At 64.2% G+C, this 111,075-nt stretch carries 109 protein-coding genes and 6 pseudogenes (2 of these 115 cut by a window edge); 70 read left to right on the forward strand and 45 right to left on the reverse strand.

The annotated features are described in order from the left end of the window. The 3 genes from J2Y63_RS23315 to arsH all read left to right on the forward strand — a co-directional run. Positions 1-510, forward strand: a 510-nt coding sequence (locus tag J2Y63_RS23315; protein ID WP_435268032.1) for an arsenic resistance protein, incomplete at its 5' end; no start/stop codon positions are given. Between the two features lie 2 nt (positions 511-512). After that, positions 513-935 carry an arsenate reductase (glutaredoxin) gene (gene arsC, locus J2Y63_RS23320; RefSeq protein ID WP_421578304.1) on the forward strand — a complete coding sequence of 141 codons (423 nt, stop codon included), beginning with the start codon at positions 513-515 and terminating at the stop codon, positions 933-935. Next, on the forward strand, positions 910-1,638 hold the full coding sequence (gene arsH, locus J2Y63_RS23325; protein WP_435268217.1) for an arsenical resistance protein ArsH: 729 nt from the start codon (positions 910-912) through the stop codon (positions 1,636-1,638). Before arsC ends, arsH begins: the two co-directional genes overlap by 26 nt. On the opposite strand, the gene arsK is transcribed toward arsH, so the two are convergent. Together arsK and J2Y63_RS23335 are read right to left on the reverse strand one after the other, a co-directional pair. Continuing rightward, a complete protein-coding gene (arsK, locus tag J2Y63_RS23330) occupies positions 1,630-2,853 on the reverse strand; it encodes an arsenite efflux MFS transporter ArsK (RefSeq protein ID WP_435268218.1) in 1,224 nt (407 codons plus the stop codon). The genes arsH and arsK overlap by 9 nt on opposite strands. Continuing rightward, positions 2,840-3,192: pseudogene (locus tag J2Y63_RS23335) on the reverse strand (ArsR/SmtB family transcription factor). Before J2Y63_RS23335 ends, arsK begins: the two are co-directional and overlap by 14 nt. A 42-nt stretch (positions 3,193-3,234) precedes the next feature. Between J2Y63_RS23335 and J2Y63_RS23340 the strand changes: the two are divergent. Continuing rightward, a complete protein-coding gene (locus tag J2Y63_RS23340) occupies positions 3,235-3,396 on the forward strand; it encodes a hypothetical protein (RefSeq protein WP_435268033.1) in 162 nt (53 codons plus the stop codon). Between the two features lie 19 nt (positions 3,397-3,415). Here the strand turns inward: J2Y63_RS23340 and J2Y63_RS23345 are convergent, their stop codons facing one another. Further along, on the reverse strand, positions 3,416-3,784 hold the full coding sequence (locus J2Y63_RS23345; protein ID WP_435268034.1) for a response regulator: 369 nt from the start codon (positions 3,782-3,784) through the stop codon (positions 3,416-3,418). Positions 3,785-3,814: 30 nt separating this feature from the next. Next, positions 3,815-5,254 carry an ATPase domain-containing protein gene (locus tag J2Y63_RS23350; RefSeq protein ID WP_435268035.1) on the reverse strand — a complete coding sequence of 480 codons (1,440 nt, stop codon included), beginning with the start codon at positions 5,252-5,254 and terminating at the stop codon, positions 3,815-3,817. A 280-nt stretch (positions 5,255-5,534) separates the two neighbouring features. On the opposite strand from J2Y63_RS23350, the gene J2Y63_RS23355 reads away from it, so the two are divergent. Beyond that, complete coding sequence (locus tag J2Y63_RS23355) at positions 5,535-7,556, forward strand: PAS domain-containing protein (RefSeq protein ID WP_435268036.1); 2,022 nt, start codon at positions 5,535-5,537, stop codon at positions 7,554-7,556. Positions 7,557-7,565: 9 nt separating this feature from the next. Next, positions 7,566-8,243 (forward strand): SDR family NAD(P)-dependent oxidoreductase, encoded by a 678-nt coding sequence (locus J2Y63_RS23360; RefSeq protein ID WP_435268037.1) that lies wholly within the window; start codon positions 7,566-7,568, stop codon positions 8,241-8,243. Between the two features lie 19 nt (positions 8,244-8,262). On the opposite strand, the gene J2Y63_RS23365 is transcribed toward J2Y63_RS23360, so the two are convergent. Together J2Y63_RS23365 and J2Y63_RS23370 are read right to left on the reverse strand one after the other, a co-directional pair. Then, positions 8,263-8,733: a response regulator gene (locus J2Y63_RS23365; RefSeq protein ID WP_435268038.1), complete on the reverse strand. Its 471-nt coding sequence runs from the start codon at positions 8,731-8,733 to the stop codon at positions 8,263-8,265. Then, a pseudogene (locus J2Y63_RS23370) lies at positions 8,730-9,858 on the reverse strand (PAS domain-containing protein). The gene J2Y63_RS23365 and the pseudogene J2Y63_RS23370 overlap by 4 nt, the downstream one beginning before the upstream one ends. 296 nt (positions 9,859-10,154) lie before the next feature. On the opposite strand from J2Y63_RS23370, the gene otsA reads away from it, so the two are divergent. The 4 genes and pseudogenes from otsA to J2Y63_RS23390 all read left to right on the forward strand — a co-directional run bounded on the left by otsA (position 10,155) and on the right by J2Y63_RS23390 (position 12,718). After that, positions 10,155-11,543, forward strand: a complete 1,389-nt coding sequence (gene otsA / locus J2Y63_RS23375) for an alpha,alpha-trehalose-phosphate synthase (UDP-forming) (protein ID WP_435268219.1) — start codon at positions 10,155-10,157, stop codon at positions 11,541-11,543. 36 nt (positions 11,544-11,579) lie between these two features. Continuing rightward, positions 11,580-11,741, forward strand: a pseudogene (locus J2Y63_RS23380) (hypothetical protein); the annotation flags it as partial. A gap of 102 nt (positions 11,742-11,843) precedes the next feature. Then, positions 11,844-12,134 carry a cation transporting ATPase C-terminal domain-containing protein gene (locus tag J2Y63_RS23385; protein ID WP_256120310.1) on the forward strand — a complete coding sequence of 97 codons (291 nt, stop codon included), beginning with the start codon at positions 11,844-11,846 and terminating at the stop codon, positions 12,132-12,134. A 116-nt stretch (positions 12,135-12,250) separates the two neighbouring features. Continuing rightward, entirely contained in the window at positions 12,251-12,718 is a 468-nt protein-coding gene (locus tag J2Y63_RS23390; protein ID WP_435268039.1) for a pyridoxamine 5'-phosphate oxidase family protein, read from the forward strand. 28 nt (positions 12,719-12,746) lie between these two features. Here J2Y63_RS23390 and J2Y63_RS23395 read toward each other — a convergent pair whose 3' ends face one another. Then, positions 12,747-14,588: a heavy metal translocating P-type ATPase gene (locus tag J2Y63_RS23395; RefSeq protein ID WP_435268040.1), complete on the reverse strand. Its 1,842-nt coding sequence runs from the start codon at positions 14,586-14,588 to the stop codon at positions 12,747-12,749. Between the two features lie 156 nt (positions 14,589-14,744). On the opposite strand from J2Y63_RS23395, the pseudogene J2Y63_RS23400 reads away from it, so the two are divergent. Then, positions 14,745-15,988 (forward strand): annotated as a pseudogene (locus J2Y63_RS23400) (MgtC/SapB family protein). A 44-nt stretch (positions 15,989-16,032) separates the two neighbouring features. Here J2Y63_RS23400 and J2Y63_RS23405 read toward each other — a convergent pair. From J2Y63_RS23405 to J2Y63_RS23415, 3 genes and pseudogenes are all read right to left on the reverse strand, one after another. After that, positions 16,033-16,533 (reverse strand): annotated as a pseudogene (locus J2Y63_RS23405) (cytochrome b). Positions 16,534-16,580: 47 nt separating this feature from the next. After that, the gene (locus J2Y63_RS23410) at positions 16,581-17,006 is read right to left on the reverse strand and encodes a plastocyanin/azurin family copper-binding protein (RefSeq protein ID WP_256120314.1); all 426 of its coding nucleotides are present in this window, start codon (positions 17,004-17,006) and stop codon (positions 16,581-16,583) included. Positions 17,007-17,139: 133 nt separating this feature from the next. Continuing rightward, positions 17,140-17,970 carry a universal stress protein gene (locus J2Y63_RS23415; RefSeq protein WP_435268041.1) on the reverse strand — a complete coding sequence of 277 codons (831 nt, stop codon included), beginning with the start codon at positions 17,968-17,970 and terminating at the stop codon, positions 17,140-17,142. Between the two features lie 178 nt (positions 17,971-18,148). On the opposite strand from J2Y63_RS23415, the gene J2Y63_RS23420 reads away from it, so the two are divergent. Together J2Y63_RS23420 and J2Y63_RS23425 are read left to right on the forward strand one after the other, a co-directional pair. After that, positions 18,149-18,973: a universal stress protein gene (locus J2Y63_RS23420; RefSeq protein WP_435268042.1), complete on the forward strand. Its 825-nt coding sequence runs from the start codon at positions 18,149-18,151 to the stop codon at positions 18,971-18,973. Positions 18,974-19,382: 409 nt separating this feature from the next. Then, positions 19,383-20,012, forward strand: a complete 630-nt coding sequence (locus tag J2Y63_RS23425) for a hypothetical protein (RefSeq protein ID WP_435268043.1) — start codon at positions 19,383-19,385, stop codon at positions 20,010-20,012. Positions 20,013-20,035: 23 nt separating this feature from the next. On the opposite strand, the gene J2Y63_RS23430 is transcribed toward J2Y63_RS23425, so the two are convergent. Continuing rightward, entirely contained in the window at positions 20,036-20,242 is a 207-nt protein-coding gene (locus tag J2Y63_RS23430) for a hypothetical protein (protein ID WP_435268044.1), read from the reverse strand. A gap of 31 nt (positions 20,243-20,273) precedes the next feature. Then, a complete protein-coding gene (locus tag J2Y63_RS23435; protein ID WP_256120320.1) occupies positions 20,274-20,525 on the reverse strand; it encodes a hypothetical protein in 252 nt (83 codons plus the stop codon). 148 nt (positions 20,526-20,673) lie between these two features. Here J2Y63_RS23435 and J2Y63_RS23440 point away from each other — a divergent pair, with 148 nt between their 5' ends. Continuing rightward, positions 20,674-20,802 (forward strand): hypothetical protein, encoded by a 129-nt coding sequence (locus J2Y63_RS23440; protein WP_256120322.1) that lies wholly within the window; start codon positions 20,674-20,676, stop codon positions 20,800-20,802. Between the two features lie 450 nt (positions 20,803-21,252). Here J2Y63_RS23440 and J2Y63_RS23445 read toward each other — a convergent pair whose 3' ends face one another. The 4 genes from J2Y63_RS23445 to J2Y63_RS23460 form a co-directional block, all read right to left on the reverse strand. Continuing rightward, on the reverse strand, positions 21,253-21,387 hold the full coding sequence (locus J2Y63_RS23445; RefSeq protein ID WP_435268045.1) for a hypothetical protein: 135 nt from the start codon (positions 21,385-21,387) through the stop codon (positions 21,253-21,255). Then, a complete protein-coding gene (locus J2Y63_RS23450; RefSeq protein ID WP_435268046.1) occupies positions 21,384-21,557 on the reverse strand; it encodes a hypothetical protein in 174 nt (57 codons plus the stop codon). Before J2Y63_RS23450 ends, J2Y63_RS23445 begins: the two co-directional genes overlap by 4 nt. Before the next feature lie 45 nt (positions 21,558-21,602). Then, positions 21,603-22,679, reverse strand: coding sequence for a DNA topoisomerase IB (locus J2Y63_RS23455; RefSeq protein ID WP_256120324.1), 1,077 nt, complete (start codon positions 22,677-22,679; stop codon positions 21,603-21,605). A gap of 85 nt (positions 22,680-22,764) precedes the next feature. After that, a complete protein-coding gene (locus J2Y63_RS23460) occupies positions 22,765-23,466 on the reverse strand; it encodes a DUF72 domain-containing protein (protein ID WP_256120325.1) in 702 nt (233 codons plus the stop codon). Positions 23,467-23,598: 132 nt separating this feature from the next. On the opposite strand from J2Y63_RS23460, the gene J2Y63_RS23465 reads away from it, so the two are divergent. Next, on the forward strand, positions 23,599-23,814 hold the full coding sequence (locus J2Y63_RS23465) for a DUF3072 domain-containing protein (protein WP_256121451.1): 216 nt from the start codon (positions 23,599-23,601) through the stop codon (positions 23,812-23,814). 101 nt (positions 23,815-23,915) lie between these two features. Then, positions 23,916-24,194, forward strand: coding sequence for a hypothetical protein (locus J2Y63_RS23470; RefSeq protein ID WP_256120327.1), 279 nt, complete (start codon positions 23,916-23,918; stop codon positions 24,192-24,194). On the opposite strand, the gene J2Y63_RS23475 is transcribed toward J2Y63_RS23470, so the two are convergent. Further along, the gene (locus J2Y63_RS23475; protein WP_435268047.1) at positions 24,184-24,510 is read right to left on the reverse strand and encodes an SMC-Scp complex subunit ScpB; all 327 of its coding nucleotides are present in this window, start codon (positions 24,508-24,510) and stop codon (positions 24,184-24,186) included. The genes J2Y63_RS23470 and J2Y63_RS23475 overlap by 11 nt on opposite strands. Positions 24,511-24,835: 325 nt before the next feature. On the opposite strand from J2Y63_RS23475, the pseudogene J2Y63_RS23480 reads away from it, so the two are divergent. Next, a pseudogene (locus tag J2Y63_RS23480) lies at positions 24,836-24,994 on the forward strand (IS6 family transposase); the annotation flags it as partial. A gap of 90 nt (positions 24,995-25,084) precedes the next feature. Then, positions 25,085-25,246 (forward strand): WGR domain-containing protein, encoded by a 162-nt coding sequence (locus J2Y63_RS23485; protein WP_435268220.1) that lies wholly within the window; start codon positions 25,085-25,087, stop codon positions 25,244-25,246. Between the two features lie 17 nt (positions 25,247-25,263). Here J2Y63_RS23485 and J2Y63_RS23490 read toward each other — a convergent pair whose 3' ends face one another. Beyond that, positions 25,264-26,055, reverse strand: coding sequence for a helix-turn-helix transcriptional regulator (locus tag J2Y63_RS23490; RefSeq protein ID WP_256120329.1), 792 nt, complete (start codon positions 26,053-26,055; stop codon positions 25,264-25,266). Positions 26,056-26,151: 96 nt separating this feature from the next. On the opposite strand from J2Y63_RS23490, the gene J2Y63_RS23495 reads away from it, so the two are divergent. The 7 genes from J2Y63_RS23495 (at position 26,152) to J2Y63_RS23525 (ending at position 33,838) form a co-directional block, all read left to right on the forward strand. Then, positions 26,152-28,281, forward strand: a complete 2,130-nt coding sequence (locus J2Y63_RS23495; protein WP_435268048.1) for a hydantoinase/oxoprolinase family protein — start codon at positions 26,152-26,154, stop codon at positions 28,279-28,281. 16 nt (positions 28,282-28,297) lie between these two features. After that, on the forward strand, positions 28,298-30,490 hold the full coding sequence (locus J2Y63_RS23500) for a hydantoinase B/oxoprolinase family protein (protein WP_435268049.1): 2,193 nt from the start codon (positions 28,298-28,300) through the stop codon (positions 30,488-30,490). A 3-nt stretch (positions 30,491-30,493) separates the two neighbouring features. After that, positions 30,494-30,991 carry an acetone carboxylase subunit gamma gene (locus J2Y63_RS23505; RefSeq protein ID WP_435268050.1) on the forward strand — a complete coding sequence of 166 codons (498 nt, stop codon included), beginning with the start codon at positions 30,494-30,496 and terminating at the stop codon, positions 30,989-30,991. Further along, positions 30,988-31,818, forward strand: coding sequence for an SDR family NAD(P)-dependent oxidoreductase (locus J2Y63_RS23510; RefSeq protein ID WP_435268051.1), 831 nt, complete (start codon positions 30,988-30,990; stop codon positions 31,816-31,818). The genes J2Y63_RS23505 and J2Y63_RS23510 overlap by 4 nt, the downstream gene beginning before the upstream one ends. A 49-nt stretch (positions 31,819-31,867) precedes the next feature. Beyond that, on the forward strand, positions 31,868-32,815 hold the full coding sequence (locus tag J2Y63_RS23515; RefSeq protein WP_435268052.1) for a choline ABC transporter substrate-binding protein: 948 nt from the start codon (positions 31,868-31,870) through the stop codon (positions 32,813-32,815). A gap of 343 nt (positions 32,816-33,158) precedes the next feature. After that, on the forward strand, positions 33,159-33,401 hold the full coding sequence (locus J2Y63_RS23520; RefSeq protein WP_435268053.1) for a type II toxin-antitoxin system Phd/YefM family antitoxin: 243 nt from the start codon (positions 33,159-33,161) through the stop codon (positions 33,399-33,401). After that, a complete protein-coding gene (locus J2Y63_RS23525; RefSeq protein WP_435268054.1) occupies positions 33,401-33,838 on the forward strand; it encodes a type II toxin-antitoxin system VapC family toxin in 438 nt (145 codons plus the stop codon). The genes J2Y63_RS23520 and J2Y63_RS23525 overlap by 1 nt, the downstream gene beginning before the upstream one ends. Before the next feature lie 197 nt (positions 33,839-34,035). On the opposite strand, the gene J2Y63_RS23530 is transcribed toward J2Y63_RS23525, so the two are convergent. Beyond that, positions 34,036-35,130: a tyrosine-type recombinase/integrase gene (locus J2Y63_RS23530; protein WP_435268055.1), complete on the reverse strand. Its 1,095-nt coding sequence runs from the start codon at positions 35,128-35,130 to the stop codon at positions 34,036-34,038. Positions 35,131-35,255: 125 nt separating this feature from the next. Here J2Y63_RS23530 and J2Y63_RS23535 point away from each other — a divergent pair, with 125 nt between their 5' ends. Both J2Y63_RS23535 and scpB read left to right on the forward strand, forming a co-directional pair. Next, on the forward strand, positions 35,256-36,209 hold the full coding sequence (locus J2Y63_RS23535) for a DUF1403 family protein (RefSeq protein ID WP_435268056.1): 954 nt from the start codon (positions 35,256-35,258) through the stop codon (positions 36,207-36,209). A 2-nt stretch (positions 36,210-36,211) separates the two neighbouring features. Further along, positions 36,212-36,880: an SMC-Scp complex subunit ScpB gene (gene scpB, locus J2Y63_RS23540; RefSeq protein ID WP_435268057.1), complete on the forward strand. Its 669-nt coding sequence runs from the start codon at positions 36,212-36,214 to the stop codon at positions 36,878-36,880. 31 nt (positions 36,881-36,911) lie between these two features. Here the strand turns inward: scpB and J2Y63_RS23545 are convergent, their stop codons facing one another. After that, on the reverse strand, positions 36,912-37,304 hold the full coding sequence (locus J2Y63_RS23545) for a VOC family protein (RefSeq protein ID WP_435268058.1): 393 nt from the start codon (positions 37,302-37,304) through the stop codon (positions 36,912-36,914). A 3-nt stretch (positions 37,305-37,307) separates the two neighbouring features. Next, positions 37,308-37,592 carry an ArsR/SmtB family transcription factor gene (locus J2Y63_RS23550; RefSeq protein ID WP_435268059.1) on the reverse strand — a complete coding sequence of 95 codons (285 nt, stop codon included), beginning with the start codon at positions 37,590-37,592 and terminating at the stop codon, positions 37,308-37,310. 329 nt (positions 37,593-37,921) lie between these two features. Here J2Y63_RS23550 and J2Y63_RS23555 point away from each other — a divergent pair, with 329 nt between their 5' ends. The 12 genes from J2Y63_RS23555 to J2Y63_RS23610 all read left to right on the forward strand — a co-directional run bounded on the left by J2Y63_RS23555 (position 37,922) and on the right by J2Y63_RS23610 (position 50,313). Beyond that, positions 37,922-39,127, forward strand: a complete 1,206-nt coding sequence (locus J2Y63_RS23555; RefSeq protein WP_435268060.1) for an ester cyclase — start codon at positions 37,922-37,924, stop codon at positions 39,125-39,127. Between the two features lie 162 nt (positions 39,128-39,289). Further along, positions 39,290-40,534, forward strand: a complete 1,245-nt coding sequence (locus tag J2Y63_RS23560) for an ABC transporter substrate-binding protein (protein ID WP_435268061.1) — start codon at positions 39,290-39,292, stop codon at positions 40,532-40,534. 110 nt (positions 40,535-40,644) lie between these two features. Further along, positions 40,645-41,673, forward strand: coding sequence for a carbohydrate ABC transporter permease (locus J2Y63_RS23565; RefSeq protein ID WP_256120344.1), 1,029 nt, complete (start codon positions 40,645-40,647; stop codon positions 41,671-41,673). A gap of 10 nt (positions 41,674-41,683) precedes the next feature. Continuing rightward, a complete protein-coding gene (locus tag J2Y63_RS23570; protein WP_435268062.1) occupies positions 41,684-42,565 on the forward strand; it encodes a carbohydrate ABC transporter permease in 882 nt (293 codons plus the stop codon). A gap of 6 nt (positions 42,566-42,571) precedes the next feature. Further along, on the forward strand, positions 42,572-43,636 hold the full coding sequence (locus J2Y63_RS23575; protein ID WP_435268063.1) for an ABC transporter ATP-binding protein: 1,065 nt from the start codon (positions 42,572-42,574) through the stop codon (positions 43,634-43,636). A 12-nt stretch (positions 43,637-43,648) separates the two neighbouring features. Next, a complete protein-coding gene (gene hisD / locus J2Y63_RS23580; protein WP_435268064.1) occupies positions 43,649-44,959 on the forward strand; it encodes a histidinol dehydrogenase in 1,311 nt (436 codons plus the stop codon). After that, positions 44,959-45,723, forward strand: coding sequence for an SDR family NAD(P)-dependent oxidoreductase (locus J2Y63_RS23585; protein WP_435268065.1), 765 nt, complete (start codon positions 44,959-44,961; stop codon positions 45,721-45,723). The genes hisD (J2Y63_RS23580) and J2Y63_RS23585 overlap by 1 nt, the downstream gene beginning before the upstream one ends. Next, positions 45,723-46,751, forward strand: coding sequence for a LacI family DNA-binding transcriptional regulator (locus J2Y63_RS23590; protein ID WP_435268066.1), 1,029 nt, complete (start codon positions 45,723-45,725; stop codon positions 46,749-46,751). Before J2Y63_RS23585 ends, J2Y63_RS23590 begins: the two co-directional genes overlap by 1 nt. Before the next feature lie 74 nt (positions 46,752-46,825). After that, complete coding sequence (locus J2Y63_RS23595; protein WP_435268067.1) at positions 46,826-47,797, forward strand: cupin domain-containing protein; 972 nt, start codon at positions 46,826-46,828, stop codon at positions 47,795-47,797. A 283-nt stretch (positions 47,798-48,080) separates the two neighbouring features. Beyond that, on the forward strand, positions 48,081-48,776 hold the full coding sequence (locus J2Y63_RS23600; RefSeq protein ID WP_435268068.1) for an RraA family protein: 696 nt from the start codon (positions 48,081-48,083) through the stop codon (positions 48,774-48,776). 11 nt (positions 48,777-48,787) lie between these two features. Then, positions 48,788-48,961: a hypothetical protein gene (locus J2Y63_RS23605; RefSeq protein ID WP_435268069.1), complete on the forward strand. Its 174-nt coding sequence runs from the start codon at positions 48,788-48,790 to the stop codon at positions 48,959-48,961. Then, complete coding sequence (locus J2Y63_RS23610) at positions 48,958-50,313, forward strand: amidase (protein WP_435268070.1); 1,356 nt, start codon at positions 48,958-48,960, stop codon at positions 50,311-50,313. Before J2Y63_RS23605 ends, J2Y63_RS23610 begins: the two co-directional genes overlap by 4 nt. Before the next feature lie 283 nt (positions 50,314-50,596). On the opposite strand, the gene hisD (J2Y63_RS23615) is transcribed toward J2Y63_RS23610, so the two are convergent. Continuing rightward, positions 50,597-51,886, reverse strand: coding sequence for a histidinol dehydrogenase (gene hisD, locus J2Y63_RS23615; RefSeq protein WP_435268071.1), 1,290 nt, complete (start codon positions 51,884-51,886; stop codon positions 50,597-50,599). 235 nt (positions 51,887-52,121) lie between these two features. Between hisD (J2Y63_RS23615) and J2Y63_RS23620 the strand changes: the two genes are divergently transcribed. Continuing rightward, positions 52,122-52,847, forward strand: a complete 726-nt coding sequence (locus J2Y63_RS23620; RefSeq protein ID WP_435268072.1) for an alpha/beta fold hydrolase — start codon at positions 52,122-52,124, stop codon at positions 52,845-52,847. A 30-nt stretch (positions 52,848-52,877) separates the two neighbouring features. Next, positions 52,878-54,035, forward strand: coding sequence for an ester cyclase (locus tag J2Y63_RS23625; protein ID WP_435268073.1), 1,158 nt, complete (start codon positions 52,878-52,880; stop codon positions 54,033-54,035). A 47-nt stretch (positions 54,036-54,082) separates the two neighbouring features. Here the strand turns inward: J2Y63_RS23625 and J2Y63_RS23630 are convergent, their stop codons facing one another. Next, complete coding sequence (locus J2Y63_RS23630) at positions 54,083-54,736, reverse strand: TetR/AcrR family transcriptional regulator (RefSeq protein ID WP_256120357.1); 654 nt, start codon at positions 54,734-54,736, stop codon at positions 54,083-54,085. Between the two features lie 274 nt (positions 54,737-55,010). Between J2Y63_RS23630 and J2Y63_RS23635 the strand changes: the two genes are divergently transcribed. From J2Y63_RS23635 to J2Y63_RS23665, 7 genes are all read left to right on the forward strand, one after another. Then, positions 55,011-56,126 carry a sugar ABC transporter substrate-binding protein gene (locus J2Y63_RS23635; protein ID WP_435268074.1) on the forward strand — a complete coding sequence of 372 codons (1,116 nt, stop codon included), beginning with the start codon at positions 55,011-55,013 and terminating at the stop codon, positions 56,124-56,126. 76 nt (positions 56,127-56,202) lie between these two features. Beyond that, positions 56,203-57,168, forward strand: coding sequence for an ABC transporter permease (locus tag J2Y63_RS23640; RefSeq protein WP_435268075.1), 966 nt, complete (start codon positions 56,203-56,205; stop codon positions 57,166-57,168). A 10-nt stretch (positions 57,169-57,178) separates the two neighbouring features. Continuing rightward, a complete protein-coding gene (locus J2Y63_RS23645; protein ID WP_435268076.1) occupies positions 57,179-58,684 on the forward strand; it encodes a sugar ABC transporter ATP-binding protein in 1,506 nt (501 codons plus the stop codon). 7 nt (positions 58,685-58,691) lie between these two features. After that, a complete protein-coding gene (locus J2Y63_RS23650; RefSeq protein WP_435268077.1) occupies positions 58,692-59,633 on the forward strand; it encodes an ABC transporter permease in 942 nt (313 codons plus the stop codon). 10 nt (positions 59,634-59,643) lie between these two features. Beyond that, complete coding sequence (locus J2Y63_RS23655; RefSeq protein WP_435268078.1) at positions 59,644-60,678, forward strand: zinc-dependent alcohol dehydrogenase; 1,035 nt, start codon at positions 59,644-59,646, stop codon at positions 60,676-60,678. A gap of 21 nt (positions 60,679-60,699) precedes the next feature. Beyond that, positions 60,700-62,196 carry an aldehyde dehydrogenase family protein gene (locus J2Y63_RS23660; RefSeq protein ID WP_435268079.1) on the forward strand — a complete coding sequence of 499 codons (1,497 nt, stop codon included), beginning with the start codon at positions 60,700-60,702 and terminating at the stop codon, positions 62,194-62,196. Next, a complete protein-coding gene (locus J2Y63_RS23665; RefSeq protein WP_435268080.1) occupies positions 62,196-63,791 on the forward strand; it encodes a GMC family oxidoreductase in 1,596 nt (531 codons plus the stop codon). The genes J2Y63_RS23660 and J2Y63_RS23665 overlap by 1 nt, the downstream gene beginning before the upstream one ends. A 424-nt stretch (positions 63,792-64,215) precedes the next feature. On the opposite strand, the gene J2Y63_RS23670 is transcribed toward J2Y63_RS23665, so the two are convergent. Beyond that, positions 64,216-65,034: an aldo/keto reductase gene (locus J2Y63_RS23670; protein ID WP_435268081.1), complete on the reverse strand. Its 819-nt coding sequence runs from the start codon at positions 65,032-65,034 to the stop codon at positions 64,216-64,218. 128 nt (positions 65,035-65,162) lie between these two features. On the opposite strand from J2Y63_RS23670, the gene J2Y63_RS23675 reads away from it, so the two are divergent. Together J2Y63_RS23675 and J2Y63_RS23680 are read left to right on the forward strand one after the other, a co-directional pair. Further along, on the forward strand, positions 65,163-66,734 hold the full coding sequence (locus J2Y63_RS23675; protein ID WP_435268082.1) for an acyl CoA:acetate/3-ketoacid CoA transferase: 1,572 nt from the start codon (positions 65,163-65,165) through the stop codon (positions 66,732-66,734). Further along, on the forward strand, positions 66,731-67,498 hold the full coding sequence (locus J2Y63_RS23680; protein WP_435268083.1) for an enoyl-CoA hydratase/isomerase family protein: 768 nt from the start codon (positions 66,731-66,733) through the stop codon (positions 67,496-67,498). The genes J2Y63_RS23675 and J2Y63_RS23680 overlap by 4 nt, the downstream gene beginning before the upstream one ends. 42 nt (positions 67,499-67,540) lie before the next feature. On the opposite strand, the gene J2Y63_RS23685 is transcribed toward J2Y63_RS23680, so the two are convergent. Next, entirely contained in the window at positions 67,541-68,557 is a 1,017-nt protein-coding gene (locus J2Y63_RS23685; protein WP_435268084.1) for an aldo/keto reductase, read from the reverse strand. Positions 68,558-68,712: 155 nt separating this feature from the next. Between J2Y63_RS23685 and J2Y63_RS23690 the strand changes: the two genes are divergently transcribed. From J2Y63_RS23690 to J2Y63_RS23715, 6 genes are read left to right on the forward strand one after another with little or no spacing between them, the layout of a single operon-like run. Beyond that, the gene (locus J2Y63_RS23690; protein ID WP_435268085.1) at positions 68,713-69,855 is read left to right on the forward strand and encodes an acyl-CoA dehydrogenase family protein; all 1,143 of its coding nucleotides are present in this window, start codon (positions 68,713-68,715) and stop codon (positions 69,853-69,855) included. Further along, the gene (locus tag J2Y63_RS23695; RefSeq protein ID WP_435268086.1) at positions 69,852-70,622 is read left to right on the forward strand and encodes a 3-ketoacyl-ACP reductase; all 771 of its coding nucleotides are present in this window, start codon (positions 69,852-69,854) and stop codon (positions 70,620-70,622) included. Before J2Y63_RS23690 ends, J2Y63_RS23695 begins: the two co-directional genes overlap by 4 nt. 10 nt (positions 70,623-70,632) lie before the next feature. Then, entirely contained in the window at positions 70,633-71,781 is a 1,149-nt protein-coding gene (locus J2Y63_RS23700; protein ID WP_435268087.1) for a dihydrodipicolinate synthase family protein, read from the forward strand. 3 nt (positions 71,782-71,784) lie between these two features. Next, positions 71,785-72,642 carry a sugar phosphate isomerase/epimerase family protein gene (locus J2Y63_RS23705; protein ID WP_435268088.1) on the forward strand — a complete coding sequence of 286 codons (858 nt, stop codon included), beginning with the start codon at positions 71,785-71,787 and terminating at the stop codon, positions 72,640-72,642. A gap of 18 nt (positions 72,643-72,660) precedes the next feature. Next, on the forward strand, positions 72,661-73,410 hold the full coding sequence (locus tag J2Y63_RS23710; protein ID WP_435268089.1) for an electron transfer flavoprotein subunit beta/FixA family protein: 750 nt from the start codon (positions 72,661-72,663) through the stop codon (positions 73,408-73,410). Between the two features lie 23 nt (positions 73,411-73,433). Then, complete coding sequence (locus tag J2Y63_RS23715) at positions 73,434-74,372, forward strand: electron transfer flavoprotein subunit alpha/FixB family protein (protein WP_435268090.1); 939 nt, start codon at positions 73,434-73,436, stop codon at positions 74,370-74,372. A gap of 12 nt (positions 74,373-74,384) precedes the next feature. On the opposite strand, the gene J2Y63_RS23720 is transcribed toward J2Y63_RS23715, so the two are convergent. Both J2Y63_RS23720 and J2Y63_RS23725 read right to left on the reverse strand, forming a co-directional pair. Then, entirely contained in the window at positions 74,385-75,209 is an 825-nt protein-coding gene (locus J2Y63_RS23720; protein ID WP_435268091.1) for a DUF1365 domain-containing protein, read from the reverse strand. After that, positions 75,206-75,586, reverse strand: coding sequence for a DUF2147 domain-containing protein (locus tag J2Y63_RS23725; protein WP_256120376.1), 381 nt, complete (start codon positions 75,584-75,586; stop codon positions 75,206-75,208). Before J2Y63_RS23725 ends, J2Y63_RS23720 begins: the two co-directional genes overlap by 4 nt. Positions 75,587-75,708: 122 nt before the next feature. Between J2Y63_RS23725 and J2Y63_RS23730 the strand changes: the two genes are divergently transcribed. After that, positions 75,709-76,110, forward strand: a complete 402-nt coding sequence (locus J2Y63_RS23730; RefSeq protein WP_435268092.1) for a DUF2177 family protein — start codon at positions 75,709-75,711, stop codon at positions 76,108-76,110. Here J2Y63_RS23730 and J2Y63_RS23735 read toward each other — a convergent pair. The 5 genes from J2Y63_RS23735 to J2Y63_RS23755 are packed head-to-tail and all read right to left on the reverse strand — an operon-like array spanning position 76,075 to position 79,782. Further along, entirely contained in the window at positions 76,075-76,656 is a 582-nt protein-coding gene (locus J2Y63_RS23735) for a hypothetical protein (RefSeq protein ID WP_435268093.1), read from the reverse strand. The genes J2Y63_RS23730 and J2Y63_RS23735 overlap by 36 nt on opposite strands. After that, complete coding sequence (locus tag J2Y63_RS23740; RefSeq protein ID WP_435268094.1) at positions 76,653-77,681, reverse strand: SAM-dependent methyltransferase; 1,029 nt, start codon at positions 77,679-77,681, stop codon at positions 76,653-76,655. The genes J2Y63_RS23735 and J2Y63_RS23740 overlap by 4 nt, the downstream gene beginning before the upstream one ends. After that, positions 77,678-78,493, reverse strand: a complete 816-nt coding sequence (locus J2Y63_RS23745; RefSeq protein ID WP_435268095.1) for a DUF1295 domain-containing protein — start codon at positions 78,491-78,493, stop codon at positions 77,678-77,680. The genes J2Y63_RS23740 and J2Y63_RS23745 overlap by 4 nt, the downstream gene beginning before the upstream one ends. A 3-nt stretch (positions 78,494-78,496) precedes the next feature. Then, positions 78,497-79,150, reverse strand: coding sequence for a ChrR family anti-sigma-E factor (locus J2Y63_RS23750; RefSeq protein ID WP_435268096.1), 654 nt, complete (start codon positions 79,148-79,150; stop codon positions 78,497-78,499). Further along, on the reverse strand, positions 79,147-79,782 hold the full coding sequence (locus J2Y63_RS23755) for a sigma-70 family RNA polymerase sigma factor (RefSeq protein ID WP_435268097.1): 636 nt from the start codon (positions 79,780-79,782) through the stop codon (positions 79,147-79,149). The genes J2Y63_RS23750 and J2Y63_RS23755 overlap by 4 nt, the downstream gene beginning before the upstream one ends. Before the next feature lie 136 nt (positions 79,783-79,918). Here J2Y63_RS23755 and J2Y63_RS23760 point away from each other — a divergent pair, with 136 nt between their 5' ends. The 4 genes from J2Y63_RS23760 (at position 79,919) to J2Y63_RS23775 (ending at position 82,806) form a co-directional block, all read left to right on the forward strand. Continuing rightward, positions 79,919-81,250 (forward strand): NAD(P)/FAD-dependent oxidoreductase, encoded by a 1,332-nt coding sequence (locus tag J2Y63_RS23760; RefSeq protein WP_435268098.1) that lies wholly within the window; start codon positions 79,919-79,921, stop codon positions 81,248-81,250. A gap of 64 nt (positions 81,251-81,314) precedes the next feature. Beyond that, the gene (locus tag J2Y63_RS23765; protein WP_435268099.1) at positions 81,315-82,040 is read left to right on the forward strand and encodes a 3-keto-5-aminohexanoate cleavage protein; all 726 of its coding nucleotides are present in this window, start codon (positions 81,315-81,317) and stop codon (positions 82,038-82,040) included. A gap of 72 nt (positions 82,041-82,112) precedes the next feature. Continuing rightward, a complete protein-coding gene (locus J2Y63_RS23770) occupies positions 82,113-82,370 on the forward strand; it encodes a DUF982 domain-containing protein (protein ID WP_256120385.1) in 258 nt (85 codons plus the stop codon). A 10-nt stretch (positions 82,371-82,380) separates the two neighbouring features. Further along, positions 82,381-82,806, forward strand: a complete 426-nt coding sequence (locus J2Y63_RS23775) for a DUF1810 domain-containing protein (protein ID WP_435268100.1) — start codon at positions 82,381-82,383, stop codon at positions 82,804-82,806. A 3-nt stretch (positions 82,807-82,809) separates the two neighbouring features. Here J2Y63_RS23775 and J2Y63_RS23780 read toward each other — a convergent pair whose 3' ends face one another. The 4 genes from J2Y63_RS23780 to J2Y63_RS23795 form a co-directional block, all read right to left on the reverse strand. Further along, a complete protein-coding gene (locus J2Y63_RS23780; protein ID WP_435268101.1) occupies positions 82,810-83,784 on the reverse strand; it encodes an ABC transporter permease in 975 nt (324 codons plus the stop codon). An 11-nt stretch (positions 83,785-83,795) separates the two neighbouring features. Beyond that, positions 83,796-84,806 (reverse strand): ABC transporter permease, encoded by a 1,011-nt coding sequence (locus J2Y63_RS23785; RefSeq protein WP_435268102.1) that lies wholly within the window; start codon positions 84,804-84,806, stop codon positions 83,796-83,798. A 1-nt stretch (position 84,807) separates the two neighbouring features. Further along, positions 84,808-86,298, reverse strand: coding sequence for a sugar ABC transporter ATP-binding protein (locus tag J2Y63_RS23790; RefSeq protein WP_435268103.1), 1,491 nt, complete (start codon positions 86,296-86,298; stop codon positions 84,808-84,810). A 132-nt stretch (positions 86,299-86,430) separates the two neighbouring features. Then, the gene (locus J2Y63_RS23795) at positions 86,431-87,411 is read right to left on the reverse strand and encodes an ABC transporter substrate-binding protein (RefSeq protein ID WP_435268104.1); all 981 of its coding nucleotides are present in this window, start codon (positions 87,409-87,411) and stop codon (positions 86,431-86,433) included. A 175-nt stretch (positions 87,412-87,586) separates the two neighbouring features. On the opposite strand from J2Y63_RS23795, the gene J2Y63_RS23800 reads away from it, so the two are divergent. Beyond that, positions 87,587-88,684: a LacI family DNA-binding transcriptional regulator gene (locus J2Y63_RS23800; protein ID WP_256120391.1), complete on the forward strand. Its 1,098-nt coding sequence runs from the start codon at positions 87,587-87,589 to the stop codon at positions 88,682-88,684. Positions 88,685-88,690: 6 nt separating this feature from the next. On the opposite strand, the gene J2Y63_RS23805 is transcribed toward J2Y63_RS23800, so the two are convergent. Together J2Y63_RS23805 and J2Y63_RS23810 are read right to left on the reverse strand one after the other, a co-directional pair. Beyond that, positions 88,691-89,602: a response regulator gene (locus tag J2Y63_RS23805; RefSeq protein WP_435268105.1), complete on the reverse strand. Its 912-nt coding sequence runs from the start codon at positions 89,600-89,602 to the stop codon at positions 88,691-88,693. After that, on the reverse strand, positions 89,595-92,963 hold the full coding sequence (locus J2Y63_RS23810; protein WP_435268106.1) for a hybrid sensor histidine kinase/response regulator: 3,369 nt from the start codon (positions 92,961-92,963) through the stop codon (positions 89,595-89,597). Before J2Y63_RS23810 ends, J2Y63_RS23805 begins: the two co-directional genes overlap by 8 nt. A gap of 369 nt (positions 92,964-93,332) precedes the next feature. On the opposite strand from J2Y63_RS23810, the gene urtA reads away from it, so the two are divergent. The 5 genes from urtA to urtE all read left to right on the forward strand — a co-directional run bounded on the left by urtA (position 93,333) and on the right by urtE (position 99,197). Then, positions 93,333-94,625, forward strand: a complete 1,293-nt coding sequence (urtA, locus tag J2Y63_RS23815; protein ID WP_023512565.1) for an urea ABC transporter substrate-binding protein — start codon at positions 93,333-93,335, stop codon at positions 94,623-94,625. A gap of 85 nt (positions 94,626-94,710) precedes the next feature. Next, a complete protein-coding gene (gene urtB, locus J2Y63_RS23820; protein WP_435268107.1) occupies positions 94,711-96,342 on the forward strand; it encodes an urea ABC transporter permease subunit UrtB in 1,632 nt (543 codons plus the stop codon). Beyond that, positions 96,339-97,502 carry an urea ABC transporter permease subunit UrtC gene (gene urtC, locus J2Y63_RS23825; RefSeq protein ID WP_435268108.1) on the forward strand — a complete coding sequence of 388 codons (1,164 nt, stop codon included), beginning with the start codon at positions 96,339-96,341 and terminating at the stop codon, positions 97,500-97,502. Before urtB ends, urtC begins: the two co-directional genes overlap by 4 nt. Positions 97,503-97,507: 5 nt before the next feature. Continuing rightward, entirely contained in the window at positions 97,508-98,272 is a 765-nt protein-coding gene (gene urtD / locus J2Y63_RS23830) for an urea ABC transporter ATP-binding protein UrtD (protein WP_435268109.1), read from the forward strand. 229 nt (positions 98,273-98,501) lie between these two features. After that, entirely contained in the window at positions 98,502-99,197 is a 696-nt protein-coding gene (gene urtE, locus J2Y63_RS23835) for an urea ABC transporter ATP-binding subunit UrtE (RefSeq protein WP_435268110.1), read from the forward strand. Positions 99,198-99,200: 3 nt separating this feature from the next. On the opposite strand, the gene J2Y63_RS23840 is transcribed toward urtE, so the two are convergent. From J2Y63_RS23840 to J2Y63_RS23850, 3 genes are all read right to left on the reverse strand, one after another. Then, positions 99,201-100,505, reverse strand: coding sequence for a tetratricopeptide repeat protein (locus J2Y63_RS23840; protein WP_435268111.1), 1,305 nt, complete (start codon positions 100,503-100,505; stop codon positions 99,201-99,203). A 127-nt stretch (positions 100,506-100,632) separates the two neighbouring features. Beyond that, on the reverse strand, positions 100,633-101,982 hold the full coding sequence (locus J2Y63_RS23845; RefSeq protein WP_435268112.1) for a sigma-54-dependent transcriptional regulator: 1,350 nt from the start codon (positions 101,980-101,982) through the stop codon (positions 100,633-100,635). After that, positions 101,979-103,817 carry a sensor histidine kinase gene (locus J2Y63_RS23850; protein ID WP_435268113.1) on the reverse strand — a complete coding sequence of 613 codons (1,839 nt, stop codon included), beginning with the start codon at positions 103,815-103,817 and terminating at the stop codon, positions 101,979-101,981. The genes J2Y63_RS23845 and J2Y63_RS23850 overlap by 4 nt, the downstream gene beginning before the upstream one ends. Before the next feature lie 223 nt (positions 103,818-104,040). On the opposite strand from J2Y63_RS23850, the gene J2Y63_RS23855 reads away from it, so the two are divergent. Then, a complete protein-coding gene (locus J2Y63_RS23855; protein ID WP_435268114.1) occupies positions 104,041-105,369 on the forward strand; it encodes a dicarboxylate/amino acid:cation symporter in 1,329 nt (442 codons plus the stop codon). Positions 105,370-105,432: 63 nt separating this feature from the next. On the opposite strand, the gene J2Y63_RS23860 is transcribed toward J2Y63_RS23855, so the two are convergent. The 4 genes from J2Y63_RS23860 to J2Y63_RS23875 all read right to left on the reverse strand — a co-directional run bounded on the left by J2Y63_RS23860 (position 105,433) and on the right by J2Y63_RS23875 (position 109,781). Next, a complete protein-coding gene (locus tag J2Y63_RS23860) occupies positions 105,433-106,443 on the reverse strand; it encodes a LacI family DNA-binding transcriptional regulator (protein ID WP_435268221.1) in 1,011 nt (336 codons plus the stop codon). Positions 106,444-106,568: 125 nt separating this feature from the next. Then, on the reverse strand, positions 106,569-107,579 hold the full coding sequence (locus tag J2Y63_RS23865; protein WP_435268115.1) for a zinc-dependent alcohol dehydrogenase family protein: 1,011 nt from the start codon (positions 107,577-107,579) through the stop codon (positions 106,569-106,571). Beyond that, positions 107,579-108,349 (reverse strand): L-iditol 2-dehydrogenase, encoded by a 771-nt coding sequence (locus tag J2Y63_RS23870; protein ID WP_435268116.1) that lies wholly within the window; start codon positions 108,347-108,349, stop codon positions 107,579-107,581. The genes J2Y63_RS23865 and J2Y63_RS23870 overlap by 1 nt, the downstream gene beginning before the upstream one ends. A 121-nt stretch (positions 108,350-108,470) precedes the next feature. Then, positions 108,471-109,781, reverse strand: a complete 1,311-nt coding sequence (locus J2Y63_RS23875) for an ABC transporter substrate-binding protein (protein WP_435268117.1) — start codon at positions 109,779-109,781, stop codon at positions 108,471-108,473. A 306-nt stretch (positions 109,782-110,087) separates the two neighbouring features. On the opposite strand from J2Y63_RS23875, the gene J2Y63_RS23880 reads away from it, so the two are divergent. Continuing rightward, a protein-coding gene (locus J2Y63_RS23880; protein ID WP_435268118.1) for a tagatose kinase crosses the window boundary here: on the forward strand, positions 110,088-111,075 show its 5' portion. It continues 2 nt past the right edge of the window; only the first 988 of its 990 coding nucleotides appear in the window; its start codon is at positions 110,088-110,090; the stop codon is cut by the window's right edge — 1 of its three bases falls inside, at position 111,075. After that, on the forward strand, positions 111,074-111,075 hold a 2-nt sliver of the coding sequence (locus J2Y63_RS23885; RefSeq protein WP_435268119.1) for a D-tagatose-bisphosphate aldolase, class II, non-catalytic subunit. The gene runs 1,252 nt beyond the window's last position; only 2 of the gene's 1,254 nt are visible here; the start codon is cut by the window's right edge — 2 of its three bases fall inside, at positions 111,074-111,075; its stop codon lies beyond the right edge, outside the window. The genes J2Y63_RS23880 and J2Y63_RS23885 overlap by 4 nt, the downstream gene beginning before the upstream one ends.

Consider the following 111,075-nt stretch of genomic DNA (forward strand, 5'->3'; position numbering starts at 1 on the left):
GCCCTCTATATCGTCGTGCCCGTCATCATCGCACAGGTCATCCGCCGCCGCCTCACGGTTAGCGGAACGACGCGGGCACTGGATGGCGTGCTGGCGAGGTTGCAGCCGGTCTCGCTGGTGGCGCTGCTTGCGACGCTGGTTCTGCTCTTCGCCTTTCAGGGCGAGCAGATCATCGCCCAGCCCGCCGTCATCGGCTTGCTCGCCGTGCCGATCCTGATCCAAGTCTATTTGAACTCCGGGCTTGCTTATCTGCTCAACCGGATGACCGGCGAGCGGCATTGCGTGGCCGGACCATCGGCTCTGATCGGGGCCAGCAATTTCTTCGAGCTCGCGGTCGCGGCCGCCATCAGCCTGTTCGGCTTCCAGTCCGGCGCGGCGCTCGCCACCGTCGTCGGCGTTCTCATTGAGGTTCCGGTCATGCTGTCGGTCGTCTGGATCGTGAACCGCTCGAAGGACTGGTACGAGGCCGCCCCCGCCGTCTCCAGAACCACCGCCACCGAAAGGCACTGACCATGGACGCGACCATCTATCACAACCCCGCCTGCGGGACGTCCCGCAACACGCTGGCGCTGATCCGCGCTGCCGGGATCGAACCTGTTGTCATCGAGTATTTGCAGCACCCGCCGACGCGCGAGCAGCTTGCGACGATGATCGCGGACGCTGGCTTGAACGTTCGGGAAGCCATTCGCGAGAAAGGCACGCCTTATGCCGAACTCGGTCTGGACAACCCAGACCTGACTGACGAGCAGTTGCTCGACGCGATGATCGCAACGCCGATCCTTATCAACCGTCCCTTCGTCGTGACACCGCTCGGCACCCGGCTCGCCCGCCCGTCCGAAGCGGTGCTCGACATCCTGCCCGACACCTTCATGGGGCCGTTCTTCAAGGAGGACGGTGAACAGGTTCTCGATCAGGAAGGAAAGCGCATTGCCTGACACATTTCCCGCATTGCAGGGCGATCACCTGCACTCGACCGATCTCGACGCCCTGCGTCCGGCATTCTCGACGCATAAGCCGCGCATCTTGATCCTCTACGGTTCGTTGCGCGAGGTGTCTTATAGCCGCCTGCTCGCATTCGAGGCCCGCCGGCTGCTCGAACGGCTCGGATGTGAGGTTCGCATGTTTGATCCAATGGGTCTGCCGCTGCCTGACGAAGCGCCGGTGAGCCACCCGAAGGTGCAAGAATTGCGCGATCTTTCGCAATGGTCGGAAGGGCAGGTCTGGGTGAGCCCGGAACGCCACGGCGCGATGACCGGCATAATGAAGTCCCAGATCGACTGGATTCCACTCTCGGTCGGATCGGTCCGGCCGACGCAGGGCAAAACGCTCGCCGTCATGGAGGTCTCAGGCGGTAGCCAGTCCTTCAATGCCGTGAACCAGATGCGCATTCTCGGCCGCTGGATGCGGATGATCACCATCCCGAACCAATCCTCGGTCGCCAAAGCCTATCAGGAGTTCGACGCCGATGGCCGGATGAAGCCCTCGTCCTATTACGACCGGGTGGTGGATGTCTGTGAGGAGCTGGTGAAGTTCACCATTCTTACGCGCGATGCTTCCGCCTATCTCACCGACCGCTACAGCGAGCGGAAAGAACAGGCGGCCGAGCTTGAGAAGCGTGTCTCGTTGCGGTCAATTTGACGAGCTCGGCGCGGCGACGAGGCTCCGCTTCGTCGCCATCGCCACCGCGACAAACGCCACAATACCGATCGAGCCGAGCGCGGCGCTCAAGACGAGCGATGCGCCTATGCCGAACTGTTCCATCGTCGCCGCGAAGGCGAAAGGGGCAGCAGCGCCTGCAGCCAGTCGTGAGGCGGCCATCTTACCGGTCAGCGCGCCGTATCCGTCGGAGCCGAACAGGTAGAGGGGCAAGCTGCCCTGGGCGATGCTGTTGATGCCCGATCCGAGGCCAAGGCAGATCGAGAAGGCAACGGCACTGGGAAGCCAGTTGCCGGACAGCGCCAAGATTACGACGCTCACCACCATGAAGGCCGCGGAGAGAACTGCAAGGCTCGGCGGTGCGAGCCGCGTGCCGAAGATCATGTTGATCAGGCGGCTGAGAACCTGTGCCGGGCCGAACAGCGAGCCGATGACGACGGCGGCGCTTCCGAAGCCGAGCGACCCGAGCATCGGCACCATATGCGCCAGCATCGCTCCAAGGGTGAAGCTCAGCAACGCGAATGCAGCCGACACCATGACCACCGCGCCGCGCCGCTGCTCACGAGGAATGGCTCCGACGACGGGCTCGCGCACCGGCCTTTGGCCGCTTGCGGCAACAATCTTTCCCTTCCGCATGATCCAGGCGTGGAAGGGCGTGCAGACAACAAGATTGAGCCCGGCATAGACGAGGTAGATCTCGCGCCAGGTTAGATAGCCGAGCAGCGCAGTGGCGATCGGCCAGAAGATCGTGGAGGCGAAGCCGGCGATCAGCGTGAGGTAGGTGATGCTCCGCGATGCGGACCGAGGATCGGCTTCTACCAATGCCGCGAACGCGGCCTGATACTGGACCATGCCGGACGATATCTCCAACAGGACAATGGCCAACGCGAAGACTGCCACCGACGGCGACCAGGCGCACAAGATCAAGGTCAGCGCGGACAACGCCGAGCCGATCGCCATTACCGTTGCGGCGCCCATGCGATCCATCTGCCGGCCGATGCAGGGCGCTGATAGACCGCCAACGAAGAGCGAGGCGGAGAAGACGGCAAAGACCTGCGCGACGGTAATGCCAAGATCCGCCGCCATGCCGGGCGCCAGGATGCTGAAGCTGTAATAGAGGGTGCCGTAACCAATGATCTGGGTGAGGCCGAGCGCGGCGACGATACCGACCGGAACATTCGCGTTACGCAACAGCATCGCCCTCGCTCCGGGCACCCGGCTCATAGCAATCACCTGTCCGCTGGATGCCCTCGCGGACGATGGGATGCCCGGCGCAACAGTCCTCCATGAGGAATTTTACGAGATCGGCCAAGGCATCGTAACGGGCGCTATAGACGATGGAACGGGATTCGCGCCGCTGTGCGATGAGGCCTGACCGCTCCAACTCCTTCAAGTGGAAGGAGACATTCGAGGGCGAAACGCCCATGCACTCGGCAGCCAGCCCGCCCGGCCCGGCGACCACCAGGGTGCGCACGATGGCGAGGCGGGTCTCCTGCGATAGGGCCGAAGTGATTTGAGGGCTTGGCGCTCGTCCATATTTCAGTACTCATTGAAGTATTGAAAATAGGAGTATCGCTCATGAACGGAAGCGACAAGACCGTTTCTTCCAACATCACGCTCGGTGAGCTTCTTGATAGCGTCACCGCCGCGCCGGAGGCGCCGCTGGTGTTTCTTTACGAAGGCACGAACTGCAAATATGCAGGCATTGTTGTCTTTCACGCCAACACCGCATGCGCCTAACGGAGCCGAGGGCTGGCGGTTACGATCGCCCGTCAGAGAGAAGCTCTTCAATGATGTTAAGCATGGCACCGAGTTGGTAAGGCTTGTCTAAAACGGCGTCGAAAAGACCGGGATGTGCGCGGCCGATCGATGCCTGCGCTCCGCTGACCAATACGATCGGCAGTGCCTTCATTTCACAGCTGTCGCGGATGGCCTGAGCCAGCTCAAGCCCGGTCATTGCAGGCATCATGTAATCCGTTACGATGAGATCTACGCTTTTCGAACGAATAACCTCAAGCGCCGCCAAGCCGTTTGGCGCCGCCAAAGCTTCGTGCCCAGCGTCTTCCAAAAACGACACCAGCATGTCGGCCAGGAGGAATTCATCCTCGGCGACTACGATCACCGCCATGTTTCGTCTCGGCTTGAGTGTCTCACAGGGTCATTGCTCCAAAGGTTGGGCGATACCTGTCGCCGCGCCTGCCACCGGTTGGAGCGGTAACGCAACCTTGACCCCCTGGTTCCCAATCGCAATTTCGTGGATTATCGGCTCAAATTCGCCGTCTCTGACCTTGAGAACGGACATTACGCGCTTCAGTCGAGACTCCAGCTCCACGTGGCGCAGCATGATAAGATTATCGACAACGCTGGAAATCTCGGGTCCCGGAGCTGCGACTGTCGGACCGAAAATGTCCCGCAACTCCCAGGTTGCAACGGTTGTCGTGCCCAATGCGCGAAGTTGATTTGTCAAAGCGGCAAAGAATTCCACCAGCCGCGCCCGATAAATCGCGGCTCTTTCGAAACCGCCCAGCCCATCTATAAACAGACGTTTTACCTTGTTCCGGGTCACGCGCTGCAAGAGATCATGGGCCAGTTTGTCGAGGATATTTTCCGTCAGCGGGTGCCAGGCGAAATCGAGATGGCCCGATGTGTGCTTTTCCTCGAGGTCGATGTCAAACGCCCGGGCTTTCGCAAACAGTCTGGCCGGTGTCTCGTAGAAACCAAAGTGCAGAGCAGGCTCATCTTCGCTCGCCTGCTTCAAGAAGTTTATGCCGAACGACGTTTTCCCACTTCCCGATGGGCCAAACAACAGCGTCACAGATCCACTTGGAATACCGCCGCCAAGCAGGCGGTCGAGCCCTTGGATACCTGATGGTATCCTCGTGTTATGAAAGACCCGATCCTCTACTCCGCTCCCCATCGATTCCAGCCTCGGCCAGACCGAGATGCCGGTTGCAGCAATCTCAAACTGGTGAAAGCCTCCAAGCGCTGCGCTGCCACGCGACTTCTTGACCTGCAACCGCCGGACCGAGCGCACGCCGGCCAGTTCGTCATGCAGTTCGATGACGCCATCAACCATCGTATGTTCCGGGCTTTCTTCCTTAACCCGGGCACTCGTCAGAAAAAGCACGGTACATCCGACAAATGCGGCTTGGCTTTGCACCTCCGCTACGAAGGTTTTGACGTCGAGATCTGAATGGGAGGTATCCCGGGCGTTCAACAATCCATCGAATATGAGAAGCGACGCATTATGACGCTGCGTTTCCTTCCGCAGAAGCTTCACGACGGCGCTCAGTCCATCGTCTCTCAGCGTCTGAAACACGCTCATATAAGTGATGTCACGCCCGAGCCTTGCGCGATCAAAGAAATCGAATGTGCTTAGTGATTGGAACAGCCGGTCATGAGTCTCGGCCAGCAGCGTTACATAAAGGACCTTGCGATCTTTCAAAATGTTGGAGAACGCAACCTGGTTTGCAAAAATCGTTTTTCCCGCACCAGGCTGACCCTGGATGATATAGGAAGCGCCTTCGATGAAGCCCCCTCCCAAAATATCGTCTAGCCCGGCGATGCCCGATCGAAGTCTTGGAAGAAGCGTGCTCACGTGTGACCCTCATCTAATCGGGTGCACCTTATAAAAGCGGTGTGGATTTGCAAAGCAAAAGACGGCTCTGTGTCCCCTGCATGCAAAGGCAACGGGCGAAACAAGCTTTGGGCTTTCACCGGGTGGATCGGGCCTTGCCCTCTTGCGACGCAGGTTAAATTGACAAAGATTGATCATTGCCTATCAACCGCTTCCAAAATCGCGCGAAGGGAGCATATACCGTCCTTTGACGAGCCAGAGATCCTGCACCATGCATTTTATTAGAACGACAAGTGGGGAAATGAATGAGCGGATCGCCGGCAACAACTGGGAGGCGACGGATTTCGGCCCGCTTCAAAGCTGGCCGGACGAACTCAAGATGACAATCAACCTCTGCCTTGGCACGACGATGCCCACCGCGATCTATTGGGGAAAGGACTTGCGCCTGCTCTACAATGATGCGTGGGCTCCCATTGCGGGCGAAAAGCATCCGTGGGCGCTGGGGCGTCGGGCACAGGAGGTATGGTCTGACATCTGGGATGTCATTCAACCTCAACTTCATGCCGTGCTCGAAACAGGCATAGGCTTTTCTGTAAAAGATCAGATGCTGCCTATGAGCAGGGGCGGCCGTATCCAACAGACGCATTGGGACTATAGTTTCACGCCTATCCACGACGCAGATGGAGCCGTAGTCGGCATATTCAATCAGGGGAACGAGACGACCGCTCGCTTGTCAGCCGAACGGGCGCTGCGCGCGAGCGAACAAAGGCTGGAATACGCGCTAGGAGCGACCGATACCGTCGGAACATGGGACTGGGACGTTCCGAATGACAGGGTATTTGCAGACGCGCGTTTTGCAAAACTTTACGGTGTGGATCAGGCGCGCGCGGCTGAGGGCGTCTCGATCTTGGAGTTCTTTCTAGGCGTTCATCCAGAAGACTTGCCCCAGCTGCGACGCGCCATAGAGATTGCGATAAGCACCGGCACGCTCTTTTCGCAAGAGTACCGGCTTCGTCACGCGGATGGTTCCGTGCGCTGGGTGATCGCGGAAGGCCGACCTGTCCTGACCCCGAATGGCACGCCGCTTCGCTTTCCGGGCATCAGCTTCGATATAACGCAACGAAAGAATGCCGAGACCGCGCTACGCGAAAGCGAGGAACGCTTTCGCGCCATAACGAACTCCATCGATCAAATGATTTGGTCGACCAAACCCAACGGCTTTCATGATTTCTACAACTCAAGATGGTACGAATTCACGGGCGTGCCTTACGGCTCCACTGACGGCGAAGCCTGGAATGATATGTTTCATCCAGATGATCAGGAACGCGCTTGGGCAACCTGGCGTCACTGTCTTGCGACAGGAAAGCCTTACCACATCGAATACCGGCTGAGACATCATAGCGGTCAATACCGCTGGGTTCTCGGGCGCGCCCAAGCGGTTCATGACGACAACGGAACCATCACCCGATGGTTCGGCTCGTGCACCGACATTCAGGAGATCGTCGATGCTCGTGAAGTTCTGGCGAAGTCGCGTGGGGATCTTGAGCGAGAGATTGCGGATCGCACAGCCAAGCTGATGGAAACCGAAGCGCAATTGCGCCATGCCCAGAAAATGGAGGCGATCGGACATCTGACGGGTGGTATTGCGCACGACTTCAACAATATGCTGGCGGTGATCCTCGGTGCGATCACCATGCTGGAAAGGCGAGCAGCACGCGGCGAGACGGACCTGACGCGCTACATCGAGGCCGCCAAGGACGGCGCCAATCGCGCCGCATCGCTTACCCACCGCCTCCTCGCCTTTTCCCGCAGGCAGTCCCTTGAACCCGTTGTACTCGATGCCAATCGACTGGTGCAGGGCATGAAAGATTTGCTGGAGCACGCTCTGGGGCAGGCGATCGACGTCGAGATCCGCATGCAGACGGGGCTTTGGACGATACGAGCCGATGCCAGCCAGCTCGAAAATGCGCTCTTGAACCTCGCCGTCAATGGAAGAGACGCGATGCCTGACGGCGGGAAGCTCACTATCGAGACGGCAAATGCGAACATCTCGAAAGAATACGCAACGGAAAACGCTATCACAGCCGGTCAATATGTAGTGCTGACCGTCACCGACACCGGCATCGGAATGGACGAAGACACGGTCGCGAGAGCGTTCGATCCGTTCTTCACCACGAAAGATGTAGGCGAAGGGTCAGGTCTCGGCCTCAGCCAGATATTCGGCTTTGTCAGACAGTCGAACGGGCACGTGAAGATTTTCTCGAGACTGGGCTCTGGAACGACCGTCAAAATCTATCTTCCCCGTCATCACGATCAGAACTAGGCCGCACGCATGAAGGCACTCGTCATCGGTTCGTCCGGGGGAATTGGCAAAGCGCTGACGGAGTGCCTGAGGGCTGACACTCGATTTGACACGGTGGCGACGCTGTCGCGAAGCGCCGATGGCCTCGACATCAGCAACGAGAACTCAGTGTCAGTCTGCGCCCGCCAAATGAAACAGGTGCACGACGCTTTCGACCTGATCATAAATGCGGCGGGCGCGCTCGTCATCGACGGCAGCGTGCCCGAGAAGTCCGTCAAGGCGATCAGGGTCGACGCCTTGATGAACCAGTTTCTGGTGAATGCCATAGGTCCTGCACTGCTGCTCAAACATTTCCATGGGCTTTTGCCGCGAAATGCGCGCAGCGTATTCGCATCCCTGTCGGCCCGCGTCGGCTCGATCGGTCATAATCGCCTGGGCGGCTGGATCTCGTATCGGGCAGCAAAGGCGGCCCAGAACCAGATCGTCAAGACAGCCTCGCTGGAGATCGCCCGCACGCATCCCGCAGCCATCGTGGTCGCACTTCATCCGGGAACAGTCGCGACGCAATTGTCGCATCCGTTCATAAGCGGCCATCAGGCTACATCGCCGGAAGATGCAGCGGCCAGGCTATTAGCGACCATTGAAAGACTTCAACAGCATCAATCCGGCGGCTTCTTTTCCTATGGTGGCCAATCTATTGCTTGGTAGCACGTTGCCACCGCGCCCGTTAGCTTCGACCACCAAGCCCCCATTTGTAGTGAGGATCAGCCTTACACGAGCCCGGCTCCGCCCCAGCGCTTGCATTCGCCAGTACGAGGCTTACAGGCAGTAAACCAGGATCGTCACCCGCTACGATCGCGGACACATAGGCGAGCGCGTTCTTCATCCCATTCATCGTGTAAGGCTTCTCGATTGCGCCGACAGCACCGGCGAAATCCTCGGGGATCTTCTTGATGTTCCCGCTGACAAAGACGTAGGGAATGCCCGCCGCGGCCAATTCTCGTCCGACTTCGATCCCGGTCGGACCGTCCTTCAGATGGATGTCCACGAATGCGAAGTCCGGTCTGGACGCACCGATCTTCTCGCGTGCCTGGCTGCTGCTCATGGCGATGCCCGTCACCTCGTGTCCTGCAATCTCCACTTCGCTCTCGAGCTCCATGGCGAGCAGCACTTCGTCTTCAACAATCATGACTTTCAATGCGCATTCTCCTGATCATCGCCAACAAGTAGAACAACGTCGACGATCGTTTTGTTGCCTTCACGCTTTCGCTCAATCTGCGCGCCGAGCTGATGCGCCGACGCCTCCAGCAGCAATCGGCCGAGCTCAGCGCTCTCGATGTCCGGCTCCACAGGCTCCGACGTGTCTTCTATCCTGATCAGGAAATGTCCGTTTTAGCCGCCGGACGACGACATGGATGTCGCCGCCGCCGTCGTTCAAGCCGCGGCGCACGGCATCGCCAACCAATTCGTTCACGATCATGGAAAGCGGCGTGGCCTTCACGGCCGGCACCAGCAGCGGCGAAAGCTTTAGCGAGAGCCGGATATCTTTCCGTCCGGTCGCGTCCACGAGGTCCGTCACGAGCTCGCGCACGAATTCGGACATGTCGAATTTTGAGACGTCGTCGAGCGTGAACAATTTTCGCTGGACCGTGCTGAGAGCCTCTATGCGGTTGAGTACGGACCTCAGCGTCTGCCTTCGACCAGCGTCCGTCGTGATTCTGGCCTGCATTTTCACGATCGAAGCCATCGTAAGCAGGTTGTTCTTCACCCGGTGGTCAACTTCATGGACGAGCAGCGTACGTGCCTCGAGCGCTGCACGAAGGTTGGCCGTGTGTTGGGCAACCTGGGCTTCCGCCTCATGCCGTGCGGCTGCCAGATCGGCTTCACGGCTTTTGACATTGGTGAAATCGAGCTGCGACGCAAAGAAATAGGCAATCGCACCCGCCTCGTCCCGCACGGGGCTGATGAAGACGGCGTTCCAAAATGTGCTGCCGTCCTTTCGATAGTTGAGAATGTCGACGGCGACGTCCTGACCGACGGCAATCGCAGTACGGATCTTCCCAATCGTAGCCCTGTCCGTCTCCGGCCCCTGCAAAAAGCGGCAATTGCGGCCAATGATCTCATCGTCGCCGTACCCCGTCAGCCTTCTGAACGCCTCGTTGCAGAAGATGATCGGATTGTCGTGTTGATTGGGGTCCGTCACAATCATTGGCATGCGGGTTGCCTTGAAGGCGGCCGCGAAAGGATCCTCGCTGACATGTCCGGCGACAAGACGATTGCCCGCATCCCGGGCGTCGGTTCGTTGCTGATCCTTTTCCTGCATAAAGGCCCCGTCAGTGTTATCGCGCGATAAAAGCCACCACACATGAAATGGTTCCTGTCGCGGGCATTGGATCGGCGAGTGGCATCTACTCCAGGCTGCTGTTCGCTGGATCGGGTACGACGAGCGATGGCAGCCGGCATGCAGGCCTGTGGCTATTTCGGAACCTTTTTGCCGCCAAGAGGTTTCCAACGCACTGCAATAAAAGTGCGATGGCATCTCGCTTTTGCGAGACATTCCTTCCTCGGCCCTCTGCCCCGCGAAGGTTAGCCCATCCGAAAATCTGGTGCCGTAACATCATGAGTCGTCTTATCGTCGTTTCCAACCGCGTTCCCATTCCGGACAAGACGGGGACAGCGCCTGCCGGCGGCCTTGCGGTTGCGCTTCAATCCGCACTCGAAGCGCGTGGCGGATTGTGGCTCGGCTGGTCGGGACAGTCCTGCGCGGAGGACCGTATCGGGCCGTTGCAGATGCTGCGGGACGGCAATATCGACTACGCGCTAACGGACCTCACCGAGCGCGATGTCGAGGAATACTACCAGGGTTTTGCGAACCGTGTTCTCTGGCCGATCTGCCACTACCGTCTTGACCTTGCCGAATATGGCCGGCGTGAAATGGCCGGCTACTTCCGCGTAAACCGTTTCTTCGCCAGCCGTCTCCTACCGCTGATCGGAGAGAACGACCTTATCTGGATACACGATTACCACCTGATCCCGCTTGCGGCAGAGCTTCGCCGACAGGGCGTGAAAAACCGGATCGGCTTCTTTCTGCACATTCCCTGGCCGGCGCCGGACGTCTTTCTTGCCATGCCCGTGCACGAGGAAATCCTCTCCAGCCTGACCGCCTACGACGTGCTCGGTTTCCAGACCGAACACGACCGCGAGAACTTCGCGGCTTGTCTTGCACGGCAAGGGCTCGGCAACCGGCTTGACAAGGCGCATTTCGCGCTGGGCAGCCGGACATTCACTGCACGGCCCTACCCGATCGGTATCGAGACGAATGAGTTCGTGACGCTGGCGCAGCGCGCGGCGGGGACCACCCTTCACAAACGCATGCTAGACAGCCTCGACGGCAAGGGTTTGATCATCGGTGTCGATCGGCTCGATTATTCCAAGGGCATCACACAGCGCATCGATGCCTTCGAAACCTTTCTCAAGCGAAATCCCGATAGCCAGCGCAAGGTGGCGCTGCTGCAGATCACACCAAAATCCCGCTCTGAAGTCCCCGAATATGAGGCGATGCAGCGGGCGGTGGCCGAGCAGGCCGGCCGCGTCAACGGCGCGCTCGGAACTGTGGATTGGGTACCGATCCGCTATATCAACCGCTCCCTCCGGCGTCCGGCCCTGGCCGGCCTCTACCGCATGGCCAAGCTCGCCCTCGTCACGCCGCTTCGCGACGGTATGAATCTTGTCGCGAAGGAGTTCGTCGCAGCGCAGAACGAAGCGGACCCGGGCGTGCTTCTGCTATCGCGGTTCGCGGGGGCGGCACACGAATTGAAAGACGCGGTGCTCGTCAATCCCTACGATGTGGAAGGAACTGCGGATGCTATCGCGCGCAGCCTGACCATGCCCTTGGAGGAACGCCGTGACCGATGGAAAAGCATGATGAACGCACTACGTGCGAACGATGTCTTCACCTGGTGCGACACCTTCCTTGGCGATCTTTCGAGATATGAACAAGTAGAATAAAAGAACACCGCCTGAGAACACGCCTATAACTATGTCACCCGCCGCCGAATTGAAAAAGCTCAGGAAATGCTTGCCGGGTCGCAGCTTCCAATTCCTGCCATAGCATCTGCGTGCGGGTTTAACGGGGCGACGCAGGTCGGGCACGCATTGAGGGAACTCGTGGACAAAATGCCAGTTGGGTTCCGCCGATCAGTTTAGGATATACCTGCCCCTTCCAATGCTCATGGTAATCTCGAGATCTCCGTTTCTAACTCCAGAGGGCTCTACTCGGATCCCCTTCGGAGATCGCAGCTCAGTGTCGTGTGCTTCCGCATCTCACGCGGGGGAGATGCGAGCCTTGCCGGCGCCAAGGGCACCCCTGCCGTGCCCGCCGCCATCGCAGTCGTCGTGGCCGCACAGCTCCTCTTCACCTTCGCGCCGTTCATGCACGCGCTTTTCGGCACGGCTCCCATCGCCTTGCCCGACGGACTGCTCATCCTCGCCATCGGCGTGATCACGATGGCGGTGCTGGAATGCGAGAGGGCAGTAGTCCGAAAGGTATGGTCTGGAAGCGGGTATGGTGACGGGAGGAGCGGGTTGGCGGAAGCCTAGAGCATTTCCGCCCGATTGGGCGATGCGTGAACTCCTTTGCCTTGCGTCAATGTGCCGGGAATCAAAGTGGAAGAACGTGGCATCAATCCGCGCACGGATCGAAGGAGGAACTCCCGATGATGATCCGCGAAATGACCCATAACGAATGCGCAGCGACGATTGCGGCTCAGCGGCTGGCACGATTGGCTTGCGCCGAAAACGACTGTCCTTACGTCGTCCCGATTTCCTATGCCTATTCGGCAAGCCGGCTTTTTGCATTCTCGATGCCCGGCAAGAAGCTTGACATCCTGCACGCCAATCCTCGCGCATGTCTGCTCGTCGACGCTTTGGAAACGCGGCATAAATGGAAGAGCGTCATCGTTGACGCCCTGTTCCATGAGCTTCCCGATACTGAAGAACTGCACGATGAGCGCCTGAAAGCCTGGGCTCTCCTCGCAAAGGATTTCGACTGGTGGGAGCCAGGCGCACTCAAGCCTCAGCCGCAACCCGTCGTGACCACCTCGCCCCACGTCTTCTTCGAACTTCAAATCCTCGCGATGAGCGGGCGGGAGGCGATGAGCGAAACAACCGAACTGTCGCACTGAGAACTCCAGCGCGGTTTTTGGCCTCACATCATCGAAGAGCCCTGAGCGCATTGAGGATCACGGCCACGTCGATTGCCTCCTGGAGGATCGCACCTTCGACAGGCTGAAGATATCCAAATGCCGCCGCGACCATCGCTCCGACCGACAGCGTCAGTCCCACCGATACGCTCTGCAACGCGATCCGGCGGCTTCGGCGCGCAATGGCAATTGCTTTGGCGAGCGGCGCAAGCTCGTCGACAAGGAGCACGACACCGGCAGCCTCCGACGATGAGGCCGTACCGCGCGCGCCCATGGCGACACCGATATCGGCCGCCGCGAGCGCAGGCGCATCGTTGACGCCATCGCCGACCATCATAACCAGGCCATTGCCGGTCTCCTTCCTGACAGCATCGACCTTGGCTTCCGGCGTTAGATCGCCGAAGACGCTATCCATGCCAAGCGCCTTGCCCACGGACTCGGCGATCTCCGTACGATCGCCGGAAGCCAGCACCAGCTTTCGGACGCCCGCAGCGCGGAGATCGTTCAGAACCGACAGCGCATCCATGCGGACCTGATCCTTCAGAACGATCATACCCGCAAGCGCTCCATCGATGGCGACTGCTACCGTCATTGAGGCGCGCATTTCGGGTGCGATCAATTCATGCGGATCGTCGCAGCCGGACGTGCGCTGCACGAAACCGCTGCCGCCGACAACAATCCGCCTTCCGTCGACATAGCCTTCGATGCCAGTGCCTGGCACTTCCCGCACACCCTCTGGCCTCGAAAGAGGCAAGCCTCTTTCGGCTGCCACGCGGACCAGCGCAGAGGCGACGACATGGCCGGAAGCCTGATCGAGGCCTGCGGCAGCCTGCAGCACGGCCTCCGCCGTAAAAGGCGGTGTCGTCCTAATATCGACCACCGCTGCCTGGCCATGGGTGAGCGTGCCGGTTTTGTCGAGAACCGCCGTCTGCACGCGCGCCAGCATTTCGAGCATGCCACCATTCTTCACGAGAACGCCGATGCCCGCCGCCTTGGACATGCCGGAAATGATGGCGACGGGGACGGCAAGGATCAGGGGACAGGGCGTCGCGACGACAAGGACAGCGAGCGCGCGGATCGGATCCTGTGAAAAGGACCACGCGGCGCTCGCAATGATGAGGGTCAGGACAAGGAAGCCCATCGCGAAACGGTCTGCCATGCGGACCATGGGCGCCTTTCTCGCCTGCGCGGCCTCGACCAACCGGACGATCCCGGCATAAGTGCTTTCGGCAGCCGTCCGGTTGGCGACAAGATCGAAGGCCGCGCCCACGCAGGTCGAGCCGCTGAGCGCCTCGGTTCCAGGTGGAGCGGGCTGCGGCAGTGGCTCTCCCGTCAAGGCCGCCATGTCCAGTGCGGCACCATCACCGGAAACGATCCCGTCCACCGGCAGCACCTCGCCCTGTCGGATCAGCAGCCGGTCGCCTGACTGTATCTGGGAAATCGCGACTTCTTCGAGCCCGGAAGCGCCGTGGCGCATTGCAACATGCGAGACGCGTCCCATCAGGGCCGTCATCTCCCGACGCGCGCGCCCTTCTGCGAAAGATTCCAGCAACTGGCCGCTCGCGTACATCAAGCCGACGACGTTTCCGGCAAGCGACTCGCCGAACGCGATCGCCGCAGACATGGAAAGCGCCGCAACGATATCGAGCCCGACATCGCCTCGGCGCAATGCACTGAAAACCTGGAGGAGCAGACTTGTAAGGACGGCGAGCGTCGCCGCGCTCCAGACAAAATGAGCGTAGCGAGCGGCCTGCCACGACAAGACCAAGCCGATCACCAACCCACCGGCGGCGATGGCGACCAGGATCACGCTCGAATGCCGTTGCCAGAGGCCTTTGTCCGCTTGTGGCACGTTCCCTGCTTCTATCGGCAGAATGCGAAGAGAGTAAGCCCAACGACAGGCGCACTCGCCTTGCGCAAGATCAATTCAAAGAGCGGCGATTTCTCTACAATACAACAGGCGACCACCGCGACTTGGCCGGCTGGTTCATTCGTGTTGGGTCTGCAAATGGATACACTCATAGCCAGATTGGGTCTCGCGCTATCGATCGGTCTTCTGGTCGGGCTCGAACGTGGCTGGCAGGAGCGGGAGGCGCCCGAGGGCAGCAGAACCGCCGGCATGCGCACGTTCGGGATAACGGGACTTCTTGGCGGCGTACTGGCGGCCCTTGCTCAAACCCTCAACTCTCCCATGGTGTTTGCAATCGGTTTCCTGAGCTTCGCCGTGACTCTGGGCGTGTTCAAGCTGCGCGAGGCGCGTTCGGATTCCGATTATAGTGTCACCACCGTCATGGCGGGTCTCAGCGTTCTGGAGCTTGGCGGCCTGGCGGTCACCGGCGATGCGCAAGCAGCGGCAGCGGGCGGCGCAGCCCTTGCAGCCACGCTTGCAAGTCGGAACGTGCTGCATGGCTTCCTGAAGCGCCTGACCTGGATGGAACTGCGCTCTGCGTTGATGCTTGCTGTCATGACGGCGGTGGTCCTGCCGATCCTGCCGAACGAGACCATCGACCCGTGGGGAGGGCTTAATCCTTGGAAGGTGTGGTTCTTCACCGTTCTGACCGCAAGCCTTTCGTTCCTCGGCTATATTGCCGTCAGGGTCCTCGGGGCGAGCAAGGGCTTCGTGCTGAGCGCGATTGCCGGCTCCCTTGTCTCGTCCACCGCCGTCACCATGGTTCTCGCGCGAGCCGCAAAACGATCTTCCGATCCGCTTCCGCTTGCCGGCGCTGCGGCGCTCGGCGCAGCAGTGTCCATCCTTCGCGTGATGGGCCTGATCCTGCTGATTGATCCGGCAGCGATCATTGCCGTCGGCCCGACTGCTGCCACGGCAGCGATCGTCTTCGCCGGGTCTGGGCTCGCTATCTTCTACTGGCGGCAGGACAAGCTGTTCGCGGACGTACCGGCCAGCAATCCCTTCGAGATCGGTCCGCTTCTGATCTTCGCGACGATTTTCGCGGCAGCCACCATTTTCTCGTCTCGCGCTTCGGTAGCTCCGGTCTTTTGGCCACAAGCGCATTGACAGGCACGGTCGATGTCGATGTCGCCGTGCTGGCCGCGTTGCAAGTGGGCCGGAACGCCATGCCGGTCGACGTGATTGGAGAGGCAATCCTTATCGCCATGGCAACGAATGCCCTATGCCGTGCAGGCATCGCAACCGTCCTCGGACCATCGACCTTCAGCGGACCGTTCGCTGCCCTCACGATCACCGCCGGCGCGGTAGCGTTTGCCGTTCACACCATTATCGCCGGTATGTGACAAGCGCGCTCGACGGCGTGGCCGCCGGGCGTAGAAAAGGACGATCAGCCAATCGTCATGCGCCGAAGCACATTCGTTTTCCAATAGAACTGATGCGCCAGCGCGCCGAGAACATGAAGGCCGACAACAACTCACAGGACGGCCTTGAGGATGTCGGCATGAAGGTCGCCCGCGTCCTCGTACCCGAAATAGTGCGCAGCGGCGCCGGTAACCGGCATGGCAATAAGAAGGATGTAAAGGATCCATTCGGAAACCTTTGCAACCAACTTGAACATCTGTGGTTCCTCAGATGGCGCAGCCGGCACGCCCTGGACCTGCCGGAGCAAAAGGCGAGCCGCCACAAGAACGAGGATCGCAATGCCAGCATAGGCATGGATGTTGGCGCGTGCCACCTGCTCGGCGCTCGCCGCGCCGGTTTGTTTCATGCTCCGGTTCCACGCATTCATGCCGTCCGGGAATAGAAAGTTGAAGAAAACGAGCCCCGCTGTGAGCCAGTGCAAGACGCGCTGCGGAAGGGAAAACGAGAGCAATGCGGTGTTAGCCATGGACGTGGTTCGCCTTCTTTCGTGTGATGGCATCCAGGAGGATGCGGTTACTTCGTCACCGTCAGCATGGCGTGCATTCCCGCCTCGTAGTGGCCCTTGATGTTGCAGAGCAGGAGATAGGAACCCGGGGCGAGTTTCGCCTTCAGCTGCCCGTCCGCGCCGGGCTTCAGGTCCGATACTTCGCCGAGACTTTTCAACTGCTTCTCATCCACCCGGTGTTTGGAGTCAATCACATCGATCTTTTGATCGGCCGACTTCAGCTTGACCAAGACCATTTCGTGCTCCTCGGTCACCGCTTCGTTGTGCACCACGAACGTCGTTTCCCCGGCCTTTATCGTTAAGCGGTCGAGCGTGAGCGTCATCGGACCGCCGCCTTCGCCACCTTCTATGACCTTGACGGTGTTCGCGGCCCATGCAGGCGAGGTGATTGCGACGACGGCGAGCGCGGTGAGGATATTGCGACGGATATTCATGTCAGCTTCCTTTTGGCTGGAACTCCATCGGGGATTACGTCGTCATGCTGACAGGCGCCTGAACGATAACGGGAGACGCTAGTGAACCGGGATGAGCGTCCCATTGCAAAATGTGCATTGGGCGCTCCCTCTCTTACCGCACCATGAAGACCGGCACGTCGCATTTATCGAGGATCGAAGCGGTAACACCCCCAAAGACACGTTCGCGCAGACGTGAATGGCCATAGGCTCCCATAACGATCATGTCGCAGCCGAGTTCGAGCGCATGCTGACGGATGACATCTTCCGTCGGCCGCTGGCCGCTCGCGATCTGCTCGACCACGACCTTTGCGCCATGGCGCGACAGGAACGCCGCCATGTCGGCGCCCGGCTCTCCACCATTCTCGAAGTAAGACGAATCCGGATCGACGACGACGAGACGGACCGTATCGGCGCCTTTCAGCATCTCGATAGCCGCCTTTGCGGCGCTGGCCGCTTGCGGGCGGGAATTCCAGGCCAGAAGCACGTTTTTCGGCTTCAAGGTGGCACGACCTGTTTTCGGCACCAAGATCAGAGGCGTACCGGCATTGAACGCTGTCGCCGCAATTGCAGCCTTGCGAAGCTCGGTGTCTGAGCGGACACCTTCACCGGCGACGACCACGTCTGCATACATTGCCCGCGTGCCAATGTTGCTCTCGATAATGAAGCGATCGTCGTAGATATGGTCGACATCGAACGATACGCCACCTTTCCTGCAGCGCTCGTCGGCGATGCGTCGAACATCCACCACCTCGTCGATTCCCCGTTGGCGCTCATTCAGCCAGGCGGCTGCGGCCGGGTAGTCGGCCCCGAAAGGCGTTATCGCCGTTCTCAGCGCCAAGACGGAAAGGTGCGCGTCGCTTTCTGCTGCCAGCGCGACGGCCTTGTCGATATCTGCATCGGCACTTGTCGTGCCGATGAGCGAAAGTATGGTCCTGAACGACATTTCTGAGCTCCTTCACCAGAATGGATGCGATGAAGGGGAGATTGCTCTGGGCAAATGCACGCCGCGATGATCTGCGTCAAAACAGAATCCTAAACTGGCCCGCTTGACCGGTGTCAAGGCGCATGGCGCGCCCCACGCTAGTCTCACGATATTCCAACCGTCCGCGGAGGTGAGAGCCGTGAACTATCGTACCATTCTCGTGAACCTGGACACCGATCGGCCAATCAAGCCGATAACAAATGCTGCAGTCGACCTGGCATCGCAGGTGGGTGCACGGCTGATTGGTCTGTGTGCTGCCCAGGCATTCCTTTCTCCGTTCTCCATGCAAGCGACCAGCTATGCAGCGACCAGCGCTATGCAGCAAATGTACAAGGACCTCGAAGACCGTATGGAGCAGGTCTACCAGGAGTTTCGTGCCGTGGTGGCCGGTAGAGTCGAACTCGAATGGCGTGCGGAGATGATCGCGCCCACCGAGGCAATCGTTGAAGCTGCCCGTGCCGCCGACCTGATTATAATGGCCGCAGCGGAAGGTGCGCATTCCGGGGATTCCTACAGAACCGCTGATCCGGCCACTGTCATGCTGCGCGCAGGCCGCCCCGTGCTTATTGCCGGAAGCGGCAAAAATGCGATACCGGTAGAAAAAATCGTGGTTTGCTGGAAGGACACACGCGAGGCGAGGCGCGCCGTGGTCGACGCCGTTCCTCTCATTTCATTCGCCAAGGACGTGATCGTCGTCTCGGTCAGCTCCAAACCCGACGCTTCGCTGCGTAGGAGCAACGCAGACGTCGTGTCCTACCTTACCCGCCACAATGTCAAAGCCAGATCCCATATTTCCAAGAGCGCGGATGAGACAATCGGCCTGCTACAATCTGTCGACCAGAGTGGTGCGGATCTCATTGTGTCGGGCGCATACGGACATAGTCGCCTGCGAGAGTTGGTATTTGGCGGGGTCACCCGATTTCTCCTCGATGAAGGCGGCCGGAATCGCTTCATGTCGAGCTAGAGGGGATGGGCTGAGCCAGCCTCCACCTCCAACGCTTTCGGCCGCATTAAGAAGATGGCCTGGCTACATCCGAGGCCGGCGCGCCGGCTTGTCTATCACAACAGAACCAGCGAAGCGGGAATTCTTCTGATCGTGTTCAAAAGAGATCCGACGACTATGGCCGTTTATCGAAAACGTCCTATCACACCTGCCCGGCAAGGATGTTGTCGCATAGACCTGCTGTCAGTTCGTGGGGCGTAGAAATGGTGCTATAAAAAGCTTCAGCCATAAGCTACAAGCGCCACCGTTTTCCCTGATAGATTATTGCCCATGCAGTCCGGTTGTACTTTTGGTTCCCTCCGAACCTCCGCCGGGTCGAGGAGTTGCCGCTGGAGCGCTGCATTGTCGTCTCCTATATAACAATCAGCAGATGGGATCAGAAATTCGGGCCGGCAAAACCGGTGCGAGACGAAAGCAGCGGACCGGATGTTCATCGACATGCTGCTCGAAACCTTTTGCTGTCGAGCGACATTACCTGTTCGAAGCCGGAGAACAGTGCGTGGCCAGAGCATATGGAAACCCATCCGATCTCGAGACCGAATGGTCGGACACCGAAATCCTCGCCAAGGCGCACGACCTCGTCGAAACCTTTCTGACCTTCCTGCGGCTGGAGCGGCCGAAAAACGACATTCTCGACGCGCGTTGCCTGCCAGCAAGTAAATCTTCGCTCATCAGCGCTTTCAGGCTGGTGATCGCCACGGAGCCCCGCGGCGACGTGCGAAGGGCGCTATCGTCTGCCGGTCATACGCTCGCCCAGTTTCAGGATCGCGTCGGAATGCGCATCTCCGTGTCGCCGGCCTGTGCGGCGAATGTTGATCCAACCCACACAACGGCAGCGAACCTGCTCGAGGAGGTTCTTAGCCAGGTCGACGAAGACACCCGTCGGCTGCGCGATCTCCTGGACAAGGCGTCGTCGATCGCGGAGACCCGGTTCCAGCGCAGACATGCTCGCACGCCCTTCCAGGACGATGGAACATATACCTGGTACGGGCATGGCTGATACCGTAAGCGATGGAACGTCGGCTATTCCACGCCGCCGAGCTCGCGGAATGCGCGCCACTGGTCGTCGGTCGAAACCCCATCTGCAAAGACGCGAAACGCCTTCCCCTGAGCCTTCAATGCTTGCGCGGTTTTCAGCGCATCCGGATAGAGCAGTGTCGGCTCGTCACGCCGGTCCTCTCCGAAGGGGTCTACCGAGCTCAGCGCGATAACCTGAAACCTTGTTGCCATGGATCATTCCTTTCGAATGCGCCGAGATGGGTCAGCCTTCATTTCCATCGGAAACAAAGTCTTTCGGAAGCTCTTCTCGGGCGGCCCGATGCGCCAGGGCTCGGTCGATCCACCTTTCCCTCAAGACGACGTCAATCGCGAAGGCGACGTCCTCGGCGCCCCAGCCAGCCTCCTGCATCTCGTGCATGAAAGCGGTCAGCTTCTCATCGATGGTGCTGCGCAGCTCACCGTCTGTCGTTGTCGTGCCTTGGTTCACCATCGTCACCTTGGAATGAGTTGCCATAGACCGGACAACGCCGCTTCTGCCGGTAGGTTTCGTCGCCGGCAACGCCGGACCTGTTTATGGCGATTTTCCCCTCCTTTGGAGCCGTAAGAACGGGCTAGACTCCTGATAGCGCGAATGCTTCATTGCTCGCCCGGAGGACACGAGTATGGCGTATGAATGGGATGCGGGCCGTGCACGGCGGGCGCAATTGATTAAGGCGGTATCGATGATAGCACTGACCGCATCGGTGATCAGCGTGCCGATCGCGGTGCTGCTGACGGCCTCGCCGTTCTAGAGTTCCAGAAACTGCACTTACGCGCTCGACAGCTCTGGATGTTGGCGCTGTCGCCGGCTGTTATCGAATAGGCGCCTGCAGACGCCATGCGCGCTTCGTCCGAGGCGAGGAAGAGTACCATCGGCGCGACGTCGCGCGGATCGATCATCGGCATGCCGAGCGGCAACTTCTTGAGCAGCCCCTCCATCGCAGTCGTCTCATCTTTCGCCTCATGCCGGTTGGCTCGCCGCCGGCGACTTCAATTGCCTGCGTATAGCGTTTTTCATGTCGGCTGCAGCACCTCGAGGGTGTTCCAGGCGTCAGTGCGACAACAGCCTACAGCATCGGCGGCAAATGATCGGACTGGTTCAGCTGGGCACGCCATTCCTTCAGCCGCGCATCCTCGTCCAGTCGAGATCAAATACAAACGCGTCCCGATCCCGCGACAGGCTTGCGGGCGCGGCCGCTTCTTCAACGCGGCTTCCCCGCGTGCGGCACCGCATCAATTTCGGCTAGCTCGGCGTCGAACGCGCTGGCGCCCTCATCGCCGACCTCTCCCTTCCTTTCCAAGGCCGCATCAACCTGCCACGGCTTCTTGGTTCTCATCGGCGCCCCGGATCTTTTGCAGGCCACGCCTGCCCGGCGACGACGTTGTAGCGGCTCAGGCTGCGGATACCGCCCTGGGTTAGCGCCCAGCCGGGCGGCTGCGCCGCGATGCAGCGACGGGTTTTCGAAACGTAGCGGGCGATGGTCAGCTCATGCTTCGGCGCGCGCATGTCATGGCTGGCCTCACAGAAAATAATCTCGCCGTACGTTGCCTGTTACGTCGAGCTCGAAGCAACAGAACGCTTTTTAAGCCAACGTAAAACGCGGATTTCCTCCTCGTCTAGCCACTGTTGAAGCCGCTCGCTCCTGGTCTTCAGCTTGAGCACATCGTGCAGCATTCCAGATTGAAAATCCTCGAACACCGCCGGATGGATGTACGAGGAGCGACAGACCGAGCGGGTGTTCACGAGTTTCGAAGCGACTCCATCAATCGCCTCGTTAAGTTGGCGAGCAAGGTCGCGCTTGGTCGCTGCGACCTCAAGCGAAGCAAGGGCTTCAACCGCCATGCAGGTGGCACCCCATGTCCGGAATTGCTTTGAACTGAATTCCTCGCCGGTGATTTCGCGGATATATGAATTCACGTCGTGCGAAGAGATAGGTCTGCATTCGCCCTCATCGCAAACATATTGAAATAGGTGTTGGCCGGGCAGTTCCTGGAGCTTTCGGACGACGTTGGCAATGCGACGATCGCTGTGAGAAAGGTTCCATTCCTTGCCCGACTTCCCCTTAAAGCGGAACTTAAGGCTCCCACCTTCGACCTTGACATGGCGGTTGCGCAGGGTCGTCGCTCCATATGACTTGTTCGCCTCTGCATACGCGGCGTTACCGACGCGGATGTACAGGTTGTCGAGCATCCACACTACGGTAGCCAAGGCCTTATTCATTGTCAGGCCGCGAGAGCGTAAATCTATCTCAACCCGCTCACGGAGGTCTGGCAGGCGATCGGCGAAGTCGGTGAGCCGTTCGAACTTGGCTTTTCCACGATGCGCGTGCCAGTCAGAATGGTAACGATACTGGCGACGGCCCCGTGCATCCTTGCCGATCGCCTGGAGATGAGAAAACGGGTTAGTTGAAATGATGACATCGGTGTAGGCCGGCGGTATCGCTAAGGCGTTCAATCGAGAGATCTCGGCAGCTTCCGTGATCCGTCGCCCGTCCGGTCGGTAGTACATGAAACCTCTGGCGCCCCACTTACGGGTGATGCCGGTCTCTAATCCAGGAACGTACACCAAGCCTGATGCCAGTTTGGCTTCCGCGGCAATCGTGTCGATTTCAGTGAGGGTCTGGTTCATTTCGCCATAACTCCCGGAGAATTATGCTGTTCCTTCACGTCAGCTTAATCTCTTCGATCACTGCCATTCTCGCTGCGGCGATCTGCTATCGCTTCAGATGGAAATCTACCATCGTCAGCGCGTTTTCGATCGCTGCCCCGGAGGCGGTATTGTCGAACACGCACCAGCCATCCGCCGCCAACAGGTCTGAGAAACGCCTGATCTCCTCATCGGTATAGCTCGAGTAATAGATCTTCGGCTTGCCGTGGAGACGAACGTATTTTGGCGGTGTGTCGAAATCCTCCGTCGGCCAGACCCGCGCCGGATCGGCAAGAACTCGATCGATCGCGTAGCTCTTCAGCAGATCCCGTGCCTCGGCCGACGCCCAGCTCGTGTGGCGTACCTCAATCACGATCGGTCCGTCATCGGCATTCCGTACTGTATTGAACGCGCTGTCGAGCGCGTCCGCGTCGAAGGCCAGTGACGGCGGCAGCTGGCAGAGCAGCGGTCCTCGTTTCTCGCCTAGCGGCGTAATATCTTCAAGGAAGGTGCCGAACGGCTCGGCGATGTCTTTCATCGCGTGGGTGTGGGTGATGTCCTTGGGGATCTTGACCGCAAACCGAAAGCTGTCCGGCACGGATTGCGCCCACAGCGCGAAGGTCGATGCCTTGTGCCGACGGTAGAAGGTCGAATTGATTTCGACGCCATCGAACACCGATGCATATCGGGTGAGGCCACTTCCTTCCTGCGCAAACCGGTCGGCCACCTTTTTCGGGATGGACCAGGCGGCGGTGGCGATGATCGGCAATCGTCTTCTCCTCGACTTGCGAATGCGCAAGCGAAACGAGGGGCCGACAGCGGAGTTCCATGCAGCGACTGAGCAGCCACCGGAACCATCGGCCACAAAAGAACGTTTGCAGAACAAAACCAGGAGAACCTTATGAGTGAAAACCCGAAAACCGATACCTCGTCCAACACACAGAAAGATCCAGACGACTGGGTCAGCGGCGACGAGCCGATGACCGGCGCTCAGCGCTCTTATCTGAAGACACTGTCGGAACAGGCGCATCAGCCCGATGCCTACGCCGAGGACCTGACTAAGGCCGAAGCGTCAAAACGGATCGACGAACTCAAGAAGTCACTCGACCTGGAGTGACGCGCAGCCGCCGGTAGCAGATGGTGTATGGCGTGGGGTGCTACACGGAACTTTTGTGCGCTGCAGCACTTATCGATCGTCAACCGCGAAAGGACGCAACCATGTCAGATCTGAAGCTTGGTGAACCGATTCCTACAGGCATTGCCGGTATTGAACCTGTCAACATCGCAGAGGTGCAAGACGCCGCCGAGACGGTCGTACAGCCTTTCCAGGAGACCGTAAGCAGCACCGCGGTCTCCCACTCCAATGGCCCTTTATTAGATCAGTTGCTGTTGTTTCCGATGAAGCTCGGCCTGTCGATGGCGCTAGCCTCCACAGCGATGCTAGTCAGTCCAGCGCTGATGGCCAAGCGGATTGAAACGGCCGGCATCACTCAGTAAACGACGACTCGTCGTTCGTCCCGTTCTCCCCGCCTTCCGAGGCGGCGATTTCGTTTTTTAACTGCGTGTCGGCTGAGCGGGCCGGTATCCTCGAGCGCCTCGATGTTAGGCAGGTTAAGCAGCCAAAAGCAGAGAGGAAATGGGGGGTTGTCACGTAGGTGTACGGCGCCCCGGGCGTCGGACGAGGCGGTCCGGAACCGATGAAACCCGCGCCGCGTAGATCGGCGATGGTGTCGCCGCTGACTTCCTTGCCAAAAATCCTCGACAGCTGTCGGCGGTCGACCGGCTGAAAAGGTCTCACCGCCATCAGCACCATCACCTTGAACTCCGACGCCCCCGTTGCCGCGCCCCGCCTTGGAGCAGTTGAGACCCGTATCGCGGCCGGTCACGCGAACGCGTTCGATGGTGCCAGCCGCCTGCGGGCAAGACCGGCGGCGAAGGCGGCATGGGATTCGGTCAGATCGTGTGCTCGCGGCCGTGCCCAGCTTGGCAGGCGGGGCGACTAGTTCGGCGTCGTCGTAACGTATCGACCGGGCGGATCCATACCGAGAAGCTTAAACGGTACGCGCGGTTTAGGCCAGCATACAAACGCAAAACTGCACGCATTGACACCTTCCTTACATAACCGATAATCTTGCACTATGAAACGCTTCAAGACGAGGCGGCATCTACAACGCTTCGTCTCCATCCATGACCCGATTGCCAACTTGTTTTACATCCTCCGCCACGACATCTCCGGCCATCATCGCGAATTGCGTTCCTCGGCGATGAAACTGTGGGCGAAAATCGCCCGCGCGTGACCGACAAACTCGGCCGGCGTCATGGCCTGTCCTCGTTGCCGTTAAGTTGACGATGCCACATGCAGCGCTTCTACCGGCTGGACGCGCGACCTGTTCGGCACGGCGCTGCTGGTGCGCGAATGGGGCCGCATCGGCGTCTTTTCCCGCGAGCGGGTGGAGGCGAAGCGGAGTTTGGCGGAAGCGTGGCGGGATGCGGAGCGGCTGGCGATGCGGAAGCGCCGGCGGGGGTATGTGCCGGTCGGGGATTGTTGACACCTGTCAACATCCCGTCAATGCGGCTGGCTGCGGTGGAAGAAGTGCAGGAACAACTCCCGCTCGGTGGTGATGTCGAGTTTTTCGTAGATGCGGGCGCGGTGGTTTTTCACCGTGCCGGAGGCGATGCCGAGGCGGGCGGCGATGGTGGCGGTGGGGTGGCCGTTCAGCACCAGCTCGACGAGTTCGAGTTCGCGGGCGGACAGTTCCGGCCAGAGGGCGGCGGCGATGACCGGGCCGTTGGCCGGCACGGCGCCGGGCGCCGTGGGGGTGGCGCTGCGGCTGTAGGAGGGCTGGCGGGTTTTGGTGTCGAGCGCATGCAGGGCGGCGAAGACGGAGAAGCGTTCGTTCAGCAGGTCCACATCGGCATCGCGAAAAGGCTGGCGCGAGCGGTCGAGGAAGATGCCGAGGCACCAGTCGTCGCCGTCTTCGAGCAGCACGCCGATCTCGTCGCAGATTTCCGACTGGGCGAGGAACTCGGCGATGTAGCGGCCGCGTTTCATGCGGTCGCTGGCGAGGCTCTTCAGGGGCACGATGCCGGTGCGCCGCTCGCCGCGCCAATGGGCGTAGAAGGGATCGAAGACATAGTAGGTTTCAAGATACCGCGCGACCATCTCTTCCGAATAGCCGCGGTGCTTGACGAATTCCGGCCGGCGGGTCGCCGAATAGCGCGTGACGGTGATGAGGTCGGGCGAGACGACGGCGCCGATCATGTCGATCAGCCGGTCGACGTGCTCGTCCGTTCCCGTCGCGGCGATCGCGACGGCAAGGTTCTGCCAAAACTCTGCGCGCATGCTCTGATCTAGCATCCCCCTGCCCCGCCGTCATTGTGCCTTTCGGCATATGGCGCCCCGCCCTTGCCCGAGCCTAGTCTTCCCCCATCGAAAGTCTCGGAGGGCAAGGACTTGGAAAACCCGATTGTGATTGGCATCGACGCGGGCGGCACCATGACCGACACGATCCTCGTCGATCGTCATGGACACTTCAAGATCGGCAAGGCGGCAACGACGCCGAAAGACGAGGCGGAGGGCTTTGTCGCCTCCTCCCTTGACGCGGCCGAGGCCTGGGGCATTTCGCTGGAAAGCCTGTTTTCCGGCGTCGACGTCGTGCTCTATTCCGGCACCGGCATGCTCAACACGCTGCTGTCGCGCACCGGCCGCAGGCTGGGCCTCATCACCACCAAGGGCATGGAAGACATGATCCTGATGGGCCGCGGCTTGCAGGCCTGGGCGGACTATTCCTATGCCGACCGGCTGCACGCCGTCACCCACCATCACCCCGATCCCCTCGTGCCGCGCCGGCGCACGCACGGCGTGACGGAACGCATCGACCATTTCGGCGATGTCGTGCTGCCGCTCTACGATGCCGACGTGGTGAAGGCCGCCCGCGCGCTGATCAAGGACAAGGTCGATGCGATCTGCATCATGACGATCTTCTCCCATGTGAACCCGGTGCATGAGAAGCGCATCGCGGAAATCTGCCGCGAGGAGGTCGAAAAGGCGGGCGCCGAGATCACCGTCTATACCAGCCACGAGGTGCGCCCGGTCATCCGCGAACAGTCGCGGCTGAACTCGGTGCTGATCGAGGCCTATGCGACGTCACGCGGCCGCAAGCAATTGCGCGGCATCGAGGATGCGTCGAAGAAGTACGGCTTCAAATATGGCGTGCAGACGCTGCTCTCCTTCGGCGGGCTGACCTCGATCAACCACCCTCGCCTGCACGAGACGATGATCTCCGGCCCGATCGGCGGCATTCTCGGGGCGGCCTATATCGGCAAGCTGATCGGCAATGACTCGCTCATCTGCTCCGACATGGGCGGCACCTCCTTCGACATGGGCGTCATCTCGCGCGGCCAGACCCGCATAGAGAACGAGCCGCTGATGGACCGCTTCAAGCTGAACGTCCCGACGCTGCATCTCGATACGATCGGCGCCGGTGCGGGCATGATCCTGAAGGTCGATCCGCTGACCCGCAAGATTTCGCTCGGGCCGGAAAGTGCGGGCTCCGATCCGGGACCGATCTGCTTCGACCGCGGCGGCACCGAGCCGACCATTGCAGACTGTGACGCCATCCTCGGCCGGCTCAATCCGGATTATTTCCTCGGCGGCAAGGTCAAATTGCAGGTCGAGAAGGCGCGCGCCGCCTTCAAGGAGAAATGCGCCGACCCGCTCGGCGTCGGCGTGGAGGAAGCGGCCGAAGGCATGATCGAGATGCTGGAGGCGGATGCCAACAATGCGCTGCGCCGCGTCATTTCCGGCCAGGGCATCCACCCGTCGGAATTCACGCTGCTCTCCTATGGCGGCTCCGGCCCGCTGCATCTTGCCGGCTGCTCCAAGGGCATCGGCTTCAAGGACATCATCACCTTCCAGTTCGCCGCCGGCTTCTCCGCCTTCGGCTGCACCACGGCGGATTACATGCGCCGTCACTCGGTCTCCACCCAGATCGACATTTCGGCCCGCGCCACGGAAGACCGGCTCGTTGCCGCGGGCGCCCAGATCACCAGGGTCTGGAGCGATCTCGAAAGGGCCGCGGTCGATGAAATGCTCGCCGACGGGCATGCGCGCGAGAAGATCAAGACCGTGCCCTTCTTCATGGCGCGCTATACCGGCCAGCTCGAAGACGTCGAGGTCATCGCGCCGTTGCCAGCTGTCAACTCGGCAGACGACATGCGCGCCGTGCTTGCCCAGTTCGAGGAGGTCTATGCCAAGGCGAACCACCGCGTCTCGAAATATGGCGAGGCCGGCTTCTCGCTGATGGAGCTCGGCGTCATCGCCACGGCCGACAAGATCAAGCCGACGCTCATCCGCCGGCCGCTCGGCACCGCCAATCCGCAATCCGCCCACAAGGGCACGCGCGAGGCCTATATCGGCGGGCGCTGGCACAAGGCCAATCTCTACGAAATGGACCTGCTCGAACCCGGCCACGAGGTGACCGGCCCGGCCATCATCGAGCATCCGGCCACCACGCTCGTCGTGCATCCGAACGACCGCGTTTTCATCGATGAGTGGACGCTGCTCCACTATATTCACGCCTGAGCGGGAGACCGAAACCATGCTGGACAGAACCGCAAATCCCCTTCGCGAACGCCTCCTCGAATCCGAACGGCTGATGGAGGAAACCGGCTGCTACGACGGCATCACCGAGCTGACGCTGCGCCGGCAGGACCCGCTGAAATTCGAGACGCTGCACACCAAGCTGCGTGCCTATTGCGTCTCGGCGCGCGAAATGGCCCGGCGCATCTCCGCTTCCCCCGGCGTGCGGGAAGTGGGCGAGATGGTCGTCGCCATCTACACGCCGGAGGGCGACGCGATCGCCCTTTCCAACGGCATCATGGTGCATGTGCACACGATGAGCCGCTTCATCAAATGGATGATCAAGAACGGCTACGAGGAAAACCCCTGCATCCGCGACGGCGATATCTTCGCCAACAACGATGCCTTCATCGGCACCGTGCAGGTGCCGGACGTGATGGACGTCGTGCCGATCTTCTACGAGGGCACGCTGGTCGGCTGGGCGGGTGCTGTCTGCCACGAGCTGGAGGCCGGCGGCATCACGCCGGGCGGCGACGTGTGCCTGGCGCAGGAGCGCTTCACCGAAGGGCTGTTCGTCTGCGCGGAAAAGGTCGGCGAGAACGACGAGATCCGCCGCGACTACGTCATCCGCTGCGAGCGGAACCTGCGCATGCCGATCTATTGGGTGCTCGACGAAAAGGCCAAGGTCGCCGCCTGCATCGACATGCGCGAGAGCGTCAAGCAGCTCATCTCCGAAGTCGGGCTGGAATACTGGCAGCGGCTTGCCAAGGAGTTCATCGAGGAGGGCAGGCGCGCCCAGCTCGCCCGCACCCGCCAGCTCACTGTGCCCGGCATCTATCGCGGCCACACCTTCTACGGCCATGTCACGGAGGGCAAGCCGGGCTTCCAGCCGCTCGGGCCGCCGAACTGGCTCTACAACATCCCCATCGAGATGGAGATCAAGTCCGACGGCAAGATCCGCATGGATTTCGACGGCACCCAGCCCTGGGGCTATCACTCGATGAACTGCACGCCGGCCGGCATGGATGGCGGCATGTTCGTGACGCTGACCCAGCATATGAACTTCGAGGGCCTGGTCAATGACGGCGCCTGGATGGCGACCGAGATCAACATTCCGCACGGCACCTGGACCAACCCGGACAACGAGATGGCCGCCACCGCCACCTCCTGGGCGCTGCTGCTTCCCGCCTACGGCGTCTTCCAGCGGCTCTTGTCGCGCGGTTTCATCGCCCGCGGCTTTGTCGAGGAGGCCTTCGTCGGGCAGGTCAACTCGCCGATGATCGAGATGGGCGGCACCAGCCAGTACGGCACGCAGTTCGGCATGGCGCATTTCGAATGCGCTGCCGCCGGCTCCGGCGCGCTCGCCATCAAGGACGGGCTGGATACCGCCTATGTCGGCTGGAACCCGGAATCCGACATGGGCAATATCGAGATCTGGGAACAGAACATGCCGATGGTCTATATCGGCCGCTCGATCGTGCCCAATTCCGGCGGTGCCGGCAAATATCGCGGCGGCTGCGCCTTCGCCTCCACCTGGCTGATCAACAAGACGGAGCATCTGCGCCTTGTCACCTCGGAACATTCCTCCCGCGTCTTCGACAATGGCGGCCTGTGCGGCGGCTACCCCGCGCCGACCTGCGAAAAGCACCATGCCGTGCGCGGCTCCGACATCTTCGAGAAGGCGGCCAAGGGCGAGGCGCTGGCGCACACGCCGGGCACCGATCCACTCGTCTCGGATTTCGAACGCCGCTACAAGGGCGAGCAAGTCTTCGAGGAGGGGCCTTACATCACCAAGCCGCACAAGTCCGGCGACATCTTCAGCCATGCCTATAATGGCGGCGGCGGCTTCGGCGACGTGCTGGAGCGCGACCCGGTGAAGACGGCCTGGGATGTCGAAAACGGCTTCCTCACCCGCGAGGCGGCCGAGCAGGTCTTCGGCATCATCCTCAAGGACGACGAGGAAGGCTATCCGCTGGCCGATATCGACGCCACCGTGGCGCGGCGCGCCGAGATGCGCAAGGCGCGGCTCGCCAAGGCCATTCCGGTCTCCGAATGGATCGCTAGGGAGGCGACGCGCGTGAAGAAACAGGACTTTGCGCTGGAAGTGACGCGGATGTATCGCAGCGCGATGCAGCTTTCGCCAAGATTCACCCGGGAATTCAAGGACTTCTGGGGTCTCGACGCCGATTATGCCTTTGCCGGGGAGAAGTGAGCCATGAGTGCCTATTCCAAGGAAACCATCCGCGAACTGGTCGATGGCACGCTGCCCTGGCCGCAGACCCGCCGCATCATGAGCGCCTACAAGGACGACGACCGTTTTGCCAAATATATCAGCGTGTTGCAGGATCGCGTGGCCTGGGAGGACCCGATCCTGCTGCCCGTCGGCGACCGGCTGTTCATCTGCGACAGCGCCGAGGGGCGGGTGACACGCTGCGAATGCGGCCATTCCTTCGGTGATTACCGCAAGAACTGGAAGCTCAACGCCGTGATCAGCGTGCGCGACACGGAAGAGAGCCTGCGCGAGATCTACCCCAATTCCGACCTGCCGGACCCGGAATGGATGGAAATCCGCGAATTCTTCTGCCCGCAATGCGCCCACCTGCACGAGGTGGAGGCGGCAGCGCCCGGCTATCCCATCGTGCATGACTTCCAGCCGGACCTCGAAGGGTTCTACAGGGACTGGCTGGGCACACCCTTGAAGGAGACGGCATGACGGAAAACCTGAAGGGCCGCAGCGCGGTCATTACCGGCGGGCTGACGGGGCAGGGGCTGGCGATCGCCGAGGCCCTTGCCGGGGCCGGCGCTCATGTCGCCGTCGGCTCCTTCGTGCGCGAGGCGGCGGGGCGGCAGGGCGACGCCGCCGCCTATCCGGACCCGGAAGAGATCGTCAGCGTGCGGGAACGACTGGCCCGGCATGGCACCAGGGTGCATGCCGGGCATCTCGACGTGCGCGACAGCGCGGCGATCGCCGATTTCGCCGCTGCTGCGGAGGCAGCCTGCGGGCCGGCCGATATCCTCGTGAATGCCGCAGGCACCACGGCCGAACAGCCGGTCAGCGGCCATTCGGACGAGCTGTGGCTGAAGATCATCGACACCAACCTCAACGGCGCCTTCCGCATGATCCGGACCTACCTGCCGGGCATGATGGCGCGCAAATGGGGGCGGGTGATCAATATCGGCTCGACGGCGGCGACCGTCGGCTGGAAGGACAATCCCGCCTATTGCGCCTCGAAATCCGGCCTGCTCGGCCTGACCCGCTGCGTGGCGCTGGAGGGCGCGCCGCATGGCGTGACGGCGGTGATGATCAGCCCGACCTGGGTGGAGACGGAGCTGATGCGCCGCAATGTCCAGCAGGTTCTCGACCGGGAGGGCGGGGGCCGCACGCTCACGGACGCAATGGCCGATATCGCAAGGCAGAACCCGCAGAACCGCATCATCCAGCCGAGCGAAATAGCCGCCCTTGCCGTCTTCCTCTCGGGGGAGGGGGCCAGGGGCATCACCATGGAGAACATACAGATCTCGGGCGGCGCACTCTGGTGAGCCGCCTTTTGCTTTAAAGACCAAAACAAAGAAAGAAAGGGAACAGCAAATGCCAAGACACATCGTAATGACGCTTGCCATGACTGCCGGACTGCTTTCGACCTTCGCCACCGCGCATGCGGCCGATCCGGAAAGCTGCAAGGCCGTGCGCTTCTCCGATGTCGGCTGGACCGACATCACCTCGACCACCGCCGTCGCCTCGGCGATCCTGCAGGCGCTGGGCTACGCGCCGGAGAGCAAGCTGCTCTCCATTCCCGTCACCTATACCAGCATGAAGAACAAGGACATCGACGTCTATCTCGGCGACTGGCAGCCGAGCATGGAGGCCGACCGCAAGCCCTTCCTCGAAGACAAGTCGATCGAGGTCTTCGGCCCGAACCTGACGGGCGCCAAATATACCTTCGCCGTGCCGAAATATGTCTCCGATGCCGGCGTCAAGGATTTCGCCGACCTCCAGAAATTCGCGGACAAATTCGGCAACAAGATCTACGGCATCGAGCCCGGCAACAACGGCAACCGCATGATCACCGAGATGATCGACAAGAAGGCTTTTGGCCTCGCCGACTGGGAGCTCATCGAAAGCTCGGAACAGGGCATGCTGGCGGAAGTCGGCCGGGCGATCGGCGAGAAGCAGTGGATCGTCTTCCTCGGCTGGGCGCCGCACCCGATGAACTCGGTCTTTGAGATCGACTATCTCTCCGGCGGCGACGACTATTTCGGCCCCAACTACGGCGGCGCCGACATCTACACCAACATCCGCGCCGGCTACGCGGCCGAATGCCCCAACGTCGCAAAGTTCGTCACCAACCTGCGCTTCACGCTGCCCATGGAAAACGAAATCATGGGCGCCATCCTGAACGACGGCAAGGACGCCGAAGCCGCTGCAACCGAATGGCTGAAGGCGCATCCCGATGCGGTGACGCCGTGGCTGGAGGGTGTGACAACGATCGACGGCAAGCCGGCGGCGGAGGCGGTGGGCGGGTTGCTCAACGGGTGATGGTTTTTTTGGGGGGGGGCTGGGTGAGAGGATGTCTTGAATCCAGCCTCTTCGGTGGAGTCGTTGGCTTTTCAGGGGCTGCGGGTTGTTGAATCCGCGCGTGCCAGCAACACCCCCCTCTGCCCTGCCGGGCATCTCCCCCACAAGGGGGGAGATCGAATCGTGGCTACGTCCCGCTAATCACTACCGTCGCAGATGAAGGAATGCCCGCGCCTCCATCCAATCTCCCCCCTTGTGGGGGAGATGTCCGGCAGGACAGAGGGGGGTGCCTCCGTGCAACAGCGCCCTTGTCCTATACTCTTGCCCGCGCTATATGACTACTATAGTCATATGAGGCAAAATCATGCGGGAAATCCAGTTGAAGGACGCCAAGGCGACGTTGTCGGCGGTCGTGGATCAGGCGGTGCGCGGGAATCCGGCGGTCATCACCCGGCATGGACGGCGGCAGGCGGTGGTTTTGTCCTATGAGGAATATGAGAAGCTGTCGCATGTGCCGAGTTTCGGGCAGCTGCTGGCTGCCTTTCCGGGCGAGGAGCGCGATATTCCTGCCCGGGCCGGCAAGCCGCCGCGCGCCGTCGATCTCTGATGTATCTGGTCGATACCAATGTCATCTCTGCGCTCGCACCATCGAAGCGGGGCGGGGAGGGGGCGCTGGTCGATTGGCTGGACAAGGCGAGCCCTCTGCTCTTCCTCTCCGTCGTGACCGCGGCGGAGGTCGCCTCCGGCATCACCAAGGCCGAGCGCGAGGGCGCCACCAGCAAGGCGCGGGCGCTCGGCGACTGGTGGCAGGCGATCGAATATCTCTATGCGGAAAAGCTGCTGGCCTTCGACCTCCCCTGCGCGCGCGCTGCCGGCCGCATGCTCGACCAGGCCCGCGCCCATGATCCGGGTTTCGAGGACATCGCCATCGCCGCCACCGCGGAGGTGCACGGCCTCACCGTGCTGACGCGTAACATCCGCCATTTCGAGCCGCTCGGCGTGCCGGTGCTCGACCCGTTCAAGGCGCTGCCGCCGCTGCCGTGAACAAGGCAGCCTATGGGGTAGGACGATGCCACATCCCCTTCTCCCCTTGGGGGAGAAGGTGCCGGTAGGCGCATGAGGGGGACGTCGCGGACGCTGAAGATCGCATGGCCCCTCTGCGCCACCCCCTCATCCGACCCTTCGGGCCACCTTCTCCCCGAGGGGAGAAGGGGAAGGCGGCACGGTCCTGCCCCTGAAGATCAGAGCCCCGCGGCCTTGGTGAGGTTGATGCGGAAGCGGTCGCGGCGGCGTTGGTAGCGGCGGGTCATTTCCGCGGTGGTGTGGCCGAGCTGTTTCTGGACGTGGCGCTCGTCGACCTCGGCGGAGGAAGCGAGGCCGGCGCGAAGCGAATGGCCGGCGAATTTTCGGGCGCGCTCGGCCTCCGACAGATCGCCGCCGACGCCGGCGGCGACGGCGGTCTTCTTGACGAGGCGGGCGACCTCCTGGTCGTTCAGCCGGTCCGGGCCGACCTCCTTGCCCTGGCCGGTCACCCGGCGGAAGAGGGGGCCTTTGGCGATGCGGGCGAAACGGATCCAGGTTTCAAGCGCCGCGATCGGGCAGGTGGCATCCGACGAGCCGCGGCCGATCTCCACCTCGCGCCAGCCGGTTTTGCCGCGCAAGCACACCAGCAGGCCCTTATCGAAAAACTCGATCCAGCCACGGCCGTCCTCCGTCTGGTCGCGGGCGAGGTCCAGCCCGGTGATCTCGGAACGGCGCAGGCCGCCGGCAAAGCCGATCAGCAGCATGGCCCGGTCGCGCATGCCGCGCAGCGTGCCGCGCTCCAGCGTCTCCAGCATGGCGATCAGGTCTTCCGGCAGGATCGCCTCCTTCTGGCGGGGCGGGGCGGCATGTTTGTTGCGGATGCCGGCGAGCACGGTGGCGATGGCGCGGTCCTTGCGGTCGAGTCTTTCGCCGCCGCGCTGGGCATAGTTCCAGGAGAGCGAGGAGAGGCGGCGCTCGATGGTCGAGACCGTGTTGGCCTTCATGCCGCGCGCCGCCGTGCCGGAGGCACAGGCGGTGATGTAGAGGCCGACGATGTGCGGATCCGGCGGCAGCACCGACAGGTTCTGGCGCCGGCACCAGGCGGAAAAATGCTTCCAGTCCGAGGCATAGGCCTTGCGCGTGTTGGCGGAGCTCGCCGCCTCGACATAGGAGCGCGCGCGATCGGTGAGATCCTGCAAATGACCGGGCAGGGCAGGGGCCTCCGCGACCACAGGCGCCTGCGGCGAAACATCCTCGGGGACATCAGCTTCGGCAGCGAGATTTTCGGTGTTTTGCGCGATGATTCGGGGCATTCTTTCTATAAAGCCCATGGCGAGCGATAAATCAACGTTATCCGTCATTATGCCCCCGTGCCCTAGCGTGCGGTTTTGCCGGAAAAGAGTGGCGCGCCTCGCACGGCGGCTGTAACATCACCCGCATGGATTCGCCCGCTGCCAAACCCGCCCCGGCCCTGCTGCCGCTTGCTCCCCTGCCCGCCTGGGCTCTGCCGCGCGGGCGCGAGCCGGGCGAGATCGACGCGGCCTTCTCGGCCGGCATCGCCCTGAAAGCGCTGGACGACCTCGTGCGGGCGGAGCCCGTGTGGCTCGGCTGCTGGCGTTCGCGCCAGGCGCTGGCCTGCGCGGCGGCGGCGGTTCGGCTGATGGGCCGCAACGAGGAAGAGGCGGCGCTGCGCGACGCGGTGCTGCTGACCGCGGCAGGGGACGATGCGGGGCCGGCGGGCAAGGTGCTGCTCGCCTTCAAGCGGATTTCGTCGCGCAAGGCGGCTTTTTCGTCGAAGGCGATCGCCGAACTGGCCGATCTTCTCGGCCTCGCCTGGGACGAGCAGCTTGCCGCGACCGTCGACCATGTGGATACGGCGCTCCAGTCGACCCGCCCGGCGCCCTTCGCGGCCGCGGACCTCGTCTCGGCGATCCATGCCGGGCGTCCGGATGCCGAGCCACTGGCCTGGATGCTGGCCGATGCCGTCATCGCCGAAACGCTGAAATGGCCGCGCACCCTGCCGCTGCTGATGGCGGAGCGCTACGGCCCGGCCTTCAAGACGCTCGGGGGCAGGGGGCGCGTGCGGCCGGGCGAGCCCGCCTTCCCGCGCGCCGTCTGCCTGGCGCTGGTGGAGGGGGCGAGCGGGGCATTGCGCGCGGCAAACGACATTGCGCGCCGCGCCGACCGGCTGGTCGAAGTCGCCCCGAAGGTGCGCACCAAGGGCGGCGGTGCGGTGATCCGAAAGCTTTTGGAGGAGGACGCCGTGGCGGCCTCGGCGCCGGGCATGAACCTGTCGCGCTGGGCGAGCACCCGGCTGTTCGAACGGCTGGAGAGCTTTGGCGCGGTGCGTGAATTGTCGGGGCGCTCGTCGTTCCGCATTTTCGGGTTGTGACCATGGCCGGACGACTGAAAGCGAGTGCGGCGAGCGAGCAGCTGTTCGACCGGGAGCTGGAGGATCTGCCGGCGCCGATGCGCTGGCGGGAATGGATGCTGCGCATCGAGGCGGTGATCTTCGCCTCGGAAGAGCCCGTCGGCCGCGAAACGCTGGCCCGCGTGGTGGGCAAGGATTGCAGCATCGACCTGCTGATCGACGACCTCAAGGAAGACCTCGGCGACCGGCCCTACGAGATCGTCGCGGTGGCGGGTGGCTGGCAGCATCGAACGCGCACGCGCTACGCGGGGACCATCCGGGCCTCTGCCGCAACCACCCGCTCGATGATGCCGAGCCTGTCGCAGTTCGAGGCGATGGTGCTGATGGCGATCGGCTATTACCAGCCCATCACGCGCAGCGAGCTGTCGAAGATTTTCGGCAAGGACGTGTCGCGCGATACGATCGCGTCGCTTCGGGGGGCGGGCTTCATCGCCTCCGGGCCGCGCAGCCCCTCGCCGGGCGCGCCCTATACCTATGTGACGACGCGGCAGTTCCTCGCCGCCTTCGGCCTCAAGACGCTGCGCGACCTTCCGGACATCGAGGCGCTGGAGGATGCCGGGCTGCTCAGCCGGCAGGAAATGGCGGCGGACGTGCCGCTCGGGACCGCCGACGACAATCCCGACGACGAATAGGACCAACCGACATTCAGCCCATGCCGGCTTCTTACTTGCCGGTCATCTGTACGAGCTGGATCAGGTTGCCGCAGGTGTCGTCGAAGATCGCCATCAGCACTGGTCCGGCGTCCATCGGTTCCTGGGTGAAGCGCACGCCGCGGTCGCGCAGCTTTTCATATTCGGCATGGAGGTCGTCGACCTGGAAGGAGACGGCGGGGATGCCGTCTTCGACGAGCGCGGTCTTGAAGGGTTTTGCGGCGGGGTGCTCGCTCGGCTCCAGCAGCAGCTCGGTGCCGGCGGGGTCTTCCGGCGAGACGACGGTGAGCCAGCGGTATTCGCCGACGGGCACGTCGTTCTTGATCTGGAAGCCGAGCATGTTCGTGTAGAAATCGAGCGCCTTCGCCTGGTCGTCGACCAGCACGCTCATCACGTAGATCCGCATGGTTCATTCCTCCTGAAGGTGTTGTTGCAGCCAGTCCTGCGTCGCCCCGCGCAAGGGGGCGAGGTCGAGCGCGTGGATCTTCGTTCTGCCCGACCAGGACACGCGGACGAGGCCGGCCGCCTCCAGCATGTCGAGATGCTGGCTCATCGCCTGGCGCGACAGCGTCTTGCCGTCCACGGCGAAGGCGCCGGCGCAGATCTGGAACAGCGACTGGTCCGGCCGGGCGCGCAACTGGTCGATGATCCGCCGGCGGGTCGGGTCGGCCAGCGCCTTGAAAATTCGGTCCATCTGCTCGGGTTCCATGCGGATTAATATGCAATGATTTTATTGCATGTCAACCGGCCCGGCGTTTTGACTGTTCGGTCAATCTTCTGGCCGGATTTTTTCCGTTTCGTATAGCGTTTTGCCCGGATCTTCGGCCGCGGAAGTCCGGCGTTCCTGGCAATTTTCCATCCTGACGTTGCGGAGGGGCTTGTGGTAAAATGGCCTGAGGTCAGCGTTTTTACCCAGCCAATGACTGTGGAAGCAGAAACTTTATGACCGAACAGTCATTTTCTGTTGACCGATCGCGCATCTCGTGTTTATTTATGCATACGAATGCAAAACGAGGGAAGATGATGAACGAGCAGTCGGGAAAGGTCGTCGGCAAGCAGGCCCCGGCCAACGAGGAGGCGCCTCCCGCCAAGGGGCGCACGGAGGCCAAGCAGGGCCGGTCGCGGTTCCGGCCGCTGTCGCCCGAGCATATGCCGCGCGATTATGCGATCTCGCTCGACGCCTACCGGCGCGGCGGCACGGATGCCTTCATCGGGCGTTCGCCGGACCATCTGGTCAAGCAGCGGCTCACCGGCTTCGAGCCGCAATATGTCAATATCATCGACTATATCATCCGCATCACGCACCAGATCTGGGAAGAAAAGGACATCGGCTATATCTACGATACCTATAGCCATGACTGTCTGGTGTGGGACGATCTCGCCCTTCAGGTGGGCCGCGACAAGATCGTCGCCGATACGACCTCGCTGAACAATGCCTTTCCCGATATCCGCATCGTGGCGGAAGACGTGGTCTGGGCCGGCGACGACGCGATCGGCTTTCATACCTCGCACCGCTCGCAGATCATCGGCACCAATACCGGCTTCAGCCGCTACGGCGCGCCGACCGGGCGCCGCGTGCAGTTCCTCTGCATGGCGAATTGTGTGGCCCGCGACAACGAGATCTTCTACGAGCACGTCGTCTACGACACGGCGGAGGTGGTCAAGCAGCTCGGCTTCGACGTGGTCGAGACGGCCAAGCGCGCGGCCTCGTCCGGCGTGACGGCCGGCCTGCCGCGCGATTTCCTCGGCGGCGAGCCGAAGCGCACGGTGGGGCAGGGCAAGCCGGAAAAGGTGGCGGTGCCGACAGAGATCCGCGACAACCCGGAAGAGTTCGTGCGCGCTGCGCTGCACACGATGTGGAACCGGCGCAATCTCGGCGCGCTCGACCAGGTCTATCATCCCGGCATCGTCTCGCAGCAGACCGGCAGCCGCATCTTCCGCGGGACGGGGCAGTTGCGCTCCTTCATGCTGTCGCAGCTCGCCATGTTCCCGGACGTGCTCTATTCGGTGGACGACCTCTACTGGATGGGCAATGCGCAGGAAGGCTTCGTCGTCGCCACCCGCTGGTCGATGACCGGCACCCATCGCGGGCTTGGCCGCTACGGCGAGCCGACGGGCCGCGAGGTCAATATCTGGGGCATCACGCACTGGCTGATCGAGGGCAACCGCGTCACCAAGGAGTGGACCACCTTCAACGAATTCGGCGTGCTCATCCAGGTCCTGCGCTAGTCGCGGGACCCTTACTCCAAGAATTTTGCATACGCTTGCGAAATTGCTTGCATACGTATGCACATTGCCTATCATGACGACATGAAGCGCCGGAAAAAGGCGCGGGAGCAATGCGGCGTCCGCCTCCAGGCGAGGCGCGCCGCCAACAAAGAAAGTGGGAACATGAGAAAATCGACACTCTTCGCATCGACCGCTGCCCTCCTCGTTGCAGGCCTGGTGGCGGCTCAGCCCGCCAAGGCCGACTGTGGCATCGAGAAGGGCTCCGTGCGCATCCTTTCCAACGATTTCGAGGCGTTGCGCCTCGTCGGCGCGGAGGCGGAAAAATGCGCTTCCGCGACGGTCAAGGTCAGCATGAACCAGACGACCGAGCACAAGAACCTCCAGGTGCCGGCGCTGAAGATCAACCCGGCCGAATATACCGTCGCCGTCATCGCCAACAATTCCATCGTGCCGCTCCTCAACGAAGGGCTCTTGCGGCCGCTCGACGATCTCGTCGCGAAGTACGGCCAGGACCTCCAGCCGACGCAGTTGATCAAGCTCGACGGCAAGGTGATGGCGATCGCCTTCATGGGCAATTCGCAGCACCTGTTCTTCCGCAAGGACATCCTGGAAAAGGCCGGCCTCCAGCCGCCGAAATCCTATGAGGACGTGCTGGCGGCCGCCAAGGTCATCAAGGAAAAGGGCCTGATGGACTATCCGCTCGCCGCCTCCGACAAGGCCGGCTGGGACCTCGCGGCGGAATTCGTCAACATGTATCTGGGTTACGGCGGCGAGCTTTTCGCGCCGGGTTCGGCGGCGGCCATCAACAACGAGAAGGGCCTCGCCACGCTCGCCACCATGAAGGCGATGACCGAATATATGAACCCCGACTACATGACCTACAATGCCGACGAGATCATCAAGGTCTATGTCGCCGGCAAGGCCGCCATCGTCAACGGCTGGGGGTCGCTGGCAAGCGGCGTGATCGACCCGGCCAAGACGCCGGCCGAGATCGCCAACAACACGGTGCTGGCGGCGGCCCCCACGGTCGGCGGCGGCTCGACGCCGGCGGGCGCGCTCTGGTGGGACGGCTTCTCGATTGCCAAGAACATTTCCGACGAGGATGCGGAAGCCTCCTTCCGCGCCATGGTCTATGCCATCCGGCCGGAGGTGGGGCAGCAGAACCCGAACCTCGCGACGTGGCTCACCAAGGACTACAAGCCCGGCCCCGTCGCGGTCGGCGTGCTGGAAACCGCAACCGGCGGCGCGAAGCCCTATCCGATGATGCCCTATATGGGCCTCCTGCATTCCGCGCTCGGCTCGGAACTGGCGGAGTTCATGCAGGGGCGCGAAAGTGCCGAAGAGGCGCTGAAGGATGTCGAGGCCTCCTATAGTGCGGCCGCCCGCGAGGGTGGCTTCCTGAAGTGAGGCCCGGCGGGAGCGGTGGCCCCTCCGGCGCTCCCGCGGGTCTTGCCGCCGATACGTCCCGCGCCCCGCGGGATCCATGCAACACGGAACTTTGAGCAAGGAGAAGGCGCATGCCGCACAGGGCTTTTTTTGCCTTCATCATGCCGTCGCTCGTGGCGATGCTGCTCTTCATCGCCTTGCCGATCATCTCGGTCGCGGTGCAGTCGTTTTATGTCCAGCACGAGCGGGTCGTGACCGAGGTGGAGACCTGCACGCCCTTTGCCGGGTGCACCAAGGAGACGCGCGTCGACGCGGAGGCGACCGAGAAGCTGCGCAACGAGGAACCGCTCGGCCGCTTCAACGGCTTCGGCACCTATCTCGACCGCAACCACCTGGCCGTCAGCGAAATCGGCGCGATCCTGTCCGACAATGCCGGTTTCAAGGATGCCGCCGCGCGCATCTACAACCTGCCCTTCTACCGCGCACTTGCCTTCACGCTCACCTACACGTTCGTGGTGACGCCGTTTGCCATGCTGCTCGGCTTCTGCATTGCGCTCGGCGTCGATGCCATTCCGCCTTTCTACAAGGGGCCGGTCATCTTCTTCTCGCTTTTGCCGATGATCGTCACGCCGCTGGTGGGCGCGCTCATTGTCTACTGGATGGCGTCCTCGCAGGGCATTCTCGGTGCGACACTGCAAACGCTGCTCAACGATCCGACGCTGTCGCTGAAATCCTCGGCGGCGATGACCTGGATCACGCTGCTCGTCTACGGCATCTGGCACAATGCGCCCTTCTCCTTCGTCGTCTTCTATGCCGGCCTGCAGACGGTGCCGCACGACACGCTGGAATCCGCGATGATCGACGGTGCCAACCGCTGGGAGCGCATCCGCTTCGTGGTGATCCCGCATCTCATGCCGCTCGCCACCTTCGTCGGGCTGGTGCAGCTCATGGACAATTTCCGCGTCTTCGAACCGATCGTCGGCTTCAGCGCGGAAGCCAATGCCACCTCGCTCTCCTGGTCGATCTTCAACGACCTGCGCGGCCAGGTCGACCAGCTCTTCGGCTCGGCGGCGGCCACTTCGATGCTGACCATCGTCGGCGTGATCATTCTTCTTTCGCCGGTGCTGGTGCGCACCTGGCGAGACTTCAACCGTCGATGAGGGCGCCGCGATGATTGCGACAAAACGCAGACTGCCCCTGCCGCTGGCAGCGCTTTCCACGGGCTTCGTGCTCCTCTGGGTGTTCATGGCGGCCTTCCCCTTCATCTGGACGGTCTGGGGATCGTTCAAGGTCGAGCAGGATTTCTTCTCGCGCGATAGCTGGTGGTTTGCCATCGAGGGCACACGCACCATCGCGCAGACCGGCTCGGCCTTCACCGGCGACGGCTATTACGGCGCCTGGGTGCTGCGCGATTTCTTCTCCTCGGTGATCAACACGGTGATCGTCACCGTCTCGGTGGTCGTCGTGTCGCTGACCTTCGGCACGCTCGGCGGTTACGCGCTGGCGCGCTCCGGCTACCGCTATACATTCTGGCTGCTGATGCTGGCGCTGGTGTTTCGCGCCATGCCGCATATCACGCTGGTCTCGGGCTACCTGCTGCCGTTCTTCGAGATGAACATCTGGGGCTACATGCCGACGGCCATCATCGTGCTCGTCGCCATCAACCAGCCGTTCACCCTGTGGATGCTGCACTCGTTCTTCCTGTCGATCCCCAAGGACCTCGACGAGAGCGCGATGGTCGACGGCTGCTCGCGTTTCCAGGCTTTCCGCCTGGTGGTCATTCCGGTCATGTGGCCGGGCGTCATCACCACGGGCCTGTTCTCGTTCCTGCTCGCCTATAACGACTTCGCCGTGACCGCGATGCTGCTCTCCCAGCCCAACCAGACCATGGTGCCGAAGATCGCGAGCTTCCTCGGCACGATCCAGCAGGAGGGCAACGTCATGTTCGCCGTCGCCGCCGTGGTCTCCGCGACCGCGCCGCTCTTCGTGCTGGTCCTGTTCTTCCAACGTCAGATCGTCAGCGGCCTTACCGCCGGCGCCGTGAAGGGATAATCGCAAATGGCCGAAATCCGCCTCAAGAACGTATCGAAGCGTTGGCACAATTTCGTGGGCGTCGACAATTTCAACCTCGATATCGGCGACCAGGAATTCCTCGTGCTGCTCGGCCCCTCCGGCTGCGGCAAGACGACGACCATGCGCATGATCGCAGGGCTGGAAGACATCAACGAGGGCGAGATCTGGCTCGGCGACCGCATGGTCAACAAGCTGGAGCCGAAGGACCGCGACATCTCCATGGTGTTCCAGAGCTACGGCCTCTACCCCAACATGACCGTGTACGAGAACATCCGCTTTCCGCTGCGTGTGCGAAAGGTGCCGAAGGAGCTGCATCACGAGAAGGTCATGCAGGCCGCGCGCATGGTGGAGCTCGTCGACTTCCTGGAACGCCGGCCGGCGGCCCTGTCGGGGGGCCAGCGCCAGCGCGTGGCGCTCGGCCGCGCCATCGTGCGCCAGCCGGCGGCCTTCTTGATGGACGAGCCGCTCTCCAACCTCGATGCGAAGCTGCGCGTCTCCACCCGCGCCCAGATCAAGAATCTCCACCACACGCTGAAGGTCACGACCATCTACGTCACCCATGACCAGATCGAGGCGATGACGCTCGCCGACCGGGTGGTGGTGATGAACAAGGGCCTCGTCCAGCAGGTCGGCACGCCGACGGAAATCTACGACAACCCCGCCAACACCTTCGTCGCGTCCTTCATCGGCTCGCCCGCCATGAACCTCGTGTCCGGCGATATCGAGAACGGCACGTTTCGCGGTCCCGGCATCACCATCGGCGGCCTCCAGACCAATGTGAAGGGTCCGGTGACGCTCGGCTTTCGCGCCGAGGATGCGACGCTCGTCTCCGAAGGCGGCGAGCTCGGCGCCGACGTCTACTCGATGGAGCTGCTCGGCGAGGCGACCATGGCGAGCTTCCGCATCGGCGACCAGCTCGTTTCCATCAAGTCCGGCAAGGAATACCGCGCCGCCATCGGCGATCTCCTGCATGCCGCCATCCCCGCCGCGATCTGTCACCTCTTCGACAGCAAGACCGGTGTGCGGATCGCGCGGCCCCAGAGCAACTAAGGGAAGACTTTCATGACCGTTACCTATCTCAAACGCGGCAAGCCCGAGGCACAACGCTCCGAGGACGACGCCAAGGTCCGCGCCGTGGTCGAGGCGACGCTGAAGGATATCGAGACGCGGGGCGATGCGGCCGTGCGCGATCTTTCGGAAAAGTTCGACAAGTTCTCGCCGCCGTCCTTCCGGCTGAGCCCCTCCGAGATCGAGGCCGCCATTTCCAAGGTCTCGGCGCGCGACATGGCCGATATCGATTTCGCGCAGATGCAGATCCGCCGCTTCGCCGAGGCGCAGCGCGCTTCGATGACCGACATCGAGGTGGAGACCATGCCCGGCGTCGTGCTCGGTCACCGCAACATTCCCGTGCAGTCCGTCGGCTGCTACGTGCCGGGCGGCAAGTTCCCGATGGTGGCCTCGGCCCATATGTCGGTGCTGACGGCGTCCGTCGCCGGCGTGCCGCGCATCGTGGCATCGGCCCCGCCGCAGAAGGGCGAGCCCCATCCGGCGATCGTCGCCGCCATGCACAAGGCGGGCGCGCATGAAATCTACGTGCTCGGCGGCATGCAGGCCGTCGGCGCCATGGCGCTCGGCACCGAGACGATCAAGCCGGTCGACATGCTGGTCGGCCCCGGCAATGCCTTCGTCGCCGAGGCCAAGCGCCAGCTCTACGGCCGCGTCGGCATCGACCTCTTCGCCGGTCCGACCGAGACCATGGTGATCGCCGACGAGACGGTGGACGCGGAAATGTGCGCCACGGACCTGATCGGCCAGGCCGAACACGGCTACAATTCGCCCTCCGTCCTGCTGACCAATTCGGACAAGCTGGCGCGGCAGACGCTGGAGGAGATCGACCGCATTCTCTCGATCATCCCGACCACGGAAACCGCCACCGCCTCCTGGCGCGACTATGGCGAGGTCATCGTCTGCGACACCTATGAGGAGATGCTGGCGGTCGCCAACGACATCGCCTCCGAGCACGTTCAGGTGATGACCGACCGCGACGACTGGTTCCTGGAGAACATGCATTCCTACGGCGCGCTGTTCCTCGGCCCCCGCACCAATGTCGCCAATGGCGACAAGGTGATCGGTACCAATCACACGCTGCCGACCAAGAAGGCCGGTCGCTACACCGGCGGTCTCTGGGTCGGCAAATTCCTGAAGACCCATTCCTACCAGCGCGTGACGACCGACGCAGCCGCCGCCGAAGTCGGCGCCTATTGCTCGCGGCTGTGCCTCTTGGAAGGCTTCGTCGGCCATGCCGAACAGGCGAATGTGCGCGTGCGCCGTTATGGCGGGCGCAACATTCCTTACGGGGAGGCTGCCGCCTGATGGAGATCCCGCGCACGCCCTCCTTCCGCCTCGACGGCAAACGCGCGCTGGTCGCCGGTGCGTCCTCCGGCATCGGTTTCGGCTGCGCGGTGGCCCTGGCGGAGGCGGGCGCGCATGTGGTGCTGTCGGCGCGCTCGGCGGAAAAGCTCGGCGAGGCGGTGGAGGCGATCCGCGCCGAGGGCTTTTCGGCCGAAGCGCTGGTGCTGGATGTCGCCGATGTCGAGGCCACCGAGGCGGCAATTGCCGCGCACGGGCCGTTCCATGTGCTGGTCAACAGCGCCGGCATCGCCCGCCATGGCCCGGCGGTGGCGACGAGCCCCGCGGATTTCGACGCCGTCTTCGATCTCAACGTGCGCGGCGCCTATTTCCTCACCCGCGCGGTGGCGAAGGGGCTGATTGCGGCAGGCGCGCCCGGCTCGCTGATCAACGTCTCCTCGCAGATGGCCCATGTCGGCGGCATCGACCGGGCGGTCTACGCCGCCACCAAACACGCCGTCGAGGGCTTCACCAAGTCCATGGCGATCGAATGGGGGCCGCACAACATTCGCGTCAACACGATCTGCCCGACCTTCATCCGCACGCCGCTCACCGAGCAGACCTTCGCCAATCCCGAGCGGGTGCAGTGGATAACGCAGAAAATCAAGCTCGGGCGCATCGGTCGCGTGGAAGACATTATGGCCGCCGTCACCTATCTTGCCGGCGATGCCGCGGCGATGGTGACGGGAACGGCGCTGATGGTTGATGGGGGTTGGACAGCGGACTGATGGCAAACGACAAGGTCACGTCGAACGATGTTGCGCGGCTTGCGGGTGTGAGCCAGTCGGCGGTCTCGCGGTATTTCACGCCGGGAACCTCGGTGTCGAAGAAGACGGCGGAGAAGATCCGGGCGGCGGCGGAAGAACTCGGCTACCGGCCGAACGTGCTTGCCCGCTCGCTGATCACCGGCCGCAGCCGCATCATCGGCCTCGTCGTCGCCTATCTGGAAAACTACTTCTACCCGGAGGTGGTGGAGCGCCTGTCGAAGGCGCTTCAGGACCAGGGCTACCATGTGCTGGTCTTCATCTCCTCGATCGCCTCGGAAAATGTCGACCAGATCACCCAGGAGATCCTGGACTACCAGGTGGACGGCATCGTGCTGGCGTCCGCCAACATGTCCTCCGAGCTTGCCGCCCGCTGCCATGCGTCCGGCGTGCCGATCGTGCTGTTCAACCGCCTGCAGGACGATGTGCGGCTTTCCGCCGTCACCTCCGACAACCGCGGCGGCGGCCGGGCGCTGGCGGACCTGCTCGTCTCGCTCGGCCACACCCGCTGCGGCTATATTGCCGGCTTCGAGGGCGCCTCGACGCAGCGCGACCGCGAGCAGGGTTTTTGCGAGGGACTGGAGGCGGCCGGGCTGACGCTCTTTGCCCGCGGGGTCGGCAATTTCCGCTATGACGAGGCGCAGGCGGCCGCACGGCGCATGTTCGCCGGACCCGACCGGCCGGACGCCGTCTTCGTCTGCAACGACCACATGGCCTTCGCCGTGATGGACGTGCTGCGCTTCGAGCTCGGGCTCGCCATTCCCGCCGACGTCTCGGTCGTCGGCTTCGACGACGTGCCGCCGGCGCGCTGGCCGGCCTATAACCTGACGACCATCCGCCAGAATGTCGACGACATGGTCGCCGAGACGGTGGCGACGCTGATGCAGAGCATCAAGGAAGGCGAGGGCGCCGCGCGCCGCGTCATCCTCGACGGCACCCTCGTGCAACGCGGCTCGACCGCCCAGAAGACTCCGAAATACGAGACACGCTAGCCAGCCGCCCCCCGACAGGGGGACGGGCAAACCTTGTCCGCAACCCATTTTGCATACGTATGAAAGGCTGAAACATGCAGATCTCCCAGACGGAAATGGAAAAACGCATCGTCCGCTACGGCGAATTGAAGCCCTGCCGCACCGCCTTCATCGACGCCCATACGCCGGGCTCGAACAGCAAGGAAAATTTTACGATCATCGGCGGCGGCGTCTCGGAAAGCCCGGACCAGCATGTCCATATCAAGGACACGCCCGGCTTCAACATCGGCGCGGCCGGCCAGCCGCCGAAATGCCGCAACTCGCTGCATTCGCACCGCACGGCTGAAGTGTTCTTCGTGCTGAAGGGCCGGTGGCGCTTCTTCTGGGGCCGCTACGGTTCGGCCGGCGAGGTGGTGCTGGAAGAGGGCGACATCTTCAACATCCCGACCGGCATCTTCCGCGGCTTCGAGAATATCGGCACGGATTACGGGATGATCATGGCGATCCTCGGCGGCGACGATGCCGGCGGCGGCGTCATCTGGGCGCCGCAGGTCATCGAAGACGCCCGCGAACACGGCCTGGTGCTCGGCGAGAACGGCAAGCTCTATGACAGCAAGAAGGGCCAGGCGCTGCCGGATGGCATCAAGCCGATGCCGCTCCTCACCGACGAGGAGCTGAAGGCCTTCCCGGAAACGCCGGTGACGGACGTGGTGCGCGACTATGTCGCCCGCTACTGGGACCTGATGGCGCTGGCGCAGAAGGCGCCGGCCCGGGTGATCGGCAAAAACGCCCTGCTGCGCGACAAGCCGGGCTTCGACGTCGAGCTTCTGACCCGCGGGTCCATTCCGGAGGACGCCTATACCAACGAGCGCCACGAGGTGCTGATGGTGATGCGCGGCCATTGGAAACTCGGCTGGGAGGGGGGCGAGGCGGTGCTGGCACCGGGCGATACCTGCGCGGTCCCCCCCGGCCTCAAGCACAGCCTCGTTCCGTCGATGACCGGCGAAGCCAGCCTCTACCGCGTCGTCTCGACGGGCGACAAGGCGGGGCTCACCTGGCGCGGGTGATCTGAGGCAATTCCGGTGAACTCTGGCTCACCGGAATTGCTTTCGTTTCTCGTTTTTGACGCCGACACCGAAGCGATGCCGCTTCGGCTGGACATGCTCTGGAAAAGGGCGGGGCGAGCGCATCGCCCACCCCCTCATCCCGGCGCAACACGTTGCGCCTTAACCCTTCGTTTCCCCTTCTCCCCCACGGGGAGAAGGTGCCGGCAGGCGGATGAGGGGGCTTTCTCAACGGGGCGGCAAATTCTGCCGCCTCTTCCCCGCAACACGTTTTGGAGGACATCCCTTGGACGACGCACTTCTCGCCCTGCTGCGCACGGTCGACACGCCCACCGTCTGCAACGCGATCGAGGTGGCGCAGGGCAAGCGCGGCTTCGACGCCTTTACCCGCGGCACGCTGATCAGCTCGGCGCCCTCGGCCCCGGCGATCGTCGGCTACGCCCGCACGGCAAAGATCGCCGCAGCCTCCCCCTCGACCGAGGACCCCGCCGTCATCCGCACGCGGCGCATGGATTATTACCGCCACATGGCGAGCGGCCCGGCGCCCTCGCTCGTCGTCATCGAGGACACGGATTTCCCCGATTGCGTCGGCGCCTTCTGGGGCGAGATCAACGCGACGGTGCATCGCGGCCTCGGCCTTTCCGGCGTGCTGACCAATGGCGTGATGCGCGATCTCGGCGACGTGCCGGACGACTTTCCCATGCTCGCCGGCTCGCTCGGCCCGAGCCATGCCTTCGTGCATGTCGAGGCGATCGGCGTGCCCGTCACCGTCTTCGGCCTCACCGTCAATCCCGGCGACCTCGTGCATGCCGACCGCCACGGCGCCGTCGTCGTGCCGCCGGAGGTCATCCCCATACTCGCCGCCTCGATCGAGAAATTGCAGGCCACCGAACGGCTGATCCTCGAACCCGCTCGACAGCCCGGCTTCGATCTCGCAAAGTTCGAAGCCGCATGGGCCACATTCGAGGCCGCTAGGACCTGACGGAGCACGCCATGGCCCAACCCGAAACCGCCCGCCCGACGCTGGCCATCCTCCGCAAACAGGCCCGCGCCAACGGCATCGCCATCGCCCCCGAGCGCGAGAAATTCGTGCTGGCCGGCGCGCAGCATCTGCACGAGGCGGCGCAGCGGCTGGACGATATCGCCGCGGACGAAGCGCCGCGATGACGGCCGCCGACCTGAGCATCCCCGAGGCCGCCGCGCGCCTTCGCGACGGACGCCTGACCTCCGTGGCGCTGACCGAGGCGCATCTCGACCGCATCGCGGAACGCGACGGGGCCTACCATGCCTTCCTGCATGTCGCCGCCGAAAATGCGCTCGCCGCGGCCGCCGAGGCCGACGCGGCGTTTTCCCGCGGTGAAGATCTTGGGCCGTTGCAGGGCATACCGGTCGCGATCAAGGACCTGTTCGATACGGCGGACATGCCGACGACCTATGGCTCGGATCTGCATGCCGGACGCGTGCCGACCGGCGATGCCGAGGTGGTTCGCCGGCTAAGGACCGCCGGGGCGGTGCTGCTCGGCAAGCTCGAAACCTACGAGTTCGCCATGGTCGGCCCGGTCTTCGACCGCGCCTTTCCGCCGGCCGCCAATCCCTGGGATGTCAATCGCGCCACCGGCGGCTCGTCCTCCGGTTCGGCCGCGGCGGTCGCCGGCGGGCTGGTGCGCACCACGATCGGCTCGGATACCGGCGGCTCGGTGCGCAGCCCCGCCGCCTATTGCGGCGCCGTCGGCTTCAAGCCGACTTATGGCCGCATCCCCACCCGCGGCGCCTTTCCGCTGTCGCCAAGCCTCGATCATGTCGGCCTCGTCAGCGCCTCCGTCGCGGAAGCGGCGATCACGTTCGATGCAATTGCGGACGGCGCATCCGCTACCGCGCGCCTCGGCATGCCGCTCGCGGGCCTCACCATCGGCTACGCCCGCGACTGGTTTGCCGGCGATGCGGAAACCCTGCCGGCGCTGCTCGACGCCATCGATGGTGCGGCCTCCCTGCTATCGCTGCTTGGTGCCCGGATCGAGGAAGTGACGCTGCCGGATGCGGCGGATTTCGAGGCGGTCGGCGCGGTCATCATCCATGCCGAAGCCTTCGAGATCCACCGCCGGCAACTCGCCGCCTCCGGCGCGCGCTACAGCCGCAAGGTCTTCCAGAACATCGCCTCCGGCCTGTGCCTCACCTCGGACGATCTCGCCCGCGCCCGCCACGCCGCCGTCCGCCTGCGCACCCGGCTCGACCGCACCGTCTTCTCCCGCGTCGACGCCATCCTGACGGCGACGACGCTGACGCCGGCGATCCCCTTTACCGACTTCGCCGGCGAGGCGGCGCGGTGGACGCCGATGCGCACCATCGCCTTCAACGTCACCGGCCACCCGGCGCTATCGGTGCCCTGCGGTTTTGCAGACGGCCTGCCGCTCGGCCTCCAGCTCGTCGGCAAGGCGGGAGACGAGGCGACCTTGTGCCAGATCGGCCATGCCTACGAGATGGCCAGCGATTTTTCGGCATCGAAGCCGCCGCGGCCCTGACGGCTGGTTGCAGCCGCGTGGATCCTCGGGTCGAGCCCGAGGATGACGGAGGGTGGGGTGGCGTTGCGGTAGTCTGGCGGCTGTCACGGTCACGCGTTCAAGCAGTTTGAACCGTCGAGAAAAACCCCCTCATCCGCCTGCCGGCACCTTCTCCCCGTGGGGGAGAAGGGGAGGATCGCCGGCCTCTGATTTTCCCTTCTCCCCCACGGGGAGAAGGTGGCCCGAAGGGTCGGATGAGGGGGTGCGGCCACCGTGCCGTCTGGGACGGTGGAGCAGAGAAGATTCAGGCCTTCTGCAACCGATCAAGCCTGAGCTGTGCCGCGCGGCGGTGGCCTTCGAGGCTTTCGCTGGCGCTCTGGCGGGCGGCGGGTGGGGCGACGGCGGCGACGCCGCGTTCGTCGAGCCATTGGTGGGTGGCGATCTTGACATAGGCGCCGACCCAGAGGCCGCCAGTGTAGCGGCCGGCGCCCATGGTCGGCAGCGTATGGTTGGTGCCGCAGCACTTGTCGGAATAGACGACGCTGGCGAGTTCGCCGATGAAGAGGGAGCCGTAGTTGCGCAGCTTCTTCGCCGTCGCCTGCGGGTCCAACGTGTGGACTTGCAGATGTTCGGCGGCGATGTGGTCGGAATAGGCGATCATGGCCGCCTCGTCGTCACAAACGACGATCTCGCCATAGTCGCGCCAGGCCTGGCCGGCGACGGGGGCGGTCGAGAGATCCAACAGCTGGCGCTCGACCTCCTTCAATGTCGCCTCGGCGAGCGCGCGGTCGGTGGTGATGAGGCCGACGCGGGTGCGTATGTCGTGCTCGGCCTGGGCGAGCAGGTCGGTGGCGATCATCACGGCGTCGCCGGTCTTGTCGGCGACGATGAAGATTTCCGAGGGGCCGGCGAGCTGGTCGATGCCGACGGGGCCGAAGACCTGGCGCTTGGCCTCGTTGACGAAGGCATTGCCGGGGCCGACGATCTTGTGCACGGCCGGCACGGTCTCGGTGCCATAAGCCATGGCGGCGATCGCCTGGGCGCCGCCGATGCGGAAGATGCGGTCGGCACCCGAGAGGTGGCAGCCGGCGATCATGGCGCGGTGGGCATTCGGCGGCAGGCAGGCGATCACCTCGTCGCAGCCCGCGACCTTTGCCGGCACGATGGTCATGATCGGCGCGGAGAGCAGGGGATAACGCCCGCCCGGCACGTAGCAGCCGACGCGCTCGATGGGGATGACGCGGTGGCCGAGATGCAGGCCGGGGCGAAGCTCGATTTCGAGGGGCAGGATGGTGGCGAGCTGCGCCTCGGCGAATTTGCGCACATTGCCGATGGCGAATTCCGTGTCGGCGCGGGTCTGCGGGTCGAGTTCCGCGAGTGCGGCTTCCCGCTCCTCCGGCGTCACCTCGAAGGCGGCAAGCTCGGCCTTGTCGAATTTCACGGAGTAGTCGCGCACGGCGGCGTCGCCCCGCTCGCGCACATCGGCGATGATCTGCGCCACCAAAGTTTCGACCGAGGCGTTGTCGCCGATCGAGTCGCGTTCGGGTGCCTTCACGTATTGCACGCCCTTCATCGGCGTATCCTTGCTGGTCATGGCCTGTCTCTCCACTGAGCCTGATGGTGCGCGGGCACGGCTTTCCCGTCGGCGAAACCTTTGCGGTTCGGCCTGGAAACTGTGTCCCGGGCGTTCGAAATGATCGAGCACAAATCCTATTGCATACGTATTCAAAATCTGCCAGTCTTTTTTCCAACAGGCCGTCACAAACTCGTTTCGCGCTCCATTTGGGGCGGGCAAGGAGGGTGATGGCGATGCTCCGGATACCCTGACAATGACCGCCGTTCCGACCACCAACGACCCGCGCCCACCGCTCCTGTTCCTGCCGGGCACCGCCTGTGATGCCAGGGTGTTCGCGCCGCTGATCGACAGGCTCGGCGATTATCCGGTGCTGATCGGCGACATGGGCGGGGCGACAACCATGGCTGATCTCGCCGAGGCGATCCTTGCCGCCGCACCACCGTTTTTCCTGCTTGCCGGCTTTTCGCTCGGCGGCATCTGCGCGCTGGAAATGGTCGCGCGACGGCCGCAGCGCATCGGCGGGCTCGCCCTGATCGATGCGACGGCGCGGCCCGATCCGCCGGCGAACGCGGCGGTACGGCGCAAGGCCGTTTTGGATGCGCGGGAAAAGGGCATGGACGGCTTCATCCTCGATGCCTGGCCGCGGCTGGTGGCGGCGGGCAATGTCGACAATGCCGGCCTCCGCGACACGATCGTCGCCATGGCGCGCGACTGCGGGCCGGACCGGCTGTCGGAGCAGGCGGAGGTGGCGATCCATCGCGCAGACAGCCGGCCGCGGCTGGGCGCCATCGCGCAGCCCACGCTGGTGCTGGCCGGCGCCGAGGAGCAGGTTTGTCCGCTGGAAGCGCAACACGAGATTGCGGCCGGCATTGCGGGCGCGCAACTTCATCTCATCGCGGATGCGGGACATTTCGCGCCGCTGGAAAACCCTGAAGCCATGGCGCTCCATCTGCGGCGCTGGCTGAACACTCTATCGTAACCCCGACAGGATCGAATGGAAGGACATGTCATGAGCGAGGACGACGCCAAGGGCGCAAAAACCGTGGCGCAGAGCCAGCGCAAGGAACCGGTGGAACAGGTGTTGCAGGTCGAGCGCCGCGACTATACCGAGCTTGCGCCCGTCGGGCGTGCGCGCGGCCAGTCGCTGGAGGGTTTCGACGAGATCTATACCGACATCGTCGATTATATCGTGCGCTGTACGCACCGGATCTGGGACGAGCGCGACATCGGCCTGATCTACTCGCACTACACGCACAATTGCGTGCTCTACGGCACGCTCTGCACGATCTACAACCGCGAGGACGTGGTGCGCGACACGATCCAGCGGCTCGTCTCGCTGCCGGAGCGGCGCGGCATGGCGACCCAGGTTCTTTGGCGCGGCAATGATGTGGAGGGGTTTTACACCTCGCATCTTGTCACCGGCTCGGGCCGGCACACGCAGTTCGGCCATTACGGCCAGCCGACGGGGCGCACCTTCGTCTCGCGCACCATCGCCGACTGCATGATCCACCGTAACAAGATCTACCGGGAATGGGTGGTGGCCGATACGATGGCGATCATCAAGCAGCTCGGCCTCGATCCGCACGGCTTTGCCGAAAAGCTCGCAAAGTCCTCCTTCGACAAGGGCCTGCTGTCGCTCGATATCGGAGAGAACCGCCGGCTGCTCGGTCAATATCCGCCGGAAGCGGAAGCGGATGTCTCGATCGCGCATAACGATCTGGAGGCGCATACGCTGCGATGGCTGCACGACATGTTCAACGGGCGCATGTTCGGCCGCATCAAGGATGTCTACGCGCCAACCTGCCAGTATCACGGGCCGCTGATGAAGGAGCTTTACGGCATCGCCGCCGTGACGCACCAGCATCTCGGCCTCATCGGCTCGATCCCGGATGCCGCGTTCACCGCACAGCACATCTGCTCCAACCCCTGCGAGGAGGGCGGCACCAAGGTCGCGGTGCGCTGGCTGATGGAAGGCCACCACCTCGGCTACGGCATTTTGCAGGAACTCGGCGAGCCGACCGGCGCCCGCCTGCAGGTGATGGGCATGACGCATTTCCACTACAAGGACGGCAAGATCGTCGACGAGTGGAACGTCTATGACGAGCTGTCGCTGCTGGTGCAGGTCAAGCTCGCCGAGCTTGCCCGCCAGTCGGGCAGTGCCGACTGATCCGCCGATGAGAGGGGCGGGCCGGAGCGGCCCGCCACCTCAGAAAACTAGCGACACACCAGCCGCATGATCGTTTCGATGTTGAAGTGGATGCGGCCTTCCAGCGCGTCCTTCGCCATCAGGTCGCGGTCGTAGATGATCGAGCCGGTGAAGCGGTTGGTCAGGTAGTAGTAGTTGACCGCGGCGATGGTGATGTTCAGCTGCACGGGGTCGACACCCTCGCGGAAAACGCCTTCCCTTATGCCGCGTTCCAGCAGCGTATCGACCATGCTGACGAGCTTGCGGCTCGATGCTTTCACGATCTCCGATTTTTTCAAATGCTTTCCGCGGTGCAGGTTCTCGCTGTTGACCAGTGTCAAAAATTCCGGGTTCTTCAGGTAATATTCCCAGGTGAAGCGTACCAGTTTTTCGAGCGCCGCCTTGGGGTCGAGATCCTCCAGGTGGAGCTTCTGCTCGGCGCTGCGGATATCGAGATAGACCTCTTCCAGCACGGTCTGGAACAGGCCCTCCTTGCTCTCGAAATAGTGGTAGATCATGCGCTTGTTGGCCTTCGCCTTTTCGGCGATGTCGTCCACCCGCGCCCCACCCAAGCCATTCTTTGCGAACTCTTTTTTCGCCGCGTCGAGAATGCGCGCCTTGGTGGCTTCCGCGTCCCGGATGCGCGGCTTGCGGACCGGTTTTTCTGTCTGTTCGCTCGTCATGCTCGGGGCCTGTCCTTTGCGCAGTCGGGATGTCTTGCCTGCAACTCATACACGTAGAGATCGCCGTCCGTCAAAGCGGGTCGCGACGATTGCCTGGCGCGCGGCTGTTGAAAACCACTTGACTTGGGGGAAACTAAAGAAGTAACTAGTTAGTGCGTTAAGTGGCGTGAGAGACGCTCCGGGGCACTTCGGGCGAAAGCCGGAAGCCCCCTTCGGGTCCGTCGAGCCGGCCGCGGCGCGGGAAGCGTTTCAATTGGGGAATCGGGAGGAACCTATGTCGACCTTTATCAAGGATTTCATCGAGCGGGAGACGGTCAGCCGTCGCAACTTCTTGCTGGCAACCGCCGCCGGCCTCGGCGCCGTTGCGGCACCCGGTCTGATGGGCCGCGGCGCGGCACATGCCGCCCTGACGGACCCGGCGATTGCCTGGAGCTACCGCGACCGGGCGTCGGCCTACTGGAACTCGGTCATCGCCGGCGGCGAGGCTTTCGTGGAATCGCTCGGCAAGCCGAAGAGCGCGCTGGTGAGCCTCATCAACGAGGGCTCGACGGAAAAGTCGCTCGCCGACATCAAGGCGTTCCTCGCCAAGAACAACGGCAATTGCGCCATCGCCTGCGACGCCAATGACAGCCCGAATGCGCGCCCCGTCGTGGAAGCCGTGCAGGCCGCCGGCGCCTATATCTCGACGATCTGGAACAAGACCGACGACCTGCATCCGTGGGATTTCGGCGACAACTACGTCTCGCACATGACCTGGTCCGACGAACAGCCGGCCGAGCAGACCGCGCGCATCCTCTTCGAGGCGATGGGCGGCGAGGGTGGCGTCGTGCATCTCGGCGGCATCGCGGCCAACAACCCGGCCGTCGAGCGCCTCAACGGCCTCAAGAATGCGCTGAAGGATTTCCCGAAGATCGAGCTTCTCGATGCGCAGCCGGCCGACTGGGACACCCAGAAGGGTGCGGCGCTGATGGCCTCGTTCCTCACGCGCTACGGCGACAAGATCAAGGGCGTGCACTGCGCCAATGACAACATCGCCTATGGCGTCATCGAGGCGCTGCGCGCCGAAGGCATCGAGGACATGCCGATCGTCGCCTATGACGGCAATCCGGAAGCCGTGCAGATGGTCATGGACGGCCAGCTTCTCGCCACCGTCTTCACCAATCCGCACTGGGGCGGCGGCATCAGCGCGGCGCTCGCCTACCATGCCGCGATCGGCAGCTTCAAACCCTCCGAAGAGCCGAAGGAACACCGCGAGTTCTACGGCCCGACGATCCTCGTCACGGCCAAGGATGCCGCGGAATTCAAAGCGAAATATCTCGATTCCGTGCCGGTCTACGACTGGAAGGACTTCTGGGGGCCGTCGAACGGCCAGATCCAGTACAAGGCCTGACCAGGCCCGGCGGCAGCCCCAAGCGCTGCCGCCACTTTTCTTACATTAAATCTCATCGGGAAGAGGGGTGTCTGACGTGACACGTCGCCTATCGCGCGAAACCTTGATCAAGTGGGCGCCGCTCTTGGTGCTGCTCGCGCTCGTGATCTTTTTCACCGCGCTCAATCCAACCTTCTTCTCGCTGCGGAATTTTGCGCGCATCGCGATCGCCTCGGCGCCCGCGCTGATGGTCGCCGTCGGCGTCACCTTCATCATCGTCATGGGGTCGATCGACCTTTCCATGGAAGGCACGATCTCGCTGACCGCGGTCGCCTTTGCCTTCATCTTCGCCCAGTTCGGCGGCTCGCTCGGCGGCATGGGCTGGATCGCCATTCCGCTGGTGCTGGTGCTCGGCGGCGCGATCGGGCTGTTGAACGGGCTGGTCCATGTGAAGCTCAGGATACCCTCCTTCATGGCGAGCCTCGCCATGGGCTTCGTCGGCACGGGGGCCGCCATCCTGCTTACCGGCGGCGATATCGTGAAGGTCAGCGACGCGGCCTTCCGCGGCCTGCTCACCGTGCGCTGGCTCGGCTTCCCGCTGATGGTCTATATCGCCGCCTTCTTCCTGTTCGTCGCCTGGTTCATCCAGACCCACACGACGCTCGGCCGCAACTTCTACGCCGTCGGCGGCGGGGAGGACCTGGCGCATGCCTCGGGCCTCAACGTCACCCGGGTGCGCGTCACGGGCTTTGCGCTGGCGGGCGTCTTCTATGCCATTGCCGCCATCCTCGTCGTCGCCCGCATCGGGCAGGCGGAATCGGTGACCGGCTCGAACTTCATGTTCGTCTCCATCACCTCCGTCGTCGTCGGCGGCGTGGCGCTGTGGGGCGGCATCGGCGGCGTGTGGAATGCGCTGGTCGGCGTGCTCATCGTCGGCGTCATCGACAATGGCATGGTCGTCATCGGCCTGCCGGATTTCGTCCAGGACGGGGTGCTGGGCCTGCTCGTCATCGTTGCCGTCGTGCTGTCGACAGACCGCAAGATGGTTTCCTTCGTGAAGTGAGGCGCGCGCCATGTATCAGCTCAAAGCCGTCGACAAGAAATTCCCCGGCGTCCACGCCCTGAAGGCCATCGACTTCCATGTCGAGCGCGGCGAGATCGTCGGGCTCGTCGGCGAGAACGGCGCCGGAAAATCCACCCTGATGAAGGTCATCTACGGGGCCTACCAGCCGGATGGCGGCCAGGTCCTCATCAAGGGCGTGCCGGTGCGTTTTGCCAATCCGCGCCAGGCGATGGAAAAGGGCATCGGGATGGTGTTCCAGGAACAGTCGCTCATCCCCAACCTCACCGTCATGGAAAACATCTTCCTCGGCTACGAGCAGCAGTTCGTGCGCTTCGGCGTGGTGGACTGGAAGGCGATGGCGCGGGCCGCGAAGGCCCAGCTCGCCAAGGTGAAGCTCGATATCGATCCGGGCATGGTGACGTCGAAACTCTCGTTTGCACAGCGCCAGCTCGTCGAGCTGGCCAAGGTGCTGACGCTGGAGGAGCGGGTGAAGGGCGACCTCGTCATCCTGCTCGACGAGCCGACCTCCGTTCTCTCCAAGGAAGAGGTGCAGCTTCTCTTCAAGCTGGTGCGGGAACTGACCACCCGCGCCTCCTTCATCTTCGTCTCGCACCGCATGGACGAGGTGATGGACCTGTCGGACCGCATCTATGTCATGAAGGACGGCGCGGTGGTCGATGTGGTGGTGCGCGGCGGCGCCACGGCGGAGGCCATCCAGCACAAGATGGTCGGCCGCAACGTCGACAAACAATATTACCGCGAACACCTGCAGGCGCCCTATGACGCCTCGAAAGTGCTGGTCGAGATGGACCGCGTCGGCCTGCCCGGCCGCATCCAGGATATTTCGCTGAAGCTGCATGCCGGCGAAGTGCTGTGTCTGGTCGGCACGGAGGGTTCCGGCCGCGAGGCGATCCTGCGCACCATCTACGGCATGCTGTCGGCAACGACGGGGCAACTACGCATCAAGGGCGAGGACGCGGCCGGCTATTCGCCCCGCCACGCGGTCGCCCATGGCGTCGGCTACGTGCCGCGCGAGCGCAAGGTCGAGGGCATCGTCGCCGGCATGAATGTCTACGAGAACATGACGCTGTCGCAGATGAAGAACCATTCGCGCGGCGGTGTCCTTCGTGTTTCGGAAGAGCGGGCGCTGGCGCGCGACTGGATCAAGAAACTCTCGATCAAGGCGCATTCCGAATTCGCCGATTGCGGCAACCTTTCCGGCGGCAACCAGCAGAAGGTGGTTCTCGCGAAATGGCGCTCCGGCGGCTCGGATATCATGCTGCTCGACCACCCGACGCGCGGCCTCGATATCGGCGCCAAGGAGGACGTCTACGACATGATCCGCGCCATGAGTGCGGCCGGCGTCGGCATCGTGCTCGTGGCCGATACGCTGGAAGAGGCGATCGGCCTGTCGCACACCATCATCGTCGTCAAGGACGGTCGCATCCAGAAGCAGTTCGCCTGCGAGCCGGGCGCCAAGCCCACGCCCTACGACCTCCTGCACTACATGATCTGAGGGACCAATGGATATTCAGCGCCTCAAACCGCACCTGCCCTGGATCACGCTGGTCGTGCTCGTCGCGATCGTCGGCTTTACCGATCCGGGCTTCCTGCGCCCGACCAACCTGCTCGGCCTTGCCGGCGATATCGTGCCGCTGTTCATCATGGCGCTCGGGCTGACCTTCGCCATCTATATCGGCGGCATCGATCTGTCCGCCCAGTCCATGGCCAACATGGTGACGGTCATCGCCTCGGTCTACCTCGCCTCGATGGGGGCGTGGGTGGCGGTGTTCTGCGTGGCCGCCGGCTTCCTGCTCGGCATGCTGTCGGGCTATGTGACGACGCGGCTCTTCGTGCCCTCCTTCATCTCGACGCTCGCCATCGGCGGCGTGGCCTTCTCGATTGCGCAATGGCTCTCCGGCCAGCGCGCGCTCAACATGGATGCCGTCCAGCGCAACGAGACTTTCGGCTGGATGATCGGCCGCACCTGGGGCGTGCCGCATGAATTGCTGATCGCCGCGGTGCTGGTCGCCATCTGCCTGTTCATCGAGCGGCGAACGACGCTCGGTCGCGCGCTCAAAGCGGTCGGCGCCGGCGAGCTTGCGGCGGCGGCCTCGGGCCTCAACGTCGCGCGCTACAAGATTCTCGCCTTCGCGATTTCCGGCGCGCTTGCCGCCATTGCCGGCCTGCTCTTCGCGGTAAAACTCTCGGGCGGTGCGCCGACGATCGCCAACGGCTTCCTACTGCCGGCCATCGTCGCCGTGCTGGTCGGCGGCACGCCGCTCACCGGCGGCGTCGGCGGGGTGGTCAATACCGTCGTCGGCACGCTCATCGTCGCCGTCATCCGCGCCTCCATGCTCTATTTCGAGATCGACGCGACGCGCCAGCAGATGGTGTTCGGCATCGTGCTGATCGTCGCCATCGCGCTCACCATCGACCGCGCCAAGCTGCGCACCGTGAAGTGAGGGACCGGCAATGAGCACCATGCGCGCCGCCGTGCTGACCGCCCCGAAACGCTTCGAACTGCGCGACGTCCCCGTGCCGGCCATCGGCCCGGAAGACGTGCTGGTGCGGGTCACGCGCACCGGCATCTGCGGCACAGACATCCACATCTTCAACGGCCATTATGCCGCCGACAAGCTGCCGCTCATTCCCGGCCACGAATTCTGCGGCACCATTTTCGAACGCGGCGCCAATGTGCGCCATCCCGACGTCGGCACGCGGGTGATTGTCGATATCAACATCGGCTGCGGCACCTGCTTCTTCTGCCGGCGCAACGAGGTGCTGAACTGCGCCGAGGTCACCCAGGTCGGTATCGGCCGCGACGGCGGCTTTGCCGAGTTCGTCGCGGTGCCAGCGCGCCTCGCGATCCCCGTCACGGGCAACATCGCCGACGAGGTGCTGGCGCTCACCGAGCCCGTCGCCTGTGTCGTTCGCGCGGCGCGCAAGGCGCGGGCGAGCTTCGGCCAGTCGGTCGTCATCTTCGGCGCCGGGCCGGTCGGCAACCTGCATGTCCAGATGATGCGCCTCACCGGCGCTGCCCCGATCATCGTCACCGACCTCTCGGCCGAGCGCTGCCGGATGGCGATCGAGGCGGGGGCCGATGCCGCCGTGTCCGATCCGAACCGCCTGAAACAGACCGTGCTGGAGATGACCGGCGGGCGCGGCGCGGACCTGGTGATCGAAAGCGTCGGCAACAAGAGGCTCTATGAGCAGGCCTTCAAGTTGACGCGCCGCGGCGGCCATGTCGCCTTCTTCGGCATCACGCCGCCGGGCGATACCGTGCCGGTCGATATCCTCAAGACCGTGCTGGAGGAAGGCAGCCTGAAGGGGTCCGTCGCCGGCATGGGCGAGGACATGCACGACGCGCTGACGCTGCTGTCGCATGGCCGTTTCCGGACGGAGGATTTCACGAGGGCGAGCTATCCGCTGGAGCGCATCCAGGAGGCTTTCGACACGCTGGCCGACCGGCCGCAGGACCTGAAGACGCAAATCGCCATCGCGGCATAAACAATCGAAGTGGAGGATCCCATGGACCAGAAGACCCCGTTCCTTTCGCCCCCGACCGCAGCGCGCACCTTCGGCTTCTTCGTCGATGGCGAGTGGAAGGACGGCGCGGAGCACTTCGAGCGTGCCTCGCCCGGCCACGGCACGCCCGTCACGCGCACGGTGCGCTGCACGGTGGAGGACCTCAACGGCGCCGTCGCCGCCGCCCGCCGCGCCTTCGAGGATCGCCGCTGGTCCGGCCTTTCGGGTGCCGCACGCGGCAGCGTGCTGCTGCGCGTCGCCGAAGGGCTGCGCCGCCGCCGCGACGAGATCGCCTATTGGGAGGCGCTCGAAAACGGCAAGCCGATCTCCCAGGCGCGCGGCGAGATCGACCATTGCATCGCCTGTTTCGAGGTCGGCGCCGGTGCGGCCCGCCTGCTGCACGGCGACAGCTTCAACTCGCTCGGCGACGATCTCTTCGGCATGGTGCTTCGCGAGCCGATCGGCGTCGTCGGCCTGATCACGCCGTGGAACTTCCCGTTCCTCATTCTCTGCGAGCGCGTGCCCTTCATCCTCGCCTCCGGCTGCACCATGGTCGTGAAGCCCTCGGAAGTCACCGCCGCCACGACGCTGCTGCTCGCCGAAGTGCTGGCGGAAGCGGGCCTGCCCGCCGGCGTCTACAATGTCGTCACCGGCTCCGGCCGCACCATCGGCCAGGCTTTGTCCGAGCACCCGGACGTCGACATGCTCTCCTTCACGGGCTCCACGGCGGTCGGCCGCTCCTGCGTGCACGCCGCCGCCGACAGCAATTTCAAGAAGCTCGGCCTGGAGCTTGGCGGCAAGAACCCGATCGTCGTCTTCGCCGATTCCAACCTGGAGGACGCCGCCGATGGCGCCGCCTTCGGCATCAGCTTCAACACCGGGCAGTGCTGCGTCTCTTCTTCGCGGCTGATCGTCGAGCGCTCCGTCGCCGCCGAGTTCGAAAAGCTACTGGTGGAGAAGATGGCCAAGATCCGCGTCGGCGATCCGTTGGACGAGGCGACGCAGGTCGGCGCGATCACCACGGAAGCGCAGAACGCCACGATCCTCGACTATATCGCCAAGGGCAAGGCGGCGGGCGCGACGTTGCTCGCCGGCGGCGGGCCGGTCGATCTCGGCCGCGGCCAGTATATCGCGCCGACGCTGTTTTCCGGCGTTTCGCGCGACATGGCGATCGCCCGCGACGAGATTTTCGGCCCCGTTCTGTGCTCCATGCACTTCGACACGGTGGAAGAAGCCATCCAGCTTGCCAATGATACGGTCTATGGGCTTGCGGCGAGCGTCTGGACGAAGGATATCGATAAGGCGCTGACGGTGAGCCGCCGGGTTCGCGCCGGGCGCTTCTGGGTCAACACGATCATGGCGGGCGGTCCCGAAATGCCGCTCGGCGGCTTCAAGCAATCCGGCTGGGGCCGCGAGGCGGGCGTCTACGGGGTGGAGGAGTACACGCAGGTGAAATCCGTTCATATCGAGATCGGCAAGCGCACGCATTGGATCGCATGATGGCAGAGGGCTACGACTATGTGATCGTCGGCGGTGGCACGTCGGGTTGCGTGCTGGCGGCGCGGCTGTCCGAAAATCCGTCCGCGCGCGTCTGCCTGATAGAGGCGGGCGGGCGTGACACCAACCCGCTGATCCACATGCCCGTCGGCTTCGCCAAGATGACGACCGGGCCGCTCACCTGGGGCCTCAAGACCGCGCCGCAGAAACACGCCAACAACCGCGAGATCCTCTACGCGCAGGCCAAGGTGCTCGGCGGCGGGTCCTCCATCAATGCCGAGGTTTTCACCCGCGGCGTGCCCGGCGATTACGATCGCTGGGTGGAGGAGGGCGCTGAGGGCTGGGGTTTCAGGGACATCCAGAAATATTTCCTGCGCTCGGAGGGCAATTCCATCCTCTCCGGCGCCTGGCACGGCACGGATGGCCCGCTCGGCGTCTCGAACATTCCAGAACCCCAGCGCATGACGCGCGCCTTCGTGCAGAGCTGCCAGGAATTCGGCATTCCCTACAATCCGGATTTCAACGGCCCGGTGCAGGAAGGTGCCGGCGTCTACCAGACCACGACGCGCGACAACCGCCGCTGCTCGGCCGCCGTCGGCTACCTGCGCCCGGCCCTGAAGCGCAAGAATCTGACAGTGGTCACCGGCGCGCTCGTGCTGCGCGTGGTCTTCGAAGGCCGCCGCGCCGTGGGCGTCGATTTCGAGGTGGACGGCAAGCGCCGGACGGCGCGCGCCGACAGCGAAGTGCTGGTCACCTCCGGCGCCATCGGCACCCCGAAGCTGATGATGCTCTCGGGCATCGGCCCGGCCGATACGCTGAAGAGCCACGGCATCGATGTCGTGCAGGACCTCTCCGGCGTCGGCCAGAACCTGCAGGACCATTTCGGCGTCGATATCGTCGCGGAACTGAAGAACCACGACAGCCTGGACAAGTACAACAAGCTGCACTGGTCGATCTGGGCGGGCATTCAATATGCGCTGTTCAAGTCCGGTCCTATTACCTCCAACGTGGTGGAGGGCGGCGCCTTCTGGTATGGCGACAAGACGAACCCCACGCCGGACCTGCAATTCCATTTCCTCGCAGGCGCGGGTGCGGAAGCCGGCGTTCCCGGCGTGCCGAAGGGCTCCTCCGGCATCACGCTCAATTCCTATACGCTGCGGCCGAAATCGCGCGGCACGGTGACGCTGCGCTCAGCCGATCCCCGCGCGCTGCCGGTCATCGACCCAAACTTTTTGAGCGATCCCGACGACATCAGGATCTCGGTCGAAGGTGTCAAAATCAGCCAGGAAATCTTCGCCCAGCCGTCCTTGCAGAAATACATCAAGGCCCTGCATTTCCCGGACAAGAGCGTGCGCACGGAGGCGGATTACATCGCCTATACGCGCCAGTTCGGCCGCACCTCCTACCACCCGACCTGCACCTGCAAGATGGGACGCGACGCCCTGTCGGTGGTCGATCCGCAACTGCGCGTGCACGGCCTCGACGGCATCCGCATCTGCGACAGCTCCACCATGCCCAGCCTCGTCGGCTCCAACACCAATGCGGCGACGATCATGATCGGCGAAAAGGCGGCGGACATGATCCGCGGCAATGCTTGATCCACGTTGACTCCCAAGCAAAGAGGGCGGCCCAACGGCCGCCCTTATTCATTGGCCCCCACGCGCTGAGTTCGTTGGGCCAAGGGCGCAAACCTCTCCTCCGTCATGCTCGGGCTTAACCAGGGCATCCACGCCCCGGGTGCCAAATGGATCCTCGGGTCGAGCCCGAGGATGACGTGGAGGGTGTGGCAAGACTCGCTGCACAGCAAAGGGCGGCACAGTGGCCGCCCTGAAATCATTGGTCCACATGCGCTGAGTTCGTTGGCCAAAGGCGCCAAGCCTCTCCTCCGTCATGCTCGGGCTTGACCCGAGCATCCATGCCCCGGGTGCCACATGGATCCTCGGGTCGAGCCTCAGGATAACGTGGAGGGTGTGGCGAGGCTCGCTGCACAGTGAGGGCGGCACGGTGGCCGCCCTTTTTTAATCAATCCCACTCAGGCACCCAAGGCAAAAGCCCCGGCTTGATGATGCGGTAGCCGGTGGTGTTGAGGGTGTCGATGCGGGCCATGTCGACGGAGGAGAGGGTGAAATCCATGATCTCGAAATTCGCCCGGATGTTCGCCGGCTTCGTCGACATGGTGTTGAGCGGCACGCCCTTCTGGAGGATCCAGCGCAGCACGACCTGGGCGGCCGACTTGCCGTAGCCTTCGCCGATCTCGGCGAAAAGCCCGTGCTTGAAGACTTCGCCGCGCGCCACCGAGGCGTATGACGAGAGCGGAATGCCGGTCTCCGTCGCCGCGGCGAGGAGCTTGTTCTGGTCGAGCAGTGGGTGGAACTCCACCTGGTTGGTGACGAGCGGCACATCGACGACCGCTTTCGCCTCCCGCATCATGCGCGCCGTATAGTTCGACACGCCGATTGCGCCCGCCAGGCCTTTGTCATAGGCCTCCTGCAACAGGCGCAGCGACGGGGCGACATCGCCATCGGCCGGCGGCCAGTGCAGCAACAGCACATCGGCGCGGTCGAGCTTCAGCGCCGCGAGGCTCGCCTCCACCGAGGGGATGAATTTCTCCGCGCTGTAATTGTCCGGATGCACCTTCGTGGTGATGCAGAGTTCGGCGCGGGCGACGCCGCCGGCGGCAAGGGCCGCCCCGGTCTCGGCCTCGTTGCCATACATCTGCGCCGTGTCGAACGCCCGGTAGCCGGCTTCAAGGGCCGCGTCCACGGCGGCGCGCAGGTCGTCGCCCTTCAGCGGATAGGTGCCGAAACCGCGCTGAAAGCTCTTCTGGAAATAGATGTTCATGCCTCCTCCTTGGCTGGTCGATGCGCCGGCGGTGCGGGCGCGAAAATCTTGCTTGCCCGATTGCTCCGGCCGTGCTTAATGTATAACTAGTTAGTTACTTAATGCAATGGAGATCGGAGGATTCGGCCATGAAGAAGGTGAAGACCGCGGAGGAGGCGGCCAGGCTCGTCAAGGATGGCGCGGTCGTCGCCGTCAATTCTTCCTCGGGCCTGTGCTGCCCGGATGCCGTGCTGAAGGCGCTCGGCGAGCGCTTCGATCACGAGGGCCATCCGCGCGGGCTGACCTCCGTCCACCCGATCGCAGCCGGCGATTTCTTCGGCACCAAAGGCGTCGACCACATCGCCAAGCCCGGCATGCTGGAAAAGATCATCGGCGGCTCCTACCCCTCCGGGCCGAGCAATGCCGAGCCGCCGCTGATCTGGCAGATGATCCTGAAGGAAGAACTCGCCGCCTGGAACGTGCCCTCCGGCATCGTCTTCGACATGCTGCGCGAGGGTGCTGCCAAGCGCCCGGGCGTGCTGACCAAGGTCGGCATGGAGACCTTCGTCGATCCCGATCAGGACGGCTGCGCGATGAATGCCAGCGCGCGGGCCGCACCCCTCGTCAAGCGCGTGGAATTCGCCGGCGAGGACTGGCTGCATTTCCCGGCCATCCGGCCCGATGTCGCGATCATCCGCGCCACCACCGCCGACGAGAAGGGCAACCTGACCTTCGAGCAGGAGGGTGCGACCCTCGGCGCCATGGAAATGGCGCTTGCCGCGCGCAATTCCGGCGGCCTCGTCATCGCGCAGGTCAAGCGCGTGGCGGCGAGCGGCTCGCTGCGACCGCACGACGTGCGCGTGCCCGGCATTCTGGTCGATGTCATCGTGGAGGCGCCAGAGCAGTTGCAGACGACGGCCACGCCCTATGATCCGGCAATTTCCGGCGAACTATTCCGCCCGCTCGACACCTTCCGCCTTCCGGCGCTCGATGTCGGCAAGGTGATTGCGCGGCGCGTGGCGCGGGAGCTCAGGGAGGACTGGGCGGTCAATATCGGCTTCGGCATTTCGGCCAATGTGCCGCGCATCCTCATCGAGGAAGGCCACCACGGCAAGATCACCTGGGTCATCGAGCAGGGCGCCGTCGGCGGCGTGCCGCTGCTCGATTTCAAGTTCGGCTGCGCCTCCAATGCGGAGGCCTTCGTCGCCTCGCCGCACCAGTTCTGTTACTTCCAGGCCGGCGCCTTCGATTGTTCGCTGCTGTCCTTCCTGGAAATCGATGCCGAGGGCTCGGTCAATGTCAGCCGGCTGGCGGCGACGCCGCACCGCACCGCCGGCGCCGGCGGCTTCGTCGACATCACCGCGCGGGCGAAAAAAATCGTGTTTTCCGGCAATTTCAATGCGGGCGCGAAAATGCACATCGAGGATGGCCGGCTGGTCATCGACAAGGAGGGCCGCATCGCCAAGATCGTGCCGAAGGTCGACCAGGTCAGTTTTTCCGGCAAACGCGCCCGTGCGCAGGGGCAGGACATTACCTATGTCACCGAGCGCTGCGTCATCCGGCTTGAGGCGGATGGGCTGGTCGTCACCGAAATCGCGCCCGGCCTCGATCTCCAGCGCGACGTGCTCGACCAGGCGGCCACGCCACTCAGGGTCTCCGAGACGCTGAAGACCATGGACGCCGCGCTGTTCCGCGCCGAGACCATGGGTCTCGCCCTGTGAGCGACCCGCGCGTTGAGTTGGTGGTCGAGGACCGCATCGCCCGGCTGACGCTGCGCCGCCCGGAAAAACTGAACGCCATCGACGCCGAAATGGTCGACGCGCTTTTGCAGGCCTGCCGCGATATCGAGCGGTCGGATGCGCGCGTCGCCATTCTCACCGGCGAGGGCGCGCGGTCCTTTTCCGCGGGCGGTGATATCGCGGCGTGGAGCAACCTCGATGCGGAGGTCTTTTCGCGGCGCTGGCTGCGCGACGGGCATGATGCCTTCGATGCGCTGGCGCGCCTCAGCGCGCCGCTGATCGCCGTGCTGAACGGCCACGCGCTCGGCGGCGGGCTGGAGCTTGCGGCCTGCGCCGATCTGCGCATTGCGGAAGCCCATGTGAAGATCGGCCAGCCGGAGCCCGGCCTCGGCATCATTCCCGGCTGGTCCGGCACGCAGCGCGCCGCGCGGCGTTTCGGGCCATCGCTGGTGCGTCGCATGGCGCTGTTCGGCGAGGTTTTTTCCGCGGAAGAGGCGCTGGCGCTCGGGCTCGTCGATCAGGTCGTGGCGACGGGCGAAGGCCCGGCCGCGGCAGAAGGCGCCGCCCAGCGCGTGCTGAAACGCGCACCCCGCGCCACCGAGCTCACGAAAATGCTGATCAACGCCGCCGAAGGCGAGGAGAATGCCCGTGTCGTCGAGGCGCTGGCGGGTGCCGCGGCCGCGGCATCGGCCGACCTCGCGGAGGGTCTTGCCGCCTACCGGGAAAAGCGGCCGCCGGCGTTTTAGCGGACAGCACGCCCGCGCCGCCAGGCAGCGCGGGCAGCAGGCTCAGGCCGGCACCGGCGCGTCCTCGCGCAACAGGCCCTTGCGTTTCAGATCCACCCAGAACTCACCGGGAATCGGGTGGGAGAACCAGGCGAGATTCTGGTCCAGCTGCTCCACCGTGCGCGTGCCCGCCATGAAGGACGGCACGGCCGGGTGGGCGACCACGAATTGCAGGGCGGCGGCGGCCAGCGGCACGCCGTGTTCGGCGCAGACGGCCTCGATCCTGGCGACTTTTTCCAGGATTTCGCGCGGCGCCGGGGCGTAATTGTATTTGGCGCCTTCCTTCGCGCCTGTCGCAAGGATGCCCGAGTTGAAACCGCCGCCGACCACGACGGCCGCACCCCGTTCCTCGCAGAGCGGCAGGAAGGCGTCGAGCGCGTCCTGTTCCAGCAGCGTATAGCGGCCGGCCAGCAGGAAGCAGTCGAAATCGCGGCGCTTCAGCGCCTCATGGCAGACCTGCCATTCGTTGACGCCGACGCCGATCGCCTTCACCAGTTTTTCCGAGCGCAGCTTTTCGAGCGCCCGCCAGGCGCCATCCATAGCCTGCTCGAAGACCTCCGGCTGCGCGTCACCGCGCGTGAAAACGTCGATGTCGTGGATGAAGCACATCTCCATGCGTTCCAGCCCCAGCCGTTGCAGGCTGTCCTCGAAAGCGCGCATCGTGCCGTCGTAGCTATAGTCGAAATGCATGGTGAAGGGCGCGGCGTTCTTCCAGGGCGCAAAATCGATCGTGTCGCGCCGGGCCGGGCGCAGCAGGCGGCCGACCTTCGAGGCGAGCACGAAATCGTCACGCTCCTTCCAGCGCAGCGCATGGCCGGTGCGAAGCTCCGCCAGGCCATGGCCATACATCGGCGCGGTGTCGAAGAAGCGCACGCCGGCATCCCAGGCGTGCTCGAACATGGCCGCGGCCGTCGCCTCGTCGATCTCGTGGAAAATATTGCCGAGGGGGGCGGTGCCGAAGCCGAAGCTGGTGACCTCGATATCCGTGCGGCCGAATTTTCGCTTGTCGCTCGCGTGCATACTTATCCTCCATAAGTAACCATATGGTGAATAGTAAGCACGGCCCAACCCCCTGTGCAAGCAGGTTCGTGCACGTTTGGAAATTTTTCCGGCTTGACGTCGTGCATCCGTCACATGTATGTAACCAGATAGTTACTAGAAGCGAGACGAAGCCGATGTATCTCACGGAAACACAGGAGCAGGTGCGCGACATGGCGCGCGCCTTCGCCGATGAAATGATCCGCCCTCTGGCCGAGGAACTGGACCGCGAGGAGAGTTTCCCCGCCGCCCTCTATGACGAGATGGCCAAGCTCGGCCTGTTCGGCATCGGCGTGCCGGAGGCGCTCGGTGGCCCGGGCTTCGACACGCTCACCTACGCGCTGGTGATGGAGGAGCTGAGCCGCGGCTACGCCTCCGTCGCCGACCAGTGCGGCCTCGTCGAGCTGATCTCGACCCTGCTGGTGCGCCACGGCACGGAGCGCCAGCAGGCGCTGCTTCCCGACATTCTCGGCATGCGCGCCAAGGTCGCCTATTGCATCACGGAGCCGGAGGCCGGCACCGATGTCTCGGGCATTCGCACGACGGCGGTGCGCGATGGCGACGGCTGGCGGCTCGATGGCGGCAAGATCTGGATCCACAATGCGCCGGTCGCCGATTACGGCTTCGTTCTGGCGCGCACCGACAAGGACGCCGGCAACCGCGGCATGTCGATCTTCATCGTCGACCTGCATGCGGCCGGCGTCGAGCGCGGCCCGAAGGAACACAAGATGGGCCAGCGCGCCAGCCAGGTCGGCGCGCTGAATTTCGCCGATGTTCGCCTCTCCGCCGATGCGTTGCTCGGCACGGAAGGCCGCGGGTTCCACATGATGATGTCGGTGCTCGACAAGGGTCGCGTCGGCATCGCCTCGCTTGCCGTCGGCATCGGCCAGGCGGGCCTGGAAGCCGCGCTCGACTATGCCGGCACGCGAAAACAGTTCGGCAAGGCGATTTCCGATTTCCAGGGCGTGCAATGGCTGCTCGCCGACATGGCGAAGGATATCGAGGCCGCGCGCCTGCTGGTGCACTCCGCCGCCTCGAAGATCGATTCCGGCGCGGACGCCACGAAGGCCTGCTCGATCGCCAAATGTTTTGCCGGCGACATGGCCGTGCAGCGCACTGCCGATGCCGTGCAGGTGTTTGGCGGCTCGGGGTACATCCGCGGCTTCGAGGTGGAGCGGCTCTATCGCGACGCCAAGATCACGCAGATCTACGAGGGCACCAACCAGATCCAGCGCATGATCATCGCGCGCGAACTCTTGAAGAAGGGGGCGCGGGCATGAGTGCCCGGCCGGTCGCGCTGGTCACCGGCTCGTCGCGCGGCATCGGGCTGGCGGTGGCCGAAGCGCTCGCAGGCCAGGGTTTTGCCGTCGCTGTCAACGGCCCGGCCGAGGATGCGGAACTGTCGGCGGCGGTCGCGCGCATTGCGGCGCTGGGCGTGCCGGTCATTGCCGCCCCCTTCGACGTTACCAGTATCGCCGGTCACGAAGCCGCGCTCGACGCCGTCGAGGAAAAGCTCGGCCCGCTCACCACGCTGGTCAACAATGCCGGCGTCGGCGTACTCCAGCGTGGCGACATGATGGACGTGTCGGAGGAAAGCTGGGACCGCTGCTTTTCCGTCAATGCCAAGGCGCTGTTCTTCCTGAGCCAGGCCTTCGCCCGGCGCCTGCTGGCGCGCGAACGGCCGCCGCTCTTTCATTCGATCGTCAACATTACCTCGTCCAATGCCGTCGCGGTGGCCGAGCAGCGCTCGGAATATTGCGCCTCCAAGGCCGCCGCCGCCATGGTGTCCAAGGCGCTCGCCGTGCGGCTCGGGCGCGAGGAGATCGCCGTCTATGACGTGCAGCCCGGCCTCATCGCCACCGAGATGACCGCGCCGGTGATCGACGCTTATCGCGAACGGGCGGAGCAGGGCCTGACGCTGTTTCCCCGCGTCGGCCAGCCCGACGATATTGGCACGCTGGTCGCCTCGCTTGCGTCGGGGCGGCTTCCCTATACCACCGGCCTCACCATCCCGGCGGATGCCGGCATGCTCGTCCCGCGCTTCTGAGGGTTTTTTCATGACTATCGCGCTTCCCGATACCGCCGGCCGCCTCTCGGACTACACCCTGACGGGCCAGCCGATCGCCGCGGCCAAACTCGGCAGGAACCCGGCCCGCACCGTCTATTCTGCCGCCCATGTGGTGGCCGATCCGTTCACCGCCAACGATCCCTCGGGCCGCGCCACGGTCGATTGGGAAAAGACCATGGAATTCCGCCGCTACCTCGCGGGCCTCGGGCTCGGCATTGCGGAGGCGATGGACACCGCGCAGCGCGGCATGGGCCTCGACTGGCCGGGCGCGCTGGAGCTCATCCGCCGCACGCGCGAGGAGCTGCCGGATGCGCTGGTCGCCAATGGCTGCGGCACGGACCATCTCGACCCCTCCTCGGTGACCAGCCTCGACGATGTCCGTCGCGCCTATCTGGAGCAGGCCGACGCCATCCAGAAGCTCGGCGGGCGCATCATCCTGATGGCCTCGCGCGCCTTGGTGCGCGTCGCCAAAGGGTCGGAGGACTATGTCAAAATCTATTCGGACGTGCTGTCGGCCTGCGACGAGCCGGTGATCCTGCACTGGCTCGGCGACATGTTCGATCCGCAGCTGGCCGGCTACTGGGGCAGCGCGGATTTCGACCCCGCCATGCAGACGGCGCTCGCCGTCATCGCCGGGAACACGGCCAAGGTGGACGGCATAAAAATCTCGCTTCTCGACAAGGAGAAGGAAATCCGCATGCGCCGCCGCCTGCCGGCGGGCGTGAAAATGTATACGGGCGACGACTTCAACTATCCCGAATTGATCGAGGGCGACGAGGAGGGCTTTTCCCATGCCCTGCTCGGCATCTTCGATCCGCTGGCGCCCGCAGCTGCTTACGCGGTGGAGCGGCTGGGCGAGGGCGACAAGGCGGGCTTCCGTGCGACGCTCGATCCGACCGTGTCGCTCGCCCGGCTGATCTTCCGCGCGCCGACGCAATATTACAAGACGGGCGTCGTCTTCCTCGCCTGGCTCAATGGGTTCCAGGACCATTTCATTATGTTGAACGGCGCGCAGGCCATGCGGCCGCTGCCCTATTTCGTGGACCTCTTCCGCCATGCCGACCAGTGCGGCCTGCTGCGCGATCCGGAGCTGGCCGTGGAGCGCATGAAGAAGCTGCTTGCGCTCTACGGGGCCTAGGCGATGCGGGATTTTTCCAGCGATCATTCGGCACTTGCGCTCAACACCGCGAGCCTCGGGCACAATCTCGAAGGCCATGGTGCGGGCTGGTCGCCGGAGCGGGTGATCGATGCCTGCTCAGAGCGTGGCTTTGGCGCCATCGTCTTCTGGCGACGGGAAATCGGGTCGCGGGCCGTGGAGATCGGCGCGCGGGCGCGGGCGGCGGGTCTTTCCGTCGCCGGGCTTTGCCGCACGCCGTTTCTGGTCGGCACGGAAGCGGTGGACAGGATTGCCGTCATCGACGAGGCGAAGGCCTCCATCGACATGGCGGCGGGGCTTGGCGCCGACGTGCTGACCATCGTGGTCGGCGGCGTGCATCCGGGCACCAGGGGCACGGCGGAAAGCCTGAGGATCGTCGCCGACCGTGTCGCCGAGATCGCGCCCTATGCGGCGGAGCGGGGTGTCAAGCTGGCGCTCGAACCGCTCAATCCCGTCTATGCCGGCAACCGCTCCTGCCTCACGACGGTGCGCGATGCCGTCGATCTCTGCGAAACGGTCGGCGCGCTGAACCTCGGCATCGCCGTCGATGTCTACCATGTCTGGTGGGACACGGACCTCGATGCGCAGTTGCGCCGCGCGGGAAAAGACCGGATCTTCGGCTACCACCTGTGCGACTGGCTCGCCGACACGCGCGACGTGCTGCTCGACCGCGGCATGATGGGCGACGGCGTCGCCGACCTGAAGGCGATCCGCACCAGCGTCGAGGGCGTCGGCTATGCGGGGCCGTGCGAGGTCGAGATCTTTTCCGCGAACAATTGGTGGAAACGGGACCCCGGCGGGGTCCTCGATGTGATGGTCGAGCGTTTTCGCGCGCTCTGCTGACGATTTAGGAGATTCTTTATGAAACTGCTGGTGCCCATCAAGCGGGTCGTTGATTACAACGTCAAAATTCGCGTGAAGGCGGATGGCTCGGGTGTCGAGCTTTCGAATGTGAAGATGTCGATGAACCCGTTCGACGAGATTTCGGTCGAGGAAGCCTTGCGGCTGAAGGAAGCCGGCAAGGCGTCGGAAGTGGTCGTCGTGTCGATCGGTCCGGCGAAGGCCGAAGAGACGCTGCGCACCGCACTCGCCATGGGCGCCGACCGCGCCGTGCTGGTCGAGACGGAGGATGCCGTCGAGCCGCTCGCCGTGGCCAAGATCCTCAAGGGTGTGGCAGAAGCTGAACAGCCTGGCCTGATCATCGTCGGCAAGCAGGCGATCGACGACGACAGCAACCAGACCGGCCAGATGCTCTCGGCGCTGCTCGGCTGGGCACAGGCGACGTTTGCCTCGAAGGTCGAGATCGGCGATGGCTCTGCACAGGTCACCCGCGAAGTCGACGGCGGTCTCCAGACCATCGAAGTGAAGCTCCCGGCCGTGGTCACGACGGACCTGCGCCTCAACGAGCCGCGTTATGCCTCGCTGCCCAACATCATGAAGGCGAAGAAGAAGCCGCTCGACAAGAAGACGCCCGCCGACTTCGGCGTCGACACGAGCCCGCGCCTCAAGGTGCTGAAGACCGAAGAGCCGTCCGGCCGCAAGGCAGGCGTCAAGGTCAAGAGCGTCGCCGAACTCGTTGACAAGCTCAAGAACGAAGCCGGCGTGCTGTAAGGCAGGAAAGGGAGAACATTACCATGGCCATTCTTCTTCTGGCAGATCACGACAATGCCCACCTTTCCGACCAGACGGCGAAGGCGCTGACGGCGGCATCGAAGATCGGTTCCGACGTGCATGTGCTCGTCGCAGGTGCCGGTGCCAAGGCTGCGGCCGAGCAGGCGGCAAAGCTTTCGGGCGTGACCAAGGTCCTCGTCGCAGAGGATCAAACCCTTGCCAACAACCTGGCAGAACCGCTGGCAGCGCTCATCGTCTCGCTGGCCGGCAGCTACGAGGCGATCGTCTCTGCCGCGACCTCCGTCGGCAAGAACGTGCTGCCGCGCGTGGCAGCCCTTCTCGACGTCGCGCAGGTCTCGGAAATCATCGAGGTCGTCTCTGCCGATACGTTCAAGCGTCCGATCTATGCGGGCAATGCCATCCAGACGGTTCAGTCCACCGACGCCAGGAAGGTGATCACGGTGCGCACGGCGTCCTTCGCCGCAGCCGGCGAGGGCGGCAGCGCAGCGATCGAGGGCGTTTCCGCTGCAGCCAACCCCGGTCTCTCGACCCACGTCAAGGACGCGCTGTCCTCGTCGGATCGTCCGGAGCTGACGTCTGCCAAGATCATCATCTCGGGCGGGCGTGCGCTTGGCTCGTCTGAAAAGTTCCAGGAGGTCATCCTTCCCGTTGCCGACAAGCTCGGCGCTGCCGTTGGTGCCTCTCGTGCTGCGGTTGATGCCGGCTATGCGCCGAACGACTGGCAGGTCGGGCAGACGGGCAAGGTGGTTGCGCCGCAGCTCTACATTGCCTGCGGCATCTCGGGTGCCATCCAGCATCTGGCCGGCATGAAGGACTCCAAGGTGATCGTGGCGATCAACAAGGACGAGGAGGCGCCGATCTTCCAGGTCGCCGACTATGGGCTTGTGGCGGATATTTTCGAGGCTTTGCCGGAATTCGAAAAGGCCATCGGCGCGCGTTGATACGCGCCACGCTCACCCCTCGTCGCGAAAACTCGCGGTGGCGGGGGGTGGGGGGCTGGCGTGGAACCGGGCGCCCTTCAGCCAGAGTTTCAGTGCTTCCCAATGGATACCGGCCATCACCTTCAGCGTCATGAAGGGGAAGCGCAGCAGGTATCGGGCGAGGTTCGGGCCGGTCAGCGCCATGGCGTCGCCGTTGAAGGTGGCGGCAAGCAGCGGCTCGCTGCCGGCGGTCTCGTGGATGCGCAGCCGCACGGTCTTTCCCGGCGGCAGAATGCGGAAATGGTAGCGCATGCCCATCTCGATGAACGGCGAGACATGGAAGATCTTCGTGCGCGTCTGGCGGATGCCGGCGGGGCTCGCCTCGCCGGGCAGCACCGGTGCTACATAGCTGTGGCGCTCGCCAAAGGTGTTGCGCACCGCATAGATGATCGCAAGCAGCTCGCCCGCCGCGTCATAGGCGAAATAGGTCGAGATCGGGTTGAAGACATAGCCGAACATGCGCGGATAGGCGAGCAACAGGATGCGCGCCGCCGGCACCTCCACGCCCGCCTGCGCCAGTAGCCGGTCGGCGAAACCGCGCAGCGTCTCGCCGTCCGCCTCGACATGGTCGCTTTCGCGAAACGACAGCAGCCCCGGCCGGTTGACGGCGAGCAGGCGGGAGAGGCGGCCGAGTTCGCCGAGCCGGTCGACATCGACCAGCAGCGCGAAGACCGAATAGCTGAAACGATGGCCGAAGGGTTTCAGCCGCTGGTGCATCACCTTGCCGGGATAGAGCGTGCCGGCCGCGTCGGGCGGCGGGCCGTTCTCCTCGACGCTGGTGATGCGCTCAGCCTTCATTGCGCCGATTTCCAGCGCACGTTGCGGCAGAGCACGCCGCCCAGAATGCAGCCGCGCGTCAAAAGCGCGCCGTCGGAGACCTGCACGGTGATGGAATAGGTGCGGTCGCGTTTCTTGTCATAGGCCGATCCGGACAGCGTATCGGCGGATTTCGGCTTCAGCGACATGACCAGAACGTCGCCGGCCGCTTCGCCCTTGCTGGTATCGCCGATCCACAGGTTGGTGGCGCAGATATCGTTGCCGCAGGGCGCGATACGAACGCGCGCATTGCCGTCGTCGCGCAGCCACACGCCACTCGGATCGGCGGATTGCTGCGCACCCACGGCGCTGACCGTGAGCAGCAGCAGGGCAAAGGGTGCCAAAATCGGCGTCTTCATCGCGTCATCCTCCTTGCTTGCTTTCCCGCACATACGCAGCGCGCAGGCGATCGGTTCACTCGACGAGTGATCCGGCGCGTGCGGTGCGGCGTAGACATCATGAACCCCACGGAAAGCACCTCATGAAGACCCTCATCATCGCCTATTTCGCGGCCGGCCTCGTCTTTCTCATCGTGGACGCGATCTGGCTGAGCACGATGGCCGATGCGCTCTACCGCCCGCTGCTCGCCGACAAGCTGGAAACGCAGTTCAAGCTCGTGCCGGCGATCTGCTTCTATGTGATCTATATTGCCGGCATCGTCTTCTTCGCGGTGATCCCGGCGCTGGAGGGCGGCGGGCTGCCCAAGGCGGCGCTCAATGGCGCGGTGCTCGGCCTCGTCGCCTATGCCACCTACGACCTCACCAACCAGGCGACGCTGCGGGACTGGCCGCTCGCCGTGACGCTCGCCGACCTGCCCTGGGGCGCTTTCGTCACCGCGGTCGGCGCCTCAGCCGGATTTTTGGCCGCCAGCCGGTTCGACTGATCCTTCCGCCTCGGCCAGCCTGTTGGAAAAGATGAGGGCGACGAAAGCCGTCAGCATGCCGGCGCTCACCACGTTGAGCCGCGCGAGCGCGGCATATTGCTCCGCGCTGTAGGCTGCCATGGGCGGGCCATAGCTGTCGTTCAGCATGAAGGCGAGGAAGGCGAGCCCCGCCAGCGCCAGGCCGTAGATGCGCTCCTTCGGGCGAAGCAGCAGAAGGGCGATCATCGCGCAGGGCAGCAGGAAGATCTCGACGGCCGATGGGACGCCGAAAAGCCAGGCGCATTGCACCGTATTGCCGATGCCGGCGAGCGGCAGCAGCGCCCGGCTGGCAATCGTGTTCCAGCGCGCCACCGCCGGCACGGCGAGGAAGAAAGGCGTCGAGAGGAAGGTGAACCAGCCGGGCGTGATATCCCCGCCGACCAGCCAATAAAGATAAAGCGGATAGAACGGCTGGTTGGACGCGACGATGAGCGCGATGAGGTTTGCCGCCGCCACCCGCGGGTCCGGGTGGTGGGCATAGGCGCTGAGGGCGCGGAGCGGCCTCATTGGGCGGCGGGGCGCAGCAGGTAGTGGCTGACGCCCCATTCCTCGCCGTTCGCATGGCCGAAGAGGCCGGCCGTCGCCAGGAAGAACAGCCGCCAGCGGCGCATCCAAAGAATGGCGTCGGCGCCGTAGGTGTCGGCAAAGATCGCCCGGATCGCCGCACGGTTGGCGTCGAAATTCTTCAGCCAGTCGAGCGCGGTGCGCTCATAGTGCCGGCCGTTCCAGCGCCAGTCCTTTTCCACGATGAAACTGTCGGAAAATTCGCGCACCAGCCCGTGGCTCGGCATGACGCCGCCGGTGAAGAAATGCTGGGCGATCCAGTCCGCCTTGTCGGCATGGTCGAAACGGTAGGCGCTGGCGCGATGCGAAAAGACATGCAGGAACAGCCGCCCCTGCGGCCGCAGCCACAAGCGGGCGCGCGACAGCAGGCTCCGCCAGTTGGACATGTGCTCGAACATCTCCACCGAGACGATGCGGTCGAATGTCTCGCCCGGCTGGAAGGCGTTCATGTCGGCCGTGATCACGGTGAGGTTGGTCAGGCGGCGGCGCGTTGCTTCGCCTTCGATGAAGTGGCGCTGCGAGGCGGAATTCGACACGGAGACGATGCGCGAGGCCGGGTAACGCTCCGCCATGAACAGCGAGAGCGAGCCCCAGCCGCAGCCGAGCTCCAGCACGTCCTGCCCGTCTTCGAGCGCGGCATGGGCGCAGGTCTCGTCCAGCGCGGCGATCTCGGCCTCGGCAAGCGTCGTCTCGGCGGTCGGATAGAGGCAGGAGGAATATTTGCGGCGGGGGCCGAGCGCCAACGCGAAAAAATCCTGCGGCAGTTCGTAATGCTGCTCGTTTGCCGCATCGGTGTGCACGGCGATCGGAAAGGCCTCCATGGCCTTGGCGAAATCCCGGTCCGCCACGCCGCCGCCCGTCAGCACGCGGCTGGTGCGGCCGACGAGGCGGTCGATGCCGAAGCGCAGCGCGCTGTCGGGAAGCGGCAGGCGCTCGGCGGCGGCAATCGCGGTAACGGCGAGGTTCATGACGGTCTCTCCTTGGTGTTGAAGCCGGGCCAGAAGGCGTTCACGCGCTTGGCATAGGCGGCGAAGGCGACCCCGCGCGAGCGCAGCATATGGGCTTCCAGCGGCGGGATGCCCGAGATATGGACGAGCAGCCAATACATGAAGGCGGGTCCGGCAAGGGCCGCCCAGCCCCACGGCCATGTGCCGGCCGGGCCGATGGCGATGACGGCGTAACCCGTCCAGCCGAGCCACTGGAAAAAGTAGTTGGGGTGGCGGGAGAGGCCCCAGAGCCCGGCATCGCAGACTTTGCCGCGATTGGCAGGATCGCCGCGAAAGCGCGCGAGCTGCGCATCCGCCAGGCCTTCGCCAAGCACGGCCGCGACGAGGATGGCGATGCCGGCAATGTCGCTCCAGCGCAGACCGGGCGCCGGGTTGCGGGCGGCGAGGAAGATGGTCGCGGCGAGCAGAAGCGCCGCCGCCGCCTGGATCTGGAGGAAGAACCACAGGCGGCCTTTCCAGCGGTCGCCCCATTCCTGCTTGAGCCGTGCATAACGCGGGTCCTCGCCGCCATGGAGCGTGCGCAGCACGATGTGAAAGCCGAGCCGGCAGGACCACAACACGGCGATGAGGGCGACGACGAGGCGGCGCTGGACATCACCCTCCCAGCCCGCGACCGGGGTGAGCGCCACCGCGATGCCGGCGGCACCGACGAGAAAGGACCAGGTCGCATCGACCCAGCCGGAACTGGCGCCGCGCACCACGACAAGCCAGGCGCCCGTCATGGCGAGCGAGAGGGCGACGGCGAGCAAGAGGAACAGGGCCGCCGGCGCCATGGCTCAGATCCCGAAGATCGGTTGCAGCATGCGGCCGATGAAACCCTTGAAGCGCATCTGGCCTTCCATCGCCGCAAGGCAGATACAGTCGCCGTCGCGATCGACGACCGGCTGGTGCTCGACGTCCTCGTCCATTTCCGCCATGTCGCCCGGCCGGAACGTGCCGAACCGATCGGTAAACGCGCCGGCCACGACATAGGTGAATTCCGTGCCGGCATGGCCGTGATCGGGAAGGGCGCGGCCGGGCGCGATCTTCAGCAGGATCAGGTTGGCATCGGGATCGTGCGGCACGCCGACGCGGCTCATGCGCATGCCGGGGCCGATCCAGCGCCAGCGCCCGATGTCGCAGCCGCCCAGTGCATCCGGCAGGCGCACGCCCTCGATCTCGACGGGCTTGCGTGATTGCGGCCTCGGTGCCGGTTCGTCCTCCGCGTCGATCATCGCCAGCACGTCGTTGAAGGCGGTTTCCGAGAGTTGCGTCGGCTCGATCTCCTCAAGCAGCGCGCCGCCGACGGCTTCGTAGGTCGCGACGCGGGCGCGGCAGGCGGGGCAGCCGGCAAGATGCGCTTCGACGACGATCGCAGGGCCTGCGGCCAGCGTGCCGGCGGCGTAGCGCATCAGGGTCTCGTCGGTGGCGTGGTGGTGTTTCGAGCTCATGTTTCGTCTTCCAGCAGCGCGCGTAGGCGGTTCATCGCCAGGCGTGTTCTAGATTTCACCGTGCCGAGCGGAATGCCCAGCTCGCCGGCAATTTCGGTCTGCGATTTCTCGCTGAAATAGGACAGGCGGATGATCGTCTGCTGCTCCGTGGACAAGGTGGTGAGCGCACGGCGCACCCGCTCGTCGCGCTCGGCGCCGATCACCCCATCCTCGATGGAAAACGGCGCGTCCTCGGCATCGACCGGCAGCGTCGCCGGATTGCGCAGCCGCCGCAGATGGTCGATGCGCAAGTTGCGGGCGATGGTGAAGACCCATGTCGCCACGCCCGCGCGCTCCGGGTCGAAATAGGAGGCCTTGCGCCAGACGTTCAGCATCGTCTCCTGCACCAGGTCCTCCGCCACGCCCGACGATATCGCCGAGCGCAGGAAGAAGGTCTTCAGGCGTGGACCGAAATGCCGGAACAGCGCGGCGAAGGCCTGCCGGTCGCGATCATCGGCCACCGCCGCAAGAAGGCTGGCGAGCACCTCCGGCGTCGGCGCGCGCGGATCGGCGGCATTCATGACGGCACGCCGCATGCCGGCGGGCGGGGCCGGCCTTTCCTGCGTGTCGATCTGGTTCGAAGCGTCATACATGCATCCTTCTACGCGGCGGGCCTCAAGCCGGATCATCTCCCCCTGACGCGGCTTGACGAGTGATCCGGTACGGCACCGTTTTCGTAGAACCTACAGAAAGTCCACTACCAAATCGACAGCCCCCATAAGGATCGCGATGCGACATGTTTCCCAATCCGACCGACCCCTCCGGATCGCCGTCGTCGGCACGGGCATCGGCGGCCTTTCGGCGGCCTGGCTGTTGTCGCAGCGCCACGAGGTCACGGTCTTCGAGGCGGAGGCGCGCATCGGCGGCCATTGCCATACGGTGGAGGCCGGGCAGGCGGCGGTGGACACCGGCTTCATCGTCTATAACGAGCGCACCTATCCCAACCTGACGGCGCTGTTTTCCCATCTCGACGTGCCGACAAAAGCCTCCGACATGTCCTTCGCCGTCTCCATGGATGACGGCGTGCTGGAATATTCCGGCACCAACCTCGTCGGCCTGTTCGCGCAGGGCAGCAATCTCGCGAGCCTGCGCTTCTGGTCGATGCTGCGCGATGTCGTGCGCTTCTACCGCGAAGCGCCGGCGAGCGTGCGCGCCCTCGATCCCTCTGCAAGCCTCGACGATTACCTGAACAGCGCCGGCTTCGGCACGGCCTTCCGCGAGGACCATCTCTATCCGATGGCGGCTGCGATCTGGTCGACGCCGGCGCTCGAAATCGGCAATTACCCGGCCGTCTCCTTCGTGCGCTTCTGCGAAAACCACGGCTTGCTGAAATTCTTCCGCCGACCGATCTGGCGCACCGTCGAGGGCGGCAGCCGCGCCTATGTGGACAAGCTCATCGCCCCCTTCCGCCACCGCATCCGCACCAGCGCGCCCGTCACCGCCATCCGCCGGGTCAATGGCGCGGTGGAAATCTCGACGCCGGGGGCGGAGCCGGAATGGTTCGACCATGTGGTGATCGGCGCCCATGCGGACCAGGCGCTGGCGCTGCTAACCGATCGGTCGGAGCGGGAAAACGACCTGCTCGGCGCCTTCTCCTACGGCCTCAACGAAACCGTGCTGCACAGCGACGAGACGCTGATGCCGCGCCGCCGCCGGGTCTGGTCGAGCTGGAACTATCTGGCACAATCCGCCCGCGACGGCAGCAAGCGGCGCAAGCCCTGCGTCACCTACTGGATGAACCGCCTGCAGGGCGTGACGGCCGATCGCGCGCTCTTCGTCACACTGAGCCCGCTGCATGCGCCGGCGGAGGAGACGGTGGTCTGGCGCGGCGTCTACCAGCACCCGCTGTTCAACGCCGCCACGCTCGCCGCGCAAAAGGAACTCTGGTCCTTGCAGGGCCAGTCCAACACCTGGTTCTGCGGCTCCTATTTCGGCTCCGGTTTCCACGAGGATGCCATCCAGGCCGGGCTTGCGGTGGGCGAAAGCCTCGGCGGCACGACCCGGCCCTGGACGGTGGCGGGCGAATCTGACCGCATTTTCCGCACCTTGCAGCAGGTCTAGAAAGACCGTTGCTCCGCGTGCGCGGTGCGGGCATTCTCCGGGAAAACCCATCAGGAGCATGCCCATGATCGTCCAGGCCTGCATCAATGGCGCGCGGCCAAGCGCGTTTCACCCGCGGCTGCCGCTCGATGTCGAGGCCATGGTGCGCGACAGCCTGCTCGCCATCGCGGCCGGTGCCGCCGAACTCCACATCCACCCCCGCGCGGACGGCCGCGAATCCCTTGCCGCCATCGACGAGACCATGCTGGCGCTGCGCCACGCCTGCCCCGGCACGCTCATCGGCGTGTCGACCGGCGCCTGGATCGAAGGCGACGAGGCCGAGACGCGCCGGCGGATTTCCGCTTGGCGCGAGCTGCCCGACTACGCCTCGGTCAACCTCTCCGAGCCGGATGCCCCCGCCGTGATGGCGCTTCTGCGCGAGCGCGGCGTCGGCATCGAGGCGGGGCTCGCGAGCGTCGCCGATGCCGAGCGGCTGCTGTCCCTGACGGATCACGCCCGCGTGCTGCGCATCCTCATCGAGATCGATGAGCAGGACCTTGCGCGCGCCATGGCGGTCGCCGATGGCATCGCCACGACGCTCGCAGATGCCGGCCTGCGACGGCCCATCCTGCTGCACGGCAGCGACGCCACGGTGTGGCCCTTCGTGGTGGAAGCCCGCGCGCGCCGCTGGTCGACGCGGGTGGGGCTGGAGGACGGAAAACACCTGCCGGACGGCACCGTTGCCGAGGACAATGCGGCCCTTGTCAGCGCCGCGGTCGCCATCTTCCGGGCGCCTCCGCCCGCCGCCTGAAAAAAATCCTTCGCCGTCGGGAACCCTGGGGCATGCCTTCGCATTCCGGTGCCGGAATTGGGGCATATTCATATGACGATGACGACACTTCGCAACGACGTCCGTTGGCTTTCTCCCGTGTTCGTACGGATCGGCTATGGCGCGGCGGAAGCCGTTCGCAGCCCGCATGACGCGATGAACTACCTGCATTTCCGCTGGCCGGCGCACCGGGGGCGGGCCTTCGACAATGCCCGCACGCTCTGCGCCGACGCGATGGAGAACGGTAAGCCTTGCGAGACCGCCCGCGAGGCGTTCATCCGCGCCTGTGTCGAAGCGAGCATCCTCGACTAGGCCGATGGACATGGACCCTCCCCACGATCTCGACCGTTTCAAGCTGGCGCAGGCGCCGGTGTTCGAGACGGTGCTGCGGGAGCTTCGGTCCGGCCGTAAGCGCAGCCATTGGATGTGGTTCGTCTTCCCGCAGATGCGCGGGCTCGGCCGCTCACCGGCCTCCCGGCATTTCGGCATCGCCTCGCTGGGCGAAGCACAGGCCTATCTCGCCGACCCGGTGCTGTCCGAGCGGCTTCGGCTGGCGACGCAGGCCGTGCTTTCGGTCGAGGGCCGCTCGCTGCTGGAGATCTTCGGCTCGCCCGACGACCAGAAGTTCCGCTCGTCGATGACGCTGTTTGCGGTCGCATCCAGAGAAGGCCCGCTCTTCACCCAGGCCTTGCAGACCTGTTGCGATGGCGTGCGCGACGCGCAGACGCTGGCGCTGCTGAACGCGTGACGCTCAGCGCCGCGCCATCAGCTTGGCCTGCAACACCACCACGACCAGCAGGAAGGCGCCGCGGATGACGGATTGCCAATAGGCGGACAGCGAGATCCAGCCGAGGCCGTTTTCGAAGTTCAGGATGTTGAACACCATGGCGAGCAGCAGCGCGCCGGCAAGCGTGGCGCCGACCGAGCCGGAGCCGCCGGTGAGCAGCGTGCCGCCCACCACCACGGACGCGATGGCGAACAGCTCCCAGCCCACGCCTTCCGTCGGCTGGCCGGCGCCGAACTGCGAGGCAAGGATGACGCCGGCAAGGCCCGCAAGCACGCCGGAGGCGAGGTAGACGGCGGCCAGCGTGCGCTCGACCTTGAGGCCCATCAGCCCCGCCGTCGCCTCGCCGTCGCCGATCGCCAGGACATGGCGGCCGACCGGCAGCTTTTCAAGCACCAGCCAGCCGAGGACATAGGCGGCAAGCGCGATCCAGGCGGGGATGGGGAAGCCCAGAAAGTCGTCCTGGCCGATCACGGTGAAGCCGGTGTCGTAGGAGACGGAGACCGACTGGTTGTCGGCGAGCAACAGCCCCGTTCCATAGGCCGCCAGCATGGTCGCGAGCGTGGCGATGAAGGGCTGGATGCGCATTTTCGTGATGATGAAGCCGTTGAGCGCGCCGACGGCAAGGCCCGCCGCCATGCCGCCGAGAAGCCCGGCCGCCCAGTGATAGGGCGAGAACAGCGCCGCCACCACGCTCGCCATCGCCGCCGTGCCGCCGACGGAAAGATCGATGCCGCCGGTGATGATGACGAAGGCCATGCCGAGCGCGATCAGCGCGAACATGGAATTGTAGCGCAGGAAAGAGAGGATGTTGAAGGACGACAGGAAATTGTCGTAGCGCAGCGCCCCGAACAGGATGAGGCCGGCGAGCGCGAGCATGACGCCAAGCCGGGCGAGGTCGCCGGAGGATTTGATCGCGAAGGGGCGGAGGATGGTCTGCATGGCGGTTGCCCTCAATGCCTGTCGGCGCGCTGCTGGATGAAGACGGCGAGCACGATCAGCCCCGCCTTGACGATGAGCGCCGCGGCATCCGGCACCCCGTTGGCAAGCAGCGTGTAGCGCACCAGCTGGATGACGAAGGCGCCGAGCACCGTGCCGACGATATTGGCCCGCCCGCCGGTGAGCAGCGTGCCGCCGACGGCGACGGCGGCGATGGCGTCGAGCTCCATGCCGAGGCCGACGAGGTTGGCGTCGCTCGCGGAATTCCGCGCCACCACGACGAGGCCGGCAATGCCGGCAAGCGCCCCGCTCACCATATAGACGAAGAGCTTGACGCGCTTGACGGGGATGCCGGTCAGCCGCGCGGCCTTCTCGTTGCCGCCCACCGCGATGATCTGGCGGCCGATGACGGTGTAGCGGATCATCGCGAAGGCGAGCGCGGCGACAAGGACCATCAGCACGACCTGCGCCGGCACGCCGGCAATGCGGCCCATGGCGATGAACTGGAAACCCTCGTTCTTGAAGACCTGGAGGTTGCCGTTGGTCATGACCTGCGCGATGCCGCGGCCGGCGATGAAGAGCACGAGCGTCGCGATGATCGGCTGGATGGAAAAGCGCGTGACGAGCAGCCCGTTGAACAGGCCGAAGAGGCTGGCGACCACCACCGGGATGATCAAGGCGAGCGTGACGGCGACCGCCATGTTCTCGACCGGCCAGAACTGGCCCATGAAGATCATCGGCGCCAAGGCACCGGCAATCGCCATCAGCGAGCCGACGGAGAGATCGATGCCGCCGGTGGCGATGACCAGCGTCATGCCGGTCGCGACGATGACGATGGTGGCGACCTGGGTGAGGTTCACGTTCAGCGTCTGCCAGGACAAAAAGTTCGGCGTGATGGCGATGTTGACGGCGATCAGCGCCAGGAAGGCGACGAAGGTGCCGTAGCGGCTCGCCAGCGTGAAGAGCCGGCTGCCGGAGGAAAGCGCGCCAGCTGGCTGCGGGGCAGGGGTTTCGATCGTCGTCATATCATTCCACCTGATGGGCCATGGCGGCAAGCAACGCCGCCTCGCTCAGATCCTTGCGCGGCAGGGTCTTCACCGACGTGCCGTCGCTGAGCACGGTCACGCGGTCGGCGGCGGCCAGCAATTCTTCGAGTTCGGAGGAGATCATCAGCACGCTCAGCCCCTCGTCGGCGAGGCTGCGCAGCAGTTTGAGGATTTCCGATTTCGCGCCGATGTCGATGCCGCGCGTCGGCTCGTCGACGATCAGCACGCGCGGGTCGGTTGCCAGCCACCGGGCGAGCAGCACCTTCTGCTGGTTGCCGCCGGAAAGCTCCTTGATCGGCTGGTCGGGCGAGGCGCATTTGACGCCGAGCGCGCGGATATAGCGGGTGACGATCTCGTCCTGCCGGGCGCGGTCGACGATGCCAGCCTTCTTCAGCCGCGGCAGCAGCGCCAGCGTCATGTTCTCGCGGATGCTCATGTCCGGCACGATGCCGTCGATCTTGCGATCCTCGGAGACAAGCCCGATGCCATCGGCAATCGCGTCCGCCGGCTCGCGGTAGGTGCGCTCACTGCCCGCCAGGCGCATCGTGCCGCGCTCCATCTTGTCCGCGCCGAAGATGAGCCGCGCCGTCTCCGTGCGGCCGGAGCCGAGCAGGCCGGCAAGGCCGGAAATCTCGCCCTCGCGCACCGTCAGGCTGACATCGCGCACCCGCACGCCGGCTCCGGCATTCGTCACGTCGAGGCGCACGGGCCGCTCGGGTTTCTCCTCGCCCGGCGCCATCGCCTGGAAGGCGGCAAGCTCCTTGCCGAGCATGTGGCGCACCAGCGCCATCTTGGGCATGTCGGCCATCGGGCTTTTCGCCACCGTCTGGCCGTCGCGCATGATCGTCACGCGGTCGCAGATTTCGTAGAGCTCGTCCAGCCGGTGGCCGATGAAGATGACCGCCACGCCGGAGCGTTTCAGCGTGCGGATCGTCTCGAACAGCACGGCGACCTCGCGTTCGTCCAGCGACGAGGTCGGCTCGTCCATGATGACGAGGCGGGCGTTCTGCGTCACCGCGCGGGCGATCGCCACCATTTGCCGGGTCGCCGCATCGAAATGCGCGACGGGCCGGTCGACGTCGATCGTCAGGTTGAAGGTTTTGAGCACGGCCTCGGCACCGCGGCGCATGGCGGTGTGGTCGATCAGGCCGAAGCGCCTCGGCTCGCGCGACAGATAGATGTTTTCCGCCACGGAGCGCTGCGGCGCGAGGTTGATCTCCTGGTAGATCGTCGCGATGCCGGCGGCCTGGGCTTCGGCCGGCATGGTGAAATCGACCTCCCTGCCGTCAAAGGCGATCGTGCCCTCGTCGCGGCGGTAGACGCCGGTGAGAATCTTGATCAGCGTCGATTTTCCGGCGCCGTTCTGGCCGACGAGCGCCATCACCTCCGCCGGCTCCACCTCCAGCGAAGCGGCTTTCAGCGCCGCCACGCCGGCAAACGCCTTGGAAATGCCCTGCATGGACAGAAGCATGGAAGTCCTCCTCTATCCGCCCTCCGGGACGGGCCACACAACCTACACCCGAACGGACCGCAGGTCAGGCCCGTTCAAAAAACGGCCGAGACGGTTTTGCCGCCCCGGCCGCAAAGTGCTTGGGAGATGGTATCAGTAGGCGTTGGCGAGTTCCGCGGCCGCGTTCGAGGCGTCGTAGAACTTGTCTTCGTTGACGAGGATCGGGTCGATCGCCTCGCCCTTGGCATAGCGCATCATGGTCTCGAAAGCCTTCGGCCCGAAGCGCGGGTTGCACTCCACGACGGCCGCGATCTTGCCGTCAACCACGGCCTGCACCGCTTCCTTGCCGCCGTCGATCGACAGAACCAGCACGTCCTTGCCCGGCACCTTGCCGGCGGCTTCGAGTGCTGCGATCGCGCCCATCGCCATCTCGTCATTGTGGGCGTAGATGATATCGGCATCCGGATGCGCCTGAAGCAGGGATTCCGCCACCTGGCGGCCCTTGTCGCGGGCGAAATCGCCGGTCTGCGAGGCGACGATCTCGAAGCCGCCGGCCGCCTGGATGGCCTCGTCGAAGCCCTTCTTGCGGTCGTTGGCCGGCGAAGAGCCGGTCGTGCCTTCGAGTTCGATGATCTTCGTCTTGCCGTTGGCGTTCTTCACCAGCCATTCGGCGACGCGCTTGCCTTCCTCGACGAAGTTCGAGCCGATGAAGGTCAGGTAATCCTCGCCGGCCTTGGCGAGCGACGGATCGACCGAGCGGTCGAGCAGGATCACCGGAATGCCGGCCTTCTTGGCGGCCATGACGGCTGGGATGAGCGGCTTTTCTTCGCGCGGTGCGAGGAAGATGACGTCGACGCCCTGGGCGATCATCGAGTTGACGTCGGCCACCTGCTTGGCGGCGGAGCCGGCGGCATCCGTATAGACGAGCTGGAAGCCGAGCTTTTCGGCCTCCGCCTTCATGCTGTTGGTCTGCGCGATGCGCCAGGGATTGTTGGATTCGGTCTGCGCGAAGCCGACCTTGTAGGTGTCTTTCTGCGCCAGCTTCGGCACTTCGGCAATGGCGACGCCTGCCACGGCAAGCGCGCCGACGGCCGTTGCCGCAAGCATGAAGGTGCGACGGGAAATCATGGTCATCAGTGGGTCTCCTCCCGGGTAACTTGGCCGGTGCTCCTCTACCGGACGTGAGCATTTTGTGCTTCACATGTCTAAATCTTGCGCTAATAATATTAGCAGTCAAGAGCCAAAATTATGAGCACTTGCAAAAAATCCGTGTGCAGCGCAATGCACACCGAGGGGTGAGGAACGACGCATGGCCAGGGGCAACGGGCGCAATTCGGGCAAGGAGGGCGGTGGCAGGCAGGATGGGGGCCGGCCGACCATGACGGACATAGCGCGCATTGCCGGCGTGTCGCAGTCGAGCGTTTCCCTGGTGCTGAACGAGATGTCCGGCTCGCGCATTTCGCCGGAAACGCAGCAGAAGGTGCGCGAGGCTGCTCATAAAATCGGTTATAAATTACCGGCGACGCGCAGCCCGGTGGCGACCGCCCCCGCCGTCGAGAAGGATACGATCGCCTTCATTGTCGACGAGATCTCGACGAGCCCGCATCCCGTCGTCAGCCTCGACGGCATCCGCGACCATGCCTTCGAGCAGGGGCTGCTGGTCTCGGCCCATGCCACGCGGTCGAACCCGGATCTGGAGCGGGCGGTGCTGCGCTCGGTATTGCGCGACCCGTCGATTGCCGGCGTCATCTACGCGACGATCTTCACCCGCAAGGTCAGCGTGCCGCCTGAGCTGAAGACCATCCCGACCGTGCTGCTCAACTGCTATTGCGAACCGCGCCAGCACGTCGCGATCGTTCCGGGCGAGGTGGCGGGCGGTTTTGCGGCGACGGCGCATCTCACCGCGCTCGGCCACAAGCGCATCGGCTTCATCAACGGCGAACCCTGGATGGACGCGGCGATGGACCGGCTGAAAGGCTACAAGCAGGCGCTCGCCACCGCCGACATCGCCTTCGACGAGAGCCTGGTGCGCGATGGCGACTGGCTGCCGCTACGCGGCTACGAGGCCGGCCTCGACCTGCTGTCCATGGACAATCCGCCGACCGCGATCTTCTGCGGCAACGACCTGATGGCGATCGGCATGATGGAGGCGGCGCAGGAAAAGGGTCTGCGCGTGCCGCAGGACCTCTCCGTCATGGGCTATGACGACCAGGAACTGGCGCGCTACACCCATCCGCCGCTCTCGACGCTGGTGCTGCCGAACTACGAGATGGGCCAGAAGGCGGCCGAACTGCTCATCGACATGGCGATCCACGGCAAGCATATGCGGCCGATGACCATCAAGGTCGACGGGCCGCTCGTCGTGCGCGAGACGACGGCGCAGCTCGCCGGCGCGAAAAAGCGCTGAACCTTCTCACTCGTGCAGGATATGGGCGGCCTTCACGGCGGCCGAGGCGCGGTTCTCGACGCCGAGCTTCACATAGATCTGTTCGAGATGCTTGGTGACCGTGCGGGCGCTGAGGCCGAGGATCTCGCCGATATCGCGGTTCGACTTGCCCTTGGCGATCCACAGCAGCACCTCGGATTCGCGCTGCGTCAGCGCAAAATGCTGGCGCAGAATCTCCTCGTCCGACAGGCGGTTTTCCGCGGTCAGGCGGAAGAGATATTCGTCCGCGCCGATCGCGCCGAGGAAGGAAAGCTGCAGGCTCGCCTGGCCCGCCTGCTGGATCGCGAAGGTGTTTTCGCGCGCGGTGCTGCGCGTCTTCATCCAGCTGCGGATATGCGTGGAGACGGCGTCGAGCCCGTCGTCGCTGCCGGTCGCGGCATTGACGAGGCGGGTCGCCTGCGGCGTCGACCAGCGGATCTTTCCCTCGCCGCTCACCGCCAGCAGGTGGCGCCCCGCCGCATCCAGCGCCACGCGCGCGCTTTGCGCCGAGCGCGCATTGGTGAGGTGCACGCGGATGCGGGCGCGCAGTTCGTCGATGTTGATCGGCTTAGTCAGGTAGTCGACGCCGCCGGCCTCCAGCGCCCGCACCACATGTTCGGTCTCGGTGAGCCCGGTCATGAAGACCACCGGCACGGGGCTTGCCGCCGGGTTGGCCTTCAGGCGCAGGCAGGTGTCGAACCCGTCCATGCCGGGCATGACCGCGTCGAGCAGGATGATATCGGGCGTGATGCGGTCGACGATGTTGAGCGCCGAAGCACCGGACGTGGCGATCAGCACGGAAAAGCCGGATTGTTCGAGCGCCTCGGTCAGGAAGCCGAGCGCTTCGGGGGAATCGTCGACGATGAGGACGATATCGCGCGGGGTGGCCGTCTCAGTCACGGGCAGCGTCCTCTTGTCGGTCCATGGTCTTCAGGAAGGCATCGTAGCCGGCCAGATCGAACACCTGCACATAGGCGCGCACCGCCTCGGTGAAGGGCTGGTGTTCGGCCACGCGGGCGATTTCGGCGAGCTTCGCCTCGATGCCCCTGACATAGCCGATCTCGCCGAGCCGGATCAATTCCTGCACATGGCCTTGTTCGGGAACGACGATGCTGGCCTCGGCCGGCTCCGCCGCCTTCGCCTCGCCGTGATAGGTCCAGGAGAGACCCATATGCAAGGCGAGCTTATCGGTGAGCTGGCGCAGGTCGAAGGGTTTTGCCAGCGTGTCGTTATGGCCGGTATGGGCGGAGGCCGAGCCGTCGCCGATATTGGCCGACAGCATGATGATCGGGCCGGGCTGGCCGAGCGCGCGCAGCCGCTCCACCAGCGCCCAGCCGCTTATGCCGGGCATGGAAATGTCGATGAGGAAGAGGTCCGGCTTCAGGCTTTCGAGGAGCGCCAGCGCATCCGCGCCGCTTCGCGCCGTCAGCACGGTGAAATCGAGCGGCCGCAGCACCTCTTCCATCAGGTTGCGATGGTCGGCATTGTCGTCGACGACGAGGATGGTGCGCCGTGGGCCGCCATACCCCTTGATGTGCAGCACCTTCGGCGCCGTCGGGCGGTCGACCGCAGAGAGCATCAGGCGCACCTTGAATTCGGTGCCCTTGTCGCGCTCGCTCTTTACCGAGATTTCGCCGCCGAGCGTCTGCGTCAACAGCCGCGTGATGGTAAGGCCGAGGCCGAGGCCCGGCATGCCGTGTTCGGTATCGCCGCGCTGGAACGGCTCGAAGATGCGCGGCAGGTCCTTTTCCAGGATGCCGCGGCCGCTATCGGCGACCGTGAAGGTTGCGACCTGGTTGCGATAGGCGACGTCGAGGCGGATTTCGCCGCTATCGGTGAATTTCAGCGCGTTGGAGATGAGGTTGACGAGGATCTGGCGCAGGCGCTTTTCATCGGTGCGCACATAGGACGGCAGGTTTTTCGGGCGGGCATGGGTGAAGGCGACGCCCTTGGCCTGCGCCTGCGGGCGGAACATCTCCAAAATCTGGTCGAGGAAATCGTCGATGTTGATCTCGTTCGAATAGACCTGCAGCTTGCCCGCCTCGATCTTGGAAATGTCGAGCAAGCCGTCGATGAGCCCGGACAGGTGATCGGCACTGCGCTTGATGACGCGGATCGCGCCTTGCCGCTGTGGCGGAATGCTCTCGTCGCGCTCCAGCACCTGCGCATAGCCAAGCACCGCATTGAGCGGCGTGCGCAGTTCATGGCTCAAACCCACGACATAGCGGCTCTTGGCGCGGTTGGCGGCTTCCGCCGTTTCCTTCGCCTGCTGGAGCGCCGCGTCCGTCTTTTTATGCGCGGCGATTTCCTTGAGCAGCAGCGTCGTCTGGCGCGACGATTCTTCCTCGGCGACCACGCGGCTGTCATGCGCCAGCACGTAGAACCACGAGACGACGCCCGCCACCACGGCGAAGACGAAGAAGACGATGGCGATGGTGCGCTCCACCACGGTGGCCGTTTCCGGCGAGCCGGTGCCGACCTGGTGGGCGATCATCGCGAGGATGATGCCCATGCCGGTGATCGACAGCGCGGCGGCGATGCCGTAGCGGCCAAGCCGCGTGCCGAGCGCCGCCGTCACCGCCTCGGGCAGGATGGATTTCGCCACGCCCGCCACCTGCGCATTGAACCGCGCCTTCGGCTTGCACAGGTCGTGGCAGCGGCTGTCGAGCGAACAGCACAGCGAGCAGATCGGCGCCGCATAGGCGGGACACCAGGCCATGTCCTCCGGCTCGAACGGGTGTTCGCAGATCGAGCAGGTGATGGTGTGCTGCTGCGCCCAGCTCTTCCTCGGCTTGCGCGCGAGGTAATATTTGCCGCCCGTCGCCCAGGCGATCGCCGGCGAGGCGATAAAGGCGACGACGGCGGCGATATAGGGGGCGAGCGAGGCAGGGATTTCGCCGAATGTGCCGAAATGCGCCATGAGGGCGATGATCGCCGACAGCGCCATGGCGCCAAGCCCGACCGGGTTGATATCGTAGAGATGGGCGCGCTTGAACTCGATACCCGGCGGCGACAGGCCGAGCGGCTTGTTGACGAAGAGGTCCGCCGAGATGGTGCAGAGCCAGGCCATGGCGACGATGGAGAAGACGCCGAGCGTTTCCTCCAGGAGCTTGTAGATGCCGAGTTCCATCAACAGCAGCGCGATCGCCACGTTGAAGATCAGCCAGACGACGCGGCCGGGATGGCTGTGCGTCAGGCGCGAGAAGAAGTTCGACCAGGCGAGCGAGCCCGCATAGGCATTCATCACGTTGATCTTGAGCTGCGAGACCACCACGAAGGCGACCATCAGCAGCAGGGCCGCCGCGTCCCATGGCAGCATGTAGCCGAAGGCGGTGTAGTACATCTGCGCGGGATCGGCCGCCCGCGTCGAGGGCACGCCCGCCGAAAGCGCCAGCACGACGAGAAAGGAGCCGGCAATCAGCTTCGGCGCGCCCACGATCACCCAGCCGGAACCGGCAAGGAACACGGCGATGCGGTGGTGCAGCTTCTTTTGCCCATCCGGCGGCAGGAAGCGCAGGAAGTCGACCTGCTCGCCGATCTGCGCCATCAGCGCGAAGATGACGGCCGAGGCCGCGCCGAATTCCACCAGGTTGAACGGCGCATAGGTGCCGGGCGGGCCGGAGGCGTGGTGCAGGCCGGAATAGGCGAGCCACAGGCCGACCTTCTCCCAGTCCGCAAAGGCGATGAAGACGAAGGGCAGGATGTTGAGCACGATCCAGAACGGCTGGGTGACGAGCTGGAAGCGCGAGATGAGCTGCACGCCATGCGTCACCAGCGGGATCACCACCACCGAGGAGATGATGTAGCCGATCCAGAGCGGGATGCCGAGCGCCAGCTCCAGCGCGCCGGACATGATGGAGGCCTCGATGGCGAAGAGGATGAAGGTGAAGCTCGCATAGATCAGCGAGGTCAGCGTCGAGCCGATATAGCCGAAGCTCGCGCCGCGCGTGAGAAGGTCGATATCGACGCCATGGCGGATGGCATAGCGGCTGATCGGCAGGCCGACGAGCAGGATCATCAGGCTCGCCACCACGATGGCGACGATGGCGTTGGTCGTGCCGTAGGACATGGTGATCGCGCCGCCGATCGCTTCCAGCGCGAGGAAGGAGATGGCGCCGATGGCGGTCTGCGAGATGCGGTCCGATGAAAAGCGGCGTGCGCTCTTGGCGGTGAAACGCAGCGCATAGTCTTCCAGCGTCTGGTTGGCGACCCAACGGTTATACTCGCGGCGGATCGGTATGATGCGCTGGCGTGCGGCCATCTTTTCCTGCTGTTCCCATGGCCCGTTTACCCGGCCGTTTTTTGCGGGCGTTGAAGCATGACCTACCCCCACCCTCCACGTCATCCTCGGGCTTGACCCGAGGATCCAAGCCGCAGGGTGCCGTAGATCCTCGGGTCAAGCCCGAGGATGACGGAGGAGAGGGCAGTGGCCTCAACACACAAGGCCCTTCGTAACACAGATACAGCGCCCCTGAAATTGGTGCAGCGCCGCAAAACTTCCCGCTTCCCCCCGGCAACTACGTAGAATGACGTATGTGCAGCGCAGCATCCCCGGCGGATAGTTTCTTAAGCAACGGTTAAACAGCTTCCGCCCCCGTTGCGGTCAAAAAGAACGAGAGGGGTTCCGACAATGTCCATCAAGGCGCGCGCCACCGGCGCATTGCTTGCTGCAATTCTTTCGACAACCGCCTTCCACGGCGCCTTCGCGGCCGACGACACGATCAAGGTCGGCATCCTGCATTCGCTTTCCGGCACCATGGCGATCTCTGAGACGACGCTCAAGGACGCCATGCTGATGCTCATCGAGGAGCAGAACAAGAAAGGCGGCCTGCTAGGCAAGAAGCTCGAAGCCGTCGTGGTCGATCCGGCTTCCGACTGGCCGCTCTTCGCCGAGAAGGCGCGTGAGCTCGTCTCGGTCAACAAGGTCTCGGCCGTGTTCGGCTGCTGGACCTCGGTGTCGCGCAAGTCGGTCCTGCCGGTCTTCGAAGAGCTGAATTCCATCCTCTTCTACCCCGTCCAGTATGAGGGTGAAGAAAGCCAGCGCAACGTCTTCTACACGGGTGCCGCACCGAACCAGCAGGCGATCCCGGCCGTCGATTACCTCGCCGAGAACGAAGGCGTCGAGCGCTGGGTTCTGGCCGGCACGGACTATGTCTATCCGCGCACGACCAACAAGATCCTCGAAGCCTACCTGATCTCCAAGGGTGTGAAGCCCGAGGACATCATGGTCAACTACACGCCCTTCGGCCATTCGGACTGGCAGACGATCGTCTCCGACATCAAGAAGTTCGGCTCGGCCGGCAAGAAGACGGCCGTCGTCTCCACCATCAACGGCGATGCCAACGTTCCCTTCTACAAGGAACTAGGCAACCAGGGCGTCAAGGCGGAAGACATTCCGGTCGTCGCCTTCTCGGTGGGTGAGGAAGAGCTCGCCGGCCTCGATACCGCGCCGCTCGTCGGCCATCTGGCCGCCTGGAACTACTTCCAGTCCGTCGACAACCCGGCGAATGCCGAGTTCATCAAGACGTGGAAGGCCTTCACCAAGAACGACAAGCGCGTCACCAACGACCCGATGGAAGCCCATTATATCGGCTTTGCCATGTGGCTGAAGGCTGTCGAAAAGGCCGGCACGACCGATACGGACGCCGTGCTCGACGCGATGATCGGCGTCTCCGTGCCGAACCTCTCGGGCGGCTTCTCCACCATGATGCCGAACCACCACATCACCAAGCCCGTGCTGATCGGCGAAATCCAGGCCGACGGCCAGTTCGAGACCGTGTGGCAGACTTCCGGCCTCGTCGTCGGCGACGAATGGTCGGACTTCCTGCCCGACTCCAAGGACCTGATCGCCGATTGGCGCAAGCCCATGGAATGCGGCAACTTCAACGTCGCCACCGGCAAGTGCGGCGGCAAGGGCTCCTGATCCTCACAGCAACCGCATCGCGTCCCGGCGTTCCACGCGCCGGGATGTTTCCCTTTCCTGACGACCAGTGCTTCGAGGCCATGAGATGCACACGCGGCTCATCCATCGTTTCCTGCAATGCCTGCTCATCGCCGTCTGCGTGATGGTGACGCTGCTCGCCACCGACCTTCGCGCGGCAGACGACCTGCGCAGCATGGTCAATGCGCTGGGCGGCGGCAATTTCCAGGAAAACCAGAAACAGGTCGAAGCGCTGGCGAAGACCGGCGATCCGAAGATCGTGCCCGCCCTTGAGGCGCTCGCCGAGGGCGATCTCTATCAACGCAAGGCCGACGGCACCGTCTTCATCGTCAAGCCGGCCGGCGCCAATTTCGCGCTCGTCGATGCCCTGACGGGCGATGCGGCCGGCGAGGAAGCCAAGGCCGCGCTCGAAAAGGTCAAGGTCAACAACGGGCTGCGCCGGGTGATCCGCGCCGCGCTCGGCGGCCTGACGCTGATGAGCCCTGACACGTCCGTGCGCCTTCAGGCCGCGAGCACCATCCTGCGCACGCCATCCGCCGATGCGCTCGAAGGGCTGGACGCCGCCCTTGCCGCGGAAACCGACGGCGCGGTCAAGGCCGTGCTCGAAAAGGCCCGCGCCGCCGCCATCCTGGTGTCCGATCGCCCGGTGGAGGAGAAGAAGGCGGCCGTCGCGACCGTGGTTCAGACCGGCGGGCGCGACTCGCTGTCGCTGCTCTCCGGCGCGCTCACATCCGCCGATGAAAGTCTGCGCCCCGATATCGAGGCCGGCATCCGAGAGATCGAGGACCAGCTTGAGCTCTGGGCCGGCGCGCAAAACATCTGGTACGGCCTGTCGCTCGGCTCCGTGCTGCTGCTCGCCGCGATCGGCCTTGCCATCACCTTCGGCGTGATGGGCATCATCAACATGGCGCATGGCGAGATGGTCATGCTCGGCGCCTACACCACCTTCGTGGTGCAGGCCTATATCCGCGCCGCCTGGCCGGGCCTGTTCGAATGGTCGCTGGCGATTGCGCTGCCGCTCGCCTTCCTCGTCACCGGCGCCGTCGGGCTCGTCATGGAGCGCGGCATCATCCGCTTCCTCTACGGCCGGCCACTCGAAACGCTGCTCGCCACCTGGGGTGTCTCGCTCATCCTGCAACAGGCCGTGCGCTCCATCTTCGGCCCGACCAACCAGGAGGTCGCCAACCCCTCGTGGATGTCAGGCGCCTTCGAACTCGGCGGCCTCACGGTCACCTGGAACCGCATGTGGATCATCGTCTTCTCGCTCGCCGTCTTCGCCTTCCTGCTGTTCCTATTGAAGAAGACGCCGATGGGCCTGCAGATGCGCGCTGTCACGCAGAACCGCCGCATGGCCTCCTCCATGGGCATCCGCACGCCCTGGGTCGATGCGCTGACCTTTGCGCTCGGCTCCGGCATCGCGGGCATTGCCGGCGTGGCGCTGAGCCAGATCGACAACGTCTCGCCCAATCTTGGCCAGGGCTACATCATCGACAGCTTCATGGTCGTGGTCTTCGGCGGCGTCGGCAATCTCTGGGGCACGCTGGTCGGCGCCTTCACGCTCGGCATCCTCAACAAGTTCCTGGAACCCTATGCCGGCGCGGTGCTGGGTAAAATCCTCGTGCTCGTGCTCATCATCCTCTTCATCCAGAAGCGGCCGCGCGGGCTCTTCGCACTCAAAGGCAGGGCGGTGGAAGCATGATCACCTCGTTTCTCGCAAAAGCCCTCGGGCGCAACATCGTCATCACGGTCGCGATCCTGCTGGCGCTTGCCGCCGTCATCCCGGCGCTCAACCTGCTGACGGCGCCCGAGCACCCGCTGCATGTGCCGACCTACATCGTCTCGCTGTTCGGCAAATACCTCACCTATGCGCTGCTGGCGCTGGCGCTCGATCTCGTCTGGGGCTTCTGCGGCATCCTTTCGCTGGGACACGCTGCCTTCTTCGCGCTCGGCGGTTATGCCATGGGCATGTACCTGATGCGCCAGATCGGCGCGCGCGGCTCCTACGGCAATCCGCTGCTGCCGGATTTCATGGTCTTCCTCAACTGGAAGGAACTGCCCTGGTTCTGGCAAGGCTTCGACATGTTCTGGTTCGCCGCGCTGATGGCGATCCTCGTGCCCGGCCTGCTCGCCTTCGTCTTCGGCTGGTTCGCCTTCCGCTCGCGCGTCAATGGCGTCTACCTCTCGATCATCACCCAGGCGATGACCTTCGCCCTGCTGCTCGCCTTCTTCCGCAACGACATGGGCTTCGGCGGCAATAACGGCCTCACCGATTTCAAGGACATTCTGGGTTTCAACATCCAGTCGAACGGCACGCGCTCGGCGCTCTTCGCGGCCTCGGCCATCGCGCTCGCCCTCTCGCTCATCATCACGTCGGGCATCGTGCGCTCGAAATACGGAAAGATCCTCGTCGGCGTGCGCGATGCGGAAAGCCGCACGCGCTTTCTCGGCTACCGCGTGGAGCACATGAAGCTCTTCGCCTTCGTGGTCTCGGCCATGATGGCGGGCGTCGCCGGCGCGCTCTACGTGCCGCAGGTCGGCATCATCAATCCGGGCGAGTTCGATCCGGCCAATTCCATCGAGGTCGTCATCTGGACGGCGGTCGGCGGGCGCGGCACGCTGATCGGCCCGATCGTCGGCGCCATCCTCGTCAACGGGGGGAAAAGCATCTTCACCGCCGCCTTCCCGGAATTCTGGCTCTTCGCGCTTGGCGGGCTGTTCGTGCTCGTCACGCTGTTCCTGCCCAAGGGCATCGTCGGCACCGCGCGGCAATTTTTCGAGCGACGCAGGGACTATCGCAAGGCAAAGGCCGTCGAAGAGGCGCGCGCCTTTGCGGCGGCAGAACCCCAAGCGGCGGAGTAGATGGCATGAACACGCTCGCAAGCAACGCAAAACCCACCAGCATCCTCTATCTCGACGGCGTCTCCGTCTCCTTCGATGGCTTCAAGGCGCTGAACTCGCTCTCCTTCGTCATCGAGCCCGGCGAGCTTCGCGCCATCATCGGCCCGAACGGCGCCGGCAAGACGACGATGATGGACATCATCACCGGCAAGACGCGGCCGGATTCCGGCGAGGTCTTCTTCAAGGGCACGATCGACCTCACCCAGAAGGACGAGGCCGAAATCGCCCAGCTCGGCATCGGCCGAAAATTCCAGAAGCCGACGGTGTTCGAAAGCCACACCGTCTGGGACAATCTGGAACTGGCGCTGAACCGCAACCGCGGCGTCTTCTCCACGCTGTTCTATCGCCTGACCGCCGAGGACAAGGCGCGCATCGAGGAAATCCTCTCGACCGTGCGCCTGATGAACCGCAAGGACGACTTTGCGGCGAACCTCAGCCACGGCCAGAAACAATGGCTGGAGATCGGCATGCTTTTGGCGCAGGAGCCGGAACTGCTGCTGGTCGACGAACCCGTCGCCGGCATGACGGATGCCGAAACGGCGGAGACGGCGATCCTGCTCAAGGAGATCGCCAAGACGCGTTCGGTCGTCGTCGTCGAGCACGACATGGGCTTCATCCGCGATCTCGGCGTGAAGGTGACCTGCCTTGCGGAAGGCTCCGTGCTGGCGGAAGGCTCGATCGATTTCGTCAGCGCCGACCAGAAGGTCATCGAAAACTATCTGGGGAGGTGAGGGTGTATTCGGTGTTCTTGTCGTTGGAATTTGCGGCTGTGATACCCCCCTCTGCCCTGCCGGGCATCTCCCCCACAAGGGGGGAGATCGGCAAGTGGCAGACGCTTTGCTCCCACGCGACGTTCGTAAAGGGCGAGGCCTCGCCCCATCCAATCTCCCCCCTTGTGGGGGAGATGCCCGGCAGGGCAGAGGGGGGTGATACGGCCTCCACCACCACAGGAGCCCAAGCATGCTGACCGTCGAAAAAGCCAACCTTCACTACGGCGCCGCCCAAGCCCTTCGCGGCATCTCGCTCACCGCCGAAATGGGCAAGATCACCTGCGTGCTCGGCCGCAACGGCGTCGGCAAGTCCAGCCTCTTGCGCGCCATCACCGGCCAGCACCCGCTCTCCGCCGGCACCGTCACGTTCAACGATGTAAAGCTCGACGGCATGGCGCCCTACAACCGGGCCAAGCACGGCATCGGCTATGTGCCGCAGGGGCGAGAAATCTTCCCGCTGCTCACCGTGAAGGAAAACCTCGAATCCGGCTACGCCCCCGTGAAGCGGTCGGAACGTTTCATCCCGAACGAGATCTTCAGCCTCTTCCCGGTGCTGCAATCCATGCTCGGCCGGCGCGGCGGGGATCTCTCCGGCGGCCAGCAGCAGCAGCTCGCCATCGGCCGGGCGCTGGTGACGCGGCCCAAAATCCTCGTGCTCGACGAGCCGACCGAGGGCATCCAGCCGTCGATCATCAAGGATATCGGCCGGGCGATCAAATATCTGCGCGATTCCACCGGCATGGCCATCCTGCTCGTCGAGCAGTACCTCGATTTCTGCCGCGAGCTTGCCGACCACGTCTACATCATGGATCGCGGCGAGATCGTGCATGAGGGCGCCGCCGAGACGCTCGACACGCCGGAAGCCCGCCGGCACCTAACGGTATGAGGGTTACTTCACCGCGCTCTTGATCTCGTTGCGCAGGTCGCGCGCCTTCAGGAAGTTCGGGTTGAGCCGCAGGGCGTATTCCAGGTCTGCCAGCGCCTTCGCCGTCTCGCCCTTCTTGTGGTAAGCGGTGGCGCGGCCGTAATAGGTTTCCTCGTCGTCGAACTTCAGCTTGATGGCCGTGTCGAAATCGGCGATAGCCTCGTCGTAGCGTCCGGTTTCCACCAGCACGATGCCGCGATTGTGCCGGGCGTTTCTTTGCCGCGGGTTCAGCGCCAGCGCCTGGTCGAGGTCCGCCATCGCCTCCTTGAGCTTGCCGTCGCGCCGGTAGACTTCCGCGCGGTTGTTGTAGGTGTCGGCATTCCTGGGATTGAGCGCCAACGCGGCGTTGAGGTCCGCATAGGCCTTGTCGAATTCGCCGAGCCGGTAGAGCGTGAAGCCGCGGGCCGACAGCGCCCCGTCATCCTTCGCATCGAGCGCCAGGGCCTTGTCGAAACTGGCGATGGCAAGCCGCCCCTCGCCGCTTTCCGATTGCGCCACGCCGAGATTGCGCAGCGAGACGACGCGGGCGGGGTCGAGGTCGAGCGCCCGGTTGAAATCCGCGATGGCCGCCGCGTAATCCCGCTTCCGCAGATAGGCGACGCCGCGCATGTCGTAATAGCCGGGGTTCCGGCCGTCGATCCGGATGGCTTCGTCGAGATCGGCGATGCCCGCGTCCACCTCTCCCATCTCCAGCCGGGTGGAACCGCGGCTTTGCAGGGTCTCGGCGCGGTGCGGTTCCAGCACCAGCGCCTGGTCGTAGTCGGCCATGGCGCGCGGAAAATCGCCCTTCATCGCATGGGCCGAGCCGCGCGAATTGTAGGAATTGGCGGTCGGCCGACGCAGGATCGCCTCGTCGAAATCGGCAATGCCCTTGTCGACATCGCCAAGCCGCACATGGGCGACGCCGCGGTTCTGGTAGGTGTCGGCGCGGGTCGGATCAAGCGTCAGGGCCGCGTCGAAATCCGGCACCGCCTTTGCCAGGTCGCCGGCCAACAGATAGGCCATGCCGCGGTTGTGGCGGGCGGTCGCGTTGTCGGGCACGAGGTCGATGACGGCCGTGAAATCGGCGATCGCCTTGTCGAATTGGCCCGCCTGCAAATGGAGCTTGCCGCGTTCGTTATAGGGGATGGCATTCTTCGGATCGAGCCGGATCGCCCGGTCGAAGTCGGCGATCGTCTGGCCGGCAGCGGCATTGCCGCCACTTTGCTGGGCCTCGGCGGCTGGCGAAAGCGCCAGCCAGAGCGCGATTGCGCCAATTGCAGCTTTCATGCCGATCCTCCGTTTACGGCAAGTTTCACGGATCGTCCGCCAGGCCCCCCGAATGATCCGGCCGGATGTTAGGACATTCCGAGCGGCTCCGCCGTGGCGAAGGTGCAACTGTTGCTGATGATTGTGCTCAGGACTCGCCCTTGGCGGAAAATTCCCGCCGCACGATGCCGTGGCGCTGGAGCTTGTCGTAGAAGGTTTTGCGCGGGATGCCGAGGGCCGCGATCGTCTCCTGCACGTCGCCGCCATGGGCCGAAAGCGTGTCGCGGATGATCTCCGCCTCCAGCCGTTCCAGCCGTTCGGGCAGCGTGCCGCCGGCATCGGCAACGGACGGGACGGGCGTGGCGGCCGAAGGCATCAGGCCCAGCACGGCGCGCTCGGCGAAATGGGAAAGCTCGCGCACATTGCCCGGCCAGTCGTGCTCGCGCAGATGGCGCAGGATTTCGGCCGAAAGCCCGGGCGCGGCGCGCTGGAAGCGCCGGGCGGCGCGCTCGGCGAAATAGCTGAAGAGCAGCGGAATGTCCTCGCGCCGCTCGCGCAGCGGCGGAATGGCGAGCGACACCACGTTCAGGCGATAATAGAGGTCCTCGCGAAAGGTCTTGCGCTGGGCGGGATCGGCAAGGTCCACCTTCGCGGCGGCGACGATGCGGATGTCGACCGGCCGCACCTCGTTGGTGCCGAGCGGCGTCACCTCGCGCAGCTCCAGCACGCGCAGCATCTGGATCTGCGTGGAGAGCGGCATGCTTTCCAGTTCGTCGAGGAACAGCGTGCCGCCGCTCGAATGTTCGATGCGGCCGATACGCTTCTTCTGCGCGCCGGTGAAGGCGCCGGGCTCGTGGCCGAAAAGCTCGCTCTCGATCACCTGTTCGGGCAGGGCGCCGCAGTTGAGCGCCACGAAATGGCCCTTCGCCCTGCGGCTCCAGCCGTGCAGCAGGCGGGCGACCACCTCCTTGCCGCTGCCGGTCTCGCCGGTCACCAGCACATCGACATCGGTATCGGCGATCTGGCGCAGCGTCTGGCGCAGGCGGTCCATCACCGGCGTCTGGCCGATCAGCGGAAAATCGTCCTCCGCCTGCCGGGCGGCCTCGCGCAGGCGGCGGTTTTCGAGAACGAGGCCGCGCTTTTCCGCGGCGCGGCGCACGCACTGGATCAGCCGCTCTGCCGGGAAGGGCTTGGCGATGAAGTCGTAGACGCCATCCTGGATCGCCTTGACGGCGGTCGGAATATCGCCGTGGCCGGTGACGAGGATCACCGGGATTTCGGCGTCGAGGGCCTGGATGCGCTCGAAAAGCTGGAGCCCGTCCATGCCCGGCATGCGGATATCCGAGACGACCACGCCGGCAAAATCCCGGTCGAGCATGCCGAGCGCCTCACTGGCAGCACCGAGCGGCGAGACATCGAAACCCGCCAGTTCCAACGTCTGGGCGGTGGCGCGCAGGAGCTGCCGATCGTCGTCGATGAGGAGCACGGGCGTCGTCATGCCGGCGCCTTTCTGAGATGGACCTTGAAGCAGGCGCCGCGCTCGCCCGTCTCCACCTCCAGCCGACCGCCATAATCGGAAACGATGTCCTTGGCGATGACGAGGCCAAGGCCGAGGCCCTTTTCCTTCGACGTGTTGAAGGGCTCGAACAGCGAGCCGAGGATGGCGGGCGACAGGCCGGGGCCGTTGTCGGCCACCGCGATGACCACCTCGCCATTCGGGACGACCGACACATCGACGCGGCCGTCTGCCTGGTCTTCCACGGCCTCCAGCGCGTTCTGGAAGAGGTTGATGAACACCTGCTCCAGCCGCAGCCGGTTGCCCATCACGCTCAGCCCATCCGGCAGCGGCGCGATGATCAGGCGTTCCAGCCGGCCGGTAAAGCGGCTGCGCAGCAGCATGATCGCGCCGTCGACGACATCGCGCAGCGCCACCGGCTCCTCACCGGAGCGGCCCTTGCGGGCGAGCGCCTTGAGGTCTTCGGTGATCGTCGCGATGCGGTCGGTGAGGTCGGCGATGAGACCGAGATTTTCCAACACCGGCTCCGGCTTGGCGCGCGCCAGGAAGACCTTGGAATTGTCGGCATAGGCGCGGATGGTGGCGAGCGGCTGGTTGATTTCATGCGCCACGCCCGCCGCCACCTGGCCGAGAATAGCGAGGCGGTTCGCCTGCACGAGATCCTGCTGCACAGCCTGCAGCTTCGTCTCGGTCTCGCGGTGATCGGCGATTTCGGCTTGCAGGTGGTCGCGGGCGAGGCTCAAGTCGCGGGTGCGCTCGATCACGCGGCGTTCCAGCTCCTCGCGCACCGCCTGGTCGCGGGCGATGGTGGCGAGCGCCATCTGGCGCCGGCGCAGCCATATGGCGGCGGCAAGCGTGATCGCGCCAAGCGCCAGCACGGCCAGAAGCCGCGCCTCGCGCATGCTGGTCGCGACGGCATCGGCGACGGGCACCAGATATTCGAACTGCCAGGGCGTGGTGGCGACCGGCGTGGTGATGCGCAGATAGGCCTCCGCGCCCCCGCCCGGCTGCACGGCCCGGATGACGCGGCTGTCCGCCGTCTCCTCGAAGGGCAGCGGCGCCAGCGGCGCCTCGCCGAATTGCAGGCTTTCGCGAATGGCCGCGAGGCTTTCCGCCGGTAGCCGCTCGGTGGTCATGAAGCGCCAGGAGGGGATGCTGGTGATCAGCACCACATGGTCGGCATCGACGACATAGGAGGGGCGCTGCGTCTCGTGCCAGTCCCGTTCGAGCTGGTCGAACTCCATCTTGACGACGACGACGCCAAGCGGCGTCTCGGCCGGGCCGATGCGGTGCGAGATGTAGAGGCCGGGCCGCTTGCTGACCGAGCCCAGCGCAAAATGCTCGGCCGTTCCTTCCGCCATCGCGCGGGAAAAATAGGCACGGAAGGAATAGTCGTTGCCGACGAAACTCGTCGGCTCGCGCCAGTTGCTCGCGGATATCGCCACGCCCTTGGGGTCGATCACATAGATCACCGCGGCGCTGGTGCCGGCGACGAGGTCTTCAAGCTTGCGGTCGAGGAAGCTGCGCTTCGCCGGGTCGGCTCCCGCCAGCGCCTCCGTGACGTCCCGGTCGCGTGACAGCAGGAAGGGCAGCGCCCGCGGGCGCTCCAGCACCGCGCGCAGCAGCGCCACCTTGAGGTTCGCATCGGTGCGGCCCTGCGCCTCCAGCGTCGAGAGGGCAGCCGAGCGGCCATAGACCCCGGCGGCATAAAGCGCCGCGATCGACACCAGCAGCAGCACGAGGGCAAACGCCACCCATTGCCGCCGCGTCGCGCGGGAGAGGGTCTTCTGCGTGCTGGTTTGCGCGGGCGCGTCCATCGGGGATTTTGAGCATGAAACCGCACGACACTCAAGGATTTTCGTGCGGATATCCGCACAGACACGGATCGCGGCTCCTACCCCTCTAAAATAAAATCACGCTACTACAGACACTTACCGTCCAAAATGCGAACTGGCACGCCCCTTGCTAAGCTTGTGCCAGTTTCAGCAAGTCACCCTGGGAAGAGCCGGTTTTCCGGTTGGGGTGTAAAAGGAGGAAGTCATGCATATCCCGTCTGCAGACGCGCAACCGCGTGCCAAAATCCCGTTCTACCGCCACCTCTATGTCCAGGTCATCGTCGCCATCGTCGCCGGCATGCTGGTCGGCCACTATTATCCCGATTTCGGCGCCAGCCTGAAGCCGCTCGGCGATGCCTTCATCAAGCTCGTCAAGATGATCATCGCCCCGGTGATCTTCCTGACCGTTGCGACCGGCATCGCCGGCATGTCGGACCTGAAGAAGGTGGGCCGCGTCGCCGGCAAGGCGATGCTCTACTTCCTCACCTTCTCGACGCTAGCCTTGATCGTCGGCATGATCGTCGCCAATGTCATCCAGCCGGGAGCGGGCATGCATATCGATCCCGCCTCGCTCGATGCCAATGCGGTGGCGACCTATGCCTCCAAGGCGCATGAATCGACCATCACCGGCTTCCTGATGAACATCATCCCGCAGACCATCGTCGGCGCCTTCGCCGAAGGCGATATCCTGCAGGTGCTGTTCTTCTCCGTGCTGTTCGGCATCGCGCTCGGCATGGTCGGCGAACAGGGCAAGCCGGTCGTCGATTTCCTCCAGGCGCTGACGAACCCGATCTTCCGTCTGGTCGCCATCCTCATGAAAGCCGCCCCCATCGGCGCCTTCGGCGCTATGGCGTTCACCATCGGCAAATATGGCATCGGCTCGGTCGCCAACCTAGCCTTCCTGATCGCCACCTTCTACTTCACCGCCTTCGTCTTCGTCTTCGTGGTGCTGGGCGCGGTCGCCAAGTACAACGGCTTCTCGATCCTGGCGCTCATCCGCTACATCAAGGAAGAGCTGCTGCTCGTGCTCGGCACGTCCTCGTCCGAGGCCGCCCTTCCGGGCCTGATGCAGAAGATGGAACGCGCCGGCTGCAAGCGCTCGGTCGTCGGCCTCGTCATCCCGACGGGTTATTCGTTCAACCTCGACGGCACCAATATCTACATGACGCTCGCCGCGCTCTTCATCGCCCAGGCCGTCGATATCAACCTGTCGTTCGGCGACCAGGTGCTGCTGCTGCTCGTCGCCATGCTGAGCTCCAAGGGTGCCGCGGGCATCACGGGTGCAGGCTTCATCACGCTGGCGGCCACGCTCTCGGTCGTGCCCTCCGTGCCGGTCGCCGGCATGGCGCTGATCCTCGGCATCGACCGCTTCATGTCGGAATGCCGCGCGCTCACCAACTTCATCGGCAATGCGGTCGCCACCATCGTCGTCGCCCGCTGGGAAAACGAACTCGACGTCGAGAAGCTCAACGCCGCACTCAGCGGCGGCCGCGAGCCCATCGCCGACACGCCGGCGCTGCAACCGGCCGAGTGATCCTCAGCCTTTGGAGACACTTGCAACCCCGCGAAAGCGGGGTTGTCTTTTTTTTGGGGAAGGTCACGCCGAGCGGCGCAGCATCAGGTCCGATTTCAGGAGGATCTGGTCCTTGGCCGATGCGGGGTCTTCGGTGTCGCTGAGCTTGCGCAGGAGGAGCTCGATCGCCAGGCGGCCGATCTCGTTGTAGTTCTGCGCCACCGTGGTGATGGGCGGGCAGGCATATTGCGACAGGGGATGGTCGTCATGGCCGGCGACGCGCAGGTCGTAGTCGGCGCCGTGGCCGACCTTCAGCCCGCGCTGCCAGGCGGCCGCGATGACGCCGAAGGCGAGGCGGTCGTTGGCGCAGAGGATGGTGCGCGAGGCGAGCGCGTCGGGCTTTTCAAAAAGGCGGCTTGCCTCCTCGAAGGCGAAGCGCTCGAAATCCCAGGTCGTGGCGTTGGCGACGGGCAGGATATGTGGCTCGACATTCAGCCGCGCCATCGCCTCGCGATAGGCGCTGAGCCGGGTCGCGGCATTGGTGTTGACGTTGGGCATGCCGAAATAGCAGGGCGGCTCACCGGAGCGGCAGAGATAATCGACGATCAGCCCGAAACTCTGGCGGTTGTCCGTGCCGACGAAGGCGGAGGTCTCGTCGATCGGCGAATCGACATAAACCAGCGGGATGGACTGGCCGAGCTGCTCCAGTGTGGTCTGGCGCGCGCCCACACCGAGCGGCGCGATGATGGCGCCCGCCACGTTCATCGACTTGAAGGTCTTGATCGCATTGTCCTCCATCTCCTTGCGCCCATCCGAGGAGAGCACGAAGGCGAGGAAGCCGGCCTCGTTGGCGATGAGCTCGATGCGCCGCGTCAGCGCCATGTAGAAGGGATCGGTGGAGTTGGGGATGACCACGCCGAGGATGTTGGAGCGGCGGCGGTTGAGGTTGACGGCAAAAATGTTCGGCCGGAAGCCGGATTTCTTCAGCGCCTCCTCGATCGCGTCGCGCGTGCGCTTGCGCACGGAGGAGGGGTCGTTGAAGTATTTCGACACCGTGGGCCGGGACAGGCCGACGAACTCGGAAAAATCCTCCATTGTCCTGATCGACTTGGCCAAGCCTGGCGCTCCTTGCGGGTTCTGCTCTCGCCTTCTTAAAGCATTTCCGCTTTTCTCCGAATCGCGAAAACGCTTTATTCCTTTGTTTTCCGCAATTTCCGGCCTCAGTCGGCGACGAATTGCACCTTCATCGTGGCGGGGTCCGTCGGCTTCTTCGTGAAGAAGGGGAGAATGTCGGCAAGCGGCAGCCGGTGCGAGACGAGTTTCGCCATCCGGCCGTCGTCCCGCTTGAGGATATCCAGCGCATCGGGGATGTTGCGGTTCAGCGAATGCGAGCCGACGAGCTTCAATTGCCGGCGGAAGATCTCGAAGGGCGCCACGGAGATGCGGGCATCCGGCGCGCAGACGCCGAAGATGAGCGCCGTGCCGCCATCGGCGAGAAGATCGATCATGCCTTCCACGACGCTGGCAATGCCCGTCGCGTCAGCCACGAAATCATAGGAGCGCCGCTTGGCCGCCAGGTCCTCGGAACCGGAGACGATGCCGCCAAGGCCGAGTTCGGAGGCGAAGGCGAGGCGGCTTTCGTTGATGTCGGCGACCGTGACGTTCTCAGCCCCCTCCGCCTTCAGCGACAGCGCCAGGAACAGGCCGATCGGCCCGGCGCCGATGACCAGCGCGTCCTTGGGCATCGGCGCGCCGTGGCGCAGGCCCGCGGCACCCAGCCCGTTCAGCACGCAGGCGAGCGGCTCGGCAAGTGCTGCGACGGAATAGGGCATGTCGCCGATGCCGTGCAGGTGTTCGGCGCGCACCACGCTGTATTCGGCAAAGCCGCCATCGTGCGAGACGCCATAGGCCTTGAGGTCGCGGCAGAGATTGGTCAGCCCCTTGCGGCAGGACGGGCAGTTGCCGCAGGGCAGGTTGGGGTCGACGGCGACGCGGTCGCCGGTGCGCAAGCCGGTAACGTCGGCCGCAAGGGCCGCGATCTCGCCGGCATATTCATGGCCCGGCACCACCGGAAAGGCGCCGTCGCCGTAGCGCGCGTGCAGCACGTCGATATCCGTGTGGCAGAGGCCGGAGGCCTTGACGCGGATCAGCGCGTGGCCGGCGGGCAGGTCGCCGAGGTCGAGCTCGGCAAGCGCCGCCTCGCCCTTGCCGGTGAAGCGGATCGCCTTCATCAGCTCATCCAGTTCCCGCCGTCGACATTGTATGTCTGGGCGAGGATATAGTCGCTGTCCTTGGAGGCGAGGAAGACGGCGAGGCCCTTGATGTCATCCGGCGTGGCGAAGCGGCCGATCGGCACGGATTTCGCGACCGCGGCCTTCTTCTCGCCCGGCTTCAGCCCTTCCCATTCGGCGAATTTCGCGTCCACCACATCCCAATGCTCGCCATCGACGACGCCCGGCGCAATCGCATTGACGTTGATGCCGTGTTTGACGAGGGCAAGTGCGGCCGATTGCGTGGCGGAAATGATCGCGGCCTTGGAGGCGCAATAGAGCGTCACCAGCGCCTCGCCGCGCCGGCCGGCCTGGCTTGCCATGTTGATGATCTTGCCGCCGCGCCCGCGCGCGATCATGACGTTGGCCACCGCCTTCATCGTGAACAGCGGCCCCTTGAGATTGACGTCGAAGACACGGGCATAGCTCTCCTCGGTGATCGCCTGGATGGGCGCCATGTCGAAGATCGCGGCATTGTTGACGAGGATGTCGATGCCGCCAAAATCCGCGTCGATCTTTTTCACGACGGCGTCGATGTCGGCGAGGTTGGTGACATCGAGCTTGATGGCGCTGGCCGCAGGACCAATCGAGGCGGCCGCTTCGCTGGCGCGCTCCAGGTTGATATCGGCGATGATGACGCGCGCGCCCTCGGCCACGAAGGCTTCCGCAAAGCCGAGGCCGATGCCGCGTGCGCCGCCGGTGATGAGGGCTATCTTGTCCTGCAATCTCATGTGTCTCTCCATCCGGTCGCCTGGCGAGGCCGGTTCACAAGCATATTCTGGCATTCGAGAAACCCGGCGCCAAGGCGCCGGGCTTCCGGGAGGGCCCGCGGCCAGGCCGCAGGCTGAAACCCTACTTGATGTAGCCGGCGCGCGTCATGTCGCGCTCGACCTGGGTCTGCGAGGCGTCCAGCGCCGCATCCACCGTCTGCTGCCCGGCAAGTGCTGCGCTGATCTGCTGGCCGACGAAGGTGCCGATCGCCTGGAATTCCGGAATGGCGACGAACTGCACGCCGGTATAGGGCACCGGATCCTTGGTGGGCTTCGACGGATCGGCCGACAGGATCGCCTGCAGCACGGTTTCGGCGAAGGGTGCTGCCTTCTGGTATTCGGCAAGCGCATAGGTGGATTTGCGCGTGCCCGGCGGCACGGCGACCCAGCCTTCGCTTTCGCCGACCAGCTTCACATAGTCCTTCGAGGTCGCCCATTTCAGGAAGGATTTCGCGACTTCGGCCTTCTGCGAGGTTGCCGGAATGGCGAGGTTCCACGACCAGGACCAGCTCGATCCGTTGGCCGTCTCGGCCGTCGGCGAGCGGGTGAAGGCGATCTTGTCGGCGACCTGGCTCTGCTTCGGATCATAAACGCGGCCCGCCGCCGAGGTGGCGTCGATCCACATGGCGCAATGGCCGGTGGCAAACAGCGTCTGGTTTTCGTTGAAGCCGTTGGCGGTGGCGCCCGCCGGGCCATAGGTGCCGAGCAGCGCGACATAGTCGGTGATCGCCTTCTTCCATGGCTCGGAGTTGAGCTGCGGCTTCCAGTCCATGTCGAACCAGCGGCCGCCATAGGCGTTCACCATGGTGCCGACGAAGGCCATGTTCTCGCCCCAGCCCGGCTTGCCGCGCAGGCAGATGCCATATTGCTGCTTGTCCTTGTCGGTGAGCTTTGCGGCGAATTCCTTGATCTGCTCGTAGGTCGGCTGTTCCGGCATGGTGAGGCCGGCAGCGTCGAACAGGTCCTTGCGGTAGAGCGTGAACGAGCTTTCCGTGTAGAACGGCACGGCATAGAGCTTGCCGTCGACGGTCAGGCCCGCCTTGATCGGCTCCAAGAGGTCGGCGTAGTCGTAGTCGTCGCCGAGATCGTCGACCGGCGTCAGCCAGCCCTGCTTGCCCCAGATCGGCGCTTCGTAGCCGCCGATGGTCATGATGTCGAACTGGCCGCCCTTGGTGGCGATGTCGGTCGTCACGCGCTCGCGCAGCACGTTTTCTTCCAGAACGATCCAGTTGATCTTGTTGCCGGTTTCCTTCTCCCAGGCGGCCGACAGCTTCTGCATGATGATCATGTCGCCATTGTTGACGGTGGCGATGCTGATCTCCTCGGCCTGCGCCAGCCCGGCTGCAAGGGCAAATACGGCAGTCGACGAGAGAATGCGGGTAAGGGTCCTCATGAGTCCGTTCCTCCTTTACGGATGCACACGCATAAAGCTACATGCGTAAATTTTTATCAGACAAGACGGGGTAAGTTGTCAAGCGGCAAAATCGGCCGGTTTTTCACAGTTTGGCGCGGCCATTTTCTAAATATCTGATAATAAAGCAGTAATTTCCGTTCTATTTTGCAGCGCGGAATCTGATTTGCTGCGTTGCCGCATAATACGATGCTGAAGAATTGTTTACGCGCGTCAAATTACCTTGACTTTTCCATCACCAATCCGCACTCTCCGGGAAAGAATGGATGCGCCCGCAGGGAGAGATCATTGGCAGGAAAAAGCGTTTTGGCGCCGGAGGCCCTGGGGCCGACGGTCACGGTCGGCGAAATCCTCGTCGAAATCATGGCCACCACCATCGGCGCGGGGTTCCTGGCGCCGCAATCCCTCATCGGGCCGTTCCCGAGCGGCGCGCCGGCCATCTTCATCGACCAGGTGGCGAAGATCGGCGGGGCGGCGGGCATCGTCTCGGCCGTCGGCGACGACGATTTCGGCACGCTCAATGTCGCGCGCCTGCGGGACGACGGCGTGGACGTCTCCGCCATCGCCACCATCGCGGGCAAGCCGACCGGCAGCGCCTTCGTGCGCTATCGGCCGGACGGCGCGCGCGACTTCGTCTTCAACATCACCCATTCGGCGGCCGGCGACACGCGCATGACCGAGGCGGCGCGCGTCCTCATCGCGCGGGCCGGCCATGTGCATGTCATGGGCTCGGCCTTCGCCATTCCGGGCATTGCCGAAATCCTCCTCGAAGCAATCGCCGTGGTGAAGGCGCGCGGCGGTTCGGTCTCCTTCGATCCGAACATCCGCAAGGAGCTGGTGCAGGGCGAGGCAGGGCGCAAATTGATCGACGACGTGCTCGCCGCCACCGACCTGCTGCTGCCGTCGGGCGATGAATTGCTGGTCGCGGCCGGCGAGGCGACGGAGGCCGCGGCCGTCGAGCGCCTGCTGACGCTCGGCATTGGCGAGATCGTGCTGAAGCGCGGCAGCGAGGGCTCCAGCCATTTCAGCAAGGTGTTCGGCCGCGTCGATTGCGCCGCCTTCCGCGTCGAGGAAATCGACCCGACCGGGGCAGGCGACTGTTTCGGCGCCGCCTATCTCACCAGCCGCCGCGCCGGCCTGCCGCCGGCCGCAGCACTGCTTTACGCCAATGCCGCGGGTGCGCGCACGGTGACGAAACAGGGGCCGATGGAGGGTGTGTCCGGCAAGGCCGAACTCGACCGCTTCATAGCGGCCGCCGGCCGGGAGATCGCATCAT

The sequence above is a fragment of the Shinella sp. BE166 genome, assembly GCF_051201095.1.
Taxonomy (GTDB): domain Bacteria; phylum Pseudomonadota; class Alphaproteobacteria; order Rhizobiales; family Rhizobiaceae; genus Shinella; species Shinella lacus.

Bases quoted from the DNA above. Each gene is read 5' to 3' on its own strand.
- arsC (WP_421578304.1), top strand. From the start codon at position 513: ATGGACGCGACCATCTATCACAACCCCGCCTGCGGGACGTCCCGCAAC.
- arsK (WP_435268218.1), bottom strand. From the start codon at position 2,853: ATGCTGTTGCGTAACGCGAATGTTCCGGTCGGTATCGTCGCCGCGCTC.
- J2Y63_RS23340 (WP_435268033.1), top strand. From the start codon at position 3,235: ATGAACGGAAGCGACAAGACCGTTTCTTCCAACATCACGCTCGGTGAG.
- J2Y63_RS23345 (WP_435268034.1), bottom strand. From the start codon at position 3,784: ATGGCGGTGATCGTAGTCGCCGAGGATGAATTCCTCCTGGCCGACATG.
- J2Y63_RS23355 (WP_435268036.1), top strand. From the start codon at position 5,535: ATGAATGAGCGGATCGCCGGCAACAACTGGGAGGCGACGGATTTCGGC.
- J2Y63_RS23360 (WP_435268037.1), top strand. From the start codon at position 7,566: ATGAAGGCACTCGTCATCGGTTCGTCCGGGGGAATTGGCAAAGCGCTG.
- otsA (WP_435268219.1), top strand. From the start codon at position 10,155: ATGAGTCGTCTTATCGTCGTTTCCAACCGCGTTCCCATTCCGGACAAG.
- J2Y63_RS23390 (WP_435268039.1), top strand. From the start codon at position 12,251: ATGATGATCCGCGAAATGACCCATAACGAATGCGCAGCGACGATTGCG.
- J2Y63_RS23410 (WP_256120314.1), bottom strand. From the start codon at position 17,006: ATGAATATCCGTCGCAATATCCTCACCGCGCTCGCCGTCGTCGCAATC.
- J2Y63_RS23415 (WP_435268041.1), bottom strand. From the start codon at position 17,970: ATGTCGTTCAGGACCATACTTTCGCTCATCGGCACGACAAGTGCCGAT.
- J2Y63_RS23425 (WP_435268043.1), top strand. From the start codon at position 19,383: ATGGGATCAGAAATTCGGGCCGGCAAAACCGGTGCGAGACGAAAGCAG.
- J2Y63_RS23430 (WP_435268044.1), bottom strand. From the start codon at position 20,242: ATGGCAACAAGGTTTCAGGTTATCGCGCTGAGCTCGGTAGACCCCTTC.
- J2Y63_RS23435 (WP_256120320.1), bottom strand. From the start codon at position 20,525: ATGGCAACTCATTCCAAGGTGACGATGGTGAACCAAGGCACGACAACG.
- J2Y63_RS23440 (WP_256120322.1), top strand. From the start codon at position 20,674: ATGGCGTATGAATGGGATGCGGGCCGTGCACGGCGGGCGCAATTGATT.
- J2Y63_RS23445 (WP_435268045.1), bottom strand. From the start codon at position 21,387: ATGAGAACCAAGAAGCCGTGGCAGGTTGATGCGGCCTTGGAAAGGAAG.
- J2Y63_RS23450 (WP_435268046.1), bottom strand. From the start codon at position 21,557: ATGCGCGCGCCGAAGCATGAGCTGACCATCGCCCGCTACGTTTCGAAA.
- J2Y63_RS23455 (WP_256120324.1), bottom strand. From the start codon at position 22,679: ATGAACCAGACCCTCACTGAAATCGACACGATTGCCGCGGAAGCCAAA.
- J2Y63_RS23465 (WP_256121451.1), top strand. From the start codon at position 23,599: ATGAGTGAAAACCCGAAAACCGATACCTCGTCCAACACACAGAAAGAT.
- J2Y63_RS23470 (WP_256120327.1), top strand. From the start codon at position 23,916: ATGTCAGATCTGAAGCTTGGTGAACCGATTCCTACAGGCATTGCCGGT.
- J2Y63_RS23475 (WP_435268047.1), bottom strand. From the start codon at position 24,510: ATGGTGCTGATGGCGGTGAGACCTTTTCAGCCGGTCGACCGCCGACAG.
- J2Y63_RS23490 (WP_256120329.1), bottom strand. From the start codon at position 26,055: ATGCTAGATCAGAGCATGCGCGCAGAGTTTTGGCAGAACCTTGCCGTC.
- J2Y63_RS23500 (WP_435268049.1), top strand. From the start codon at position 28,298: ATGCTGGACAGAACCGCAAATCCCCTTCGCGAACGCCTCCTCGAATCC.
- J2Y63_RS23505 (WP_435268050.1), top strand. From the start codon at position 30,494: ATGAGTGCCTATTCCAAGGAAACCATCCGCGAACTGGTCGATGGCACG.
- J2Y63_RS23510 (WP_435268051.1), top strand. From the start codon at position 30,988: ATGACGGAAAACCTGAAGGGCCGCAGCGCGGTCATTACCGGCGGGCTG.
- J2Y63_RS23515 (WP_435268052.1), top strand. From the start codon at position 31,868: ATGCCAAGACACATCGTAATGACGCTTGCCATGACTGCCGGACTGCTT.
- J2Y63_RS23520 (WP_435268053.1), top strand. From the start codon at position 33,159: ATGCGGGAAATCCAGTTGAAGGACGCCAAGGCGACGTTGTCGGCGGTC.
- J2Y63_RS23525 (WP_435268054.1), top strand. From the start codon at position 33,401: ATGTATCTGGTCGATACCAATGTCATCTCTGCGCTCGCACCATCGAAG.
- J2Y63_RS23530 (WP_435268055.1), bottom strand. From the start codon at position 35,130: ATGCCCCGAATCATCGCGCAAAACACCGAAAATCTCGCTGCCGAAGCT.
- J2Y63_RS23535 (WP_435268056.1), top strand. From the start codon at position 35,256: ATGGATTCGCCCGCTGCCAAACCCGCCCCGGCCCTGCTGCCGCTTGCT.
- scpB (WP_435268057.1), top strand. From the start codon at position 36,212: ATGGCCGGACGACTGAAAGCGAGTGCGGCGAGCGAGCAGCTGTTCGAC.
- J2Y63_RS23545 (WP_435268058.1), bottom strand. From the start codon at position 37,304: ATGCGGATCTACGTGATGAGCGTGCTGGTCGACGACCAGGCGAAGGCG.
- J2Y63_RS23550 (WP_435268059.1), bottom strand. From the start codon at position 37,592: ATGGACCGAATTTTCAAGGCGCTGGCCGACCCGACCCGCCGGCGGATC.
- J2Y63_RS23555 (WP_435268060.1), top strand. From the start codon at position 37,922: ATGAACGAGCAGTCGGGAAAGGTCGTCGGCAAGCAGGCCCCGGCCAAC.
- J2Y63_RS23560 (WP_435268061.1), top strand. From the start codon at position 39,290: ATGAGAAAATCGACACTCTTCGCATCGACCGCTGCCCTCCTCGTTGCA.
- J2Y63_RS23565 (WP_256120344.1), top strand. From the start codon at position 40,645: ATGCCGCACAGGGCTTTTTTTGCCTTCATCATGCCGTCGCTCGTGGCG.
- J2Y63_RS23570 (WP_435268062.1), top strand. From the start codon at position 41,684: ATGATTGCGACAAAACGCAGACTGCCCCTGCCGCTGGCAGCGCTTTCC.
- J2Y63_RS23575 (WP_435268063.1), top strand. From the start codon at position 42,572: ATGGCCGAAATCCGCCTCAAGAACGTATCGAAGCGTTGGCACAATTTC.
- hisD (WP_435268064.1), top strand. From the start codon at position 43,649: ATGACCGTTACCTATCTCAAACGCGGCAAGCCCGAGGCACAACGCTCC.
- J2Y63_RS23585 (WP_435268065.1), top strand. From the start codon at position 44,959: ATGGAGATCCCGCGCACGCCCTCCTTCCGCCTCGACGGCAAACGCGCG.
- J2Y63_RS23590 (WP_435268066.1), top strand. From the start codon at position 45,723: ATGGCAAACGACAAGGTCACGTCGAACGATGTTGCGCGGCTTGCGGGT.
- J2Y63_RS23595 (WP_435268067.1), top strand. From the start codon at position 46,826: ATGCAGATCTCCCAGACGGAAATGGAAAAACGCATCGTCCGCTACGGC.
- J2Y63_RS23605 (WP_435268069.1), top strand. From the start codon at position 48,788: ATGGCCCAACCCGAAACCGCCCGCCCGACGCTGGCCATCCTCCGCAAA.
- J2Y63_RS23610 (WP_435268070.1), top strand. From the start codon at position 48,958: ATGACGGCCGCCGACCTGAGCATCCCCGAGGCCGCCGCGCGCCTTCGC.
- hisD (WP_435268071.1), bottom strand. From the start codon at position 51,886: ATGACCAGCAAGGATACGCCGATGAAGGGCGTGCAATACGTGAAGGCA.
- J2Y63_RS23620 (WP_435268072.1), top strand. From the start codon at position 52,122: ATGACCGCCGTTCCGACCACCAACGACCCGCGCCCACCGCTCCTGTTC.
- J2Y63_RS23625 (WP_435268073.1), top strand. From the start codon at position 52,878: ATGAGCGAGGACGACGCCAAGGGCGCAAAAACCGTGGCGCAGAGCCAG.
- J2Y63_RS23630 (WP_256120357.1), bottom strand. From the start codon at position 54,736: ATGACGAGCGAACAGACAGAAAAACCGGTCCGCAAGCCGCGCATCCGG.
- J2Y63_RS23635 (WP_435268074.1), top strand. From the start codon at position 55,011: ATGTCGACCTTTATCAAGGATTTCATCGAGCGGGAGACGGTCAGCCGT.
- J2Y63_RS23645 (WP_435268076.1), top strand. From the start codon at position 57,179: ATGTATCAGCTCAAAGCCGTCGACAAGAAATTCCCCGGCGTCCACGCC.
- J2Y63_RS23650 (WP_435268077.1), top strand. From the start codon at position 58,692: ATGGATATTCAGCGCCTCAAACCGCACCTGCCCTGGATCACGCTGGTC.
- J2Y63_RS23655 (WP_435268078.1), top strand. From the start codon at position 59,644: ATGAGCACCATGCGCGCCGCCGTGCTGACCGCCCCGAAACGCTTCGAA.
- J2Y63_RS23660 (WP_435268079.1), top strand. From the start codon at position 60,700: ATGGACCAGAAGACCCCGTTCCTTTCGCCCCCGACCGCAGCGCGCACC.
- J2Y63_RS23665 (WP_435268080.1), top strand. From the start codon at position 62,196: ATGGCAGAGGGCTACGACTATGTGATCGTCGGCGGTGGCACGTCGGGT.
- J2Y63_RS23670 (WP_435268081.1), bottom strand. From the start codon at position 65,034: ATGAACATCTATTTCCAGAAGAGCTTTCAGCGCGGTTTCGGCACCTAT.
- J2Y63_RS23675 (WP_435268082.1), top strand. From the start codon at position 65,163: ATGAAGAAGGTGAAGACCGCGGAGGAGGCGGCCAGGCTCGTCAAGGAT.
- J2Y63_RS23685 (WP_435268084.1), bottom strand. From the start codon at position 68,557: ATGCACGCGAGCGACAAGCGAAAATTCGGCCGCACGGATATCGAGGTC.
- J2Y63_RS23690 (WP_435268085.1), top strand. From the start codon at position 68,713: ATGTATCTCACGGAAACACAGGAGCAGGTGCGCGACATGGCGCGCGCC.
- J2Y63_RS23695 (WP_435268086.1), top strand. From the start codon at position 69,852: ATGAGTGCCCGGCCGGTCGCGCTGGTCACCGGCTCGTCGCGCGGCATC.
- J2Y63_RS23700 (WP_435268087.1), top strand. From the start codon at position 70,633: ATGACTATCGCGCTTCCCGATACCGCCGGCCGCCTCTCGGACTACACC.
- J2Y63_RS23705 (WP_435268088.1), top strand. From the start codon at position 71,785: ATGCGGGATTTTTCCAGCGATCATTCGGCACTTGCGCTCAACACCGCG.
- J2Y63_RS23710 (WP_435268089.1), top strand. From the start codon at position 72,661: ATGAAACTGCTGGTGCCCATCAAGCGGGTCGTTGATTACAACGTCAAA.
- J2Y63_RS23715 (WP_435268090.1), top strand. From the start codon at position 73,434: ATGGCCATTCTTCTTCTGGCAGATCACGACAATGCCCACCTTTCCGAC.
- J2Y63_RS23720 (WP_435268091.1), bottom strand. From the start codon at position 75,209: ATGAAGGCTGAGCGCATCACCAGCGTCGAGGAGAACGGCCCGCCGCCC.
- J2Y63_RS23725 (WP_256120376.1), bottom strand. From the start codon at position 75,586: ATGAAGACGCCGATTTTGGCACCCTTTGCCCTGCTGCTGCTCACGGTC.
- J2Y63_RS23730 (WP_435268092.1), top strand. From the start codon at position 75,709: ATGAAGACCCTCATCATCGCCTATTTCGCGGCCGGCCTCGTCTTTCTC.
- J2Y63_RS23735 (WP_435268093.1), bottom strand. From the start codon at position 76,656: ATGAGGCCGCTCCGCGCCCTCAGCGCCTATGCCCACCACCCGGACCCG.
- J2Y63_RS23740 (WP_435268094.1), bottom strand. From the start codon at position 77,681: ATGAACCTCGCCGTTACCGCGATTGCCGCCGCCGAGCGCCTGCCGCTT.
- J2Y63_RS23745 (WP_435268095.1), bottom strand. From the start codon at position 78,493: ATGGCGCCGGCGGCCCTGTTCCTCTTGCTCGCCGTCGCCCTCTCGCTC.
- J2Y63_RS23750 (WP_435268096.1), bottom strand. From the start codon at position 79,150: ATGAGCTCGAAACACCACCACGCCACCGACGAGACCCTGATGCGCTAC.
- J2Y63_RS23755 (WP_435268097.1), bottom strand. From the start codon at position 79,782: ATGTATGACGCTTCGAACCAGATCGACACGCAGGAAAGGCCGGCCCCG.
- J2Y63_RS23760 (WP_435268098.1), top strand. From the start codon at position 79,919: ATGCGACATGTTTCCCAATCCGACCGACCCCTCCGGATCGCCGTCGTC.
- J2Y63_RS23765 (WP_435268099.1), top strand. From the start codon at position 81,315: ATGATCGTCCAGGCCTGCATCAATGGCGCGCGGCCAAGCGCGTTTCAC.
- J2Y63_RS23770 (WP_256120385.1), top strand. From the start codon at position 82,113: ATGACGATGACGACACTTCGCAACGACGTCCGTTGGCTTTCTCCCGTG.
- J2Y63_RS23775 (WP_435268100.1), top strand. From the start codon at position 82,381: ATGGACCCTCCCCACGATCTCGACCGTTTCAAGCTGGCGCAGGCGCCG.
- J2Y63_RS23780 (WP_435268101.1), bottom strand. From the start codon at position 83,784: ATGCAGACCATCCTCCGCCCCTTCGCGATCAAATCCTCCGGCGACCTC.
- J2Y63_RS23785 (WP_435268102.1), bottom strand. From the start codon at position 84,806: ATGACGACGATCGAAACCCCTGCCCCGCAGCCAGCTGGCGCGCTTTCC.
- J2Y63_RS23790 (WP_435268103.1), bottom strand. From the start codon at position 86,298: ATGCTTCTGTCCATGCAGGGCATTTCCAAGGCGTTTGCCGGCGTGGCG.
- J2Y63_RS23795 (WP_435268104.1), bottom strand. From the start codon at position 87,411: ATGACCATGATTTCCCGTCGCACCTTCATGCTTGCGGCAACGGCCGTC.
- J2Y63_RS23800 (WP_256120391.1), top strand. From the start codon at position 87,587: ATGGCCAGGGGCAACGGGCGCAATTCGGGCAAGGAGGGCGGTGGCAGG.
- J2Y63_RS23810 (WP_435268106.1), bottom strand. From the start codon at position 92,963: ATGGCCGCACGCCAGCGCATCATACCGATCCGCCGCGAGTATAACCGT.
- urtA (WP_023512565.1), top strand. From the start codon at position 93,333: ATGTCCATCAAGGCGCGCGCCACCGGCGCATTGCTTGCTGCAATTCTT.
- urtB (WP_435268107.1), top strand. From the start codon at position 94,711: ATGCACACGCGGCTCATCCATCGTTTCCTGCAATGCCTGCTCATCGCC.
- urtC (WP_435268108.1), top strand. From the start codon at position 96,339: ATGATCACCTCGTTTCTCGCAAAAGCCCTCGGGCGCAACATCGTCATC.
- urtD (WP_435268109.1), top strand. From the start codon at position 97,508: ATGAACACGCTCGCAAGCAACGCAAAACCCACCAGCATCCTCTATCTC.
- urtE (WP_435268110.1), top strand. From the start codon at position 98,502: ATGCTGACCGTCGAAAAAGCCAACCTTCACTACGGCGCCGCCCAAGCC.
- J2Y63_RS23840 (WP_435268111.1), bottom strand. From the start codon at position 100,505: ATGAAAGCTGCAATTGGCGCAATCGCGCTCTGGCTGGCGCTTTCGCCA.
- J2Y63_RS23845 (WP_435268112.1), bottom strand. From the start codon at position 101,982: ATGACGACGCCCGTGCTCCTCATCGACGACGATCGGCAGCTCCTGCGC.
- J2Y63_RS23850 (WP_435268113.1), bottom strand. From the start codon at position 103,817: ATGGACGCGCCCGCGCAAACCAGCACGCAGAAGACCCTCTCCCGCGCG.
- J2Y63_RS23855 (WP_435268114.1), top strand. From the start codon at position 104,041: ATGCATATCCCGTCTGCAGACGCGCAACCGCGTGCCAAAATCCCGTTC.
- J2Y63_RS23860 (WP_435268221.1), bottom strand. From the start codon at position 106,443: ATGGAGGATTTTTCCGAGTTCGTCGGCCTGTCCCGGCCCACGGTGTCG.
- J2Y63_RS23865 (WP_435268115.1), bottom strand. From the start codon at position 107,579: ATGAAGGCGATCCGCTTCACCGGCAAGGGCGAGGCGGCGCTTGCCGAG.
- J2Y63_RS23870 (WP_435268116.1), bottom strand. From the start codon at position 108,349: ATGAGATTGCAGGACAAGATAGCCCTCATCACCGGCGGCGCACGCGGC.
- J2Y63_RS23875 (WP_435268117.1), bottom strand. From the start codon at position 109,781: ATGAGGACCCTTACCCGCATTCTCTCGTCGACTGCCGTATTTGCCCTT.